General features: G+C 57.7%; 79 protein-coding genes and 1 riboswitch (1 of these 80 only partly in view). Of the genes, 38 read left to right on the top strand and 41 right to left on the bottom strand.

Features of this window, described 5'->3' with window-relative positions:
* Both GOW40_RS16885 and GOW40_RS16890 read left to right on the top strand, forming a co-directional pair.
* Positions 1–483: the 3' portion of a division plane positioning ATPase MipZ gene (locus GOW40_RS16885; protein WP_171102486.1), read on the top strand. The gene continues 327 nt to the left of window position 1, outside the view; the window shows 483 of its 810 coding nt (coding positions 328–810); the start codon falls outside the window, past its left edge; its stop codon occupies positions 481–483.
* A 102-nt stretch (positions 484–585) separates the two neighbouring features.
* On the top strand, positions 586–1,041 hold the full coding sequence (locus GOW40_RS16890; RefSeq protein WP_171231094.1) for a hypothetical protein: 456 nt from the start codon (positions 586–588) through the stop codon (positions 1,039–1,041).
* A gap of 38 nt (positions 1,042–1,079) precedes the next feature.
* On the opposite strand, the gene GOW40_RS16895 is transcribed toward GOW40_RS16890, so the two are convergent.
* Positions 1,080–2,315, bottom strand: coding sequence for an adenylate/guanylate cyclase domain-containing protein (locus GOW40_RS16895; protein WP_171136717.1), 1,236 nt, complete (start codon positions 2,313–2,315; stop codon positions 1,080–1,082).
* Positions 2,316–2,612: 297 nt separating this feature from the next.
* Here GOW40_RS16895 and GOW40_RS16900 point away from each other — a divergent pair, with 297 nt between their 5' ends.
* From GOW40_RS16900 to GOW40_RS16915, 4 genes are all read left to right on the top strand, one after another.
* Positions 2,613–3,236: a LysE family translocator gene (locus GOW40_RS16900; RefSeq protein WP_171133058.1), complete on the top strand. Its 624-nt coding sequence runs from the start codon at positions 2,613–2,615 to the stop codon at positions 3,234–3,236.
* Between the two features lie 157 nt (positions 3,237–3,393).
* The gene (locus tag GOW40_RS16905) at positions 3,394–5,004 is read left to right on the top strand and encodes an FAD-dependent oxidoreductase (RefSeq protein WP_171133059.1); all 1,611 of its coding nucleotides are present in this window, start codon (positions 3,394–3,396) and stop codon (positions 5,002–5,004) included.
* A 4-nt stretch (positions 5,005–5,008) separates the two neighbouring features.
* Positions 5,009–5,218: a DUF2783 domain-containing protein gene (locus GOW40_RS16910; protein ID WP_171133060.1), complete on the top strand. Its 210-nt coding sequence runs from the start codon at positions 5,009–5,011 to the stop codon at positions 5,216–5,218.
* A gap of 166 nt (positions 5,219–5,384) precedes the next feature.
* Positions 5,385–5,717 (top strand): DOPA 4,5-dioxygenase family protein, encoded by a 333-nt coding sequence (locus GOW40_RS16915; protein WP_171133061.1) that lies wholly within the window; start codon positions 5,385–5,387, stop codon positions 5,715–5,717.
* Between the two features lie 121 nt (positions 5,718–5,838).
* Here GOW40_RS16915 and GOW40_RS16920 read toward each other — a convergent pair whose 3' ends face one another.
* Positions 5,839–7,467 (bottom strand): acyl-CoA synthetase, encoded by a 1,629-nt coding sequence (locus GOW40_RS16920; protein WP_171133062.1) that lies wholly within the window; start codon positions 7,465–7,467, stop codon positions 5,839–5,841.
* 220 nt (positions 7,468–7,687) lie between these two features.
* On the opposite strand from GOW40_RS16920, the gene GOW40_RS16925 reads away from it, so the two are divergent.
* Positions 7,688–9,079 (top strand): aspartate aminotransferase family protein, encoded by a 1,392-nt coding sequence (locus GOW40_RS16925; protein WP_171102498.1) that lies wholly within the window; start codon positions 7,688–7,690, stop codon positions 9,077–9,079.
* 57 nt (positions 9,080–9,136) lie between these two features.
* Here the strand turns inward: GOW40_RS16925 and GOW40_RS16930 are convergent, their stop codons facing one another.
* The 4 genes from GOW40_RS16930 to GOW40_RS16945 are packed head-to-tail and all read right to left on the bottom strand — an operon-like array spanning position 9,137 to position 12,252.
* Entirely contained in the window at positions 9,137–10,150 is a 1,014-nt protein-coding gene (locus GOW40_RS16930; protein WP_171133063.1) for an iron ABC transporter permease, read from the bottom strand.
* Between the two features lies 1 nt (position 10,151).
* Entirely contained in the window at positions 10,152–11,102 is a 951-nt protein-coding gene (locus GOW40_RS16935) for an ABC transporter substrate-binding protein (RefSeq protein ID WP_171133064.1), read from the bottom strand.
* Positions 11,102–11,899 carry an ABC transporter ATP-binding protein gene (locus tag GOW40_RS16940; protein WP_171102504.1) on the bottom strand — a complete coding sequence of 266 codons (798 nt, stop codon included), beginning with the start codon at positions 11,897–11,899 and terminating at the stop codon, positions 11,102–11,104. The genes GOW40_RS16935 and GOW40_RS16940 overlap by 1 nt, the downstream gene beginning before the upstream one ends.
* Entirely contained in the window at positions 11,896–12,252 is a 357-nt protein-coding gene (locus tag GOW40_RS16945) for a DUF1636 domain-containing protein (protein ID WP_171133065.1), read from the bottom strand. The genes GOW40_RS16940 and GOW40_RS16945 overlap by 4 nt, the downstream gene beginning before the upstream one ends.
* Before the next feature lie 101 nt (positions 12,253–12,353).
* A riboswitch (cobalamin riboswitch) is annotated at positions 12,354–12,560 on the bottom strand.
* 163 nt (positions 12,561–12,723) lie between these two features.
* Between GOW40_RS16945 and GOW40_RS16950 the strand changes: the two genes are divergently transcribed.
* Positions 12,724–13,146, top strand: coding sequence for a hypothetical protein (locus GOW40_RS16950; RefSeq protein WP_171136718.1), 423 nt, complete (start codon positions 12,724–12,726; stop codon positions 13,144–13,146).
* 16 nt (positions 13,147–13,162) lie between these two features.
* Here GOW40_RS16950 and GOW40_RS16955 read toward each other — a convergent pair whose 3' ends face one another.
* The 5 genes from GOW40_RS16955 to gcvA all read right to left on the bottom strand — a co-directional run bounded on the left by GOW40_RS16955 (position 13,163) and on the right by gcvA (position 18,000).
* On the bottom strand, positions 13,163–13,372 hold the full coding sequence (locus GOW40_RS16955) for a MoaD/ThiS family protein (protein WP_254444485.1): 210 nt from the start codon (positions 13,370–13,372) through the stop codon (positions 13,163–13,165).
* A gap of 28 nt (positions 13,373–13,400) precedes the next feature.
* Positions 13,401–15,656 carry a xanthine dehydrogenase family protein molybdopterin-binding subunit gene (locus GOW40_RS16960; RefSeq protein ID WP_171133067.1) on the bottom strand — a complete coding sequence of 752 codons (2,256 nt, stop codon included), beginning with the start codon at positions 15,654–15,656 and terminating at the stop codon, positions 13,401–13,403.
* Positions 15,656–16,135 (bottom strand): (2Fe-2S)-binding protein, encoded by a 480-nt coding sequence (locus tag GOW40_RS16965; RefSeq protein ID WP_171102513.1) that lies wholly within the window; start codon positions 16,133–16,135, stop codon positions 15,656–15,658. The genes GOW40_RS16960 and GOW40_RS16965 overlap by 1 nt, the downstream gene beginning before the upstream one ends.
* Positions 16,132–16,998 carry a xanthine dehydrogenase family protein subunit M gene (locus GOW40_RS16970; RefSeq protein WP_171102515.1) on the bottom strand — a complete coding sequence of 289 codons (867 nt, stop codon included), beginning with the start codon at positions 16,996–16,998 and terminating at the stop codon, positions 16,132–16,134. The genes GOW40_RS16965 and GOW40_RS16970 overlap by 4 nt, the downstream gene beginning before the upstream one ends.
* A 150-nt stretch (positions 16,999–17,148) precedes the next feature.
* Positions 17,149–18,000, bottom strand: a complete 852-nt coding sequence (gene gcvA, locus GOW40_RS16975) for a transcriptional regulator GcvA (RefSeq protein WP_171231095.1) — start codon at positions 17,998–18,000, stop codon at positions 17,149–17,151.
* Positions 18,001–18,103: 103 nt separating this feature from the next.
* Between gcvA and GOW40_RS16980 the strand changes: the two genes are divergently transcribed.
* The gene (locus tag GOW40_RS16980; RefSeq protein ID WP_171136720.1) at positions 18,104–18,808 is read left to right on the top strand and encodes an SDR family oxidoreductase; all 705 of its coding nucleotides are present in this window, start codon (positions 18,104–18,106) and stop codon (positions 18,806–18,808) included.
* Between the two features lie 2 nt (positions 18,809–18,810).
* Here the strand turns inward: GOW40_RS16980 and GOW40_RS16985 are convergent, their stop codons facing one another.
* From GOW40_RS16985 to GOW40_RS16995, 3 genes are read right to left on the bottom strand one after another with little or no spacing between them, the layout of a single operon-like run.
* Positions 18,811–20,082, bottom strand: a complete 1,272-nt coding sequence (locus GOW40_RS16985; RefSeq protein ID WP_171133070.1) for an FAD-binding oxidoreductase — start codon at positions 20,080–20,082, stop codon at positions 18,811–18,813.
* Between the two features lie 41 nt (positions 20,083–20,123).
* Positions 20,124–21,158 (bottom strand): ACP S-malonyltransferase, encoded by a 1,035-nt coding sequence (locus GOW40_RS16990; RefSeq protein ID WP_171133071.1) that lies wholly within the window; start codon positions 21,156–21,158, stop codon positions 20,124–20,126.
* Complete coding sequence (locus tag GOW40_RS16995) at positions 21,155–23,347, bottom strand: dehydrogenase E1 component subunit alpha/beta (RefSeq protein WP_171231096.1); 2,193 nt, start codon at positions 23,345–23,347, stop codon at positions 21,155–21,157. The genes GOW40_RS16990 and GOW40_RS16995 overlap by 4 nt, the downstream gene beginning before the upstream one ends.
* Before the next feature lie 171 nt (positions 23,348–23,518).
* Here GOW40_RS16995 and GOW40_RS17000 point away from each other — a divergent pair, with 171 nt between their 5' ends.
* Positions 23,519–24,424, top strand: a complete 906-nt coding sequence (locus tag GOW40_RS17000) for a LysR family transcriptional regulator (protein WP_171133073.1) — start codon at positions 23,519–23,521, stop codon at positions 24,422–24,424.
* Positions 24,425–24,596: 172 nt separating this feature from the next.
* Here GOW40_RS17000 and GOW40_RS17005 read toward each other — a convergent pair whose 3' ends face one another.
* The gene (locus GOW40_RS17005) at positions 24,597–25,754 is read right to left on the bottom strand and encodes an acyl-CoA dehydrogenase family protein (protein ID WP_171133074.1); all 1,158 of its coding nucleotides are present in this window, start codon (positions 25,752–25,754) and stop codon (positions 24,597–24,599) included.
* A gap of 239 nt (positions 25,755–25,993) precedes the next feature.
* Between GOW40_RS17005 and GOW40_RS17010 the strand changes: the two genes are divergently transcribed.
* From GOW40_RS17010 to GOW40_RS17025, 4 genes are all read left to right on the top strand, one after another.
* On the top strand, positions 25,994–28,471 hold the full coding sequence (locus GOW40_RS17010) for a heavy metal translocating P-type ATPase (RefSeq protein WP_171133075.1): 2,478 nt from the start codon (positions 25,994–25,996) through the stop codon (positions 28,469–28,471).
* Positions 28,468–28,857, top strand: coding sequence for a Cu(I)-responsive transcriptional regulator (gene cueR, locus GOW40_RS17015; protein ID WP_171102528.1), 390 nt, complete (start codon positions 28,468–28,470; stop codon positions 28,855–28,857). Before GOW40_RS17010 ends, cueR begins: the two co-directional genes overlap by 4 nt.
* Positions 28,858–28,961: 104 nt before the next feature.
* A complete protein-coding gene (locus GOW40_RS17020; RefSeq protein ID WP_171133076.1) occupies positions 28,962–29,834 on the top strand; it encodes an NAD(P)-dependent oxidoreductase in 873 nt (290 codons plus the stop codon).
* A gap of 95 nt (positions 29,835–29,929) precedes the next feature.
* Entirely contained in the window at positions 29,930–33,001 is a 3,072-nt protein-coding gene (locus GOW40_RS17025) for an aminotransferase class III-fold pyridoxal phosphate-dependent enzyme (protein WP_171133077.1), read from the top strand.
* A 195-nt stretch (positions 33,002–33,196) separates the two neighbouring features.
* Here the strand turns inward: GOW40_RS17025 and hemP are convergent, their stop codons facing one another.
* Positions 33,197–33,364 carry a hemin uptake protein HemP gene (hemP, locus tag GOW40_RS17030; protein ID WP_171102532.1) on the bottom strand — a complete coding sequence of 56 codons (168 nt, stop codon included), beginning with the start codon at positions 33,362–33,364 and terminating at the stop codon, positions 33,197–33,199.
* Positions 33,365–33,585: 221 nt separating this feature from the next.
* Between hemP and gph the strand changes: the two genes are divergently transcribed.
* Positions 33,586–34,266: a phosphoglycolate phosphatase gene (gene gph, locus GOW40_RS17035; protein WP_171133078.1), complete on the top strand. Its 681-nt coding sequence runs from the start codon at positions 33,586–33,588 to the stop codon at positions 34,264–34,266.
* A 200-nt stretch (positions 34,267–34,466) separates the two neighbouring features.
* Here the strand turns inward: gph and GOW40_RS17040 are convergent, their stop codons facing one another.
* A complete protein-coding gene (locus tag GOW40_RS17040; protein ID WP_171133079.1) occupies positions 34,467–35,642 on the bottom strand; it encodes an acetate/propionate family kinase in 1,176 nt (391 codons plus the stop codon).
* Positions 35,643–35,926: 284 nt separating this feature from the next.
* On the bottom strand, positions 35,927–38,209 hold the full coding sequence (locus GOW40_RS17045; RefSeq protein WP_171136722.1) for an adenosylcobalamin-dependent ribonucleoside-diphosphate reductase: 2,283 nt from the start codon (positions 38,207–38,209) through the stop codon (positions 35,927–35,929).
* A 129-nt stretch (positions 38,210–38,338) separates the two neighbouring features.
* Here GOW40_RS17045 and GOW40_RS17050 point away from each other — a divergent pair, with 129 nt between their 5' ends.
* Positions 38,339–38,770: a DUF1489 domain-containing protein gene (locus GOW40_RS17050; RefSeq protein WP_171133081.1), complete on the top strand. Its 432-nt coding sequence runs from the start codon at positions 38,339–38,341 to the stop codon at positions 38,768–38,770.
* Here the strand turns inward: GOW40_RS17050 and hisG are convergent, their stop codons facing one another.
* Genes hisG through hisS form a run of 3 tightly spaced genes read right to left on the bottom strand, consistent with a single transcriptional unit; the run spans position 38,771 to position 42,075 of the window.
* Positions 38,771–39,460 (bottom strand): ATP phosphoribosyltransferase, encoded by a 690-nt coding sequence (hisG, locus tag GOW40_RS17055; RefSeq protein ID WP_171133082.1) that lies wholly within the window; start codon positions 39,458–39,460, stop codon positions 38,771–38,773.
* Positions 39,457–40,545, bottom strand: a complete 1,089-nt coding sequence (locus tag GOW40_RS17060) for an ATP phosphoribosyltransferase regulatory subunit (protein WP_171136723.1) — start codon at positions 40,543–40,545, stop codon at positions 39,457–39,459. The genes hisG and GOW40_RS17060 overlap by 4 nt, the downstream gene beginning before the upstream one ends.
* A gap of 3 nt (positions 40,546–40,548) precedes the next feature.
* Positions 40,549–42,075 carry a histidine--tRNA ligase gene (gene hisS / locus GOW40_RS17065; protein ID WP_171136724.1) on the bottom strand — a complete coding sequence of 509 codons (1,527 nt, stop codon included), beginning with the start codon at positions 42,073–42,075 and terminating at the stop codon, positions 40,549–40,551.
* A 123-nt stretch (positions 42,076–42,198) separates the two neighbouring features.
* On the opposite strand from hisS, the gene GOW40_RS17070 reads away from it, so the two are divergent.
* The gene (locus GOW40_RS17070; protein ID WP_171102554.1) at positions 42,199–42,393 is read left to right on the top strand and encodes a SlyX family protein; all 195 of its coding nucleotides are present in this window, start codon (positions 42,199–42,201) and stop codon (positions 42,391–42,393) included.
* 97 nt (positions 42,394–42,490) lie between these two features.
* On the opposite strand, the gene dnaE is transcribed toward GOW40_RS17070, so the two are convergent.
* Positions 42,491–46,018 (bottom strand): DNA polymerase III subunit alpha, encoded by a 3,528-nt coding sequence (gene dnaE / locus GOW40_RS17075; protein ID WP_171133085.1) that lies wholly within the window; start codon positions 46,016–46,018, stop codon positions 42,491–42,493.
* Positions 46,019–46,357: 339 nt separating this feature from the next.
* Between dnaE and xdhA the strand changes: the two genes are divergently transcribed.
* From xdhA to GOW40_RS17115, 8 genes are all read left to right on the top strand, one after another.
* Positions 46,358–47,758, top strand: coding sequence for a xanthine dehydrogenase small subunit (gene xdhA, locus GOW40_RS17080; protein WP_171133086.1), 1,401 nt, complete (start codon positions 46,358–46,360; stop codon positions 47,756–47,758).
* Positions 47,755–50,166, top strand: a complete 2,412-nt coding sequence (gene xdhB / locus GOW40_RS17085) for a xanthine dehydrogenase molybdopterin binding subunit (RefSeq protein ID WP_171231097.1) — start codon at positions 47,755–47,757, stop codon at positions 50,164–50,166. Before xdhA ends, xdhB begins: the two co-directional genes overlap by 4 nt.
* Positions 50,156–51,091: a xanthine dehydrogenase accessory protein XdhC gene (xdhC, locus tag GOW40_RS17090; protein WP_171133088.1), complete on the top strand. Its 936-nt coding sequence runs from the start codon at positions 50,156–50,158 to the stop codon at positions 51,089–51,091. Before xdhB ends, xdhC begins: the two co-directional genes overlap by 11 nt.
* Positions 51,088–52,605, top strand: coding sequence for an ATP-binding cassette domain-containing protein (locus tag GOW40_RS17095; RefSeq protein WP_171133089.1), 1,518 nt, complete (start codon positions 51,088–51,090; stop codon positions 52,603–52,605). The genes xdhC and GOW40_RS17095 overlap by 4 nt, the downstream gene beginning before the upstream one ends.
* A gap of 63 nt (positions 52,606–52,668) precedes the next feature.
* Positions 52,669–53,751, top strand: a complete 1,083-nt coding sequence (locus GOW40_RS17100; RefSeq protein WP_171102566.1) for an ABC transporter permease — start codon at positions 52,669–52,671, stop codon at positions 53,749–53,751.
* A gap of 1 nt (position 53,752) precedes the next feature.
* Positions 53,753–54,673, top strand: a complete 921-nt coding sequence (locus GOW40_RS17105; RefSeq protein ID WP_171133090.1) for an ABC transporter permease — start codon at positions 53,753–53,755, stop codon at positions 54,671–54,673.
* Positions 54,674–54,704: 31 nt separating this feature from the next.
* The gene (locus tag GOW40_RS17110) at positions 54,705–55,778 is read left to right on the top strand and encodes a BMP family ABC transporter substrate-binding protein (protein ID WP_171102570.1); all 1,074 of its coding nucleotides are present in this window, start codon (positions 54,705–54,707) and stop codon (positions 55,776–55,778) included.
* A 307-nt stretch (positions 55,779–56,085) separates the two neighbouring features.
* Positions 56,086–57,762, top strand: a complete 1,677-nt coding sequence (locus tag GOW40_RS17115; RefSeq protein ID WP_256367870.1) for an adenylate/guanylate cyclase domain-containing protein — start codon at positions 56,086–56,088, stop codon at positions 57,760–57,762.
* A gap of 59 nt (positions 57,763–57,821) precedes the next feature.
* Here GOW40_RS17115 and GOW40_RS17120 read toward each other — a convergent pair whose 3' ends face one another.
* The 10 genes from GOW40_RS17120 to GOW40_RS17165 all read right to left on the bottom strand — a co-directional run bounded on the left by GOW40_RS17120 (position 57,822) and on the right by GOW40_RS17165 (position 68,048).
* Positions 57,822–58,247: a VOC family protein gene (locus GOW40_RS17120; protein WP_171133092.1), complete on the bottom strand. Its 426-nt coding sequence runs from the start codon at positions 58,245–58,247 to the stop codon at positions 57,822–57,824.
* Positions 58,237–58,968 (bottom strand): proteasome-type protease, encoded by a 732-nt coding sequence (locus GOW40_RS17125; protein WP_171102576.1) that lies wholly within the window; start codon positions 58,966–58,968, stop codon positions 58,237–58,239. The genes GOW40_RS17120 and GOW40_RS17125 overlap by 11 nt, the downstream gene beginning before the upstream one ends.
* 11 nt (positions 58,969–58,979) lie before the next feature.
* Complete coding sequence (locus GOW40_RS17130; RefSeq protein WP_171133093.1) at positions 58,980–59,777, bottom strand: transglutaminase family protein; 798 nt, start codon at positions 59,775–59,777, stop codon at positions 58,980–58,982.
* Positions 59,778–59,780: 3 nt separating this feature from the next.
* The gene (locus tag GOW40_RS17135; RefSeq protein ID WP_171231098.1) at positions 59,781–60,722 is read right to left on the bottom strand and encodes an alpha-E domain-containing protein; all 942 of its coding nucleotides are present in this window, start codon (positions 60,720–60,722) and stop codon (positions 59,781–59,783) included.
* A gap of 3 nt (positions 60,723–60,725) precedes the next feature.
* Positions 60,726–62,144, bottom strand: coding sequence for a circularly permuted type 2 ATP-grasp protein (locus GOW40_RS17140; RefSeq protein WP_171133094.1), 1,419 nt, complete (start codon positions 62,142–62,144; stop codon positions 60,726–60,728).
* A gap of 116 nt (positions 62,145–62,260) precedes the next feature.
* On the bottom strand, positions 62,261–63,103 hold the full coding sequence (speB, locus tag GOW40_RS17145; RefSeq protein ID WP_171231099.1) for an agmatinase: 843 nt from the start codon (positions 63,101–63,103) through the stop codon (positions 62,261–62,263).
* Entirely contained in the window at positions 63,100–64,269 is a 1,170-nt protein-coding gene (gene nspC, locus GOW40_RS17150) for a carboxynorspermidine decarboxylase (protein ID WP_171133096.1), read from the bottom strand. Before nspC ends, speB begins: the two co-directional genes overlap by 4 nt.
* 87 nt (positions 64,270–64,356) lie before the next feature.
* Complete coding sequence (locus GOW40_RS17155) at positions 64,357–65,568, bottom strand: saccharopine dehydrogenase family protein (protein ID WP_171133097.1); 1,212 nt, start codon at positions 65,566–65,568, stop codon at positions 64,357–64,359.
* Between the two features lie 19 nt (positions 65,569–65,587).
* Positions 65,588–67,477, bottom strand: coding sequence for a biosynthetic arginine decarboxylase (speA, locus tag GOW40_RS17160; RefSeq protein WP_171133098.1), 1,890 nt, complete (start codon positions 67,475–67,477; stop codon positions 65,588–65,590).
* A 265-nt stretch (positions 67,478–67,742) separates the two neighbouring features.
* Entirely contained in the window at positions 67,743–68,048 is a 306-nt protein-coding gene (locus tag GOW40_RS17165; RefSeq protein ID WP_171231100.1) for a YciI family protein, read from the bottom strand.
* 88 nt (positions 68,049–68,136) lie between these two features.
* Between GOW40_RS17165 and GOW40_RS17170 the strand changes: the two genes are divergently transcribed.
* The 3 genes from GOW40_RS17170 to GOW40_RS17180 all read left to right on the top strand — a co-directional run bounded on the left by GOW40_RS17170 (position 68,137) and on the right by GOW40_RS17180 (position 72,522).
* Complete coding sequence (locus GOW40_RS17170) at positions 68,137–69,012, top strand: LysR family transcriptional regulator (RefSeq protein WP_171133100.1); 876 nt, start codon at positions 68,137–68,139, stop codon at positions 69,010–69,012.
* 193 nt (positions 69,013–69,205) lie between these two features.
* On the top strand, positions 69,206–70,918 hold the full coding sequence (aspT, locus tag GOW40_RS17175; RefSeq protein WP_174840402.1) for an aspartate-alanine antiporter: 1,713 nt from the start codon (positions 69,206–69,208) through the stop codon (positions 70,916–70,918).
* A gap of 14 nt (positions 70,919–70,932) precedes the next feature.
* A complete protein-coding gene (locus GOW40_RS17180) occupies positions 70,933–72,522 on the top strand; it encodes a bifunctional aspartate transaminase/aspartate 4-decarboxylase (RefSeq protein WP_171133101.1) in 1,590 nt (529 codons plus the stop codon).
* Between the two features lie 48 nt (positions 72,523–72,570).
* Here GOW40_RS17180 and GOW40_RS17185 read toward each other — a convergent pair whose 3' ends face one another.
* From GOW40_RS17185 to GOW40_RS17200, 4 genes are all read right to left on the bottom strand, one after another.
* Complete coding sequence (locus GOW40_RS17185) at positions 72,571–72,915, bottom strand: DUF427 domain-containing protein (RefSeq protein ID WP_171102599.1); 345 nt, start codon at positions 72,913–72,915, stop codon at positions 72,571–72,573.
* 61 nt (positions 72,916–72,976) lie between these two features.
* Entirely contained in the window at positions 72,977–74,767 is a 1,791-nt protein-coding gene (locus tag GOW40_RS17190; RefSeq protein WP_171133102.1) for an aminopeptidase P family protein, read from the bottom strand.
* Positions 74,768–74,933: 166 nt separating this feature from the next.
* On the bottom strand, positions 74,934–76,811 hold the full coding sequence (gene cobT, locus GOW40_RS17195) for a cobaltochelatase subunit CobT (protein ID WP_171102603.1): 1,878 nt from the start codon (positions 76,809–76,811) through the stop codon (positions 74,934–74,936).
* Between the two features lie 100 nt (positions 76,812–76,911).
* Positions 76,912–77,184 (bottom strand): hypothetical protein, encoded by a 273-nt coding sequence (locus GOW40_RS17200; RefSeq protein WP_171133103.1) that lies wholly within the window; start codon positions 77,182–77,184, stop codon positions 76,912–76,914.
* 657 nt (positions 77,185–77,841) lie between these two features.
* On the opposite strand from GOW40_RS17200, the gene GOW40_RS17205 reads away from it, so the two are divergent.
* From GOW40_RS17205 to GOW40_RS17235, 7 genes are all read left to right on the top strand, one after another.
* On the top strand, positions 77,842–78,867 hold the full coding sequence (locus GOW40_RS17205; RefSeq protein ID WP_171133104.1) for a LacI family DNA-binding transcriptional regulator: 1,026 nt from the start codon (positions 77,842–77,844) through the stop codon (positions 78,865–78,867).
* Between the two features lie 94 nt (positions 78,868–78,961).
* Entirely contained in the window at positions 78,962–80,263 is a 1,302-nt protein-coding gene (locus GOW40_RS17210; RefSeq protein WP_171136726.1) for a sugar ABC transporter substrate-binding protein, read from the top strand.
* A gap of 109 nt (positions 80,264–80,372) precedes the next feature.
* Complete coding sequence (locus GOW40_RS17215; RefSeq protein ID WP_171133106.1) at positions 80,373–81,239, top strand: carbohydrate ABC transporter permease; 867 nt, start codon at positions 80,373–80,375, stop codon at positions 81,237–81,239.
* 12 nt (positions 81,240–81,251) lie between these two features.
* Positions 81,252–82,082, top strand: a complete 831-nt coding sequence (locus tag GOW40_RS17220) for a carbohydrate ABC transporter permease (RefSeq protein WP_171133107.1) — start codon at positions 81,252–81,254, stop codon at positions 82,080–82,082.
* Between the two features lie 12 nt (positions 82,083–82,094).
* The gene (locus GOW40_RS17225; protein ID WP_171133108.1) at positions 82,095–83,099 is read left to right on the top strand and encodes an ABC transporter ATP-binding protein; all 1,005 of its coding nucleotides are present in this window, start codon (positions 82,095–82,097) and stop codon (positions 83,097–83,099) included.
* Positions 83,096–83,869, top strand: coding sequence for an L-iditol 2-dehydrogenase (locus GOW40_RS17230; protein ID WP_171133109.1), 774 nt, complete (start codon positions 83,096–83,098; stop codon positions 83,867–83,869). The genes GOW40_RS17225 and GOW40_RS17230 overlap by 4 nt, the downstream gene beginning before the upstream one ends.
* Complete coding sequence (locus GOW40_RS17235; RefSeq protein WP_171133110.1) at positions 83,869–85,383, top strand: mannitol dehydrogenase family protein; 1,515 nt, start codon at positions 83,869–83,871, stop codon at positions 85,381–85,383. The genes GOW40_RS17230 and GOW40_RS17235 overlap by 1 nt, the downstream gene beginning before the upstream one ends.
* Before the next feature lie 208 nt (positions 85,384–85,591).
* On the opposite strand, the gene GOW40_RS17240 is transcribed toward GOW40_RS17235, so the two are convergent.
* Complete coding sequence (locus GOW40_RS17240; RefSeq protein WP_171133111.1) at positions 85,592–86,278, bottom strand: GntR family transcriptional regulator; 687 nt, start codon at positions 86,276–86,278, stop codon at positions 85,592–85,594.
* Positions 86,279–86,356: 78 nt separating this feature from the next.
* Between GOW40_RS17240 and GOW40_RS17245 the strand changes: the two genes are divergently transcribed.
* Both GOW40_RS17245 and GOW40_RS17250 read left to right on the top strand, forming a co-directional pair.
* Positions 86,357–87,421 carry an AbrB family transcriptional regulator gene (locus tag GOW40_RS17245; protein WP_171133112.1) on the top strand — a complete coding sequence of 355 codons (1,065 nt, stop codon included), beginning with the start codon at positions 86,357–86,359 and terminating at the stop codon, positions 87,419–87,421.
* Positions 87,422–87,837: 416 nt separating this feature from the next.
* The gene (locus tag GOW40_RS17250) at positions 87,838–88,011 is read left to right on the top strand and encodes a hypothetical protein (RefSeq protein ID WP_171231101.1); all 174 of its coding nucleotides are present in this window, start codon (positions 87,838–87,840) and stop codon (positions 88,009–88,011) included.
* A gap of 62 nt (positions 88,012–88,073) precedes the next feature.
* Here GOW40_RS17250 and GOW40_RS17255 read toward each other — a convergent pair whose 3' ends face one another.
* The 4 genes from GOW40_RS17255 to GOW40_RS17270 form a co-directional block, all read right to left on the bottom strand.
* A complete protein-coding gene (locus GOW40_RS17255) occupies positions 88,074–89,432 on the bottom strand; it encodes a carbohydrate porin (protein WP_171133113.1) in 1,359 nt (452 codons plus the stop codon).
* Complete coding sequence (locus GOW40_RS17260) at positions 89,429–89,794, bottom strand: hypothetical protein (RefSeq protein ID WP_171133114.1); 366 nt, start codon at positions 89,792–89,794, stop codon at positions 89,429–89,431. The genes GOW40_RS17255 and GOW40_RS17260 overlap by 4 nt, the downstream gene beginning before the upstream one ends.
* Positions 89,795–89,850: 56 nt before the next feature.
* Positions 89,851–90,282, bottom strand: coding sequence for a DUF3299 domain-containing protein (locus GOW40_RS17265; RefSeq protein WP_171133115.1), 432 nt, complete (start codon positions 90,280–90,282; stop codon positions 89,851–89,853).
* Positions 90,283–90,674: 392 nt separating this feature from the next.
* Positions 90,675–92,318 carry a hydrolase gene (locus tag GOW40_RS17270; RefSeq protein WP_171133116.1) on the bottom strand — a complete coding sequence of 548 codons (1,644 nt, stop codon included), beginning with the start codon at positions 92,316–92,318 and terminating at the stop codon, positions 90,675–90,677.
* 160 nt (positions 92,319–92,478) lie between these two features.
* Here GOW40_RS17270 and GOW40_RS17275 point away from each other — a divergent pair, with 160 nt between their 5' ends.
* Complete coding sequence (locus tag GOW40_RS17275; RefSeq protein ID WP_217352322.1) at positions 92,479–93,483, top strand: AraC family transcriptional regulator; 1,005 nt, start codon at positions 92,479–92,481, stop codon at positions 93,481–93,483.
* The last annotated feature ends 310 nt before the right edge of the window (positions 93,484–93,793 follow it).

Genomic DNA, 93,793 nt, shown 5'->3' on the forward strand with positions numbered 1-93,793 from the left:
CCCGGCTCGCACACGCGTCTCAGCCAGGTAGCCCATTCACTGGCCGACACTCTGGTGACGCCGCTGAATGACAGTTTCATCGACTTTGACCTATTGGCGCGGATCGATTCCAAGGGTGAGAAAATCCTTGGCCCCTCGGTCTATTCCGAGATGGTCTGGAACGCGCGGCAATTGCGGGCCCAAGCAGGTCTGAAGCCCATCGACTGGGTCGTTGTGCGCAATCGCGTCGGCACCCAGCGCATGGTCAACAAGGAAAAGATGCAACGCGCGATCGAGATGCTGTCCCAACGCATCGGCTTCCGCGTCGCCTCGGGCTTTTCCGAACGCGTGATCTTTCGCGAGCTGTTCCCACGCGGGCTGACCCTGCTGGACCTCAAGGATATCGGGGTCAAACAGCTCAACATCTCGAACATCGCCGCCCGCCAGGAATTGCGGGACATGATGAAAGAGCTGAGCTTGCCGGGTGTTGAGATCGATTTTTGACGGCCCCCACGGAAGAATTGACCGGAAAGCTCCTTCTCTAACACCCAGACAGCAACATAGACCCTTAGGATTAGATGTTTGGCCCATATCCCGCCTCCAAGTATGCAAGGTGAGCTTGGTGCTTGGAATGATGGTGCCGGAGTGTCTCTTGAAAGCTGGGTTGGGTATGAAGGCAACTATAAGTTGGCTGTTGGGTATGCCGCGCTGTTGTGGCCAAGGTTCGAGGCAGTCGGACAATACATCCTCGTTGAATGGGTCCACAAACAAAGTATCACGGAGTTCGAAAACCAGCCCAACTCGACACCCAAAAGTGTGGAATGTGTGCTTAACCATCTCCACCTGGCCGATTTTCATAACCACGATCGAGACGACATCTCCCACGACAAACTTCTTTTTCTGGGCAACATCGTCAAAGAGATGTGGGATGCTAAATTGCGCGCGCAATTCCCAGACAGGCCGTGCACGGTCCAGTTTTTCGTTCCAGAGGACCCCGAAGAGCTATCGGAGTACCAAATCTCGTTCTGGCAAACGGCGTGGGACACCTCCGCGCACAAATAGACTTAAGTCGGCTCTTTTCCTCGTTCAAATAAGGCCAATCAACCCGCTTGATACAAAACCGTAAACAACTCCTTGGGCTCGGGCACCCCGCGCAGCATGTAGCGGCCGACCGAGACCAGTTCGTGCGACGTATCTTGCGCGGCCTTCGCCACATTGTCGGACACCAGTATGCGTTGCCCCAGTGAACGGTGCATGCCAGCGATGCGGGCGGTTTGGTTGACGGCAGGGCCAACCACAGTGAAATCCAAGCGGCTATCGGCACCGATATTGCCATAGAGGATCTCACCTGCATGCAATGCGAGCGTATAGTTGACCACTGGTAAGCCCGCCTGCACACGCTGCGCGTTCAGCTCTGTGATCCCCGTGTGCAACTGCGCAGCAGCCGCCAAAGCCGCCTTGGCATCAGCATCGATATCCCCGACATCGAACATCGCCATCACCCCATCTCCCATAAACTTGAGGATGCTGCCCTCGCAGTCGTGGACCACGTCCACAGCGACGGACAAATAGTCGTTCAGCATGTCTATGATGTCCGGGCCCGGCAACTCCTCGGACAGGGTGGTGAAGCCTTCGAGGTCGAAGTTCCAGATCACTGCGTCGATTTTCTGCAATGACCCTCGGCGAATTTCGCCCGACAGCACCCGTTGGCCTGCATCACGCCCCAGATAGACCCGCATCAGATCATGCGAGACCCGCGCGTTCGACGCAGATTTAAGTGCCAGGCCCAGATGTGGCATGACCGCTTTGATCACCGCCATATCTTCATCCGCAAAACCTCTCAGCGCGTTGCTTGTCCAAGACATAAGAACCCCGTCCACCGGTTTTTTAGCGTCTCGGGGCGCGCTATGTGTCGGAACGTCAAAGGAAATACCGGTTGCGTAATAATCGGTTGCTCCGATTTCGCGCAGTTCGTTCAAAAAAGGAAAACGGCTGGCTTCGTTCTGGTTGACCAAGCGTTCATGGATTTCGTCGACATCTTCTTCCAGCAGGGCGAAAAGAGGGCTCTGCCGCCAGGCTTCGCTCGGGATCTCGCTATATTCAAAGGTTTGATAATCGCCACCTTTGTCCTTGTACCAGCTATAGCCGGTGCCGCCGTAAACCGGATGCAGCGCGGATTGGGCTGCGTGAAACCGCATCAGAGGCACACCCATGTCGATCAATCGGTCACAATAGCCGTCGAGCAGTTGTTCCTTGCCCGCCCCTTCCAATCCTTGCGCAACCAGCCATTCGGACAGGCTGTGAATTTTGGTGTCTACTGATCCCGATATGCTCATATCACGTTCCTGTGTCGGCGGTGCTGTTCATCTGGGGACGCGCCCCGCCAATGTCCAGTGCCGGATCGGCCATGTCGCTTGGCCAAATCCGCTATTCCGTCGCGCGACAGTGGATTGGAAGTCAAGCGCTGATAGGTTCTGCTTCACCGACGCTGCATGGTGAAGGCCATGGCTTGCCCGTCCGCTCAATAGCGCAAGAATTGTGGTGCCGCGAATCCGTTGCTGCGCAAAACAAACTATCGGTGTTGGCAGGGGATCGGTGTATGCTCCGTGTTCAGGCAGCAGGACGAGGGCGAAATGAGCGTTGATACCTGGATCACCTATGTGGCGACAGTTCTCTTGTTGATGAGTACGCCCGGGCCAAGCCAACTGCTGATGCTGTCCAACTGCGCAACCAACGGTCTGAAACGCGGTGTTTTCACGGCTGCCGGGGACTTGACTGCCAATTTCCTTCAAATGCTGGCGGCAGGGCTTGGCATTGCTGCCGTGATTGCCAGTTCAGGTACCGCTCTGGCTTTGATTAAGTGCTTGGGCGTTGCCTATCTGGTTTTTCTTGGTGTCAAACAGGTCCGTAATGCAAAAGCCGCGTCGACACATCGCGCAACAAAGGCGAGCCCCAAGGCGCTGTGGATGCAGGGTTTTGTGACCTCTGCCGCGAACCCCAAAGCCGTTGTGTTTTTTGCGGCCCTTTTTCCATTGTTCATAGATGGTGCGCTGCCATTTTGGCCTCAATTTGCGATTTTGTCCGCGACCTATCTTTTGATCGACGGGCTGTTTCTGACCGTCTATGGCGCAAGTGCCAGTTGGCTGGCTCAGCGGCTACAAGGTCCGGCGCGGCTCTGGCTCGACCGGATCGGGGGCGGGTTCATGATTTTGGCAGCGCTTTTGCTGGGGCTTAAATCGCTTCGCGACGCCAACTGAAACAAAAGCCAAAACGCAAGAACTTTTCCTGCCTCTATTTGATCCAGATCGTGGTGGCGCCCTGTCGAACTGATCAGTCTGTCAATATCCCAACGCGTCTTGCGTTGGGTGCAGTGAAACCGAACCCTGACCCCGGGGGCGACAGAGGAGATCATCCATGACCAAGATCTTTGAAGTTCCGCTTTATGCCTACGAAAGCAGCGCAGATCAGGCTTCAGCCTTGCCTGTTCGGCACCAGGTCATTGTTGTCGGCGCAGGTCCCGTGGGGTTGGCCGCTGCAATAGATCTGGCCCAGCAAGGGGTCGAAGTTCTGGTGCTGGATGACAATGACAAGGTCAGTTTTGGAAGCCGCGCGATTTGCTTCGCGCAACGACCGCTTGAGATCATGGATCGACTGGGATGTGGTCAGACAATGGTGGACAAGGGTATCCAGTGGCACGAGGGCAAGGTCTTTTTCGACACTCGTCAGGTTTATGGCTTTGACCTGCAGCCAGAAAAGGGTCAACGCCGTCCAGCCTTTATCAACCTGCAGCAATATTATTTCGAGCAGTTCCTCGTGGACCGCGTGCGGGGGCTGCAACAACAAGGTGCTGCGATCGAAATCCGCGGGCGAAACAAGGTCGAGGCAGTGGGAACCCATCCCGACCATGTTCGGCTTGAAGTGGAAACGCCAGAAGGGCCTTATATCGTTGAAGCCGATTGGGTAATCGCCTGCGACGGGGCCGGGTCCTCAATGCGTTCCATGTTGGGCAAGGATTTCCATGGTCGGGTTTTCGAAGACAACTTCCTGATTGCTGATGTGGTGATGCAATCTGATCTTCCAAGCGAGCGTTGGTTCTGGTTCGATCCCCCTTTCAATCGAGGCCAATCGGCCCTGTTGCATAAACAGCCCGACGGCGTTTGGCGCATCGACCTGCAATTGGGTTGGGACATAGACAAGGACAAAGAGAAGCGGCCTGAGAATGTTATACCGCGCATAAAGGCGATGCTGGGCGACGATATCGATTTTGAGATCGATTGGGTCAGCATCTATACCTTTCAGTGTCGCCGGATGGAGCGGTTCCGTCATGACCGGGTCATCTTTGCCGGCGACAGCGCCCATCAGGTCAGCCCATTTGGTGCACGTGGCGCCAATTCGGGTGTTCAGGATACCGACAACCTGTGCTGGAAGCTCAGCATGGTGATCGACGGGCGTGCCCCCGAAACGATTCTGGACAGCTATGATCGTGAAAGAACGCAAGCGGCGGATGAAAATATCAGTGCCTCAACCCGGTCGACTGAGTTCATAACGCCGAAATCCGATATGTCGCGCTTGCTTCGAGATGCAGTGCTGGATCTTAGTGCGCAATTCGAGTTTGCCCGCCCGCTGGTCAATTCCGGTCGTTTGAGCACGCCTTGCATCTATGACGGCTCTCCGCTGAATTCAGCTGATGGACTGAACGGCCCAAGTAACACCCGTCCCGGTGCCCCTTGCCCGGATGCGCCTGTGGGCGACGGCTTTCTGCTTTCGAAACTGAACCGGGGATTCAATTTGTTGACTATCGATGCCGATGCGCCTGATGAGCTTGAGGTTGACGGGGTGTCCGTAAAAAGACTGGCCCTCTCGGTCAAAGATGACCCATCGCTCGCGTTGAAGCATCGATACTTGGGCGAAGCCACCAGCGCTGTCTATCTGATCCGACCGGACCAGCATATTGCCGCCCGCCGAGACAGCTATGAAGAAAACGCGTTCCGCCAAGCGATACTCCGCGCTTCGGGGAAGGAGTAGCGACATGACCGATCTAGTTTTGACACCTAATATCCCGCAGCCTGACGATTTTTATGCAGAGCTTGTCGCAACACATGAAAGCCTGAGCAAAGAAGAAAGCGATGCGTTGAATGCGCGGCTGATCCTGGTGCTTGCCAACCATGTCGGAGACAATACGGTTTTGAAACAAGCGCTGGAGGCCGCTTCTCAGGGTGCGCGACACCCTCTGCGATAGCGTCCACACTGGGAATGAATACCGATTGCAACCTGCAGCCAAAGCTCTGGCATGTATTCGCGCAGCCCCATACACGCAGACCATGCACATACCCTGTGTGGTAGCATATGTTTTGCGCAAAACCTTCCGAAGCTATTGTCTAGCCGAGTTACGAAAGGGGGCGCATATGCCTACGATCACCGGCTACCACGCACATGTCTATTTCGACGCTGACACACAAGAAACCGCACAGCAGGTCTGCGAAGAGGCCGCCCGTCTGTTTCCGTCGGTTCAGATGGGTCGCCTGCATACGCGCAATGTTGGCCCTCATCCGCGTTGGAGTTGTCAACTGGGATTTCCGATCGAAGCCTTTGATCAGGTCTTTCCCTGGCTTATCCTCAACCGCAAAGGGCTGACGGTTTTCACCCATCCTGAAACCGGAGACCACCTCGCAGATCATCGCGACCGTTCGGTCTGGATGGGAGAGATGTTGGAGCTTGATCTTACGATCTTCGATTAGAGCACATATCAAGCGGGCGCTTCGTTTGGATATACGACCATTTGGGGGCTCTGCCCCCCGTCGCAGCAAGCTGCGCCTCCCCCGAGGTATTTTTGAACAGAAGAAGCTTGGCAGGTGCGCTCTAAGCCAGGTCTCTGGCCCTGTCGCGGAGCAGGAATTTCTGGATCTTACCGGTGGAGGTTTTGGGAAGCGGGCCAAAGACAACCGTTTTGGGGGCTTTGAAATGGGCCAGTCGATCGCGGCAGAAGGCGATAATGTCGGCCTCGTTGGTCTGTGCCTGTGGCTTTAGCTCGACAAAGGCGCAAGGCGTTTCACCCCATTTGTCATCCGGACGCGCGACCACGGCAGCCTCCATGACGGCGGGGTGTTTATAAAGCGCATCCTCAACCTCGACAGATGAGATATTCTCACCTCCCGAAATGATGATGTCCTTGGATCGGTCTTTCAAAGCGATATAGCCATCGGGATGCATCACACCCAGATCGCCCGAAGCGAACCAGCCGCCGTCAAAGGCTTTGTCGGTCGCTGCGGGGTTTTTGAGGTAACCCTTCATGACAATATTGCCCTGCATGAAGATCTCACCCATGGTTTCGCCATCCGCAGGCACTGGCTTCAGGGTCTCGGGGTCGGCGACCATCAGGCCCGACAGCGCTACATACTTCACCCCCTGACGAACTTTCAGCGCAGCGCGCTCCGGCGCGTCTTTGTCATTCCATTCGTCTTTCCATGCGCAGACAACCGAAGGACCATAGGTTTCGGTCAGGCCATAGACATGGGTGACGTCAACGCCCATCGCCTCCATCGCCTCGATCACCTTGGCCGGGGGCGGGGCGCCGGCAGTCATCACCTTGATCTGCTGCTTGAAGTCTTTGAGGTGGTCTGGCGCATTGGCCAGCATGTTCAGCACAATGGGGGCGCCGCAGAAATGGGAGACGTTTTCGTTGCGGAAAGCGTGGTAGATGGGTTCGTCACGCACCGCGCGCAGGCACACGGATGTGCCTGCATTGGCCGCCATGGTCCAGGGAAAGCACCAGCCATTGCAATGAAACATCGGCAGCGTCCAAAGATAGACCGAATGCTGTGGCATCCCCCATGTCAGAATGTTTGACGTCGCGTTGAGAGCCGCCCCCCGGTGATGATAGACCACGCCTTTGGGATTGCCTGTCGTGCCCGAGGTATAGTTCAGCGTGATCGCGTCCCATTCATCTGTCGGCAGCGACCAGTCGAACTTGGGGTCGCCTTCGGCCAGCAGCGCCTCATAGGTCAGATCGCCGAGGGTTTCGCCGCCCGCAAAGCTGGGGTCTTCGATATCGATCACCAGAATATCGTGATCTACCTGGGTCAAAGCCGCTTTCACGGTAGACGAGAACTCCGGATCGACCAGCAGAACCTTGGCCTCGCCATGGTTGAGGATAAAGGCAATGATCGCCGCATCGAGCCTTGTGTTGATCGCGTTCAACACCGCCCCTGCCATGGGGACTGCGAAATGCGCCTCATAGAGTTCGGGGATGTTGGCCGCGATGATCGAAACCGTATCGCCCCGACCGATCCCACGTGCAGCAAGTGCCCCAGCTAAGCGGCGGCAGCGGTCATAGGTTTGCGCCCATGTGTATCTGCGGTCGCCGTAAACCACAGAGGGATAGTTGGGGTAAACTGCGGCTGTCCTCTCGATATAGCTTAGCGGGGAAAGCGGGGTGTAATTTGCCGGTCTTTTGTCCAGATGCTGTTCATAGATATTTGTGGCGGTCATCCGATATTCCTCCCAAACGCGGCAGACTTGCGTATTGAGCACAGAGCTTACGCCAAAAGAAATGCGTAGGAATACGTGAATTGGCTACACTGGCGATATTCTATGGATTAATCTGGCCCTACTTCGCGAGTCTCATTCGCGTTGATCTGCGTCATCACGTCACCGCGCGCCCGTTTGGAACAGTTGATTCCCCGCGCGCCACACCCAGAAAGGACATGTCATGGACGGCACGTTCAACGAAAACGATATTTCGCGGGTGGTCGAAGCCGACCGCGCCCATGTCTGGCATCATCTGATCCAGCACAAGCCCTTTGAAACAAACGACCCGCGCATCATTGTCGAAGGCAAGGGCATGCGCGTTTGGGACCAGAAAGGCAAAGAACATCTTGATGCGGTCTCGGGCGGTGTCTGGACCGTCAACGTCGGCTATGGCCGCGAGTCGATCTGCAAGGCCGTCTACGAACAGATGATGAAGCTGTGCTATTTCGCGCAGTCGGCCGGGTCGGTTCCGGGTTCGATCTTTGCAGAACGGCTGATCAGTAAAATGCCGGGAATGAGCCGTGTTTATTATATGAACTCGGGTTCTGAGGCGAATGAGAAAGCCTTCAAAATGGTGCGCCAGATCGCGCACAAGAAATACGGTGGCAAGAAAACCAAGATCCTGTACCGCGACCGCGACTATCATGGCTCTACCCTGGCCACGATGTCAGCAGGTGGGCAGAACGAGCGCAACGCGCAATATGGCCCCTTCGCACCCGATTTTGTCCGGGTTCCGCATTGCATGGAATACCGCAAGCATGAGCTGGACGGCGCGCCCGAAGAGAACTTCGGCGAATGGGCGGCAGATCAAATCGAAGAGGTCATCCTGCGCGAAGGCCCCGACACCGTGGGTGCCCTGTGCCTGGAGCCGGTGACAGCGGGCGGTGGCGTGATCGAAGCGCCCGAAGGCTATTGGCCGCGTGTGCAAGAGATCTGCAAGAAATATGACATCTTGCTGCATATCGACGAGGTTGTTTGCGGTGTAGGTCGTACCGGCACCTGGTTCGGCTATCAGCACTATGGCATCGAGCCCGATTTCGTGACCATGGCCAAGGGTGTCGCCTCGGGCTATGCCGCGATTGCGTGTCTGGTGACCACCGAAGAGATCTTTGACATGTTCAAAGATAATGCGGACGATCCGATGAACTATTTCCGCGACATCTCGACCTTTGGTGGATGCACCGCCGGACCAACCGCTGCGATCGAGAACCTGAAGATCATCGAAGATGAAAACCTGCTGCAAAATTGCACCGTCATGGGCGAACGCCTGATGAGCAATCTTCAGGGCCTGATGGAAAAGCACGCGGTGATCGGCGATGTGCGCGGTAAAGGCCTGTTCCAAGGTGCCGAGTTGGTGGCAGATCGTTCGACCCGTGAGCCTGTGGACGAAAAGCTGGCGCAGGCGGTTGTGGCGGATTGCATGGCGCAAGGTGTGATCATCGGCGTCACCAACCGCTCGATCCCGGGCCGCAACAACACGCTGTGTTTCTCGCCTGCACTGATCGCGACAGCAGATGATATCGACCAGATCACCGACGCCGTCGATGGCGCGCTGGGGCGTGTGTTCAGCTAACGCAGCAACTGAAACCCAAGTCAGAAAGCCGGGCCCAGCGCCCGGCTTTTTTTTCGTTCAGCGCATGGTGTTTCGGCTTTTGAACAGCAACAGGAATACAAAGACCGACCCCAATGAGGTCGTGACAATGCCGACCGGCAATTCCTGTGGAGACAACATAAGGCGGCTGAGGATATCTGATACGGTCAGCAACATGGCGCCGACCAAAGCAGCTGTCGGCAGCAATTGGCGATGCAGCGGGCCCACTATGCCCCGCGCGATATGGGGCACCATAAGACCCACAAACCCGATGACACCTGCAACGGAGACGAACATTGCCGTCGCCAAAGCGGCAACAAAGAACATCTTGAACCGAACCCCTTGCACCGGCACGCCCAATGTAGCGGCGGTCAGATCTCCGGTCAGCAGCGCATCCAGCCAGCGGCTGCGATAGAGGGAATAGGCCAGGATCAGACCCAGCCCCGCGCAAACCAAAGGAAACGTTTCCCACCGGGCCAGTCCCAGCCCGCCCAGCATCCAGAAAATCACTGAATGCGCCGCGCGGTTGTCGCCGGAAAAGATCAGATAGTTGGTGATCGCCGAAAACAGGAACGACACCGCCAGACCCGCCAGGATCAACTTTTCCGGAGCGCTGGTGCGTAGGCCATGGACCAGTGCCAACACAATGCCCGAGGCCACAAGCCCGCCGCAGAACGCAGCCAGAGGCAGTGTCCAGATACCCAGAATGTCGCCCGTGACAGTGATGACAAACACCGCACCGGCCGCAGCACCCGAAGACAGACCAAACAGAAATGGATCGGCCAGATCGTTACGCGTGGTTGTCTGAAGGACTACCCCCACGATGCCAAGCCCAGCACCTATGACCGCGGCAAACAAAGCGCGGGGTAAGCGCAGGTCAAAGACAATGCGGTGCGTCGGCGACATCTCTGAATCAGAAAGTCCCGCACCTTGCCGGATTGCCGCCCAAACCTCGGAAACAGGAATGGGCGTGGTGCCATAGGCCGTAGACACCATCAAAAGGGCGGCCAATAAGACCACCCCCAAAGCAAAGACAAGGCCCGTGCGGGTCATGTCAGTTCAGGCTCGGGTGCATGGCCTTCGCCATTTTCGAGATCGCCTCGATATTTGCCGGTCCCGGTGTCAGCTCTTCATAACGCAGGCCAATCCAGCGCGCGTTTTTCACCGCGTCGGTTTGCGACATGACCGGATGGTCCTGCAAAAACTTGAACGTATCCTCGGCGCCGTTGCCGGTTTGATAGTCCAACAGCACAAGAAATTCAGGATTCGAAGCAGCAACCGCCTCCCACGAGGTGCGACCCCAGCTGGTGTCCAGATCATGGGTCACGTTTTCACCACCCGCAGCAGTGATCATCGCGTCAGGAATGGCGAATTTACCGGCGGTGAACGGTGCGTCTGCAGGACCGTCCAAAAGGAAAACACGGGGTTTTTCCAAGTCGGCGGTCTGCGACTCGATGGTGGCCAGTTGGTCTTTCCAGTCTGAAACCAGCGCCTCGGCCTTGTCCTCGACATGCATGACCTGCCCAAGCCGCAGCACATCGTCAAACAGCAGATCCATGCTGGCCTGCGGGCGATCGTCGTGCAGATGCACACAGCTTTCGGTCAGAATCATGGTCTTGATGCCAAAAGGCGCCAAAGTGTCAGGCGTCACCTCTCCACCCGGTCGCATGCCATAGTACCAACCGGCGAAAAACAGATCTGGCTCGGCCGCAACAAGGTTTTCGACAGTGGGGTATTTGGGCGCAAGCTCGGGGATGTCTCCGCGCTGCGCGTCAAAATCGGGGCTGGTCTTGTACCAACCGGTAATGCCAGTCAGACCCACGATCTTGTCCTGCAACCCAAGCGCAAAGGCCATATCGGTCATGTTCATGTCATGCACGACCAGCCGTTCGGGTTGCTTCTCAAAGACAAGCGGCTCACCGCAATTGTCGACGGTAACACCCTGCGCCACCGCGCTGGTGGCCATGCCGGTTGCAAGAAAAGCCGACCAGATCATTCGTTTCATCAATTCGTCCTTTTGTTCGATATGGTAGTTTTACGGATGTCGAGCGCGGGGATCACGCGGCCTTCGTACTGAAAACTCAGGTAATCCACGCCAAACGTGTCTTGAACATGATCCGAGGTCAGAACCTGATCGACAGGGCCAAACCCGGTCATGCGGGTCGATTTCATCAGTGCTACATGAGTGGCGAATTCCGGGATCAGCACCAGGTCATGTACGATCATGACAACCGTGATGCCCAACTGCGCCACCAGAGACAACATGCGCCCCTTGGCGTCTGGGTCCAGATGGTTGGTGGGCTCATCCAGAAACAGCAGCGACGGCTTTTGCGCCAAGGCACGCGCGATATGCGCTCGCTGACGTTCTCCGCCTGACAGCATGGCCATGCGTTTCTCCGCCTGTCCTGCCAGCCCAGTCAAGTCCAGAATCCGGTTGATGTCTTCGGCATGTTCTGCGGCAGAACGATCCGCCCGGATGGGGATCTGACCCAACGCAATGTAATCGCGCAGCATCAAGCGCCCGTCTGGCAACTCTTGCTGGCCGACAACCGCAATGCTGCGCGCCCTATCCATCGCAGTCATGGATTTGAGGCTGCGCCCGCTCACATGCACATCGCCCAATGCCAAAGGCACCGCACCGCACAGCAAGTTCAACAATGTGGTCTTGCCGGCGCCGTTTGGTCCGGCAATGGCAAGGATGGCACCTTCCTCAAGCGCAAAAGTCACGTCCTGCAGCAAAACATCACCGTTCAACGCGTAGTATTCCAGGTTCTCGGCAACCAGAAAGGCCGGTTGTGTCATTGCAGCACCCCCTCTCCGATCCGGGGTAGGCGGGCGAGCGTTTTGTGTAGCAGCGCCTTAGGCCTGTCGGTGGCCTTCGTCCAGCCATCTGCGCTGATATGATATTGCCGTGCAAAGGTAAGCAGGGCGGCGATGTCACCATCGCTTTCGATATCACCAAAGAGATACTGCGCCTTGTCTGTGGCTTGAAACCCGACGGTGCATGGCCGCTCACAGCCAGCCATACAAGACACGTGCCGAATGGCAAATCCATTCGGCAAACTGCTGACCTCTGCAGCGATTTCTGCGCTGACAGCAGCTCCACCGTCACAGGTCGAACAGATCAGAATGAAGTGATCAGGATTGGCAGTCATTTGCCGTCTCGCTTATTGCCAAACGAGGACGGAAGGTATCAGTCGTATTGCTGCACGCTGAACGCGCCATCTTGACCTCCTTCCAGGGCACCCCGCCCCGGTGTGGTTGAATCGAAGATGGCAGGTCTCCTGACTTGCGGGTCATCGCTTGGCCGTCCTTCCCGATCCGATGGATCAGTGGCTGATTGGCTTTGCTCACCGCTTACAGTTGCGGGGGCAGTCACGGACTAGGTGGCTTCGTACACCGCACCGTGTTCCCTTTTCATCCCTTGGGCGGACCCGCAGGAACCATCACAATCTGAGTGCCTGAGATCGCAAAACGCGTCAACCGGATTCGACAGGGCACAAAAATTTGATCCACCCGATCTCACAACAACCCGCCAGAGCGTGATCGGGGTTTATTGGGCGTCAGCGCGGGTCATCCCCACCTTTGTATCAAGCCCCCAAACTGGGCCGATGAAAGGAGACGTTATGACACGTTCAATTTCCAAGTTACTTCCTGCCCTGGTTGCGCTAGTTGCCGGCTTCGGGCCGCATATGGCAACCGCGAATGACGCACACCATCCTCAAGGAGCGGTCTACAAGATCATTCAGGCAGGTAACGCTCATGTGCCTCAGCTCTCTTCGCCAGCTGTCCACAAGCATTATGCTTATGTTGCGCAAACGGCGAAAGCCAAACCGGCGGCGCCGGTTGTAAAGGTCAAGACACTCAAGAAAAAATCAGTTGGGAAGAAGTTCCTGTTCAAACATTATGGCTATTATCCGTACCAGCCTCGCAAGTTCCGCGGCCATAGCGGACATGTGATCAAGAAGAAACCCAAGCATCATGGCAAGGTGCATCACAAGGGATTTCGCAATCAGCACTTTTTTACGCCCCAGTACCGCTACCGCTGAAGCCAGAAAGGTCGGTTTAGCCCCCCCTTAGGCGCTGCATCAAGTAAACTTCAGCGCCTTCGGGCACTGGCTCGGACAGTCCCGAGGCGATGATCCGGCCATTGATCGCGATTGAGACGCCGGCATCTATAGGCGCCTGCAATTGGGGGTAGCGACGCACAAGCTCGCGCAATATTTCGCCCGTCGTCGTGGCGTCGACTTCGACAACCTGCTGGCCCCCGGTCAATGACCGGAGACCTGACCAAAGGTTGACTTCAACCATCCTGCTTCAGCGCCGCCAGAATACGCGGCGGTGACATGGGCAGCTGGCGCATCCGTACACCCGCTGCGTGCGATACCGCGTTGGCGATGGCCGCCAAGGGTGGCACGATCCCGGTTTCTCCGACACCGCGCACTCCGTAAGGGTGGCCAGGGTTCGGGACCTCGACAATCACCGTATCGATCATCGGAAGGTCACTGGCGACAGGGATGCGGTAGTCCAGGAAGATCGAGTTCTGCAGGCGACCATCGTCGCCGTAGATATACTCTTCGTTCAGCGCCCAGCCGATACCTTGCGCAGCGCCCCCCTGATACTGGCCTTCCACATAAGCCGGGTGGATCGCCTTGCCCGCATCCTGGATAACGGTATAGCGAGACACGCTGGTTTTACCGGTCTCGGGGTCAACCTCGGCGTCAACGATATGAATGCCAAAGGATACGCCTGCGCCCTCGGGTGTCGCCTCGAAATGGCCCGAGATTGGACCGCCCGTCGAACCCATGTTGGCCGTGATCTCGGCCAGTGGCAAAGGATCGAAATCGCCCGCATTGGGGCCCGACGGAACCGCGCAGCCGTTTTCCCATTTGACTGCATCTACCGGGATGCCCCACTTGGCCGCTGCCCGTTCGCACAGTTTTTCGACCGCATGTTTTGCTGCCTTGATGGTCGCCAGACCCGACGCGTAAGTCACGCGTGAGCCGTGGCTGACATCATTGTATCCGAGCGTGGCGGTATCCGCGATGGTCACCCGGATATTCTCGTAAGGGATGCCCAGAACCTCGGCTGCCATCAGCGCCATCGACGCGCGTGATCCGCCGATATCGGGCGTGCCCACCATGACCTGAGCCGAACCATCCTCGGACAAGGCCAGCGACACACTGGTTTCGCCGCCATGGTTGAACCAGAACCCGCAAGAAATCCCGCGTCCCTGCCCCGGCTTCAGCGGCGCCGAGTAATGCTGATGCGCCTTCGCGGCCTCTAATGATTCAACCAGACCGATCTGTTCATAGGTCGGGCCATAGCTGGCCTTGGTGCCCTCATGGGCTGCGTTTTTCAGGCGGACATCGATGGGATCAAGATCCAGTTTCTTGCACAGCTCGTCGATCACCGATTCAACAGCAAAAGCCCCCATAGGCGCGCCCGGGGCGCGATAAGCCGCCTGTTTCGGGCGGTTGGCCATCACGTCATAGCCGACCTGACGCACATTGGTCAGGTTATAAGGTGCAAAAGCACACATGGCGGTCATGTCACCCGGAGCGCCCGGGAACGCACCGCCTTGCAGACGAAAAATGCCTTCTGCCGCTGTGATTGTACCATCCTTTTTCATACCGATCTTGACGTCCATCGACGCCGAGGCCGTTGGCCCCGTAGCGCGGAACACTTCGGACCGGGACATCACGATCTTGACCGGACGATTGGCCTTGCGGCTCAGCGCCAGAGCGACAGGTTCGATGAATACGGTTGTCTTGCCACCAAACCCACCGCCAATTTCCGAAGCGGTCACCCGAAGTTGCGAAGTCTCGATCCCCAACAGCGCGGCACAGGTCTTTTGCGCGATCCAATGGCCCTGAGTGGTACACCACAACTCACCTTTGCCATCCGCACCCAACTGCCCCAGACAGGCGTGTGGCTCGATATAGCCCTGATGGGTCGCCTCGGTCACAAAACTGTCTTCGATGACCAGATCCGCCTCGGCAAACCCGGCCTCGACATCTCCGTGCCCGCTTTCGTGATAGCGCACAACGTTTGGGTGCACCCCTTCTGGAACCGAATAATCCGCGGCGCCTTCGCGGATCACCGGCGCGTCGGGGGCCATGGCTTTGTCCACATCAGTGACATGAGGCAGCACCTCATATTCCACCTCGATCAGCTTTACCGCATCGCGTGCAGCCAAAGCCGACGTGGCCGCAATGGCAGCAACCGCGTGCCCGTCATACAGTGCCTTTTCCCCGGCCATGACGTTTTCCAGCACGTTCCAGAATTCGCCTTCCAGCCCGGGCTTGAAGGGAACCTCGGCGAAATCGGCACGGGTGACGACAGCTTTGACGTACTTATGTGCCTCGGCCTTCGATGTATCGATGCGGACGATCCGCGCATGTGCGTGGGGCGAGCGCAGAATGGCGCCGTGCAGCATACCAGGGGCCGACATATCAGCACCGAACTTGGCACGGCCTGTCACTTTGTCCAGACCATCGGGGCGGTCAGGGCGCGTACCAACAAAGGTGAAACCAGATTTGCGATCGTCAAGTGCCATTACGATGCCTCCCGCAGGTCAGCTGCCGTGTCCATCACGGCGCGAATGATCTTGTCATAGCCGGTGCAGCGGCAGAGATTGCCTGCCAGCCAATACCGGGTTTCTTCTTCGGTCGGGTTGGGGTTCTTTTCCAGCAGTGACTTGGCTGCCACCAGAATGCCCGGCGTGCAGATACCGCATTGCAGGGCGGCATATTCGATCATCTTCTTTTGCAACGGGTGCAAAACATCACCATCCGCAATGCCTTCGACCGTTTCGATCTGCTTGCCCTCAGCCTCGACCCCCAGCATCAGGCATGAACACACCAGACGCCCATCAACGGTGACCGAGCACGCGCCGCAATCGCCCGTGCCGCAGCCTTCTTTGGCGCCGGTCAGGTTCAGCTTGTCGCGCAGGCAGTCCAACAGGGTTTCGCGGGGATCACACAGGAACTCGACCTCGTCGCCATTGACCTGAGTTGTTACGTGAAACTTGCTCATGCTTTTTCTCCCTTCGCGCGGGCATAGGCGATTTTCGCCGCGCGTTTGGCCAAAACTCCGGCGACCTCGGTGCGGAACGCGATGGTGCCGCGCTTGTCGTCAATCGGGTTGCAGGCCGCCGAGGCCGCCTCTGCCAGCGCCTCCAGAGCGGTGTCATCGAGCGTGCTGCCGATAATCGCCTTGGCGCAGTCTTCCACCAAAAGAACGGTTGGGGCCACGGCCCCCAGACAGACCCGCGCTTCGGTGATCGTGTCGCCGTCAAGGCGCAGGTTCACGCCCACACCCACAACGGCAATGTCCATTTCGGTGCGAGGAATGAACCGCAGATAGGCGTCGCCTCCGTTTTCGCCACGCGCCGGGATATGCACGGCGGACACCACCTCACCCTTGGCCAGGCTGGTTTTGCCCGGTCCGGTGGGGATGTCCTCGACAGCCACGGTGCGCGCACCATCCGGGCCGGTCACAGTCAGCGTCACACCTGCCGCAACCATCGCCGGGACCGAATCCGCAGCGGGCGAGCCGTTACACAGATTGCCGGTCAGCGTCGCGCGTCCTTGCACCTGGGTCGATCCGATCAGATCCATCGCCTCGACCACACCGGGCCAGTCCTGCCCCAAGGTGGTGTGTTCGCTCATCTCGGCGCCCGTTACAGCAACGCCAAGGGTCCAACTGCCATCCGCATTCTGCTCGATGTTGCTGACACCCTCGATTTTCTTGATGTCGATCAGCGTATCCGGCGTCACCAGGTCCGAGCGCAGCTGCACCAACACATCGGTGCCACCCGCTAAAAACCGGGTCGTGCCCGTCGCGTTGGCAGCCAGCGCCGAAGCCTCGGCAAAACTGGCGGGACTGTGATAATCCATGAAATTACCTCGTACCTGTTTATCAGGGAGAACTGGGTTCAGCGGGGACGTTAATTCAGGCCTCGCCCGCCGTCCATGGGGGGAATGGCAAAAATTCACCCCTCTGTTTCTGGGCGCGGTCCGCGTCTCTTTCGTTTGGATCACACCCGTTCAGATTTGATCAAACAGCCACTGTCGCATCAAATCCACAAGTTTGGGTTGCCGTGGCTTTTCCGGGGCCACTATGTAAAAGCCCGGATCACTGATCAGCGCCTGCCCCAACGCTTTGACCAACCGTCCCGATGCCAGGTCTGAGGCAACCAGAGCTTCATTGGCAAGGGCCACACCCTGACCTGCAACCGCTGCGTCAATGGCCAGGCTGGTCTGATTGAAATTCATCATCCGCGACTTACCCTGAACGCCCACACGCTCCAGGTACAATGGCCACAAACCATGCGCGTCGTTCAGCAGGACATGCTGCAATAGATCAGACGGCTGTAATACCTGCTTAGCCAATTCTGGTGCACAGACGGCGATCAGATCAGTTGAGAACAAAGGATCGGCGCGCAGGCCTGGTGCCTTTTGTGGGTGACCGTGGCGGACGGCGATATCAACGCCGTCGCTGTCAAACACAGCCAGTTTTTCCTTGGCGTCGACCTTCACCTGTATATCGGGATGTTTGGCCGTAAAATCAGACAACCGGGGCACCAACCATTTCGAGGCAAAGCTGGGCGTGACCGAGATGGTGACCTCATGCTGGTCCGAAATCTCTTCCACGGCGCTTTCGATCAGCCGAAACGCGCGTTTAAGCGGTGCATGAAACCTGCGCCCGTCCTCGGTCAGACGCAGACCACGTGGCATCCGGTCGAACAGGGGCACACCCAGCCGCGCCTCAAGCCCGCGTACTTGCTGCGCAACTGCGCCTTGAGTGACGCCTAGGTCTTCCGCCGCAAGGCGAAAGTTCAAATGTCTGGCCGCAGCTTCAAAAGCGCGAAGCGCGTTGAGAGGAGGCAAAGCTCGCATAAACACACACTGTAGATTTTCTACTGGCTTAGAGCAGAAGAACTGATTGGTCAAATGCGCGCTGCATTCCCAAACTCAGGGTAGGCAAGACATGGAGTTTGAAATGACCGACAAAATAGCCCTGGTTACAGCCGGTGGAAGCGGAATGGGCGCGGATGCAGCCCGGCGTCTGGCCGCCGACGGTTTCCAAATTGGCATTCTGTCCTCGTCAGGAAAAGGCGAGGCGCTGGCCCGCGAATTGGGCGGTGTGGGTGTTACAGCGTCCAACCAGTCCACTGACGATCTACAGCGTCTGGTAGACGCCGCAATGGCACATTGGGGGCGGGTGGATGTACTGGTCAACTCGGCCGGGCACGGCCCCCGGGCCCCGGTTCTGGAACTGACTGATGAAGACTGGCACACCGGTACGGATGTCTATTTCATGAACGCAGTCCGCCCGACCCGTCTGGTGACGCCAATCATGCGAGCCCAGGGTGGCGGATCGATCATCAATATCTCGACCTTTGCGGCATTTGAACCTGACCCGGTTTTCCCAACGTCTGGCGTGTTTCGCGCAGGGCTTGCTGCCTTCACCAAGTTGTTTTCCGATCAATACGCCGCCGACAACATCCGCATGAACAACGTGCTGCCAGGTTTTATCGACAGCCTGCCCGAGAAAGAAGAATTCCGCGCTCGTATCCCGATGGGCCGCTATGGGCGCAGCTATGACGAGATCGCGTCGGTCGTCGCAATGCTGGCCTCCGAAGGCGGCGGGTATATTACCGGGCAAAACATTCGGGTCGACGGCGGCATCACCCGCTCGGTCTGAGCTCAGAACCGCGCTTTTACTAAATGCGTCAGCGCCGCGCCGGTTTCGAAATAGGCGCGGCGCAGGCCGGCCCAGCGCTCGGTATGCTTTGCCACCGCAGGTACAGGCAACAGCGCGGGGTCATCGCGCAGAAGGCTCTGCGCCGCCAAACGGCCAAACACAGTCCCGGGCCCGATGCCGCGCCCGGAATAGCCGTGGATCGCAAGGGCGTTTGGCCCAAGCTGCGTGATTTTGGGCAGATGATCGGACGTCATCGCAATGCGCCCGTGCCAGCCTTGCTGAAAGGGCTGATCCGCCAGTTGCGGGAACAGGTCAGCCATTTTGCGCCTGATCCAAGCCTTGTGCGATGCGCTGCCTGCATGGCCCAAATCGCCCATAGCCCCCAGAATGAAACGCCCTTCCTGATCCATTCGAAAGGACGTCATGATCAGGCCTGTATCCCAACAGCCCTCTTGGCCCGGCAAGATGCTGGCCCGCAAATTGTCAGACAACGGCGCCGTCGCGTATTGGAAATAGTAGACCGGCACATAGGCTGGCGCGGTCTTGTGCAGGTCCTGATGATAGGCGTTGGTGGCCTGGATCATTGACTTCGCGCGCACTGCTCCCTGCGGCGTTTTCAGAACCCAGCTGTCACGGTCTCGTTCCAAGGATTGAACCGGGCTGTGCGCAAAGATATACGCCCCTGCCGCTTTGGCCGTCCGCGCCAGTCCGCGCACATAGCTGAGCGGCTGGATAGTACCCGCACGCGGATCAAATAGCGCGCCGTGGAATGCGGCGCTGCCGGTGCGATGGGCGGTCTGATCAGGTAACAGAAGTTCAACCGGTGCGCCCGTGGCGCTGAGTTGCGCGTGACGCGTCTGCAGATCACGAAAACCAGCCACTGAGTGCGCGCAATGCAGCGTGCCCTTGCGCTCGGGCTCGCAATCGATCTCATGGGTGTCGATCAAGTCAAACACCTCGGCTGGCGCGGCGGCCAGCAGGTCGATCAGGCGGTCTCCTGCATCCTCGCCCAAATGCGCGCGGATCTCGTCCGGCGGCACCCAAAGGCCCGCATTGGCCAGCCCGACATTGCGGCCCGAGCCGCCATGGCCAACCTCCTGCGCCTCAAGCAAACAGACCGATGCCCCCGCCTGCGCCGCTGTCAAAGCGGCAGAACAGCCGGTATAGCCTGCGCCAATGATCGCCAGATCAACGGTCAGGTCGCGGGTCAGAGGCGGCGTGTCCACATCTTCGCGGCAGGTGTGCTGCCAAAAGGACTGTTCGTGGTCGCTCACTTACGCCTCCTTGCGGTGTCCGGGCCCAGTAAAACGCAGGATCAGCCGGTTGCAAGAGCGCGCTGGTCCGCGCGACCCATGGCGATCAGGAACGGATTCGCCTGTTGTTGCGCCTGAAACGTCGTCTTGTCGCTCATACCGCGCCAGTTCGCCAGAACCAGAGACTGCGCCACCGCCCCGCTCAGGGTCGCACCCGGGCCAGTGACGATGAAAAGATCAGGGGCAAACTCGCGCGCGGCGGTCTGGATTGCACACGTGAAATCATAAGCTTCGGTGACCTGATGACCCAGAGTGTATTCCCAAAGCGCCCGTGTCTCGACAGCGCCCGGCCACCAGATCTTGCCGCGTCCGTCGATCAGCGGTCGATCTGGCTGATGGAACATGCTCGCCGGTAACTGCGCGCGCCCTTCCGCCGCAACCGGAGCCTGCAATGTCGTGTGGAACGCCGCATGGTTCGCCAGCCGCAGGGGAAACCGATCCTGCACTTTAGGCTGAGAGGCCTCAAACGCCGCAAGGCCCTCGGCGTTACCCGCAAGCACCAGCATTCCACCCAGGTCGATGGACAGCGCCAGAACATGACCTTCGATCTGGTTGATTCGTTCCACCTCTGCCAGCAACTCGGCCTTGCGTAGGGGGTTATCGGCCCAGCTTTCATCCGTGAAGGGATAGACCAATTGACCGCCGATCAAATGATCTTGCATCAAACTGCCCATCGTATTGACGACACGGAACCCGTCTTCGGGCGACACCGCACCTGCCGCTGCCAGAGCGATATACCAGCCCATAGAGTTTCCGGTGACAGCGACCACTTCGAGATCGTCCGCCAGTGCCTGCGCATCGGCCAGAGAGGCCGCATAGATCAGGGGCGAGGCCACATCGCCGCGTGAATATGTGCTAACCGCATATCGATCCGCGCTGTCCAGAGCGGTCACGGGCTGCTGGCCATTCTCGGCACGAATGACGTCAAAGCTTTGGAACATCCGCATCCGGTCAGCGTGATGCCGGTGCAGATAGCCCAATTCCGGCTTGTTATAGGTGCCCCTGCCGGGGCAGATCACAACGGCGGTTCGGGTCATGCGCGGCCTCCGGTCAGGTCGAGAGCAGCGGTCACGATGCTCTCTTTCGACGGGAGCGGCGCGGCGTAGGCTGGGCCGGTCGCGATGAAACTGTCCTCAGCCACCACGCGCGCAGTTGGGATCGAGGCGCATTTTTCGGCAAAGAGTGTTATCAACCCTTCGGACTGGCTGCCGGTGCGGCGGCATTCATCGACGATCAGGATGTGTTTGCACCCTTTGGTGGCCCTGATCAGAGCCTCAGCGGGCAAAGGCGCCAACCAGCGCATATCAATGATCCGCGTCTTCAGCCCTGCTGCTTCAAGCTCCGGCTGCGCCTGTTTCGACAAATAGTGCCCATTGCCATAAGTCACGATGGCCAGATCGTCTCCGTCGCCATGCACCCCGACCTCGCCCAGCGCGATGCGCTGATCCGGTGCGGGATATGTCGTCATCCAGCCCCCATCCTGCGCTGCGTGCAGATCACGCATGGGATAAAGCGCGATGGGCTCAAGGAAGATCACCACCCGCTGCTCCTCCCGCGCCTGCCGCACGCATTCCCGCAGCATCTGCGCGGCGTCCGCTCCGGTTGAGGGGCAGGCGATGATCACGCCGGGGATGTCGCGCAGAACGGCCAGAGAATTGTCGTTATGGAAATGCCCACCAAAGCCCTTTTGGTATCCAAGCCCTGCAATCCGCACCACCATCGGATTGGTGAACTGGCCGTTCGAAAAGAACGGCAAGGTCGCGGCCTCACCCCGGATCTGATCCTCGGCATTGTGCAGATAGGCCAGAAACTGGATCTCGGGGATCGGAACGAAACCGTTATGGGCCATCCCGATGGCGAGGCCCAGAATGGACTGTTCATCCAGCAAGGTGTCGATCACGCGATCCGGACCAAAGCGCTGTTGCAGCTTTTGCGTCACGCCATAGACGCCGCCCTTGCGACCCACATCCTCGCCCATGCAGACCACTTCACCATGCTCCAGCATCAGGTCGGTGAGTGCCCAGTTGATCAGACGACTCATGGGTTGCGGCTCTGCCATTGCGCGCATGTCACCGCCAAAGGCCGACGCGCGCGCGTCGGCGCTGGGGCCATTTGTTGGTTTGCACGGGCGTTTCGGGGGGATCAGGCTGGCCATGACCTGCGCGGCATCTTCCAGATGCGGGCGGCGCGCGGCCTCTGCGGCCACCCTGTCTGTGCGGGCGCAGGTATCGGTGTAGATGTGCAGCGCCTGTTCCGGTGTCAGCGCGCCCGCTTGATCCAACAGGCGCACGGAATGCAACAGAGGATCGTTGGCCTCATCCGCCTCGACCTCGGATTTCGACATATAGGTCGTCGGCACATCGGCACCGGCATGACCGTAAAGTCGCACGGTTTTCAGATGCAGAAACGCAGGCTTCCGGCGTGTGCGGACATAGTCCGCCGCCTCTTGCGCCACGGCAAACGTCTCATAAAGATCAAGACCGTTGGCCTGGAAATAGCGGATTCCGGGGCGATGCTCCATCGACGCCTGGATCCAGCCTTTTGGTGTCTTGACCGAAATCCCGATCCCGTTGTCCTCGCAGACAAATAACAGCGGCAGAGGGGTCGATTGCACGCTGGTCCACCCGGCAGTATTGATCGCTCCTTGCGCGGTTGAGTGATTGGCCGAGGCATCGCCGAAAGAACACATCGCAATCCCGTCTTCGGACAGGCAGCGATGCTCTGGGTCATGTCGCCGCGCCGCGCCCAAGCTGTAAGCTGCACCCACAGCCTTAGGCAGGTGGCTGGCGATGGTGGACGTCTGAGGCGGGATAGCCAATGCCTTGGAGCCCAGCACCTTGTGCCGTCCGCCCGAGGTTGGATCCTCTTTCGAGCAGGCAAAACTCAGCAGCATATCCCAGGCGATCTGCTGTCCAGGCACCTGTTCAGCCCGCGCGATCTGGAAGGCTGCATCGCGATAATGCAAAAAGGCGATATCCGTCGGGCGCAACGCATGGGCCACGGCGGCCATCCCCTCATGCCCCGAGGAACCAATGGTATAGAACCCCTGCCCCGCTTTCTGCATGGCCCGGCTGGTCCGGTCCAGCGCACGGCTGAGCACTTGCGACCGAAAAAGCAATACGGCCTCGGCATCGGACAGACCGGATCGCGGCGGCAGCCCTTCGGGCAGATCGCGGGCACTGACCCGTTTCAGGAAATTCTCATGAACGATCTGCGCGCGATCCATTGGCCTTCCTCTTTTCGTCAGGCCGAGCAGGCCGGAGACGACATTCTGTTTGCCGCTCAACTTAGAATCAGCCTGCGCGGTCAGTGCAAGCCTCGACGGCCAGACACTCATCGCGCTGGCGCAAAGGAAAAACCAGTGTTATTGCGTCGGAAAGGTATGAGGATATGTCATATGATTGCCCCCCGCCGCTTTCTGCCCTCTGTTTCGTCTCTGCTCGCGCTGGAGGCAGTTGACCGTCTGGGCAGTGCGTCAGCCGCAGCACAGGAGTTGTCGCTGACGCAAAGCGCGATCAGCCGTCAGTTGAAAACGATGGAGGATCAACTGGGCGTGACCCTGATCGAACGCAGCCAGATGCGCCTGCACCTGACGCCGGCCGCACAAACCTATGTCGCGACGGCAAGATCGGCCCTGCAGGACCTTGCTCAGGCCGCACTAAACCTCAAGGCCAACCCGGTGGGCGGATCGCTGAACCTGTCTATCCTGCCAGCATTTGGCATGCATTGGCTGGCCCCCCGTTTGCTGGATTTTGCACGCAAGCACCCCGAGGTGACAGTCAACCTGGGCACACGCCTGCGCCCCTTCGACTTTGCAACCCAAAGCTTTGACGCGGCAATTCATTTCGGACGGCGGGATTGGAGCGGTGTTGAGTACCTGCCGATTATGCAGGAAACCATTCTGCCCGTCTGCGCACCAAGCCTGGCCCCGTCCGGGTTCTCCAGCCTGGCGACCCTCGCCAATGCACCCCTGCTGCATATGGAGACACGCCCGGACGCCTGGGAACATTGGTTCAGCGCGCAAAACCACGTCGCCAGCGGGCTGACTGGTATGCTGTTTGATCAATTTGCAACGATGATCCAGGCCACTATTCACGGACTGGGCGTCGCGCTTCTGCCGTCCTATCTGATCCAGGAGGATATCCAAGCCGGACACCTTGTACCGGCCTGGAACGGTCCGGATGTCAGCTTGGGGGACTACTATCTGGTCTGGCCGACGGGCCGCCCAACCCCCGAACCTCTGCGTTCATTTCGCGCCTGGTTGACCGATCAGCTCGAAGGCTCAACGCGTCCAGTCAGCTGAGTTCATTGAGACAAAGCGCAAGAGCAAACTGCGCGGCCTTCGGCCTTGCGTCCTGCGGACGGCAGGGGGGGCCGGGCCCGCGCGAGCGTTGCTCGCGCGGGCCCGGCCCAACGGGAGGAGATGTTCCGACTGGAACATCGACGACGGGCGGGAGCTTTACGAGATCAGAGGTTCAGACATCCAGAGAACGCGCAATCAGTTCTTTCATGACCTCATTGGTGCCGCCATAAATCATCTGCACCCGCGCATCCGCGTAAAGCCGAGCGATCGGGTATTCCATCATGAAACCATAGCCACCGAACAATTGCAGGCATTCGTGCATGATCTCATTCTGCACTTCCGAGCCCCAGTATTTTACCATCGAAGCAGTGGCGGCATCCAGCTCTCCGGCCTCGAGCTTGGCGATGCAATCATTCACAAAGCTACGCAACACCTCGGCTTTTGTCTTACATTCGGCCAGCTTGAAGCGGGTGTTCTGGAAATCCATAACCCGCTGGCCAAATGCCTTACGCTCTTGCACATACTTCACCGTTTCAGTGATAGCAAAATCAATCGCACCCAGCGCCATGATACCAATCGACAACCGCTCCCACGGGAGTTGCTTCATCAATTGATAAAAGCCCTGCCCCTCTTCCGGCCCCAACAGGTTGGTCATCGGAACTTTGACATCTTCAAAGAAGAGCTCTGCTGTGTCGTTGCCCTTCATACCCAGCTTTTTCAGGTTCCGCCCCCTTCGAAACCCTTCGGTGCCTTCGGTTTCAACTGCAATAAGGGATACGCCCTTGGCCCCGAGTGACTTATCGGTCTTTGCGGCCACAATCACCAGATCTGCCGACTGCCCATTGGTGATGAAGATCTTTGATCCATTCATGCGATAGGAATTGCCGTCTTTCTCGGCGGTGGTCCGCACGGACTGAACGTCCGAACCGGTGCCTGGCTCGGTCATTGCCAGAGCACCGACCATTTCGCCCGAAGCCAGCTTGGGCAGCCATTTCTGCTTCTGATCTTCGCTGCCATAAGCCGTCAGATAGTGGATCACGATCGACTGGATGCCATAGCCCCATCCCGCGTCCCCGCGCGCGGCCTGTTCATAGAGCGTAACAGCGTCAAAGCCCATGCCGCCACCAACGCCTCCATAGGCCTCGTCAATCGATCCGGCCATGAGGCCTGTTTCGCCCGCCTGCATCCAAAAATCACGATCGACGACGCCGTTTTCGACCCAGGTCTCGACATTGGGCACCAAGGCGTCGTCCATGAACCGGCTCGCCAATTCGGCGAACATCTTGTGTTCATCGGTAACCCAAGCGGCGGAACTGGTGAAAAGGGACATGGCGGCCTCCGTGATGCGTAACATGACAAAAGCTAGCGGACATATAGGCGCCCGCCAATCCGCGTGACGCAGCGTTTGCGAATATCGAAACGCCACGTTTCCCTGAAGGCGATATAGACTCAACCCGCCTATTTTGCACGAAACAGTATTTTAGGGCGAAGAATTCGCCTTGCGGCCCTTGACCTTCCCGTGACTGGAACCCTCATATACAGGCCAAATTGCACAGCGGAACAGTTTTCTTGACGGCGCAACATCATATAGAGTTCAAGGTTTCCGGCCTCAGCTGCGCGTCATGCGTTCGCCGGGCAGAAGCTGCTTTGCGTACCGTACCGGGGGTCACCGACGCTGCGGTCAATTTTGCGACCCACTTGGCGAAGGTCGAATACTTAGGTGACATACCCGCAGTAGAAACCGCGCTGAAAGACGCTGGCTACCCGGCCACACGCCTTCAAGCGGATCTGTCAATCGAGGGCATGAGTTGCGCATCATGCGTCGGGCGGATTGAGCGCGCCTTGCTGGCAGTGCCGGGGGTGACAGAGGCCAATGTCAATCTGGCAACACGCCAAGCGCGGATAACCTATCTGGAAGGCGCAACCGACCCTGCATCGCTGGCTGCGCGGGTCACAAAAACAGGGTATGCGGCGCGTACAGTGTCCCCGACGACCGAGGAGGCAGACCAGAGCTATTCTGCCGAATACCAATCACTGAAAAGGGTTACCATTCTTGCTGCGTTGCTGGCCTTGCCAGTCTTTGTGCTCGAAATGGGCGGGCATATGGTGCCTGCCTTCCATCATTGGATCCACGCCACCATCGGTGAGCAGACCAGCCGATTGATCCAATTCGCGCTCACCTCGGTGCTGCTGATTGGCCCGGGCCGCATTTTTTATGCCAAGGGCCTTCCGTCACTGCTGAAGGGCACGCCGGATATGAACGCCTTGGTCGCTTTGGGCACTGGTGCTGCCTATCTCTACTCTGTTGTCGCCTGTTTCGCGCCGCATTGGCTGCCCGAAGGCACCGCAAACGTCTATTTCGAAGCGGCCGCAGTGATTGTGGTGCTGATCCTTTTGGGGCGCAGTCTTGAGGCTCGGGCCAAGGGCCGTACCGGTGCCGCGATCCGTAAGCTGATCGGATTGCGACCCAATACTGTGCAAGTCAAACGCGGAGACTCGTTTGTCGAACTCCCTTTGACCGAAGTGGGTGTGGGGGACGTTCTGATGATCCGCCCGGGCGAGCGCCTTCCGGTGGATGGCGACGTGCTGGATGGGCGCTCTTATGTCGACGAGAGCATGATCACAGGCGAGCCCGTTCCCATCGGCAAAAAGGCTGGCGACGCGGTTGTCGGTGGTACGCTGAACGGCACCGGTGCCTTGCAGATACGCGCGACCAAAGTTGGCGCGGATACGGTTCTGGCGCAGATCATCAGGATGGTGCAACAGGCTCAGGGCGCTAAACTGCCGATACAGGGCGTGGTTGACAGGATTACCTTATGGTTTGTGCCCGCCGTCATTGCTGTCGCCTGCGCAACGGTACTGATCTGGCTGGCTGTGGGACCTACCCCGGCCCTGCCCTTGGCACTGGTGGCCGGTGTGTCGGTTCTGATCATCGCCTGCCCCTGTGCAATGGGGCTGGCGACACCCACTTCGATCATGGTGGGCACCGGGCGCGCGGCAGAACTGGGTGTGTTGTTCCGCAAAGGCGATGCGCTGCAACATTTGCAGCAGGCGAAACTCATCGCCTTCGATAAGACTGGCACGCTAACCCAAGGACGTCCGGAATTGGTCGAGATGACACTGGCCAATGGGGTCCAGAAAATTGATGTGCTGCGTCTTGCGGCGGCAGCGGAAGCGCAGTCCGAGCATCCTATTTCGCAGGCCATCACGCGCGCCGGTCCTGCTAGGCTGCCCAAAGTGTCTGAGTTCCAGTCCCTGACGGGACGCGGTTTGAGCGCCAAGGTCGAAGACCACACAGTTCTGATCGGCTCGGATCGTCTGATGCATGACAATGCTATCGACCTTTCCGATCTGGCCGATACCGCCGCAAGCTATGCCGATAGCGGTGCGACCCCGGTCTATGTGGCCATCGACGGGCTCGCCGCTGCGGCGCTATCGGTTGCTGACCCGATCAAGCCGGGCACATCCGAGGCTCTGGTGCGGTTGCGCCAGATGGGCCTCACGGTGGCCATGATCACCGGAGACAATACCCGGACTGCTCGGTCTTTGGCCGATACTCTGGGCATCGAAATCGTAACCGCCGAGGTGTTACCTTCTGGCAAGGTCGAGGCGGTCGAAGCGCTGAAACGCCAGCATGGCACGCTGGCCTATGTTGGTGACGGGATAAACGACGCCCCGGCCTTGGCCACAGCAGATATTGGCCTTGCCATCGGTACGGGTACGGATGTCGCGGTCGAGACCGCAGACGTGGTGTTGATGTCAGGCGATCTGCGCGGTGTGGCCAACGCGGTCGAGATCAGCCGCCGCACCCTTCGCAATATCCGTCAGAACCTGGGCTGGGCCTTTGGCTACAACGTGTTGCTGATCCCTGTCGCCGCCGGGGCGCTCTATCCCTTTGGCGGTCATCTGCTGTCACCGGCGCTGGCGGCGGGGGCCATGGCCTTGTCCAGCGTCTTTGTCGTCTCGAACGCGCTGCGTCTGCGCCGAGTGCAGGCAAGCGTGCCAGATACATCCCCTGCAACACAGGGCCAGAAGGCTCACGCATGAATATCGGAGACGTTGCCAACAAGACCGGCCTGCCAGCCAAGACGATCCGTTATTACGAAGAGATCGATCTGATCAAACCACTGCGCGACACCAATGGCTATCGCCAGTTTCGGGATCAGGACGTGCACAAGCTGGCCTTTCTGGGCCGCGCACGCACGCTAGGGTTCACCATCGAAGACTGCCGCGCCCTGCTTGCTCTTTACGAAGATGAAAGCCGCGCCAGTGCGGATGTAAAACGCATTGCCCGTGATCACCTGTCTCAGATCGAGGCCAAGATTGCGGATCTGCGCGCGATGCGCGACACGCTCAGCCATTTGATCGAGGCCTGCGCAGGCGACACCCGCCCCGATTGCCCGATCCTGAAGGATCTGGGTGGGAAAAGCTGACGCCGGGGTTGCCCTTTGTGGCCAGCTTTGCTTTGTCTTCGCTCAAAGCACGGGTCACTCGCCTATGAGCGCTGCTGACCACGAAGGTGGAGAGGATTTCACAAATGGCAAAAGTCGCGTTCCTTGGCCTGGGTGTCATGGGCTATCCAATGGCTGGGCACCTGCAGGCCGCAGGTTATGACGTTACCGTCTATAACCGCACCGCAAGCAAGGCCGAGGCCTGGGTGGACCAGCATGGCGGCGCGATGGCCGCTACACCGAAAGAAGCCGCGACAGGAGCGGATTTCGTCATGGCCTGCGTCGGCAATGACGATGATCTGCGGTCTGTCTGCACCGGTGAGTCCGGCGCGTTTCATGGCATGACAGCGGGAGCCACTTTCGTTGATCACACCACCGTTTCGGCCAAGGTCACGCGCGAGCTGTACGAAGCAGCGCAGGCAAAAGGTCTGGGCTTTGTTGACGCGCCGATCTCTGGCGGTCAGGCAGGGGCGGAAAATGCCGTACTGTCGATCATGTGCGGTGGCGATCAGCCTGTATTTGATGCGGCCGAACCGGTGATGCAGGTCTATTCTAAGATTTGCCGCCGCATCGGCGAGAGCGGTGCCGGACAGATGACCAAAATGTGCAACCAGATCGCGATTGCCGGTCTGGTTCAGGGCCTGAGCGAAGCGCTCCATTTTGCCGAGAAGGCCGGGCTGGACGGGCGTGCCGTGGTTGAGGTGATTAGCCAGGGCGCGGCGGGCAGTTGGCAGATGGCCAACCGCTATGAAACCATGCTGGACGATCACTTTGATCATGGGTTTGCTGTGGACTGGATGCGCAAGGATCTGGGCATCTGCCTCGACACCGCCGATGAGACAGGGGCATCCCTGCCTGTGACCGCTCTGGTGGATCAGTTCTATAAGGACGTCCAAAAACTGGGCGGGGGGCGGTGGGACACCTCGTCCCTGATCAAGCGCCTGCGCGCGCTTGGCTAGGCAGACAATGGGGGGCTGTCTGCCCCCGTTGCGACAAGCGCGATTTTTTTCCACCAGATGAGGCGGAGCCCGACTGTTGAATGGCAGAGGTGTAGATGAGTGATATTTCAGCATTCTGGTCAGATGCGCTGCGTCAGCACTGGGGGTTAGACGGACGGCTGACACGTCTGGATGGTGAATATGATCTGAACTATCTGGTGCAGGCCACCAATGGCCAGGACTATGTGCTCAAGGTCATGCGAGCGGGATGCGCACCCGCTCTTGTGGATCTGCAAATCCAGGCCTTGTCCCATCTTGCCAACGCAGCGCCAGGCTTGCCGGTACCGAAGGTAATCCCGGATCTGCAAGGCCGGGCGTTGCCAGAGATCGCAGACCCGGATGGCAAGACGCGGCATGTTTGGATGCTGGAACGGCTGCCCGGTGCGGTCTATGCGAAATCAGCTCCAAAGTCCGAGGCTCTGATCCTGAAACTTGGGCGTGTTTTGGGCGCAATGGATCGGGCGCTGGAAGGGTTTCATCATCAGTGGCTGCACCGCGATGCGTTCAAGTGGGACCTGACACAGGCGGGCTGGATAGATAGCAAGTTGGATCGGATCGCAGACCCTGCACGCCGTATTTTGCTACGTGAAATTTGCGAGGGCTTTCACGCGGTGTCACAGCGTTTGGCAGATTTGCCCAAACAGGCCATTCACAACGATGCCAATGACTACAACATTCTGGTCGAAGGCGAATTGGGCGAGCAGCACCGGATCTCTGGTCTGATTGATCTTGGCGATATGTGCGCCGCGCCACGGGTGTGTGAACTGGCCATTGCCGGAGCTTATGTGGTGCTGGATCACCCAAAGCCGGAACGCGCGCTGACAGCGCTGGTCAAAGGCTACAATGCGGCCAATCGGTTGCGCACGGAAGAAGTGGATCTGATCTGGCCGCTTTTGCGTATGCGCCTGGCGGTTTCCGTGGTGAATTCAACGCTTATGGCGGCAGAGACCCCTGATGACCCCTACGTGACCATCTCGCAGGCTCCGGCCTGGCGGTTTTTGGAGAACCCTTCAGTCAATGGTGGGCTGATGGCCGCGCGACTGCGGGCAGCCTGTGGCTTGCCTGTCGCCGATGAGGCCGAACGCGTGATGGCCTTTCTGCGTGATCAACGCGGTCAGTTCGCACCCATGTTCGGGCAGGATTTGAATGACCTGCCTCTGGGATCGCTGTCCGTTGAGAACTCGACCTGGCCACAAAACCCGTTTGATATGCCTTTATCCGAGGCCGCGCGCGTGGGGTCTGAGTTTGGTGAGGGCCTGTGGCTGGGCTATTACAACGAACCGCGTTTGATCTATGCCGAGCCCGGGTTCCGCAAGGGGCCGTGGAAAGCGTCGGATCGGCGCACCGTGCATCTGGCAGTAGACGTCTTCGCAGCTGCGGGAACCGAACTGTACGCACCATTGGCTGGGCGGGTCGAAGTGGTCGAGAACCGGGACAACCACCTGGATTATGGCGGTGTGGTCATCCTGCGACATGAAACGCCCAAGGGGGATCCCTTTTATACACTCTACGGCCATCTGGACCCTGAATGCTGTGACCGTTTGAAACCCGGTGATCCGGTAGAACACGGGGCCGTGTTTGCCCGTCTGGGCGATCCTGGACAGAATGGCGGATGGGCGCCGCATGTGCATTTCCAACTGGCGCTGACCACTGACGGAATGGAGGCCGACTGGCCCGGCGTCGGTGACCCTGATGAGATGGAGCTGTGGCACGCTGTTTGCCCGAACCCAGCGGCGCTGTTGAACCTGCCAGACGAGAAGGTTTATTATCGACCCACCGACGCGCAAGCGGTGCTGCGGAATCGTCAGGACCATTTCGCTGGAAACCTGTCGTTGACCTATGACGTACCAGTGATGCTGGTGCGCGGGTGGAAGCACCATCTGTTTGACGAGTGGGGCAGGCCTTATCTTGACGCCTATAACAATGTCCCCCATGTCGGCCACGCGCAACCGCGCATTCAGGCCGTGGCGGCGGATCAGTTGAAGCGGGTGAACTCGAACACGCGCTACCTCCACCCCGCGCAAACGGCATTTGCTGATAAACTCCTGTCGAAATTGCCCAATCACCTTCAGGTCTGCTTCTTTGTCAACTCGGGCACCGAGGCCAATGAGCTGGCGCTTCGTTTGGCGCGGGCGCATACGGGCTCAAAAGGGATCGTAACGCCCGATCATGGCTATCATGGGAACACGAACGCCGCGGTGGCGATCTCGGCCTATAAGTTCAACAAGCCCGGTGGTGTCGGCAAGGCCGATTGGGTTGAGCTTGTTGAGGTCGCGGATGATTATCGCGGGAGATACAAACGCGATGATGACCAGCGGGCGCAAAAATATGCCGATTTAGTGGACCCCGCCATCCAGGCCTTGCAAGAGCGGGGTCAGGGATTGGCAGGGTTTATCGCTGAAACCTTCCCGTCTGTCGGGGGCCAGATTATTCCACCCAACGGGTACCTGCCCGCCGTTTACGACAAGATCCGCGCGGCTGGAGGGCTCTGCATTGCAGATGAGGTTCAGACCGGGCTTGGACGGTTGGGAACGCATTATTTTGGCTTTGAGCAACAAGGCGCGTTGCCGGATATCGTTGTTCTGGGCAAACCCATCGGGAACGGGCACCCGATCGGGGTAGTTGTGACCACCAAAGCCATCGCTGAAAGCTTTGACAATGGGATCGAGTTCTTTTCGACCTTTGGCGGCTCAACCCTGTCTTGCCGGATCGGCAAAGAGGTTTTGGATATTGTTGATGACGAAGGCTTGCAGGAAAACGCCCAGCTGATGGGCGCGCGTCTGATCGACGGGCTGCGCGAGATCGAGGCCGAGTTCGCCTGCGTCGGCGATGTGCGCGGTATGGGGCTGTTTCTGGGGGTCGAATTGATCAATCCGGATGGTTCAGAAGGCACCGAGATCTGTCGATACGTCAAAAACCGAATGCGTGATCATCGTATTCTTATTGGTAGCGAAGGGCCCAAAGACAACGTGCTCAAGATCCGACCACCGCTGACGATTGAAGCTGATGATGTGGACATGATCCTCTGGGCTTTGCGCGATGTATTATGCGAAGTAGGCGACTTCGCCCCTGTCCCTGTCCCATCCTGCGGCCACGCGCATCATCAAGCCGGGTGCGGCTGCAGCTAAAAGAAACCCCGGTGGAAACCGGGGTTTCTGCGCCGATCAATGAGCCACAAGCGGGGCGTTGCGAGAACCAAATCACGGCACGGGGGTCTTACGAGCCTCCAAGACAGGTTTACCAAAATGCTTTGCCAATTCTGCCTTCGCAGCCGCGGTTTTCAGGAGCACTGTTCTCGATGGCATCCACTCAGGGCTTAACGCTCATTTCGTTAGGATCAATTTCCCGGCACGGGTAATGCGTAGCGTATATAGCTGGTCACCCAATTCGATGTGAGCGAGATTACCACCTTTGGTCAGGTCTTCAGCCTTGTGGGCCGGAAGCAATGAGACCGGGTAACCTTGGGTCGGGGTCGGGTTTTGAGCGTTCATCAGGGCGTCTCCAGAAGGTGTCGGGCAACAAGCCGTATCTGTTTTGGACTGTGTCATCTGGCTGACCCAGAATTGGGTTGGCTACGCGGCATAGGGTTAATCTGATAATTTTTGTCGGATATGTCAAGGTCTGTCTTTTCTCGATCGCATCCCGGCTTGGCATTGTATCCCAGACCAAGGGGCGCTAGGCCCGAAATACCGTGGTAAAGGATGGAAAGCGCATGCAAGCAGCTGTTGTATTTGACCTCGATGGCACATTGATCGACAGCCTCGCCGATTTGGCGCAATCGGTGAACCGAATGCTGGCAGATGTCGGCCAGGACCCATTGCCAGATGAAACCATCAAGGGGTTTGTTGGCAACGGGCTGCCAACACTTGTCGAACGGGCGATGACCCATTGCGCCATACCGATGGATCGACATGTTGAGCTTACCCAAAGCACCTTGGCGCATTACAACGCTACCCCCTGCGAACACACCAGATGCTACCCGGGCGTGACTGGCGCTTTGACCCAATTGCGTGACATGGGACATGTTTTGGCCGTCTGCACCAACAAGCCCGAGGCCCCGGCACGTCATGTGTTAGAAGCGTTGAATCTGTCGCATTTCTTTGACGTGGTCACCGGGGGTGACACGCTGCCAACGCGCAAACCGGACCCGCAACACCTGCTTGCCACCTATGATGCGATGGACATATCGGGGCCCTTGATCTTTGTCGGAGACAGCGAGGTGGACGCCGAAACCGGGCGACGCGCCGGGGTGCCGTTCCTGCTCTTCACCGAGGGCTATCGCAAATCGCCCATAGAAAAGCTGCCCCATTCCGCAAGCTACAATCACAGCTCGAATCTGCCCGAACTTGTAAAAGATCTTATGCAGCAGGACCCAGAGACTGTATCGAGATAATCACAAAACCCCCAATAGAGGGGCCGGTCGAGGGGGTTTGATACCGACCCCTCATTGGGGAATTTTGTGAAAGTGACAAGACCGCGGGGGGACGGTCTTGAAGCGGTAAACCAGTCATACCCCAGCCACACAGATCGGGATATTGGGGGTTTCCCGTAGTGGTTAATTTTTTCTTAACGAAACCCTACCACCGAGCGGCCTTACACCTGCATCAGTTGCAGCGCGGCCCGTGCGATCACCAATTCTTCGTTGGTAGGAACAACCATCAGCGTCACACGCGACAGATCGGTCGAAATCACGGTGCGGTTGTCCGCATTGGCGTCATGGTCCAGCTCAATTCCCAGCCAGCCCATATCGGTGCAGATACGTTCACGGATATAGGTTGAATTCTCGCCAATCCCTCCGGTGAACACAAGCGCATCCAACCCGCCCAGAACAGCAGCCATCGCCCCCAACTCGCGCCGAATTCGGAAGGTGAAATAGTTGATCGCATTGCGTGCACCTGGCGCGTCCGAAGCTTCGAGCGTCCGCATATCGCTGGTCATGCCCGATAGGCCCAGCAGACCGGATTTCCGGTACAGCAGATCCGAGATCTCGTCTGCACTCATGCTGCACTGATCCATCAGATACAGAACAACACCCGGGTCCAACTGCCCGCACCGTGTACCCATGGGCAAGCCGTCCATGGCCGAAAACCCCATGCTGGAGCCCACCGACCGCCCATCAATCATCGCGCACATCGACGCCCCGTTGCCCAGATGGGCAACAACCACGCGCCCGCCATGTATAAGCGGTGCCGTCTCTTTCAAATGGCCCGAGACGTACTCATAACTGAGCCCATGAAAGCCATAGCGCCGCACGCCGATATCGTAAAACTCAGACGGCAGCGCAAAGGTGTCGTTGACCCAGGGGTGGTTGCGGTGAAATGCGGTATCGAAACACGCAACCTGCTTGGCTTCTGGGAAACGCTTCATCGCATCTTGCGCCCCGTCCAGATTGACGGGCTGATGCAACGGTGCAAACGGTTCGAGCTGTCTCAGCTTCTCAAGGCTGTCCGGCGTCAGAACCACGGGCCCTCCGTTGTTCGGACCTCCATGCACCACGCGATGCCCGACCGCCGCAATACGCGCATGTGGGAATTCGATCTGGAGCAGATTCAAAATGCTGTCCAAAGCGGCTCCATGATCGCGCAACGCGTCCGAAACACCATCCTCCAGAGATTTTCCATCCCGTTCACGCAAACGAATATGGGCCGAAGAGCTGCCGATATTTTCAACGATCCCCGAACAGATCAACACCGGATCGCTTTGCGACGCAGCAAACAGGCCAAATTTCAAGGACGAAGAGCCCGCATTCAAGGTGATGATGTGATCCATAAGAGAGGCTATTTCCCCAAACCGAATTCAGGGGCGCGTTCACGCCCGACACTGAATACGCGTTGTCGCAATTCGTCTAACTGTTCAGACTGATGAAGCATCTTGTCCGAAAACACCAGCGCTGTGCCCGGCACCCGTCAGATACCGTTCGAATGTTTCATCAATATGTCGCTGCGGGCCCTCAGCGCCACGTACGCCCGACGACCATTTCAAAAATGGCCGCATGACCTATGGGCATCCGACAAAAGCAACAGTTTGCGGCTCAGGAAACCCTCAGGCTCTGGTTACCCACATTTGGAATGTCCGCAGCTGCGGCAGGTCATGCAGCCTTCGATCATCACCATGTCATATTGCCCGCAGGACGGGCAGGCTTTGCCGCGCGGGGCGTCCATGTTGACAACCTGCGCTTGAGGGTCGGATTTCAGGCCCATCCCCTCGCCTTCCAGGAACCCGATGGCAACCATATGCTGTTCGATCACGCCACCGATGGCGGCCAGGATTGACGGAATATACTTGCCCTGCACCCAGGCCCCACCACGCGGGTCAAAGACGGCCTTCAGCTCTTCCACCACAAAAGACACATCCCCGCCACGCCGGAACACAGCCGAAATCATGCGGGTCAGGGCCAGAGTCCAGGCATAGTGTTCCATGTTCTTCGAGTTGATAAACACTTCAAAAGGTCGCCGGCGTTGGCCGATCACGATATCATTGATGGTCAGATAGATCGCATGTTCGCTGTCAGGCCATTTCAGCTTATAGGTCGATCCTTCCAGAGATTGCGGGCGATCCAGCGGCTCGGACATATAGATCACGTCGCCGCCGTCCACCTCATGCGGTGCACTGGCGCTTTCACCGGGCGCTTTGTCGTCGCTTTCAGATACGGTCAGGACCGAGCCCGTCACATCATTCGGGCGGTAGGTCGTGCAACCTTTGCAGCCTTCATCCCAGGCCTGCATGTAGACGTCTTTGAACGCATCAAAGCTGATATCTTCCGGGCAGTTGATCGTCTTGGAAATCGAGCTGTCGATCCATTTCTGTGCCGCCGCCTGCATCTTGACGTGATCTGACGGGCTGAGAGTCTGCGCATTGACGAAATAGTCGGGCAATTCAGTATCGCCGAACTTATCGCGCCACATCTGCACCGCATAGTCCACAACCTCTTCTTCAGTGCGTGAGCCATCCTTTTGCAGCACCTTACGGGTGTAGGCGTAAGCAAAGACCGGCTCGATCCCCGAGGACACATTGCCAGCATAAAGCGATATCGTCCCCGTTGGCGCGATCGATGTCAGCAGCGCATTCCGGATGCCATGTTCCCGGATCGCTGCACGCACATCCTCGTCCATATGCTGCATCGTGCCGCTGGCCAGAAACTTCTCGGCATCGAACAAAGGAAACGCCCCTTTTTCCTTTGCCAGATCGACCGACGCCAGATACGCGGCGCGGGCGATTGCGTGCAACCAGCGCTCGGTTTGACGCGCCGCCTCGTCTGACCCATAGCGCAGGCCCAGCATCAGCAGTGCATCCGCCAGCCCGGTCACGCCCAATCCGATGCGCCGTTTGGCTTGCGCCTCAGCGGCTTGCTCGGGCAGCGGAAATTTCGATGCATCTACCACATTGTCCATCATCCGCACGGCCGTAGCGACCAGCTCTTGCAGCGCGGCCTCGTCCAGATGCGCGGCCTCTTCGAACGGGTCTGCCACCAGACGCGCCAGGTTGATCGACCCCAGCAAACACGCGCCATAAGGGGGGAGCGGCTGCTCTCCGCAGGGGTTGGTGGCGGCTATGGTCTCGACATAGCTCAGGTTGTTGGCCTGATTGATCCGGTCGATAAAGATCACGCCTGGCTCGGCATAGTCATAGGTGGCCTGCATGATCTTGTTCCACAGATCCCGCGCCTGAACCGTGTGATAGACCTTGCCGTCAAACACCAGCTCCCACGGGCCATCGGCCTTGACGGCCTCCATGAACGGGTCGGTGACCAGCACGGACATGTTGAACATGCGCAACCGCGCCGGGTCGGATTTGGCAGTGATGAACTGTTCGATATCGGGGTGGTCACAGCGCATCGTGGCCATCATCGCCCCCCGGCGAGAACCGGCGGACATAATGGTCCGGCACATGGCATCCCAGACATCCATAAAACTCAACGGCCCCGAGGCATCGGCGGCCACACCTTTGACATCCGCTCCGCGCGGGCGGATCGTCGAGAAGTCATAACCGATCCCCCCGCCCTGCTGCATGGTCAGCGCGGCCTCTTTGAGCATATCAAAGATACCGCCCATGCTGTCAGGCACTGTGCCCATGACAAAACAGTTGAACAGAGTCACTTGCCGCGCCGTGCCAGCACCCGCGGTGATACGGCCCGCTGGCAGGTATTTGAAATCCTCCAGCGCCTCATAGAATTTCCCGGCCCAATGCTCAGGGTCTTTTTCGACCCGCGCCAGATCGCGCGCGATGCGGCGCCAACTGTCCTCGACCGTCTGGTCAATGGGTGTGCCATCCGCTTCCTTAAAGCGGTATTTCATGTCCCAGATCTGCTCGGCGATGGGGGCGGCAAAGCGGCTCATTGGTGATTCCCTGACTAGAAAGAGGTATCCAGACTATCTCAATTCACACCATCACCACAACACCTTGATGGCTGCGTTTTGCAAGCTACAATATAGAGACCGCTCTTGGGACGACTCTGTGGGAAAGCTGTGGATAAGTACGTAAATCTCGTCAAACTCTCGGTTGGCTCGGAAAGCGTCGACACGCTGATCGCGTGGCAGGACAGCCGCAAGCCACTCTATGAGGATGGCTGCCCACGCCATGTCACTCGCATGTGGCCCAAGCGCGAGACCGAAATTCTGAACGGCGGATCAATCTATTGGGTGATCAAGGGCGTGATCCAGTGCCGCCAACGGATCCTGCGACTGGACGAGGTACGCGGCGAGGATGGCATCCGGCGCTGTGCCATCGTGCTGGACCCTCAGGTGCATCGCACCCAAAACGCCCTTAAGCGCCCGTTTCAGGGCTGGCGTTACCTCAAACCCGAGGACACGCCCGCCGACCTACCCAAAAACCGCGAACAAGATGATGCCCTGCCCGATGATCTGAACCGCGCGCTTGCCGAAATCGGTGTGCTTTAGTCAGCTCAGACGATCCAATAACGCGGCCAGGACAGCCTTGTCTTCGGGGCTGCATTTGGCCACCCGGCTGCGCCAAAGCGTCGCCTGCGATTGCAGGATCAGCCCATCCGAAAGGATCTTGAGGTGATTGGCCCGCAACGTTTCACCCGTCGATGTGATATCGGCAATCGCCTCGGCGGTTTCGTTCATGACCGTCCCTTCGGTCGCGCCCTGACTGTCGACCAGCGTGTAATCGGCCACGCCCGCATTGGCCAGAAACTCCCGCACCAGACGGTGGTATTTGGTGGCAATCCGCAGACGGTGCCCGTGTGTTTTGCGAAACGCCGCCGCAGCCGCATCCAGATCATCCAGCGTATCCACATCGACCCAGCAAGCCGGGGTCGCGATGATCAGATCAGCTTTGCCAAAGCCCAACTGCGCGATCTCTTCCACCTGTTGCTCCCAACGGGGCAGTTTTTCCTGCACAAGATCGATGCCGGTGACACCCAGATTGATCCGCCCTGCCGCCAGCTCACGCGGGATCTCCCCTGCGGACAGCAGGATCAACGAAACCCCGTCGATCCCTTCGACCTTACCGGCATATTCCCGATCCGACCCGCTGCGCGACAGGGTGATGCCGCGTTTTTCGAACCAGGAAAACGTCTTGTCCATCAGACGGCCCTTCGAGGGCACACCAAGTTTCAAACTCATTGCCCGGCCTCCTCAACGCTTAGCATAAGGTCCGGGCGAATTACGCCCCCAACCGCCGGGATCTCGGCCCCGCCACCAAGTTGCCGGGTCAGCGCGTCGTACCGACCGCCCGTTGCCACAGGCGGCAAATCGGGGCGGCCTTCGGCGTAGAAGCCAAAGACAAAACCGTCATAATATTCCATTGAGGTGCGACCATAAGAGGCCTCGAAATCCAGCCGCTCCACATCCACCCCACGCGCCTGAAGCGCCGCAATACGGGCCTCGAGCCGATCCAAGGCGGGGGTGATCTGGGGCAGATCCACCGCCACGTCGCGCAGCTGTTCCAGCGCAAAAGGCATGGTTTCGCGCACATTCAGCAAGGTTTCGAGCCCGGCCAGCTCGGAATCCGAAATCGGAGCTGTCTCCCGATCTTCGCGCAGCGCTTCGATCCGCGCCTCGATCTCGGCGGCCCGGCGCTTGCCGATCATCGGTGCGCCAACGGCCAACGGGTCCGCCGCATTCAGCAGAGCGTCGCGGGTTTCAGGCCCGGCGGCACGACCCGCAAAACGGTCCAGCAAATGGCGGAACCGGCGCGGACGCCAAAGATGGCGCATCAACGCGGCTTTGCGGCGCTCGGTCGTCTGAAGCCCTGCAACCGCTGCTATCAGAATGCCGATGTCACCGGTCGCCGCCCGCAGCGGCAGACCTCGCAACTGTAATGCGATCAGGGAGAACACCTCGGCATCGGCACCGGCGGGATCGACGCGGTCAAAGACCTCATACCCCACCTGAATGTATTCATTGGCCCGGTCCGGGTCGTGTTCCTGTCGGCGAAAAACCTCACCGGAATAGGTATAGCGCGCGGGTTCTGCCCCTTCCGACATGTGCATCTGCACCACCGGCAAGGTGAAATCCGGGCGCAGCATCTGCTCACCGCGCAATGCATCCGATGTTACATAGGCGCGCGCGCGGATATCTTCGCCATAGAGGTCCAGCAGAGTGTCCGCCGGTTGCAGCAGCGGCGGATCAACGATTTGCGCGCCTGCGGCCTCGAACCTCACGCGCATCATCGCGGCGCGGGCCTGTATCTGAGAACGGTTGGCCATGGCTCAGTCCTGATTGTCCAGAATTTCGCGCACCTTGGCGACCAGATCACCGCGCGGCACTTCGAACTGGCTGGGGCGTTCCTTCCATTCCTCAAGCGTGGCGCTTTCGGCGATCTTGGCACCGAGGATCAGGTCTTTGATCTGCACGATCCCTTTGGCCTTTTCATCCCCGCCTTCGATCACCGCGACCGGCGAATTGCGCTTGTCCGCGTATTTCAGCTGATTGCCGAAATTTTTCGGGTTGCCCAGATAAACCTCGGCCCGGATCCCCGCATTGCGCAGCTCGGCCACCATGGCCTGATAATCGGCCATCCGGTCCCGGTCCATCACCGTCATGACCACGGGGCCCTTGGCCTGCGCGCTGATCCGACCCTTTTCGCGCAGCGCCGCCAGCAGGCGGTCAACACCGATCGAGATACCGGTCGCGGGCACTTCCTGCCCCGTGAACCGTTTGACCAGATCGTCGTAACGACCACCGCCCGCGACCGAGCCGAACTGCCGCTTGCGGCCTTTTTCATCGAAGATCTCAAAGGTCAGTTCGGCCTCATAGACCGGTCCGGTGTAATAACCCAAGCCGCGCACGACCGAGGGGTCTATCTCGATCCGATCCGATCCATAGCCCCCTGCAGCCAGCAAGTCGCCGATCTGTTCCAACTCTCGAATGCCTTGGTTGCCAACAATAGAGGTTCCTACCGCTGCCCGCAGATTTTGTAGAGTTTTTGCCGTATCGCCGCTTCTGGAGGTAAGAAAAGCAATAACGGGCTCAGCTTGCATTTCAGTCAAGCCCACACCGTCAATAAAAGCGCCGGAAGCATCCTCGCGCCCCGTAGTCAGAAGTTCGCGAACACCTGCTTCACCGACTTTGTCAAACTTATCAATCGTTCGAAGTACGGCATCCTTCATTTCCGAACCACTAGCCGCTCCTGGCAGAAGCGTATTCGCAACAAAATCTACTTCACCAAATACACTCTCCAAAACACCATTCAGAACCTTGCGGTTGTTGACCCGCACCAGATAATCGCCGCGTGGAATACCCACGTCTTCAAGCGTTTCGGACAGCATCGCACAGATCTCGGCATCTGCGGCCATCGAGGCCGTACCCACCGTATCCGCATCGCATTGATAAAACTGACGATACCGCCCCGGCCCTGGCTTTTCGTTGCGCCAGACCGGACCCATCGCATAACGGCGATAAGGTGTGGGCAGATCGTTGCGGTGTTGCGCATAGACACGGGCCAAAGGCGCGGTCAGGTCATAGCGCAGGGCCATCCAGTCACCGTTTCCGCCCTCGTCAAACTCCTGCCAGGCAAAGACGCCCTCATTCGGGCGGTCGACGTCGGGCAGGAACTTGCCCAGCGCCTCGACGGTTTCGACCGCGCTGCTCTCCAAGGCGTCAAAGCCGTAACGATGATAGACACCCGCAATCGTCCGCAGCATCTCGGTGCGCTGCGTGACTTCCTCGCCGAAATAGTCACGGAACCCTTTTGGCGTTACGGCCTTGGGGCGGGGCTGTTTCTTGGGCTTGGCCATCGGGGGCGTCCTTCGCGGTCATGTTCCGCGCGCGGTCTATCCCATGGCCCGCATCGGGGCAAGGCGCGCTTTCGCTGGCCTTGGTGCCGTTGGGGCGGTATGACCCCCGCAAAGGAGACCACCATGCAGCATCTGGAAGAACAGATCGCCCACCTGACCCGCACCGTGGACGAGTTGAATGCGGTCGTGACCGGCCAGCAATCTGAAATCGACCGCCTGACGCGCCGGGTCGAGATGTTGCTGCAACGCGAGGCCGAACGGTCGCAAGAAGGTTCGGGCGGTGTTGTCTTCGGCGACGAACGCCCGCCGCATTACTAACCGTACACGCCAGGTCTTTCTCAGAAAGGCGTGCAAGCCACATATACTTTTACGGCCCCCGCCTCCGACCGGAGTGTCAGCGACTTGGTTGACAGTATTATATCTCCTCAACCATCATCACGCCTTCCAGAGATTTGATGGCCCCCTTGATCTGTGGGGTGATTGGGAAATCCTGACCCAGATCCATTTCAACATCGCCGGGCAGGCCCGGGTCGAGCAACAGCAATTGGATCGGCCCGCGCGCGGCCCCTTTGGTAGCGGTTGCCGCGTCTTCCAGAACCTTGGCCACGGTGGGCAATGCTTGCGCTTCGTCAACAAAAATGCGCAGGCCCGTTGCCCCGGCCTCGGCGACGACCGAATCCACCGGGCCAACGGATCGGCCCAGCAGCTTTAGTTGGTCAGCCTCCATCGTGGCCTCAGCGGTCAGCACCACTTGAGCGCCGGTTTCCAGAAACTCACGGCATTTCTCTAGCGTGTCCGAGAACAAGGTCACCTCATACGCCCCGGTCGGGTCAGAGAGCTGCGCAAAGGCAAAGCGGTTACCCCGCGCCGACTTCCGTTCCTGCCGCCCAGCCACAACCCCGGCCATTTTGGCGATCAACGGGCCTGAACGCGCCTTTTCTGTCACCTCGTCCAGCGTGAGAACCTGCTTGCGCTTCAGCGCGGGCATATAGTCGTCCAGCGGATGGCCCGACAGGTAAAAGCCGATAGCCTTGAACTCTTCGCTCAGCCGTTCAGCAGGCAGCCAATCGGGCGAGGGCGACAAGCGCGGCTCGGGCAGATCATCCCCTGCCTCACCAAACAACGACACCTGGTTCGAGTTTTTCTGCTCATGAATCGCAGCCGAATATTGCACCAGCGGATCAAGGCTTTCGAACACGCGGCGGCGGTTCTTGTCGAGCTCATCAAAGGCCCCCGCCCGCGCCAGCATTTCCAGCGGACGTTTGCCGACCTTCTTCAAATCGACCCGGCGGGCGAAATCAAACAGGTTGACGAAGGGTTTATCGTTCTGGTCGCCCTGAGCGTGCCTAGAGCGTCGCCCTTCGACCACAAGATTCATCGCCTCGACACCCACATTCTTGAGCGCGCCCAGCGCATAAACCAAATGGCCGTCCGCCACGTCGAAGGTCGCCAAAGACCGGTTCACGCAGGGCGGCACATAGGGCAGTTCCAACCCTTTGCGGACCTCTTCAAAGTAAACCGCCAGCTTATCGGTCAGATGGATATCGCAGTTCATGACACCTGCCATGAACTCCACCGGATGGTTCGCCTTCAGCCAGCCGGTCTGATAGCTGACCACCGCATAGGCCGCCGCGTGGGATTTGTTGAAACCATAGTTGGCGAATTTATCCAACAGGTTCCAGACCTCGGTCGCCTTGGCCTCATCCACATTATTCTCGGCCGCGCCCTTGAGGAACTTGGGCCGCTCGGCATCCATCGCCTCCTGGATTTTCTTGCCCATCGCGCGCCGCAACAGATCGGCCCCACCCAGGCTATAGCCTGCCATTTCCTGCGCGATCTGCATCACCTGTTCCTGATAGACGATGATGCCCTGGGTTTCGTCCAGAATATGATCGATGGAGGGATGTAGCGTGTCCCGTTCGCTCAGCTTGTTCTTGACCTCGCAGAACTTTGGAATGTTCTCCATCGGGCCCGGGCGGTATAGCGCCACAAGCGCAATAATATCCTCGATACAGTCCGGCTTCATCCGCTTGAGCGCATCCATCATGCCGCTGGATTCCACCTGGAACACGGCCACCGTCTTGGCTGCGGAATAGAGCTTATAGGTTGCCTCATCATCCAGCGGAATCGCGTTGATCTGGTTCTCGGCCCCTTCGGCAGGCTCATAAAGCTCTGTGCCATCGGCGGCGATATGAAGCGGGCGGCCTGACTTGAAAATCAAATCCATCGCGTTCTGGATCACGGTCAGTGTTTTCAAACCCAGAAAGTCGAACTTCACCAGCCCCGCTTGTTCAACCCATTTCATATTGAACTGGGTCGCGGGCATATCCGAGCGCGGATCCTGATAGATCGGCACCAGCGCGTCCAAGGGTCGATCCCCGATCACCACACCCGCCGCATGAGTCGAGGCATTGCGCAACAGACCTTCGACCTGTTGACCGTAGTTGAGCAGCCGTTCGACAACCTCTTCACTGCGCGCCTCTTCCCTCAGGCGCGGCTCGTCTTTCAACGCTTTTTCGATGCCGACGGGTTTAACCCCTTCAACCGGGATCATCTTGGACAGGCGGTCCACTTGCCCGTAAGGCATCTGCAACACCCGCCCGATATCGCGCACCGCAGCCTTGGACAGCAACGCGCCAAAGGTGATGATCTGGCCCACCTTGTCGCGCCCGTATTTCTTCTGCACATAGCGGATCACCTCTTCGCGGCGGTCCATACAGAAGTCGATATCGAAGTCGGGCATCGACACCCGTTCGGGATTCAAAAACCGTTCGAACAGCAGCGAATAGCGCAACGGGTCAAGGTCGGTGATCGTCAGCGCATAAGCCACCAGCGACCCTGCACCCGAGCCGCGCCCCGGACCAACCGGAATGTCGTGATCCTTGGCCCATTGGATAAAGTCTGCAACAATCAGGAAATAGCCGGGAAAGCCCATGCCTTCGATGATGCCCAGCTCAAAATCCAGCCGCTCCTGGTATTCCTCAGGCGTCACCGCATGGGGGATCACGGCCAGACGCTTCTGCAAGCCTTCATTGGCAATGCGGCGCAGTTCGGCCACCTCGTCGTCGGCAAATTTCGGCAGGATCGGATCGCGGCGATAGGCCATGAAAGCACAGCGCCTGGCAATCTCAACTGTGTTTTCAATCGCCTCGGGCAGATCGGCAAACAGGGTGGCCATTTCCTGTTGCGACTTGAAATAATGCTGCGCCGTCAGGCGGCGGCGATCTTCCTGCTGATCGACATAAGCACCTTCGGAAATACAGATCAGCGCATCATGCGCCTCATACATGTCCGAGGTCGGGAAATACACATTATTGGTGGCAACCAGCGGCAGATCCTTGGCATAAGCCATTTCAACGTGACCCCGCTCGGTCCGCTTTTCGGCCTCGGGCTGTCCATCCTCGCCCGGATGGCGCTGCAATTCGATGTAAAGACGATCCGGGAACATCCCCGCCAACCGGTCCACCAGAGCCTCGGCCGCAGGGCGCTGACCTTGCTGCAGTAGCATGCCAACCGGCCCATCCGGCCCTCCGGTCAGGCAGATCAAGCCTGCTGACCGCTCGGCCAATTCCTCCAGCGTGACCTGCGGCAACTGCCCACCCTTGTCCACATAGAGGCACGAGCTGAGCTTCATCAGGTTTTCATACCCTGTCTCAGACTGTGCCAGTAGCACCAATGGTGCAGGTGTTTTCGGCTTTTCACCCGGCTGTGCCTGAACATAGGTCAGATCGACCTGACACCCCATAATGGGCTGAATACCTGCACCACTGGCCGACACCGAAAACTCCAGTGCCGAAAACATAGAGTTGGTATCCGTCACCGCAACGGCGGGCATCTCCATCTGCGCGCACAAGGCAGGCAGCTTTTTCAGCCGCACAGCGCCTTCCAGCAGCGAATATTCGGTGTGAACACGTAGGTGAATGAATCGAGGGGAACTGCTCATAGCGCAACGCTAACCCAGCCCGTGCCCGGGCAAAAGAAGGAACCGACAAGAAAAACTGCCTATCAATTCATCGCTGATTATTCGGGATTTCCTGAAGGTGCTTCGGGATCTTCTGGCGACCCACTCATAAATCTATTTCTTTCCAGAGCCTTACACCTTGCGTCGGCGCAACCATCGTTGAGCGGCGCATACAATTGTGCACAAAACAGGCAGTTTTTCTTGCCAGATCCGCCGCGCTGTTTCTAACATCTGACGGCAAGCTACCGCCCGCCACTCTTTCTACGTCGCATCGAAGGAGGGCCACAGGGGCGCAACCGGGTAAGGCGACGGGTTTCTCGAATGAACATCACGTTTCTTCTGAACGGAGAGACAGTGGAGCTGACGAATGTCAATCCGACGACAACGCTGTTGGATTGGCTGCGCGAAGAGCGCGGGCTGACCGGCACCAAAGAAGGCTGCAACGAGGGCGATTGCGGGGCCTGCACCGTTATGGTGACGGAAGCGGACAGCGCCAAGGCACTGAATGCCTGCATCCTGTTCCTGCCGCAACTGCACGGCAAGGCGATCCGCACTGTCGAAGGTGCCAGCGGACCAGATAAAGAGCCCCACCCGGTGCAACAGGCCATGGTCGATTTGCATGGCTCACAATGCGGGTTCTGTACGCCCGGCTTTATCATGTCGATGGTTGCCAGCCACACGAATGGCGCGACCGACCATGACACCCAACTTGCGGGCAACCTTTGCCGCTGCACCGGTTATGCCCCGATCATCCGCGCTGCCAAAGCAGCCGAAACCCGGGATGTTCCCGACTGGATCACATCCGACCAATCCTTCTTCTGTTCTCAAATACCTCGGGGGGAGGCTGAAAGCCGGGGGGCAGAGCCCCCCTCCCACCTGCCCGAAAACAGCAATGAATTGGCAGAGCTCTACGTGCAACACCCCGACGCAACACTGATCGCTGGGGCAACCGATGTGGGCCTTTGGGTGACCAAACAGTTGCGCGATCTGGGCCCGGTCATCTTTCTCAACCGCTGCGATGATCTGAAACAGATCACCCTCACCGAAGAAGAGATCCACATTGGCGCCATGGTCGATATGAACCGGCTGGGTGACGCCCTGACCGACCTGCACCCGTCTTATGCGGAAATGATCTGCCGCTACGCCAGTGTGCAAATTCGCCATGCGGCCACAGTTGGCGGCAACATCGCCAATGGCTCCCCTATCGGAGACAACCCGCCAGCCCTCATCGCGCTTGGCGCCACCCTGCATCTGCGCAAAGGCAATGCGCGGCGGTCGATCCCGCTTGAAGACTTCTTCATCGACTATGGCAAACAGGATCGCGCACCCGGTGAATTCGTCGAGCACGTCACCGTCCCGCGCCAGCCGGACAGGCTGAAAACCTATAAGCTCAGCAAACGGTTCGATCAGGATATTTCGGCTGTCTGCGGCTGTTTCAATATCACCGTAACGAATGGCACGGTTACCCGGGCACGTATCGCTTTTGGCGGTATGGCGGGCATTCCGAAACGCGCCACCCACGTCGAAGCCGCCATGATCGGCAAATCCTGGACACTCGACACGATCCACGCCGCGCTGCCTGCGTTTGAACAGGACTTCGCCCCTCTCACGGATATGCGCGCCTCCGCCACTTACCGCCTGCAAACCGCCAAAGCGATGCTGGAACGCTATTACCGCGAAGATCAGGGCGAGATCACAAATGTGTTGGAGGTGTCCGCATGAGCGTGACCAAACCTCTGCCGCATGACGCAGCACCGCTGCATGTCTCGGGCGCGGCGCGTTATGTGGACGATATTCCCACGCCCAAAGACACTCTCCATCTGGCCTTTGGTCTCAGCTCGATTGCCAAGGGCAAGATCACTGGGATGGACCTGACCGAAGTGCAAAACGCCACAGGCGTCGTGGCGGTGATGACCGCCAAAGATCTGCCCTTTGCCAATGATGTGTCTCCCTCGATCCACGATGAACCTCTGCTGTCTGACGGAACCGTTCATTATATCGGCCAGCCGGTGTTTCTGGTTGTCGCCACCAGTCATCTCGCCGCTCGTAAGGCAGCACGACTGGGCAAGATCGATTATGCCGCAGAAACGCCGATCCTGACGGTCGAAGAGGCACTGGCCGCCGACAGCCGCTTTGAAGATGGCCCACGCATCTATGCCAAGGGTGACGCCGACGCAGCCATTGCTGGCGCGGCTTATGTGATTGAAGACACGTTTGAAATTGGCGGGCAGGAGCATTTCTACCTCGAAGGTCAGGCCGCTTTGGCCCTGCCCAATGAGGGCGGGGACATGCTGGTGCACAGTTCAACCCAGCACCCGACCGAGATTCAGCACAAGGTAGCCGACGCTCTGGGCGTACCGATGCACGCGGTCCGGGTCGAAACCCGCCGCATGGGCGGTGGTTTTGGTGGCAAGGAAAGTCAGGGCAACGCGCTGGCCGTCGCCTGCGCCATAGCGGCACGGGCAACAGGCAAAGCCTGCAAAATGCGCTATGACCGCGACGATGACATGGTCATCACCGGCAAGCGACACGCGTTTCGGATCGCATACAAAGCCGGGTTTGATGAGCACGGCCATATTCAAGGCGTCTCGTTCCATCATTACGCCATCTGCGGCTGGGCACAGGACCTGTCGCTGCCGGTGGCCGACCGCGCGATGCTGCATTCCGACAACGCATATCTGTTGCCCAATGCCCGGATTGAAAGCCATCGGCTAAAGACTAATACCCAATCTGCCACCGCCTATCGCGGCTTTGGCGGCCCGCAGGGGATGGTCGGCATAGAACGGGTGATGGACCACGCCGCGCATGTGCTGGGCCTTGACCCGGTGGAGCTGTGCCGCCGGAATTACTATGAGCCGGCGCATGCGGTAGCCGAGGTCGCTCCGTCCGAGAAGCCTTTGGGTCACCCCGACCCGCATGAGGACCTGACCAGTCGCGGCGCGGTCGAGACCGGTGACGCACCGGTTCGCCCTCTGCCCGTAGGAGGCAACACCACGCCCTACGGGATGGAGGTCAGTGACTTCGAACTGCACGGGATGACCGAGGCTCTGCTGAAATCCAGCGACTACGCCGCACGCAGGGCCGCCATAGCGGAATGGAATGCCCGGAACAGCGTGATCAAGAAGGGTATCGCCTTCTCTCCGGTCAAGTTCGGGATTTCCTTTACACTGACCCACCTCAATCAGGCGGGGGCGCTGGTTCATGTATATCAGGACGGGTCAGTCCATCTGAACCACGGCGGCACCGAAATGGGTCAGGGCCTGTTTCAGAAAGTGGCGCAAGTGGCCGCGTCACGCTTTGGTATCCCGCTGGAGATGGTGAAGATCACCGCCACCGATACGGCCAAAGTACCCAACACCTCGGCCACTGCGGCGTCCTCGGGCAGCGACCTGAACGGCATGGCGGTCAAGGCCGCCTGCGACACGATCCGCGACCGGATGGCCGAGTATCTGGCCGAGCGGCATCAGGCGGACCCCAGCGCGGTGACCTTCGCCCACGGGCATGTTTCGGTGGGCGCGGAACGTTATACCTTCGCCGAAGCTGCGGCGCTCGCCTATCAAGGCCGTAACAGCCTGTCGGCCACGGGGTTCTACAAGACCCCAAAGATCGAATGGGACCGGATTGCAGGTCGGGGGCGTCCGTTTTTCTACTTCGCCTATGGCGCTTCTGTCACCGAGGTTGCGGTGGATACACTGACCGGTGAAAACCGCATCCTGCGCACCGATATTCTGCACGATGCCGGGGCGTCGCTGAACCCCGCCTTGGATATCGGCCAGGTTGAAGGCGGCTATGTGCAGGGCGCGGGTTGGTTGACGACCGAGGAACTTGTCTGGGACGGCAAAGGCAATCTGCGTACGCATGCGCCCTCAACCTACAAGATCCCCGCCTGCTCTGACCGACCGGACATCTTCAACGTGGCGTTGTGGGTTGGCGAAAACCGCGAAGAGACAATCTATCGCTCCAAAGCCGTGGGGGAGCCCCCGTTCATGCTGGGCATCTCGGCCTGGTTGGCTCTGTCGAACGCGGTTGCGGCCTGTGGCGATGCCTATCCCGCATTGAACGCCCCTGCGACGGCAGAGGAAATCTGGCATAGCATCCAGCGCGTGAAGGGAGGGGCTGATGGGGTTTGATCTTGACGCTTTGCGCAATGCCGTCAACGCCCACGGGCGCGTGGTACGCGTGGTCATCGCTGCGATCAAGGGCTCGTCCCCCCGCGAAGTGGGTGCGGCGATGCTGGTCTGGTCGGGCGGGCAGTCTGGCACGATTGGCGGTGGTACGCTGGAACATCAAGCCGCAGAGGCCGCACGAGGACAGACAACCCAATCCCGCCTGACACATCACGCGCTTGGCCCCGAGCTGGGCCAATGCTGCGGCGGGGCAGTTTCACTGCTGACCGAGGTCTATGACCAAAAGAGTGTTGAAGCTCTGGATGACTCGGTGATTGCACGGTCACCGTCGGACGATGACATGCCCCTTTCGGTCAAACGACTGCTGGCCAAGGCCCGGGGTCAGGGCATCCTGCCTGAATCCCAACTGGTTGACGGTTGGATGGTTGAACCGGTGCACAAACCAAACCGCAAGCTTTGGATTTGGGGGGCGGGCCATGTGGGGCGTGCCTTGGTGGATGTCCTGAATCCACTGCCCGACCTGGCGATCACCTGGGTCGATACCGCGCCCGAGCGATTTCCCCAGACTATCCCGCACGCAGTGACCCACATTCCCGCCGCCAATCCGGCCGGGCTGGTACGTCATGCGCCGAAAGATGCAGAGCATCTTGTGCTGACTTATTCACACAATCTGGACCTGGAACTGTGCAACAGGCTGCTTTTGCACGATTTCCGCTTTGCGGGGCTGATTGGCTCGGCTACGAAATGGGCGCGATTCCGGTCGCGGCTGGCGGCTTTGGGACACTCTCCTGAACGGATCAGCCGGATCACCTGCCCCATCGGCGACCCCGGTTTGGGCAAGCACCCGCAGATGATCGCCGTGGGCGTCGCCGCGCAGCTTTTGCGCCCAGCCCGACAAAACGAGTTGAAGAAGGACCTGAGCGCGTGACCACTCCACTTCTAAGCCTGCAAGGCCTGACCAAAGCCTACCCCGGCGTAGTGGCCAATGATCAGGTGTCCTTCGACATCGGCGAAGGCGAGGTGCATGCGCTGCTGGGCGAAAACGGCGCAGGCAAATCCACGCTGGTCAAGATGATCTATGGGTTGGTGAAGCCTGACAGCGGCACGATGAAACTGCGCGGTCAGGTCTTTGCTCCACCAGAACCGCGCGCAGCGCGGGCTGACGGGATTGCGATGGTGTTTCAGCATTTCTCGCTGTTCGACGCGCTGAACGTGGCCGAGAACATCGCGCTGGGTATGGAAAATCCACCACCGATGGGTGATCTGTCCGCACGCATCCGCGAGGTGTCGGAAACCTATGGCCTGCCTCTGGACCCGTTTCGCACCGTGGGCGACCTGTCGGCGGGGGAGCGGCAACGGGTCGAGATCATCCGCTGTCTGCTGCAAGACCCCAAGCTGCTGATCATGGATGAACCCACCAGCGTCTTGACGCCGCAAGAGGTCGAAATTCTGTTTGAGACGCTGAACAAACTGCGCTCCGAAGGCACTTCGATCCTCTATATCTCGCACAAGCTGGAGGAAATCCGCACGCTGTGCGATCACGCCACGATCCTGCGGTTGGGCAAGAATGTGGGTGAATGCGTGCCATCCGAGACCTCGGCCCGGGATATGGCCGAGATGATGGTCGGCGCAACTCTGCAAACGCCCGAACGGTCGGGCCGTGAGTTTGGTAAGGTTGCTTTGGATGTCAGCGGCCTGTCAGTGCACTCTCCCTCGGAATTCGGAACCGCGTTGAAGAACATCCACATGACGGTGCGCAAAGGCGAGGTTCTGGGTATCGGGGGTGTGGCCGGGAACGGACAGGATGAATTGCTGGGTGTGCTGTCGGGGGAAATCCTGACCTCGGCAGACGCGATCAAGTTCAACGGTCAACCTATTGGCAAGCTGGGGCCCACCGCGCGTCGCAAACTGGGTGTTCTGACCGCGCCGGAAGAGCGTTTGGGCCATGCCGCAGCGCCGGATATGAGCCTGACTGAAAACGCCTTGCTCACCGGCTCGGTACGCGAAGGCCTGGTGCGCAGCGGGTTTCTGAAATGGTCCGAGGCCACTCGCTTTGCAGAAAAGATCATCAAGGCCTTTGACGTGCGCACTCCGGGGCCGGAAAACGCGGCACGGTCGCTTTCAGGTGGCAACCTGCAGAAATTCGTCATTGGTCGCGAGGTATTGCAAAACCCCGATGTGCTGGTCGTCAACCAGCCTACCTGGGGTGTGGATGCGGCGGCGGCTGCGGCGATCCGGCAGGCCATACTGGACCTGGCGGCTGAGGGGACCGCGGTGATCTGCATTTCTCAGGATCTCGATGAATTGATGGAAATCTCGGACAGTTTTGCAGCGCTCAACGAAGGACGACTGAGCGCGCCGCGCCTGACAGCGGTGCTGACTGTGGATGAGATCGGCCTGATGATGGGCGGAGCCCATGGCATGGAGGTGGCGCATGTGTGACGCGTTGTACCGCCTCCGGCGGCCGTATTTGGAACGAGAAGAAGCTGTGGCGGGGGTGAGCTGGTGATTGTGTTGGAGAAACGGCCACAGCCGTCCAAGATGTGGTCTTATGCGACCCCGCTGGTGGCGGTCATTGCCACGATGGTGTTCGGCGGCGTTTTGTTCGCCCTACTGGGCAAGAACCCGGTTGAAGCGATTGGTACAATCTTCTGGGAGCCTCTGTTTGGCGAGTTCGCCTTCTATTACCGCCCCCAATTGCTTGTAAAAGGCGCGCCTTTGGTACTGATCGCAATTGGCCTGTCACTTGGGTTTCGGGCTGGCATCTGGAATATCGGGGCCGAGGGCCAGTATATCATGGGCGCGATTTTCGGCGCGGCGGCGGGTCTGGCCTTTTATCCGCTTGAGGCGTGGTTCATCTTTCCGATCATGGTCATGGCCGGTGCGCTCGGCGGCTGGATTTGGGCGACAATTCCAGCGGTTTTGAAGGTTCGGTTTGGCACCAACGAAATCCTTGTCTCGCTGATGCTGGTCTATGTGGCCGAGCAGATGCTGGCCTCGGTTTCGCTGGGCTTGCTGAAGAACCCCGAAGGGTTCGGCTTTCCCGGCTCGCGCAACCTGCAACAGTATGAAAGCGCTTACAATGCTGAGTTGATCGCGGGATCAGGGATGCATTGGGGTGTCGTAACGGCACTGATTGCAGTGATCTTTGCCTATGTGCTGCTAAACCGTCACATGCTGGGCTTTCACATACGTTTAACCGGCGAGGCCCCGAGGGCGGCAAGGTTTGCGGGTGTAAATCCGGCGCGGCTGGTCCTGTTCTGTCTGGGCCTGTCGGGTGCTTTGGCCGGGCTGGCGGGGATGTTCGAGGTTTCGGGGCCATCCGGCGTGGTCAGCATCGATTTTAACGTCGGCTATGGCTTCACGGCCATTATCGTGGCTTTCCTTGGCCGCTTGCATCCGGTGGGCATCCTGTTGGCGGGTGGCCTGATGGCGTTGACCTATATCGGCGGCGAAATCGCGCAATCTCAGCTGGGCCTGCCCGCCGCCGCCATTCAGGTGTTTCAGGGGATGTTGTTGTTCTTCCTGCTGGCCTTCGACCTTTTGACCAATTACCGCATCCGTGCGGCCCGTAGCGAGGTGGCGTGATATGGATCTTGGTGAAATCAATCCCGTCCTATTGATCGCCTCGCTGATGGTGGCGGCAACACCGCTGCTGCTGGCTGCCATCGGAGAGTTGGTCGTCGAAAAAGCCGGCGTTCTGAACCTGGGTGTCGAGGGAATGATGATCGTGGGCGCGATCAGCGGCTTTGCGATTTCGGTCGAGACCGGCTCGCCCTGGCTGGGCTTCATTGCCGCAGCAATTGGTGGTGCGGTGCTGTCGCTGTTGTTTGTGCTGCTGACGCAAGTGGCGCTGGCCAATCAGGTGGCGAGCGGTCTGGCGCTGACACTGTTCGGGCTGGGGTTCAGTGCGCTGATGGGGCAAGGCTATGTGGGCATCAAACCGCCCGATATGGCCGATATCCATATTCCGGTGATCAGTGATATCCCGGTGATCGGCCCCATCCTGTTTCAACACGACCCGATCTTGTATCTGGGCATCGCGCTGACGGCCGCCGTCTGGGCCACGCTGAAATACACCCGCGTCGGATTGATCCTGCGCGCTGTGGGCGAAAACCACGATGCGGCGCATGCGTTGGGCTACAAAGTCATCAAGATCCGCATCCTGGCGATCCTGTTCGGCGGCGCCTGTGCAGGTCTGGGCGGGGCCTATATCAGCCTGATCCGTGTGCCTCAGTGGACCGAGGGCATGACCGCCGGTGTGGGCTGGATCGCGCTGGCGCTGGTCGTGTTTGCCAGCTGGAAACCCTGGCGGGCCCTGCTGGGTGCCTATTTGTTTGGCGGGATCACGGTATTGCAACTGAATCTGCAGGCCGCAGGCGTTGCCATTCCGGTCGAGTATCTGGCAATGTCGCCCTATATCATCACAATCCTTGTGCTTGTGATCCTTTCGGCTGACAAGAGCAGCGCACCTGCCTCACTGGGCCGAACCTTCCATGCCTCACACTAGGGGCCAAATGAACCAACTTGGGGAGTAACACATGAAATTCACCACTCTATTGGCAAGCGCCGCCATGGCGCTTGGTCTGGCGACAAGCGCCATGGCCGAAGACAAAACAAAGGTCGGCTTTGTCTATGTCGGCCCCGTGGGCGACGGCGGCTGGACCTATGAACATGACAAGGGCCGTCTGGCCGTTGAAGAGCATTTCGGCGACAAGGTCGAAACCGTGTTTGTTGAATCGGTGCCCGAGGGGCCCGACGCTGAACGCGTGATGACCCAAATGGCGCTCGACGGCGCGGATCTGATCTTTACCACGTCGTTCGGTTATATGGACCCGACAATCAATGTCGCCAAGAAGTTCCCGAATGTGAAATTCGAACACGCAACCGGATACAAGACCGCCGACAACGTTTCGGTCTATTCCGCCCGTTTCTATGAGGGTCGCGCCGTTCAAGGGCATATCGCGGGCAAGATGACCGAGTCCAACATCATCGGCTATATCGGCTCTTACCCGATCCCCGAAGTGATCCGTGGCATCAACTCGGCCTATCTGCACGCCAAGGCCGTCAACCCGGATGTCGAATTCAAGATCGTCTGGGCCTATACTTGGTTTGATCCGGCAAAAGAGGCGGATGCGGCCACCGTTCTGATCGAACAGGGCGCGGACGTTATCCTGCAGCATACCGATTCGACCGCGCCGCAAGCTGCTGCGCAAGAGGCGGGCAATGTTGTGACCTTTGGCCAAGCCTCGGACATGAGCGAGTACGCACCCTTCCCGCGCGTCTCCTCGATCATTGACAACTGGGCACCCTACTACATCGCCCGCACGCAGGCCGTCATGGACGGATCGTGGGAGACGGTGAACACCTGGGACGGTATCCGCGAAGGCATGGTTGAAATCGGCGAGATCTCGGACCGCGTACCTGCGGATGTCAAAGAAGAGGCGCTGGCCATGAAAGCGGCCATGGCCGCGGGCGAATACCATCCCTTTACCGGACCGATCAACAAACAGGACGGAAGCGTTTGGCTGGCCGAGGGCGAAGTGGCGGATGACGGCACCCTGGCCGGTATGAACTTCTATGTAGAAGGCCTTGAGGGCGAAATTCCTCAGTAAGCCGATCATCAAACGAGATCAGGCCCGCTGTGATCGGCGGGCCTTTTTTGTTTGGACATCTATCATCTGTTTGACACTGCCTTGCGCAAGCTGGCCCACCTTCAACATGTATTGATGAGTGCGAGCCTGCCCAAAACGTTTCAAAGAAACATCGCGCCCAATGGCCTTTGCGCGCTGAAGAGATTGCTCGAGTTTCCTCGTCAGATGTTTCCTCGCAATTGTTTCGCCAATAGATTTCCGACAAGCGTTTCGTTAGCTTCAACTGTGTATAGGAGCAGAAATGGCGCGACGGCTAGCAGCGATACTAATGGCAGACGTGGTCGAATATTCGCGTCTGATGCGAGAGGATGAGACCGGCACTCTGGCAGCGTTGCAGCAGTTTTGGGCTGAAATTTTTGATCCGATCGTCGCTGAGCGAAGGGGACGGATCGTAAAGAAAATGGGCGACGGTGCGCTCTTGGAGTTTTCCAGTGTGGTTGATGCCGTCGAGGCGGCGCTCAAGATACAACGGCGAAACATCGAGGTGAATGGTAAGATCCGACTTCGGATCGGCGTCAATCTTGGTGACATCATAATCGATGATGATGACATTTTTGGTGACGGCGTGAACGTAGCTGCCCGTCTCGAAGCTTTGGCCGAGCCCGACGGAATTTGCATATCGTTGCTGGTGCACGAAAGTGTGGGAAACAGGGTCGAAGCGATTTTCGTCGATGCCGGTGAGCACAACATAAAGGGGCTGGAGCGCCCAATCCGGGTTTTTCGCTGGCCTGAAAAAGGAGCGGTACAGGCAAAGCAGGATAAGCCATCTATCGCGATCTTACCGTTCGAGAACCTGTCGAGTGACCCGGATGACGAATACTTTTCCCAGGGTGTTGCGGATGACATCGCTACCGACTTGTCCAAAATTTCTGGTCTCTTTGTCGTGGCCCGTAACGCGACCCGAGAATACAAAAACCGATCCCAATCCGTTGGGGAAGCAGCGGTTGAACTGGGCGTTCGCTACATTCTTCAAGGAACTGTTCGTAGGGGAAGCGGTCGCGTGCGTGTGAACGCCAGTCTGATCGATACAGACAATTCAATCCAACTTTGGGCTGACCGTTTTGACGGCGATTTGGCGGAAGTCTTTGAGTTTCAAGATCGTATCGCCGAAAGCATTGTTGCCACTTTGGCCGTCACTCTTACTCAGGCAGAGCAAGATCGTGCGTTCCGGAAAGAGGTCAAAAGCTTGAAGGCTTACGACTATGTGTTGCAAGGCAATGCTTTTCATGCGCGCAGCACCAAGATCGACAACGCCAAAGCGATGGAACACTATTCCCGCGCCATCGAACTGGATCCCGAATACGCACCAGCACATGCAGGACTCGCATGGGCCTTGGTGCACGACGCCAACCAACGGTGGGGGTATGATCCCGAGGCCTCGCTTGATCTGGCTTTGAAGCATGCAAAACGTGCGGTGCAGTTAGACGTCAGCCTTGGCAAGGCTCATATGGTTCTTGGGGATGTTTATTGCTGGACAAAACGGCACTCGCTTGCGGTCGCAGAAGGGCGAAAAGCTGTCGAATTGGAACCCAGCAACGCCGACGCTCATTTTGCGTTGGGTTACTATCTCATAGCGGCCGGCGCGAGCGAAGAAGCCGTTAGAGAAGCGCAACTCGCTTTGCGATATAACCCGGTATTTGCCATGGGTTTCTATTACGAAGTGTTGGGAACGGCACTATACCTCACCAAGAGCTACGACGCTGCTATCGCGGCGCTTGAAGAGGGACTGGGAAAATATCCGGATCATGACGGGTTGCACCAGCTATTATCAGCCACCTACGCGAAGCTAGATGTTTTGGACGCAGCTCGTATGCATTCGCAAGAGTATCTTAGACTGAGACCAGAAGACTCACTTACGAAAATCTCTGAACGGCTTCCTTACAAAAACAAGAGTGACCTGGAACATCTCATAGACGGTTTGCGTCTGGCTGGCTTTCCAGAATGATCTTATCTGACCCTTGTGGCACCGAAAACAGGGTCGAAAACCGACAAGCAGAGCCCGCATCACATCATTGTCGAGACCTGTTGGTGAACCTCAATGATGTTGCCTTCGGGGTCTTGAAAGAACACCTGATGCCATTCCTTGGAAAACGTCGTGCCGTAGTCGGAATAGGGGATGCCCTTTTCGTCAAGCATCTTGAGGAACCCTTTTAGATCATCGGTGCGAAAGGCGATGTGGCCGCGTTCAACGGGGTTGATGACGTGTCCGTTCTTGAAGGCTACACCAAAATCGCGCTCGGCTAGGTGCATCTGCATATGGCCATCGGTGGCAAACTGGATGTTGCCGTCATAGCCCTTATCTTCATTGGCCTCGGATCGTGGGAAATTCTGCTGTGGGATGTTATCAAGACCTAACACATTGGTATAGAAGTCGTGCAAGCGGTCCACATCATCGGCCACAAAGTTTATGTGGTGAAATTCAAGTTTCATATTCGGGCAACTTGGATAGGGCCGATTTCAAAGCGTCTCCCCACCCGTCCGAGATTGTTCGGAAATAGGGGTCGTCGGCCTCAAACCGGGATTTCTCACCAGCTTCAAAACTGTCTTCGGTGTAAAGCAGCAAGTCCAACGGGGCACCAACCGACAGATTGGCTTTGATCGTCGAATCAAAACTGACCAGCAACAGTTTCACCGTTTCGGGAAAGCTCATATTAGGGTCGTAGGCGCGCACCAGTATGGGGCGGCCATATTTGGTCTCGCCGATCTGAAAGAACGGTGTATCGTCGCCTGCTTCGATGAAGTTTCCTTCGGGATAGATCAAGAAAAGACGCGATTCCCCGCCTTTGATCTGACCACCCAGAATAAGTGTCGCATGGAAGGCGCTGTCAGCCTCTTGGCCCGACCGCCCGTGTTGTTCGATGACGTCGTTCAGTGTTTCGGCGACAATTTGCGCGACTTGGAACATCGTTGGCGCTTCAAGGATCGAAGGGGACCGATCTGCCGGGGCTTTGGTACGCTCCTCCAGCAGGCTGATGGTTGCTTGCGTCGTCGCCAGATTGCCTGCGGTCAAAATGGTGATCGCCCGTTCGCCCTCGACCGTCCAATTGAACATTTTGTTGAAGGTAGAGACGTTGTCGACCCCCGCATTCGTGCGCGTATCGGACATGAACACCAATCCGCGCTTCAAACGCATCCCCACTGCGTAGGTCATCTAAGTCTCCGTCACTGCTGTGCAACTTGCAACTGAACACTCAGTTGCTCGGCCGCATGCCCAAGCCTGCTGCCTACTACCGGGGCCGCCTGCATATAGTCCAGCCCTGTCGCAACGCGCACATAGCGATTGTCGGGCGATATGCCGTTCGAGACGTCGAACCCGACCCAGCCCAGCCCGTCCAGATGAACCTCGGCCCAGGCGTGGGTGGCATCCTGAAGCTCGGTCTCGTTCATCATCAGATAGCCCGAAACATAGCGTGCAGGCAGCCCCATGTGACGGGCACAGGCGATGAAGATGTGGGTATGGTCCTGGCAGACGCCGCACCCAGCTTCGATGGCGTCCTCGGCGCTCCAGTCCGGGCTCGAACTGCCGATCTTGTAGGTCACCGCCTGCCGGATTGCCTCGGAAAGCGCGTGCATCTGCTCCAAGGGTTCGAGCTTGGGCAGCGAGCGGACCAGTTCCATACAGCCCCGACCCGGCTTGGTCTGTGTGGTGCCGCGTTGAAACAGCCATAGGGGCGTTGATCCTTCGTGACGTCCCAGAACACCATGAGTATCCTCGACCTCGACCACGCCTTCCGAGATCAACACAACAGTCTGCGTGTTGGGTTCAAAGCTGATCAATTCAACCGTGTTGCGGTGATAGTCTTCAAAGCTCAGCTCTTTTCGACCGCCTTCGATCTCGGTGGTCCAGTTGATGATCTGCTGATTGCGAAAGGATTTCGGCGTCTTTCTCAGCTGCTGCAGCCCAAACGGCACCGGCGCGTCAAAATCATATCGGGTTTCATGTTTGATCCGTAGTTTCATGGCTTACTCATAGAACCGATAGTCAATTTCGATCTGCCGACTTAACTGGTTGAGATCCCTCAGAAAGTCCTCGATATATTCATGCAAGCCAGCCTCAAAAATGTTCGCGATGCTTCTGTCGAGATACGTGTCGAATAATGTATTCGATGCTTCGCAAGAAGACCCGGCGAAACCATAGTCCTTTTTCAGATAGGCCAGGTTTTCCTGAATCTTGCGGCAACAGAAATGCAGGCTTCGCGGCATACGCTGATCGAGGATCAGAAACTGCGCGATATCGGAGGGCGTTGTCTTTTGTCCATGGGTAATGCGGTAACCGCCACCCGCGCCCACCGAGCGCAGAATGCTCTCCCATTGGATATTGTCCAACGATGAGCCAACCGAAAACGCGGTGGGCAGCAGGACATAGTACTTTACGTCCAAGATCCGGCCCGTATTGTCCGCGCGTTCGACAAAGGTGCCGATGCGGGTGAAATCGAACATGTCATTGCGCAGCATGGTGCCCAGGTTCGCACCGCGCACCAAAGCCGCCTGATGGCGGATCATTTCCAGCACGCCAGGCAAATCGCGTTCACTGACACGGCGTTTCATGGTGGCATCGACCCGCATCCAGGTGGCGTTTACCGCGCTCCAGACATCATGGGTCAGCGCTGTCCGTACAAGTCGCGCATTGTCGCGCGCCTGTTTGATCACCGACCGGATTGACGAGGTGTTTTCCATGTCCCGCAACACCCAATCGATGGCGTTGTCTTTGGTGACCTCATTATATTTGCTCAGATATCCGTCCAGCACGCCCGTCGTCTTCAACACCGAAGCCCATTCCTCGACCGAGTTATGGGTTCGGGTCAAAGCCATTCGCTGACCAGTTTCCAACAGCCTTGCGGAGTTTTCTGCGCGTTCCAGATATCGCGCCATCCAGAACAATCCGCCTGCGGTTTTTCCCAACATGGCCTAGTCCTCCAGAACCCAGGTGTCTTTGGTTCCGCCACCTTGGCTGGAATTCACAACCAGAGAGCCTTTCTTCAGCGCCACACGCGTCAGGCCACCCGGCGTGATTTTTACACCTTCTGGTGACACCAGCACAAAGGGCCGCAAGTCCACGTGGCGCGGGGCAAGCCCGGAACGGGCGAAAATCGGAACGGTAGACAGGGACAAGGTCGGCTGTGCGATGTAATTCCCCGGGCGCGCTTTCAGCTTGGCCCGGAAGGCCGCAATTTCCTTTTTGCTGGCGGTGGGTCCGATCAACATCCCGTACCCGCCCGATCCGTGCACCTCTTTCACCACGAGGTCAGAAAGGTTGTCCAAGACGTAAGCCAAAGAGTCCGGATCGCTACAGCGCCAGGTCGGGACGTTCTGCAACAATGGCTTTTCGCCGGTATAGAACTCCACGATTTCAGGCATGTAGGAATAGATAGCCTTGTCATCGGCGATCCCCGTCCCCGGCGCGTTTGCTATCGTGATGCCTCCGGCGCGATAGACGTCCATGATACCGGGCACACCCAGCGCACTGCTGGGATCAAAATTCAACGGATCAAGGAAGTCGTCATCCACCCGGCGATAGAGCACGTCAATCGGTTTGTAGCCCCGCGTGGTTCGCATACAAACGCGACCATCCACCACGCGCAGGTCATGACCTTCAACAAGTTCAACGGCCATCTGATCGGCAAGAAACGCGTGTTCGTAATAGGCCGAATTGTATATGCCCGGCGTCAATACAGCCACGGTTGGTTCACCTTCGGCGCACGCCGGTGCGCAAGCCGCAAGCGACCGCCGCAGGTTGCGCGGGTAATCCGAGACGTTCCGCACATTGGTCGCGCTGAACAGTTCGGGGAACATCTTGAGCATGGTTTCCCGGTTTTCCAGCATATAGCTGACACCGGAGGGCGTGCGCGCATTGTCTTCCAGCACGAAGAACTCGTCAGGCCCGGTCCGCACCAAATCGATCCCAACGATATGCGTGTAGACCTGACCCGGAGGGGCAACACCCAGCATCTGAGGTAGAAACGCCTCGTTGGACGCAATCATTTCGGCCGGAACACGCCCTGCCCGCACAATCTCTTGCCGATGATAGATGTCATAGAGGAAGGCGTTGATCGCCCGCACCCGCTGTTCGATACCGCGTTCCAGGCGTTGCCATTCCCGGCCCGAGATCACGCGTGGAACGATGTCGAAGGGAATTAATCGTTCTTCGGCTTCGGCCTTGCCATAAACGTTAAAGGTAATACCCGTAAGTCGGAAAACCTCTTCCGCTTCGCGCTGTTTCGCCCGCAGCCGCGAGGCATCTTCCGCATTGAACCACCGACCGATTTCTTCGTAGGGCCCCCGAAGCGTCCCCTTGCCGGTGAACATCTCATCAAAATATTCACTCATAGAGTCAGTTTGACGAACGCACCGAGGTTTGCAAGAGGGACAATCTTAGGAAAGTCGCTACCTTGGGCGACGTGACTATTTTTCGGGCACCGCCCAAAACCAAGGGGACCGGCCATTCAGCACGCTGCCATAAGCCGGTACACGATCTGAGCAGCGGTGAAATCCCAAGCGGCGTCGCCATTCGGGGCCAGTTCGACCACATCGAACCCAACACAATGCCGCCCCTGCAACGCGTTCTCAACCAAATGCAGCGCCTGATAGAACGACAATCCGCCGGGGACAGGCGTGCCGGTTGCGGGCATCTGGCTGGGGTCCAGACCGTCAACATCAAAACTGACATAGACCTTTTGCGGGAAATCCTTGGGCAGCATGACCGAGTGGATATTGCCGGTCACCAGCTCTTCGGCGTCCACGTGAAAGACGTTGTTCGCGATACGGCTTTCCGCCTCTTGCGGGCAGAGCGCACGGACACCGAATTGTGCAAGGCGTATGCCTTGCTGGCTGAGCAGGTGCATGACCGAGGCATGGGAATGTACCTCACCCTGATACGCAATCCGCAGGTCTGCATGAGCGTCTATCTGCACGATGCCGATAGGTTCATCCAAAGCCCGCGCGACGCCTGAAACGGCGCCATAGCTCAGCGAATGCTCACCACCCAAAGCCACCGGGATTTGGCCGGCTCTAACAACGGCTTCGGTTTTGGCCGCGATACGCTCCATGACCTCGGGCAAAGGTCCGTCGCAGGCGACGGCGTCACGAGTGAATATGCCCGCAGCACAAGGTTCAATCCCCTTGCACAAACGCTCCAGTTCGTTCGACGCTTCAATGATGGCCGATGGCCCCGCCTGGGTGCCAGACCCATATGACACGGTGCGCTCCAACGGCACTGGAATGACGTGAAAGCGAGCGCTTTGCTGTCGTTCGCTTTCAGACAATTCGCTGTCTAGAAAAATGCTCATGATAGCCGGTCCTTGAAGTCGTCATAGCCGAACTGCCTAACGATTTTCAGTTCATCCGTTTCGCTGTTCCACAGCGCAATCGTCGGCAATGGTACGCCGTTGAACGTATTGGTCTTGACCATCGAATAATGCGCCTGATCAAGGAAAGCAAAGCGTTGGCCGATTTCCAGCGGCCTGTTCCACGTGTAGTCCCCGATCACGTCGCCCGCCAGACAGGACGGCCCTCCCAGACGGTACGTATGGCCTGCTTTGGCCTCATCCATCAGCGCAGGGCGGTAAGGTGCTTCGATCACATCGGGCATATGACAGGTGGCCGAGATATCAGTAATGGCGAGTTTCATGCCATTCTGGGGCAGGTCGAGGATTTCACCCACCAGAATACCTGCGTCCAGCGCCACGGCTTCGCCGGGTTCGAGATAGACATCGACACCATAGGTTTCTCGGATGGATAGGATAAAGGCGACCAACCCATCCCGATCATAATCATCGCGGGTGATGTGATGGCCGCCACCAAAGTTCAGCCATTCCAGCTGGCCCAGATAAGGTTTGAGCTTGGGTTCCACCGCTTCCCATGTGCGCTGCAAAGGTGTGAAGCCCTGTTCGCAGAGCGTGTGCATATGCAGCCCATCCACATCTTGCAGAATCTCCGGGGTCAATTGGCTGACCGGGGTGCCCAAGCGCGAGCACGGGGCACAGGGGTCGTATTTTGGGATTTCACCCTCGGAGTGTTCAGGGTTGATGCGCAGCCCAACCTGAACACTTGCGGCCTGTGCTTTGGCCCGAAAACGGTCCTTTTGCGCTGGAGAGTTGAAGATCACGTGGTCAGAGAGCGACAGGATTTCGTCAATATCGCCGTCTTTGTACCCCGCGCAAAACGTAGCGACCTCGCCGCCATATTCCTCGCGGCCCAGACGCGCCTCATAGATACCGCTGGCACAGGTGCCGCCCAGGTGTTGACGCACCAGCGGGGCCAGCGCGAACATGGAAAACGCCTTGAGCGCGCTGAGGACATGCGCGCCGGAACGGTTGCCGATATCGGCCAGTGTCATCAAATTATGCTCAACCGCCTTTTCGTCGACCACGAAACAAGGGGATGGGACGCGAGCAAGGTCGAATTCGCGGAAGGCGCCGGCGTCACCGGCTTGGGTGGTCATCATGTCGGACATGTCAGGCGTCTCCGCTGCTTGGAGAAGCCGGGGGGGCGCTGCCCCCCGGACCCCCCGAGGTATTTTTGAACAGAAGAAGTTCCGGAGTTAGAAATCGACGGGACCGTCGAGCTCATGAACCTGCCAGGGCAAACCGTGGGCGTTGAGCATGTCCATGAAATCATCAGGGTCGAGCTGTTCCATGTTCCACACGCCGGGATCACGCCAATTGCCTTTCAGCACCTGCGCCGCGCCGATCATGGCGGGAACACCGGTAGTATAGCTGACGGCCTGGCTGCCGACTTCGGCAAAACATTCTTCGTGATCGCAGATATTGTAGATATAGAAGGTCTTTTCGCCCGAGCCGTCCTTGGCCTGACCCGTGGCGATATCGCCTATGCAGGCTTTGCCTTTGGTTTCGGCCCCCAGATCGCCGGGATCGGGCAGCAGGGTTTTCAGAAACTGGATCGGGATGATTTCCTTGCCGTCATGCATGACCGGGTCGATCCGGGTCATGCCGACATTTTGCAGCACCTTGGCATGGGTGATGTAGGCGTCGCCGAATGTCATCCAGAACCGGGCGCGCTCGATCTCGGGGAAGTGGGTCGAAAGCGATTCCAACTCCTCGTGATACATCAGGTACATGTTCTTGGGACCGATGGCGGGGAAGTCGAATTCGACCTTGTGGGTCATTGCCGGGCTGTGGTGCCATTTGCCCCCTTCCCAGTGGCGCACCTCGGCCAGCACTTCGCGCAGGTTGATCTCGGGGTTGAAATTGGTGGCAAATTCCTGATCGTTCGAGCCGCCATTGGCGTCCAGCACATCGATCTGGCGGATTGTCTCAAGCTTGTGTTTCTTGAGCCATTTGGCGAAGACGGATGTAACCCCGGGATCAAAGCCGGAGCCCAAAATGGCCGTCAGACCAAGCTCTTCGAATTTTTCCTGATAAGCCCATTGCCAGTGGTATTCGAACTTGGCCTCGTCTTCGGGCTCGTAGTTCGCGGTGTCCAGATAGTGACACCCGGCCTCAAGGCAGGCGTCCATCAGCACCAGATCCTGATAGGGCAGCGCCAGGTTCACAAGGATCTCGGCCCCGGTTTTGCGGATCAGCGCCACCGTATCTTCGACCTTATAGGCATCCAGTTCAGCGGTTGCGATATCGACGCCGACACGTTCCTTGACCGATTTGGCAATCGCGTCGCATTTCGATTTGGTGCGGCTGGTCAAGGTGATTTCGGTAAAGATGTCCGAATTCATCGCCATCTTGTGCACGGCAGCGTGGCTGACGCCGCCGGCCCCTACGACAAGTGTCTTTCCCATAATCTTCTCCTTACCGAGATCATTCAAAATAGGTATAGCCATTCATCGAGTCGCGATACGCCCCGATCAGAGTTTTCCGTTCATTGGCCTGGATCGCACCCGCCGAGATGGCTTCATCCACGATTTTGCGGAAGGCGGCGACGCAATCGGCTGGGTCATATTCGACATAGGACAGGACCTGAGCGATGGTGTCGCCCTCTTGTTCGTGCAGCAGGTCGAACTTGCCATCCGGGCGCAGGTCGATTGTCACCACATTCGTGTCGCCAAACAGGTTGTGCAGATCACCAAGGGTTTCCTGATAGGCCCCCACAAAGAACACGCCCAGGTAATAGGGCTGATCTTCGGGCAGTGAGTGCACCGGAAGAGACGGCGCGATATCCCCGGCCAGTATGAACTGATCCATTTTTCCATCACTGTCACAGGTGATATCGGACAGCACCGCGCGCCTGTCTGGCGTTTGGTTCAGCATCTGCAACGGCACAATCGGGTGCAGTTGATCGATGGCCCAGACATCCGGGAGAGACTGAAAGACCGAAAAGTTGCAGTGGTAGACATCAGCGATTTTTTGCAGTTCGCGGTCCAGCTCGGCGTTTTGCGGGTTACCCTGCGCGATATCCTTGATCCGGGCCATCAGGTTCAGATAGATGCGTTCGGCTCGGGCCATTTGACGGATATCGACATAGCCGCGCCGGAACAGGGCGCGCAACTCGTCCCGATAAAACCGGGCGTCGTTCCAGCATTCTTGCGCCCGATCTTCAACCAGATAGCCCGATACGGCAGCAAGGTCCGAAACCAGATGGTGATCATCGGGTTCGACCGAAGGTGCATCTGGCGCATCGTAAAGCGTGCTTTCCAGAACGTCGAAGATCAGCATCGACGAGGTCGCCGAGACCGCCCGCCCGCTTTCGGTGACCAGAACAGGGTGATCGATCCCGGCCTCGTCCATCGCGTAAGCCACGGTTTCCACGATATTGGCGCAGTATTCAGCCACCGAATAGTTGATCGAATTCTCGGTTGCGCGTTGCTCACCAGTGTAGTCCACACCCAAACCACCCCCAAGGTCCAGATGGGTCAGTGGTACACCGTCGCTGGTCAGCTCGGTGAAATAGCGGCAGGCCTCGGTGACCGCGCGGCGCACATCGTTGACGTCGGGAACCTGGCTGCCCAGATGCGAATGCTGGAGCTTGAGGCAGTGCAACAGGTTTGCACCGCGCAGACGGTCGACGACGCGCAGCAGTTGATCGGTGTTCATGCCGAACGCAGACCGATCCCCCGAACTGCTTTGCCACTTGCCGCTGATCTGGTTGGTCAGCTTGACCCGAACGCCCAAGAGCGGATCGATGTTCAGCTCTTGCGCCACTTCGACCACAATCTCGGCCTCTTTGGGGCTTTCCAGGACGATGACCGTATTGAACCCCAACCGACGCGACAGGACTGCCAAACGCACGAATTCGGCATCTTTCACCCCGTTGCACACGATCAGCGCGTCCTTGGCCAAACGGTGTGCCAAGGCGATCACCAATTCGGGTTTTGACCCGGCTTCCAACCCATAATCATACTGCCGCCCGAAGGCGACAATCCGGTCAACCACCTGTGCTTGCTGGTTTACCTTGATCGGGAAGACGCCGCGATACGGGGCCTTGTAATTCGACTTTGCGATTGCTGCGGCGAAGCTTTCGTTCAGATGACGGATTTCAGCCTCAAGAAAGCTTTTGACCCGCAGAACCATCGGGCTGGCAATGCCGCGCTGTCGCAAGTCGTCCAGAATACCGGGCAGACTGATCGGCGCCGCCTGAGGGTGCGCCGGGTCCTTCAGCGCCACATCCCCATTGGGCAGTACAGACAGCAGATCTTTGCCCCAACGGTCGATACCGTAAACAGAGTCGGAAACGGGCTGTTCAGCAGACATGGGAACATACCTTTTTCAGTATTTAGGTGAGGATAGAGGTTTCGACGCGACAGAGGAATAGCGCGGTTCTAGGCGGGCTCTATCTGTCCAGCATTCAGAAGATGATGCCACATCATCAACGTACTCCAATACCCAAAGGCGGCCCAGAATCGTACGACCCGCACGCGCATCGTATCTGATTTTCGCAGGCAAAAATCAACATGTGAAACTCGGCACAAAGCGCGGTCACTGCATTAGGGTGCTTGTGCGCCGAGCCCATGGTTCCCTATGTTACGTTGAACCGGCTTACGCAGCCCGCGAACACTTGGGTCCACGGGATGATTGCGTAGGACTGACGCAGACCCGTCGGCCAAAACGGGTCCTCATGCACAAGCTTTTCGATCTCGGCTTGAGAATCGGCTTCCAAGATCCACAGGCCGTCGCGGCCTTTGTTTTCGGGGTCGGCCAATGGTCCCGCTGCCTCGACCTTGCCCTTGTTCTGTTCCAGAAAGGCCAGGTGCCGGGACATATGAGTTTTGCGGATGTTCGGGTCAGAGTCAGGGTTATCCTCGAAAAGTATGAAGTATTTCATAGCTCATTTCCTTGGTTTGGTGCGCACAATGCATCGCACGGCAAACTTGAAGATTGAGGTGCAAATTTTGCCGACCTAATCTGCATTTATGCAGCCTCATGATTGGAACGATCTCAAATACGCCCTGGCCCTCTTTCGTACGGGAAAACTGAGAGAGGCGAGCCGATTGCTGGGCGTAAGCGAAACAACCGTATCCAGAAGGATCAAGGCGCTTGAACTCAGTCTGGGTACCTCTCTTTTTCTACGCAGCCCACAAGGTCGCTATGAACCCACAGATAGCGCACTGGCGATCCTGCCTCGGGCAGAGGCCATTGAGCGCGAAAACTTGGCCTTGAGCGAAAGCATCGGACAAAAGCCGCATCAGATCGTTGGGCAAGTACGCGTCAGTTCGGTGCCTTTGATCGTCAATCGTTTTCTGGTGCCCAAGCTTCGGCCGTTCTTGCAAACCCATCCCCTCTTGACGGTCGAACTGGTTCCGACGTCAGAGAACCTTGATCTCTCAAAGCGCGAAGCCGATCTTGCGGTCCGCCTTAGGCGTCCTTCAAGCGGGGGGTTGCGCACAAAGGCTCAGAAATTGGGTGCGCTGACATTTGGGGTCTATGCGGCAAGTTCGTACCCCGCTGAGCATGCCGATACACAATGCTGGATCACCTATGATGATGTTCATGCCGAACTCCCACAGGCGCGCTGGCTCGAAGACTTTGTCCGGGGTCTAGAAAGGAAGCGATCGAACCTGAGGGTTGCGGATGCGGAAACGGCGCTAGAAGCTGTGGCCAATGGTCTGGGCACATCACTTCTTCCGGACGCGGTCGCTGCGCATGACCCAAGATTGAAACGCCTTTCCGGTGACAAACTGACAAACCTTCCGACGCGTGAAGTTTGGCTGTTGTCTCATATCGATCAGTCTTCGCGCAGATCGGTTGTTGCCGTCAAAGAATGGTTGGCAAACCTTCCCTGGGTTTGAACAATTTACCAGGCAAGTCGCATAGACTTGGTTTTTGCCCATCCGAAGTACAATCAAAATCGCTGGCGCGCGCGTCACGTTGTGCTTGCGCGCTGCGCATATAAGCCGAGACGACCCAAAGATGGGCTTGTTTTGTCACCTGAAAGTGGCTGTAATAACCCAATAGTTGAATTTGTATTTGATAGGGTTGCCCATGATTGATGCTGTTGAACATCTTTTCACAGTTGCACCGTTTGCCGCCCTTTTTGTGACGATCGCCTTAGGGTTCTTGGTTGGAAAGCTAACAATTGGCCGCTTTGTCCTGGGTGGGATCGCAGGCACTTTGTTGGTCGGTGTTGTCATAGGGCAGTTTGGCGTCGAACTGGATGCCAGCGTCAAAACCGTTTTCTTTGCCCTGTTTATCTATGCGGTTGGATATCAGGGCGGGCCTCAATTCGCCCATGCGTTGAACTTGCGGTCGTTGAACCAGCTTGCTTCGGCATTTGTCATGTGTGTTGCGGGTCTGGCCTGTGTGATCATTGCCGCTTTGGTCTTCAATCTTGACCGGGGAACCGCTGCGGGGCTGGCAGCAGGAGGTCTAACGCAGTCAGCGATCATCGGAACGGCGGGGGGCGCCATTTCGAAACTGGATGTCTCGGCCGATCTGATGCGCGAGATGGAGACCAATGTCGCGGTTGGATATGCGGTGACGTATATCTTCGGCTCGCTTGGCCCAATTCTGATCGCAACATGGTTCATACCCATGATTATGAAATGGGATATTCGCGCCGAGGCTATCAAGCTGGCGGAGCAGATGTCCGGAGGGCGCACGGTTTTGGGACCCGGACAGTTCAATGCGGTCCGGGACGTAGTGACACGGTTCTTCGAGGTCAGCTCTTCAGCCTCGGTCGTTGGTAAGTCGAGGTCTGACGCCGATGGAATGATCGGTGATGCTGCGATTGAGGCAATCATTCGAGATGGAAAAGCTTTAGATCTGACAGATGCGCTTGAGATCGCCGCAGGAGATGTCATTGCGGTTTCGGGCCCTACGGCTTTGGTTCAGAAAAGTGCTCCGTCGATTGGCGAAGAGGTGATTGCACCTGCGGGTTTCGAACTGGTTCAGGAAGGCCGAGAGATCGTTTTGTCCAATCGCGCTTTGGTCGGCAAAGAGCTGCGCCAGTTGCACGACGAAATCGGGGCAGACATCCGTCATGGCGTGTTTCTGACCAGCGCGAAACGACTGGGTCACGATCTTCATATCGCGCCGAAACTGGAACTACGGCGCGGCGACGAGTTGCATTTCACGGGTGCGCCCAAGGATCTCGACCGGATCGAAAAACTGGTCGGGTACAAGATTTCGGCTGCTGCCGTGACCGATTTTGTGTTTTTCGGCCTGGGGCTGGTGATCGGCTTTTTGCTGGGTTTGATCGAATTCAAGATAGGTGGCGTGCCCGTCAGCATCGGAACCGGCGGCGGCTGCCTGCTGTCCGGCCTGTTCTTTGGCTGGCTACACAGCACGCATAAACGCTTTGCGGCTTTGCCCGTTGGGGCTTCGAATTTCCTGAGGGATTTCGGGCTGGCTGTCTTTGTCGGCGTCGTTGGAATTTCAGCTGGACCGCAAGCCCTGACCACGCTCAAAGAGTCGGGGCTGACGCTGTTCTTTCTGGGCGTCTTCGTTACAATCGTGCCGCAGATCGTGGTCTTTTTCTTTTCCTATTACGTCTTGCGCATCCAGAACCCGATTGAAGCTTTGGGCTGCCTTGTCGGTGGACGCAGCGCAAACCCGGGTTTTGCGGCGCTTCTGTCCAAAGCCGGAAACGCTACACCTGTTGTGTCCTTCACGGTGACCTATGCGGTTGCAAACGTCTTTCTGACACTTTGGGGGCCGATCATTATCGGCGTCGTCACAACGAACCCGACACCATAACTCGGAGACAATCCATGAGTGATATCGATACTGCCAAGTTAGCCGCGCTCAGCCCGTTCGAGCTGAAGGACAAGCTGATCGAGATTGCCAGCTCCGACGCGGAACGGATGATGTTGAATGCGGGTCGTGGCAACCCGAATTTTCTGGCCACGCTACCCCGTCATGCCTTTCTCAAGATGGGAGAGTTCGCGTTACAGGAGGCTGAAAGGTCTTACTCCTATCTGAACAGTGGCTTTGGGGGATTGCCGGAAACTGACGGCATCGTCGGTCGGTTCGAAGCCTTTGCAAACACGCATAACGATGACAAGGGCATTGGCTTCATTCGGGCGGCCATAGCTTATGTCAAAGACCAGTTGGGATTGGACCGGGCCGCGTTTCTGTCTGAGGCCGTGGGGGCGTTCTTGGGTTCAAACTATCCAGTGCCACCGCGCATGCTGCGCCATGCCGAAGAGATAACCAAAGCCTATATTGCCCAGGAAATGTTTGGAAAGATGCCGCGGCGCGGTGACTTTTCGCTGTTTGCGACCGAGGGCGGTACCGCGGCGATGACCTATATTTTCCAGACGCTCAGCGTGAATGCATTGGTCAAGCCGGGGGACAAGGTTGCGTTGGCAACCCCCATCTTCTCGCCTTATCTGGAAATCCCACCGCTTCCTGGGCTGGACCTTGAAGTGGTCGATATCCGTATGGATGAGGAAGACGACTGGCAGCTTCCTCAAAGCGAGATCGACAAGCTCAAAGACCCGTTGATCAAGGTTTTCTGTGTGGTTAATCCCAGCAACCCGCCCTCGGCCAAACTGTCTGACGCATCACTTGCGAAAATCGCGAAGCTGGTCGATACCGAACGCAAAGACCTGATCATCGTCACCGATGACGTCTACGGCACTTTCGCGGATGATTTTGTCTCGCTCTTTGCAAGCTGCCCGCGCAATACGCTGTGCGTCTATTCCTTCTCGAAGTATTTTGGTGCAACGGGATGGCGATTGGGTGTCATCGGGCTGCACGAAGACAATGCGCTGGACGACGCGCTGGCGGCGCTGCCAGAAGAAACCAAACAAATACTCGATCGCCGTTATTCATCTCTGACCACCGAGCCACGCGCGATCAGGTTCATCGACCGTCTGGTGGCAGACAGCCGCGCCGTTGCGTTGAACCACACCTCTGGACTGTCACTGCCGCAGCAGTTGCAGATGACCTTGTTTGCGCTGAACGGGCTGATGGATATCAACGGCGATTACAAGGCGGCGGCAAAACGACTGGTCCGGCATCGGTTTGATACGCTTTATGCCCATATGGGTATTTCGCTGGTCCGCACGGAAAACGATATCGCCTATTATTCCCTAATCGACCTGAAAAAGCTTGCTTCAAACCTTTATGGCGATGGGTTTTCCAAGTGGTTCGAAGACAACGACAAGGCGACTGATTTTCTGTTCCGTCTGGCCAAGGAAACGGGGGTGGTGCTGTTACCGGGCAAAGGATTTGAGGTCTTGGACCCCTCGGCGCGTGTGTCGCTGGCGAACCTGACGGAACATGACTATGCGAGCATAGGCAGATTCACGCGCCAGGTCCTGGACGAATATTTCGCAGAGTTCCAAAAAGGCTGAGGGTAGCGCCGACCAGAGGCCGGCCCAGAAAGCAGTTGGCGAATTCGCTTACAACTGTTCGACTTTGACCGAGTCGGACGGATAGAAAGCGAGGTACCCTTTGATTTCCGATACCGCATCTGAAGGGTCTTCATAGCTCCACGCAGCGTTTTCGGTCACCGAGGATTTGTTGACAATCGAATAATGTGTCGCCGTCCCCTTGGTCGAGCACTGGCTTGTCTTGTCGGTCTGGTCCAAAAAGGCCATCGCGATATCAACGCGTGGGAAATAGATTACCGGGTCGTGATCACCTTCAAGCAATTCCAGCGCGTGCAGCGTTTCCCCCAAGATAGCGCCGCCCGAGCGAACACTCCACTTACCGGTGGCTTTGCGTATTGTGATCTTATCGGTCATATTCCGTTGTCCTTTGTATTTCAGCGCTGTTCCTGTGCCTGCCAGATGTAACAACTTGGTGTCAAATCGGGGCAGTTGCGGCATCCAACCACAGTTGCGCAGCCTCACCCACCCGATGGCGCGTCTTTTGCGCGACTTCAAGGTGATAGGCGTTCAACCATTCACGTTCGGCCCCGGTCAGCATATCGACGTTGATCAAGCGCCGGTCAATAGGGACATAGGTCAGGGTCCGCCAGCGCAGCATGGCCCTTTCGGCATCGCCTTGGGGCAAATTGGGTGCGTTTTCGACGACCACAAGGTTTTCAATCCGAATACCAAAGGCACCCTCGCGGTAGTATCCCGGCTCGTTCGACAGGATCATTCCCGGCTCGAGCGGGACATGGCTGACCCGCGATAGCCGTTGGGGCCCTTCATGGACGCTAAGATACGCCCCAACTCCATGACCCAAACCATGGTTAAAGTCCTGCCCTGCCTGCCAAAGCGGCACCCTGGCTACACACTCGATATCGCGCCCGGCCAGACCAACCGGCCAGCGCAGCATCGACATCGCGATCATACCTTTCAAGACGCGCGTGAAACAGGCTTTCTCTTCATCACCCACCTCTCCGATCGCGATGGTCCGGGTGATGTCGGTTGTTCCGTCCAAATACTGCCCGCCACTGTCGAGCACTAGAAGATCGCCGTTTTCCAGCACAGAATCCGTCTCTTCGCTGACGCGGTAATGAATGATAGCGCCGTTGGGCCCCGTTCCCGAGATCGTGTCGAAAGAGATGTCCTGCAAAGCGTTGTCGCGGCGCCGGCTTTCTTCGAGACGGGTCACCACTTGTGTCTCAGTCACGCTGCCCGGGGTCTGCGCATCCAGCCAACAGAGCAGTTCGATCACGGCAGCTGCATCGCGCAAATGGGCCTGCGCGCTGCCCTCAATCTCGGCCGCGTTCTTGCAGGCCTTGGGCAAGGCACAGGGGTCGCTGCCTTTCACCAAATTGTCGCCCAATCGGTCGGCGACGATTTGAGGTACGGTTCCAGGATCCACTTGGATCTTGCCTTGAAGGCCCTCAAGCGCAGACAGAAACGCGGCCGGCTCGTGCTGCGTGACCTGCGGGCCCAAATGCTCGTCCAGCCCCGCAAGCTTGACCGCGGACATGAACAGATCCACCCGCCCGTCACAGTGAAGAATGGCAAAGCCGTGGGCCACGGGATTATAGTCTATGTCCGAGCCCCTGATGTTCAGCAGCCACATAATGGAATCCGGCAAAGTGATCACCGCCGCCGCGTGCCCGTCTTTGTCCAAAACCTGCGCCAAACGCTTGATTTTGCTTGCGGCCTCTTCGCCTGCAAATTCGATCGGATGGGGTTTCACCGGGTTCATGGGCGGTTCCGGCTGATCCTCCCAGATGCGATCCACGAGGTTTTCGCTGCGCACCAGCTCGATCCCGGTCCCTTTCAACTGCGCCTGCGTCTCGGTGATTTGACCCAACGAATGCAGCCAAGGGTCAAAGCCCACCTTACCTCCGTTTGGCAATTGCTCTTTCAACCAGGCGCTCAGGCTGACATCCGGCCAAGGAACAGGCGTGTAGTCTGCCGCCACCTGAGCCTTCACCTGTGTGCGATATCGCCCATCGACAAATACCCCTGCGATATTTCGCAGTGCGACACAGAACCCAGCCGATCCCGTGAAGCCGGTCAACCAGGCCAGACGCTCATCACGCGGAGCCACATATTCGCCCTGATGCGCGTCCGAACGCGGGATCAGAAACCCATCCAACCCATCGCGTTCCAATTCTCCGCGCAAAGCCGCAAGCCGGGGCGGCCCCTGCTCTGGTCGCGCGGTCACTTCGAATGATTGGAACATGGCAGGCCTCGTTTTCAGCGGTTCACGAGAACCTGATGGGCAAACCCCCAAATGTCCAGAAGCAGTTCCCCTGAGCACTTTCAACGGAGCATGAAATAGTCGCGCCGACGCGCAATGCTCGCGATCAACAGCTTCTCAAAACCAACTAAACGAAGGCAGGACACGTCTAGCTGGCCCGTTTCATCCCCATGACCCTTGCCCGTGCGCGGGGGTCGCTGTCGAACAGGGCGGCAAGTTGTTCGGTCATGGCACCGGCAAGCTGCTCGACATCGGTGATCGTCACCGCGCGGTCGTAATAGCGGGTCACATCGTGACCAATCCCGATCGCCAGCAACTCGACCATTTTGCGTTTTTCGACCATCGCAATCACGTCACGCAGGTGTTTTTCCAGATAATTGGCTGGATTCACGCTGAGAGTTGAATCATCAACCGGCGCCCCGTCGGAGATGACCATCAGGATCTTGCGCTGTTCGCGCCGGGCCAACATGCGACGATGGGCCCATTCCAGCGCCTCGCCGTCGATGTTTTCTTTCAGCAGACCCTCTTTCATCATCAGGCCCAGATTGGGCCGCGCGCGTCGCCATGGGGCATCAGCGCCTTTATAGATGATATGGCGCAGGTCGTTCAGACGGCCCGGTTGCTGCGGGCGGCCATCGTTCAACCAGGCCTCACGCGCTTGACCGCCTTTCCAGGCGCGCGTGGTAAAGCCCAGGATTTCGACCTTCACGTTGCAACGTTCCAGCGTCCGCGCCAAAACATCCGCACAGATCGCGGCAATAGAGATCGGACGACCGCGCATCGACCCTGAATTGTCCAGCAGCAGAGTTACAACCGTGTCGCGGAACTCGGTGTCTTTTTCGACCTTGAAGCTGAGCGGCGTTGTCGGGTTGGCGACAACACGCGCCAGTCGACCGGCATCCAGAATGCCTTCTTCGCGGTCAAATTCCCACGACCGGTTCTGCTGCGCCTGCAAGCGGCGTTGCAGCTTGTTGGCCAATCGGCTCACGGCACCTTTCAACGGTTCCAGTTGTTGGTCCAGATAGGCGCGCAGCCGTTCAAGCTCGGCCGGTTCGGCCAAATCTTCGGCGGCGATTTCCTCGTCGTGAGTGTCCAGATAGACCTTGTAGTCGGGGTCTGCCTCGGATGCGGGCGGCGGCGCAGGCGGTTCCAGCGGAGCCTCGCCCTCGGGCATCTCCGCCTCATCGCCCATCTCCTCTTCGGCCATCTCATCCATCGAGACCTGGGCCTGGGATTGGTCCTGCTGCTCTTCCTGAGACTGTTCGGGGTTGGCGTCGGCGTCCTGTTCGTCTTGATCGTCCTGACCCGTGCTGTCGGGATCGGGCTGTTCTTCGGCGTCTTCTTCGGCCTGATCTTCCTGTTCTTCGTCCAGCTCATCCGGGTCGTCACCCAGCTGGTCTCCATAGCCCAGATCCTTGATCATCTGACGGGCGAATTTGGCAAACTCCGCCTGATCCGAGATCACATCGTCAAGATTTTCAAGCAGGCCACCGGCCTGTTCTTCGATAAAACCGCGCCATAGGTTCATGATATTGTCTGCGGCAGGCGGCAGATCGCGTCCGGTGGCCAGATGCCGGATCAGATAGCCCGCTGCGACCGACAGGGGCGCATCGGCAGGTTGCTTGCATTGATCGTAGCCACGCCGGATTGCCTCATGCCCGATCTTGACGTCGATATTGCTTGCGGTACCAGGCATATCGCGCGCGCCCATTGCCTCGCATCGCGCGACTTCCATCGCCTCATAGAGATCCCGCGCCATATCCCCCGGAGGCGCATAGCGCGCATGGGTGGAATCGTCGTGATACTTTCGCTGCAGCGCCAAGGCATCCGCAGTTCCCCGCGCCAGAAGAACCTCTTCTCGGGTCATCCGGCGCGACACCTGCGGCAGTCGCATGGACTCACCCGTCATGCCCGACGGATCCACCGTATAGGTCACGTTCAACTCGGGATCATCCGCCATAACCTTGGTCGCTTCGGCCAAGGCTTTCTTGAATGGATCTGCGGGGTTGTCGTTGGGCTTGTTCATCGGCTGCGGGGTCCGGCGCTGTTCTTTCCGGACAACCTAGAGCCATTCAGACCCCTTGGCCATAGGGCCAGCCGCGTTTTCCCATCAAACCAGCTGAGGTCTAGAGCACAACCTTCCGGCATTCGGCAATGCGATGGCCGAGTTGCCGATTGGCGACCTGAGTGATCCGCGCATCAAAACTGTAATCCACGTCTGCCAATAAATAGGCGATCTCAACCCAACCGCGCACGCGCCACCGTTTTGGCTCTTGTGTATCTACGCCTTCCATAAGCGCCGAGGGCAAGACCGTCTCCAGCAGCAGGTCAAACTGCTCTTGCATTGCGATCGTACTGTCCAGATCCTTGCTTTCCAGGGCGCGCTGTCGGGTCGCCAAAGCTTCTAGCCTGCCAGAACAGATAGCAAATAGCTCTGCCCTTGCCGAAGACGTCGCCGGAAGCGCCGAGGCTGATGTTGACAGCACCAACGCGCAAAAAAGCCCGATAAGTGAGGTATGTAATCTCGACATGCCTTAAACATACACTTGATGTAATATGTATAAAACAAATATATACAGCTAACGCTGCTCCATGTGTTGATCATGTAACAGAGTGGTAGGCGACCGACGAAGGCTTTGACCCTCGCCTAAAACCGGCAGCTGACCAGTTCGACTAAGCAGCGTGAAAAGGGCGTCCCTGACCTGCGAACTCGTACAGCTGGTGCTTTCGCATATTTTATTTTGAAAAGCAGAGACTTACGCCCAGAGACCGTTAACACGCGCCCGTATTTTTTTGGTCAAATCCCAGAACGGCAAACAAACGATGCAAAGCTGAACTGAACCGTAGGTCCTTGATATGCGTAGCTTACACAGCATGGGCTACCGTAAACCCATCAAGAGGATCTGCGTCTCGCATTAGCCCCCTCTTAAGCCCGATCACATCAACAAATCGTTGTCACGCGTGTACCAGCCCAGCTATTGCTTTTTTTGGCGCGCGCAAAGAATATGTAAAGTTATGATAAGACTAAGGCGGCCAGGACCCGCAGGCTGAATGGCATGACAAAAATAAAAAACATGGAAGAGTTCGCGACCCTGAGCGGCATCTCGCGACCCACAGTTTCTAAATACTTCCAAGATCCTGACAGTGTTCGTGCAACGACCCGGGCACGCATCGAAGACGCTCTGGAACGGTTCGACTATCGCCCGAATATGTATGCGGTGAATCAGAACAGGAAACTGACCAAGAATATCGGTATTGTTGTACCTTATCTGGCCGATCCCTTCTTTGCAGAGATAGCCCGCTATCTAGAGCAAAGCTGTATTGCCGCAGGGTATCGCCCATCTCTTTTCAGTGCGCATGGTGAGCAAAAATTGGAGAACGAAATTCTGGACGGGCTTCAATCCATGAAACCTGCCGGAGTTCTGTTGGCCCCGTTGGGTCGGATCTCTGACAGATCCGCGATCGAGAAATTTTGCGCCAATGTGCCGACTGTTCTGTTCGACAGCAACCTCGACGGCCTGGGCGCTGCGTTTATCGGATCTGACAATCACAGCTTTGTATCGCAGACCGTGGAATATATGACCCGCACCGGTGAGCCACCCTCGTTCTTTGAAATGCGCACCCCTGCCAACCCCAACGCCAACAAGCGCAGAAAAGCCTATGTTGAAGTGATGGAAGGTCTGGGGTTCGAACCTCATATCATCAAAGTTGATGGCAAAGGCTGGGCGTTTGAAGAAATTGGGCATAAGGGCGCGCTGAAAGTTTTGGAAGAGCGTGGGTTAAAAACGGATTCCGTTCTGTGCAGCAATGACCGGCTTGCCATCGGATTTTTGGCAGCATGTTTCGAACAGGGGATTCGGGTCGGTCGCAAAGAGGATTGCACATTGCGCTTGGCGTCGAACGATGATCATCCCTTCGCAAAGTTCACCTGCCCGTCTCTTACCACAGCGGCCCACGACTATGACAACGTGGCCACGCGGGCCGTGGAAACCTTGTTTGAACTCATTGAAAACGGTGGGAAATTCGAGAATCGAACCGAGACGCTTTTCCCGACACGACTTGTATTAAGGGACTCCGCGTAAGCTATTTTCTTAACGCGCGTAAAGTTTTTATTGACGGCGCGACAATTTACGATCTACCCTCCCTGCACGACATCCAAGCTCAGGGAGGACAGGGATGTATCTAAAGAACGCACTTCGTGCGGCGACTGCGCTGACTTTCGTCGCCACCGCCGCGGCTCAGGCACAGACGATCACAATCGCCACCGTGAACAACGGCGACATGATCCGGATGCAGGGCTATACCGACAACTTTACCGAAGCGACCGGCATTGATGTCGAATGGGTAACGCTGGAAGAGAACGTACTGCGTCAACGCGTGACCACAGACATCACCACCAAAGGTGGTCAGTTCGACATCATGACCATCGGTATGTACGAGACACCCATCTGGGGTGCGAATGGCTGGCTGGTTCCGCTGGACGGCATGTCCGAGGAATATGATGTAGGTGACATTCTGCCTGCAATGTCCGGCGGCCTTAGCCATGACGGCACGCTTTATGCGGCTCCGTTCTACGGCGAAAGCTCAATGATCATGTACCGCACTGACCTGATGGAAAAAGCGGGCATGGAGATGCCCGACGCGCCAAGCTGGCAGTTCATCAAAGAAGCTGCGGCGGCCATGACCGACCGTGATGCCGACATCAACGGTATTTGTCTGCGCGGCAAGGCTGGCTGGGGCGAAGGTGGTGCCTTCATTACGGCCATGTCCAATTCGTTTGGTGCACGCTGGTTCGACGAAGACTGGAAACCCCAGTTCGATCAGCCGGAATGGAAAGACACGCTAAACTTCTACGTGGAAATGATGACCGAGTCCGGCCCAGCCGGGTACGCCACCAACGGGTTCAACGAGAACCTGTCGCTGTTCCAGCAAGGCAAATGCGGCATGTGGATCGACGCAACGGTTGCGGCCTCTTTTGTGACCAACCCAACTGACTCGACCGTAGCGGATCAGGTCGGTTTCGCTCTGGCGCCTGACACCGGTCTGGGCAAACGCTCAAACTGGCTCTGGGCCTGGGCATTGGCTGTTCCCGCAGGAACCCAGCAAGAAGACGCTGCAAAGCAGTTCATCGAATGGGCCACGTCCAAGGATTACATTGAGCTGGTGGCCGAGAACGAAGGCTGGGCCAATGTGCCTCCGGGCGCGCGCACCTCGCTGTATGAGAACCCCGAATATCAGAAGGTTCCGTTCGCGCAGATGACGCTGGATTCGATCTTGTCGGCTGATCCGAACAATCCGACGGTCAAGCCGGTGCCATATGTTGGTATCCAGTTCGCCGCGATCCCCGAGTTCGCAGGTATCGCCACCCAGGTGAGCCAGGAATTCTCGGCGGTTTATGCCGGACAGCAAACAGTGGATGAAGCCCTGGCCAAGGCGCAGGCCTTCACCGAGGAAGAAATGGAAGCCGCAGGCTACTGACGGCACACTCCCAGCGGGCGGGCAGTGTCTTGCCCCCCGCACCACCCTTCCCCAACTCGCGTTTTTCTCGCAGGCTGGAGCTACCGCCTGAATAGAGAGGGTTTGCGTTATGGCTACTCAACACTCCCGATCCGTCGCCCGGCTGATGATGGCACCCGCTGTGGTCCTGCTGCTTGGCTGGATGCTCGTACCGCTGACGATGACGCTGTACTTCTCCTTCAAGAAATACCTGCCGCTGCGCGGAGGGGATCTGGGTTGGGTCGGGTTCGACAACTACATCCGTTTCGTTTCATCCAGTTCCTTCTGGCCTGCGGTCCAGGCGACCCTGACAATTGTCGGCGGAGTTCTGATCATCACGGTCATCCTCGGTGTCTTGCTGGCGATGCTGTTGGATCAACCGATGTGGGGCCAAGGCGTCGTCCGCATTCTGGTGATCGCACCCTTCTTTGTGATGCCAACGGTATCCGCTCTGGTCTGGAAGAACATGTTCATGGATCCCGTCAATGGCCTGCTGGCGCATCTGTGGCGCTTTTTTGGGGCCGAGCCGGTCTCGTGGCTGTCCGAGGCGTCGATGACCTCGATCATCATGATCGTCTCATGGCAGTGGCTGCCCTTTGCTACGCTGATCCTGTTGACCGCGATCCAATCGCTGGACAGCGAACAGTTGGAAGCCGCCGAGATGGATGGTGCACCGCCATTGAAACGCTTTTTCCACATCATCCTGCCGCATCTCAGCCGCGCGATCACAATCGTGATCCTGATCCAGACGATCTTTCTTCTATCGATCTTCGCCGAGATCTTTGTGACCACCGGCGGCGCGTTCGGCACCCGCACCCTCACCTATCTGATCTTCCAGCGCGTGCTGGAAAGCCAGAATGTCGGTCTTGGGTCGGCCGGAGGGGTCTATGCCATCATCCTTGCCAACATCGTTGCCATCTTCCTGATGCGCATCGTCGGCAAAAACCTGGACGCGTGAGGAGGTAAGACTATGGCCCGCGCTGTCACATCCCGCCGCAAAACACTGAACACCGCCCTTGCCTGGGCCGTTGGACTGCTGATCTTTTTCCCGATCCTCTGGACCATCTTGACCAGCTTCAAGACCGAGGCACAGGCGATTGCCAGCCCGCCTCTGTTCCTGAATTTCGACTGGACGCTTGAAAACTATGCCATCGTACAGGAGCGCTCGGATTATATGCGGTTCCTGTGGAATTCGGTCATCATCGCGGGTGGCTCGACCATCCTGGGTGTGATCATCGCGGTGCCTGCGGCCTGGGCCATGGCCTTTGTACCATCCAAGCGCACCAAGGATATCTTGCTGTGGATGCTGTCCACCAAGATGCTGCCTGCGGTGGGGGTTCTGTACCCGATCTACCTGCTGTTCATCCAACTGGGTCTGCTGGACACGCGCGGCGGGCTGGTTGTGGTGCTGATGCTGATCAACCTGCCAATCATCGTATGGATGCTTTACACCTATTTCCGCGAAATTCCCGGCGAAATCCTCGAAGCCGCCCGGATGGACGGTGCAACGTTGAAAGAGGAAATCCTCTATGTCCTGACGCCGATGGCCGTGCCCGGCATCGCCTCGACCGTATTGCTGAACTTCATCCTGGCCTGGAACGAAGCATTCTGGACCTTGAACCTCACCGCCGTTGACGCGGCACCGCTGACCGCCTTTATCGCCAGCTATTCCAGCCCGGAAGGCCTGTTCTTTGCCAAGCTCAGCGCGGCCTCGACCATGGCGATTGCACCGATCCTGATCCTGGGCTGGTTCAGCCAGAAACAACTTGTCCGCGGCCTGACCTTCGGCGCAGTGAAATAAGGAACACGACGTATGGGACGTATCCAACTCAAGTCTGTGACCAAAAGCTTCGGCGACGTGCAGGTCATTCCGCCGCTGGATCTGACCATCGAAGATGGCGAGTTCACCGTATTCGTCGGCCCCTCGGGCTGCGGTAAATCCACCCTTCTGCGCCTGATCGCGGGGTTGGAGGATATCACCTCGGGCTCCATCGACATCGATGGCGCGGATGCCACCGACGTACCGCCCGCCAAACGCGGGTTGGCGATGGTGTTCCAGTCCTATGCGCTCTACCCGCATATGACTGTGCGCAAGAACATCGCTTTTCCGCTGCGCATGGCCAAGCTGGATCAGGCCGAGATCGACAAACGTGTCGAAGGGGCGGCAAGCGTGTTGAACCTGACCGACTATCTGGACCGCCGCCCCGGGCAATTGTCTGGCGGTCAACGTCAACGTGTTGCCATTGGTCGCGCGATCGTGCGAGAGCCTGCCGCGTTCCTGTTTGATGAACCACTGTCCAACCTCGACGCTGCCTTGCGCGTAGGGATGCGACTTGAGATCAGCGAGCTGCACGAACGTCTGGCAACCACGATGATCTATGTAACACATGACCAGGTCGAGGCCATGACAATGGCCGACAAGATCGTCGTCCTGCAAGCTGGTGTGATCGAACAGGTCGGCAGCCCGCTGGATCTATATCGCACGCCGCGCAACCTGTTTGTGGCAGGCTTTATCGGCTCACCCAAGATGAACTTCATCGAAGGGGAAGAGGCCGCAAAACATGGCGCCCACACAATCGGCATTCGGCCCGAACACATCGCTGTGTCAGAAAGCCAAGGGGACTGGTCGGGGGTTGTCAGTGTTTCCGAACATCTGGGGTCAGACACGTTCTTCCACGTCCACGAGACCGGGCTGGCCGAGACGATAACTGTGCGTGCCGATGGCGAGGTCGGTTTTCGCCACGGGGATCGGATCCACCTGACCCCGCGCGCAGATGTGATCCACAAATTTGACGCCAAGGGCCTGCGGATCGAATGACACGTCTGGCCGGAAAAACCGCCCTGATCACCGGGGCCGCACGGGGCATCGGGCTGGCCTTTGCCAAAGCATATGTGGCCGAAGGCGCGCGTGTTGCCATCGCTGACATTGACGTCCAACGCGCAAAGGAAGCTGCCGAAGAGATTGGCGCGGCCGCATTGGCTGTCGAAATGGACGTGACACGCCAATCAAGCATCGACAACGCCGTCGACAGGACCATAGAACACTTCGGCCCCATAGACATCCTGATCAACAACGCGGCCATCTTCACCGCCGCACCGATCACCGAGATTGAGCGCGACGATTATGACCGCGTGTTCGCCATCAACGTAGCGGGTGCGCTGTTCACAACGCAGGCCGTGGCGCGCCACATGATCGAACATGGCACCAAGGGCCGGATCATAAACATGGCGTCCCAAGCCGGACGCCGGGGCGAACCGCTTGTGGCCGTCTATTGCGCGAGCAAGGCGGCGATCATCTCTCTGACCCAATCTGCGGGCCTCAACCTGATCTCACACGGGATCAACGTCAACGCGATTGCTCCCGGAGTCGTGGACGGCGAACACTGGGACGGGGTCGATGCGTTCTTTGCGAAACACGAAGGCAAACCTCCCGGCCAAAAGAAACGAGAGGTTGCAGCCGCCGTTCCCTACGGCCGCATGGGACGCGCCGAGGACCTGACGGGCATGGCGGTGTTTCTGGCGTCGGACGAGGCCAAGTACATCGTGGCTCAAACCTACAATGTTGACGGTGGAAACTGGATGAGCTGATGGATCCCGAGGCGACTGCAATCCCCCTGACAAAACTGCACCGCGACCGGTTTGCCGCTTTGCCGGTTGGTGTGAGCGCTCCGACCTATCGCAGATCAGATCTGACACCCGGCATCGTTCATATCGGCGTGGGGAATTTTCACCGCGCTCATCAAGCTTGGTACATTCACCAAATGATGCAAAACGGGCTGGCCCATGACTGGGCCATCATAGGTGCCGGGGTAAGAGATTACGACGCCGCGATGCGCAAGACGCTTATTGCACAGGACTGCTTGACAACATTGATAGAGCTTGACCCAAAGGGGATTTCTGCCGAGGTGATCGGCCCAATGATCGACTATCTACCGATCGAGCGAAATAATGCAGCCTTGATCCAAAAGATGGCCGACCCAGCCATCCGCATTGTGTCTCTGACCGTGACGGAAGGTGGCTATTTCCTGGATGCAAATACCGGTGCCTTTGACACCGACCACCCCGATCTAAAGCATGATGCCACCTACCCCGACCAACCCCGCACGGTCTTTGGCGCTCTGGTGGCAGCGCTTGATCAACGTCGCCTGAATGGTGCTCAACCGTTCACGGCGCTCAGCTGCGATAACCTTCAGGGCAATGGTTCGATCCTGCGAAGCTGCGTTGTCGGATTGGCGCAAATGTCCAACCCTGATCTGGCCCGCTGGATTGACCAGAACGGCGCGTTTCCAAATTCGATGGTCGATTGCATCGTCCCGGCGACAACGGACCAGGTGGTATCTCAATGCCATGCGCTTGGCCTTGATGATCAGGCACCCGTTTCCCACGAAAACTTTCGTCAATGGGTGGTAGAAGACGATTTCTGCGCGGGGCGCCCCCCTTTTGAACGGGTTGGTGTAACGCTGACCCGCGATGTGCACAGCTATGAGACAATGAAGCTGCGTATTCTGAACGGTGGACATCAATTGCTTGCGAATGTGGGTGAAGTTCTGAATGTTCCCACAATTGCCGACTGCATGCAGGATCCCGATATCGTTGCGTTTTTCAGGAAGGTTCAGACAGAAGAAATTCTGCCCCATGTCCAAGCGGTCCCGGGAACAACAGCGCAGGAATACCTAAGCTTGGTCGAACGGCGATTTGCAAACACCGCAATCCATGACACCACCCGCCGCGTGGCCTTTGACGGCTCATCACGGCATCCGGGGTTCTTGCATCCGTCTTTGAACGACGCAATTGCGGCTGGATCTTCCTTGTCAGGCTTGGCACTGGCCGAAGCATTCTGGTGTCGGATGTGTGCAGGGGTTCGTGAAAACGGCTCGGAAATCGAAGCCAATGACCCTCAATGGAAAGACCTACATCAGACCGCTCGGGCCGCGAAAGCCAACCCTGAACTCTGGATCAGGAAAACGCAAAACTTTGGCGACATGACCCAGCAGCAAGGCTTTGCCAAAGCGTTTGCGCACTGGTTGACCCTCATCTGGGGGCGTGGGTGCCGCGCAGCGATCGCTGAATTTACCGCTATTGGTTCTGCTTCGATCCAATAGAGTTCGAGACCGAAGATCATGCTGCGCACTCTCGGCAGGCGAACACGATTCCAACGGCGCGAGCCACGAATCCAATACGGCTTAGGCGTTGTTTCCGCGATCAAAACGCGTGCTTTGGTATCAGCGGTGGTTATCGCTGCGGATCTGTGAGCGTTGCCAACACCAATTAGTCTGAGGTCGTACTCTTCGGTCCGAGCGGCCACCGCGCTTACGCTTGGTGGTTCTCATCCGACGAACGGTCACGTTGTTGCAACGCGCGAATACGCATTCTTTGAGCCGCTTCAATATGAGCTCGCATTTCCGTTTCAGCTGCTGCACCGTTTCGTTTCTTCAACGCTGCCATGATACGTTGGTGTTCTGCGACAGCGGCCTCTGATCTTTCGCTGTCCAACAACTGTGATGGCCCAATGATCAGCAGCGCTTTTTGCAAAGACAACATGGATTTAGCCAGAAACCGGTTCTTCGCCGCGTCCAGTAGTGTAGCGTGGAAAATACGATTAATCCGAATTGCCTCGGGGCCAGTACCCACGTCGGCCAGGTGTTCGTTTAGGGTTTCGAGCTCGTCCAGTTCAACATCTGACGCCGCCCGCGCAGCCAACCGCGCTGAGGTTCCTTCCAAAACCGCGCGCATCTCATCGAGCTCCATGACCTCGGCATAATCCAGAAAACGCACCGTCGCGCCCTGCCTGGGAACATGCGAAACCAACCCGTCAGCCTCCAGTTGACGGATTGCCTCGCGTATCGGTGTACGACTGACACCCAGTCTCTCTGAAAGCTCTATCTCGCGAAGACGTTCACCCGGCGAAAGGCTGCCACTTCGGATTTCGTCCAGCAGGCGTTGATAGACCGAATTCCCCTGCGGGCCGTTCTGAATTGGGTCGTCTTGAAACGTCATCTTAAGGCCTCTTGCGCACGTGTGTCCTGTTGCATACAATTGAATACAATCTAGGTCAATAACTCTGGAACGCTCGTTTTGCCCTTCCGAACCAACGAACATTCTCTGGCAGTTAAACGCGCCGTCACTTTGGGTCTGGCGCTTTTGGGGACGGGGGTTTTCTGGGTGCTGGGCTTGCCGCTGCCATTCCTATTTGGTCCGATGAGCGCGTGTCTGATTGCGGCTCTGGCCCACGCCCCAATGGAGGGTTTTGGGCAAGTTTCCATTGCCGCTCGCACCATCCTCGGGGTGGCGGTTGGCGCGTCGATCACCCCGTCACTATTCGTCGAATTACCAAAAATGGCAGCATCCGTTGCCCTTGTTCCATTCTTCATTTTGCTTATTGCGTTGGTCGGGGTGCCATTCTTTCGCAAGGTTTGGGGCTTTGATACGACCACCGCGTTTTACGCAGCCATGCCCGGCGGGTTGCAGGACATGATCATCTTTGGCTCTGAGGCCGGGGCCAATCCGCGCACTTTGTCCCTGATCCACGGAACGCGTGTGCTGATAATTGTTACGCTTGCCCCGCTGTTTCTGACGGTTTTTTACGACGCGAAGCTCACAAATCCAATCGGGGAACCCGCGCTTGATCTGCCGATTCACGAGTTGGGTCTAATGGTTTTGGCGGCTTTTGTTGGCTGGAAAGGCGGAGAACGGATCGGATTGTTCGGTGCGTCCATCCTTGGCCCCATGATCGTGACCGCTGCACTCTCACTCGGCGACTTGATACACACCCGACCACCCCGAGAAGCGATTTTGATAGCGCAGTTTTTCGTTGGCTGCGGGATCGGTGTACAGTTTTTGGGTATTACCTGGGTCGAATTGCGCAGAATCGTGGCAGCAGGCGTTGCCTATGTCATTGTTCTCGCAGCACTGGCCGCCGGTTTCACTGCTGCTATTACGACATTGGGATTTGGTCAGCCGGTCGAGGCCTTTCTGGCCTTCGCCCCTGGTGGCCAGGCCGAAATGACCGTTCTGGCAATCGTTTCAGGTGCCGATCTTGGCTTTGTGATCATGCACCATCTTACCAGAATTGTACTGATAATCATCGGCGCACCGATAGCGGCCAGCCTGATCTTACGACGTTCCAAACCTCACAATTAGTCGCGCGCTCGGGCTACCACCGCAGAAACGCGCGCCTAATTGAAAAGGTCTGAGGATTTCAGGTCAAACTCGTCGCAGATCACAAGACCTACATGCGAATGAGGTACCAAATGAGAATGAACCAAGACCATATCACTGTCTGCAGAGCACGATTTTCCCGTTAGCTCGCGACAACCGCCATTTCTTCCAATGCAATCAAAGGAAAGTGGCGGACCGAGGAGCAACTATATATTTTTTGTAATTATTTGTTTAATTTTAATAAAAAAATTAGCCATAATACACATACCACTAAATATACCACACTGAACATAGAATCTGGCGTTTCAAAGCCTCAGGTTCGAGCATGATACAACGACCGGTAAGACGTAATATAACGGACACTCACACAGATTGCAGCGAATGACCGAGTTGAGCCCATGACCGCCATTGCAATTTCTCGCTGCGCGCGCTCGCAGCACGAAAATCGCCGCGTCCGCATCATTCTCAGCGCCGCTGCGCGGCGTGAAAACCAGCCATTCACGCTGAGCGCGGCGAGACCTAATACATCAATGAGCAAGTCGCGGACCAAGCGGCCCTCCGAAATCAACTGACGGCCGAGAAAACGTACTTTCGACGCAGTTCGAGTATTTTGCCTGACAGCAAGACTACAAAGCTACAAGTTAATCCGCACCCGCAGCCCGAGGATCCAAGGATCATCGTCGCTAAAGCCGGGATTGTTGATGTGCTGTAGGTCACCTGTGATGGCAATGTTGTCGGACACGTCGAAGCGGTAGAATGCCTCGACTGTCGTTTGACTGTCCAACGCGCTGTCGCTCGGATCGGCAACCGTGATACCAAAGCCAATGAGGTCATCATAAAAACCGGGTCGCCATAGCAAACCTGCATTGACAGCGCGGTTAGCGATGGGTGCAGCGCCGTCCGACCAGCCCAATCGCCCGAAAACCATCAGGTCATTCTCAAACGTATGGTTGGCCGACAGCATCGCGCCCTTGGCAGAGGGAACGCCTGCATCGGTGCGCTCATCGACGTGATAGAGGCCTAGATGCACGTTGGTCAGGTATCGCTTCGAGGGCTTGGGCGTCCATCCGATTTCGCCGTAGGTGAAGAACTCTGAGCCGCCCGGGAACCAATCTATCTCCGTCAGCGATCCATTGGCATCGCTGACGAGACCAAGCGCATAAACCTGATCCGTCAGAAAGCCGCCGCCTGCGATACCGAACCCTGGGTCAGGAATTGGAAGGACCGGGCTGAATAGGATCGAATAGTTGGAAAACGTTGTACGCGGGTTCACATAGCCGAGGATGTCGCTGTAGTCGCCGGGATCAATGCGACCGGCAACAAAGCCAGCGCGTCCGCCAGCCAGAGCCTGCGCCCAATAGGCAACGGAGAGCGTGGTGTCTGTATCTGAGAAGGTAAGACCGGTCGCGCCGACGTAACCAATTTCGCCTGCAAGGCCAGATGGCGCAAAGGGCTGCCCAAGGCGGTGACGGTTCTCCAGGATGAAGACCAAACTACCAGTGTTGTCGCCGCCACGGTTCAGGAGATCCCAGTTCCCCAAAATGCGGAATTGGCCTGACGCGGCTTCGTCGTTGCCGCTCAGGCTGTCCGAGGATTTCTGATAAAGAGCTTGATAATCAAAGCTGAGGTTCAACCCTGTGCGTTCTCTGAGGCGTTCACGCGCAGCCTCGAATGGATCAAACCAACGGTCTAATTTAGTTGAGCGGCTGTCTTCCAATCGCCTGAGCCGATCTTCTTCGAGTTGTGCCGGTGCAGAGCCGGGTCCGCCGATCGAAGCCCTCGCGGTGGCTTCGAGCCGTTCTCGCGGGGAATGGGCGGTCTCTTGCGCAACTACCTCAGGCGCAATTGACAGGGCAAACACCACGGTAAGCGCAACCGCTCCAAGCCCATCGTGCCACGTCGCCAATGCGCAGCTACGGCCGGTGCGCAGCAAACCTGAAATTTGGGCACAAATCGCACGGCGGCCATCAATATTCGTACCAATCAGCGTCATTCGACCGGCGTCATGAAGTCTGGTATGCGCTTCAAGGCATCGACCATATCGGCGCTCGTCATCAGTTCGGTGAATGTGTAACTTTTCAGAACCCCTTGGCTAAGGCGCGATAGATACCTTGTTTGGACGATTTCTGGGTCGTCAGGCAATCGGATGGTGATGTAATTCTTGCCATCTGCGAGCACCCAAAAGTAGCTGATTATTTCACCGCCCATGGCGGAAGGCGCAGCGCCCATCGTCTCCTCCTGATCGGTGGGATTGTCGATCAAGTCCTGCCAAACATCCGGCGTAGTTTCACCAATGCCGAGATAGTATCGGCTGTGTTGCCCTTCGGCCCAAACTGAGCCGCTGAAAAAGATCAAAAGCGAGGTGATTGCGGCACTGTCACCAATCTTCTTTATCAATCGATGGGTTGCTCTCACTGGCGCACACCACCGGTTTTGCGCCGATCAAGGTTTACGCCCATCCGCGCCTTGTCCCAGTATTGCGCAACTGGTCCGGATTGGGAGGCCGCGCGCAGCTGAGCAAAAGTCCGAACCTCGACAACCTCCATCGCGAAAGTTGCATTGAGGGTCTGGAGACCATCCACGACCATCGTTCGTCGTTCACTGGGTGAAATCGAAATCACTCCGGACACAACAACTGGCTCATGCATCATCGAAGGTGTCCATTCATCGCTGAGCCTTAGACGCACCAGTTGGTTCGGGGGCGGTGGTGGCACATGGCTACACATGCCGCGCTCCGGCACGAGATATGCAATGCGGGTTCCGTCCTCCGCCGGTGGCACCGGTATGGCAAAGCCCGCAAGCGACACCTCAGTGCCATCGAGATCGGGGTTTCCCGCGGACATTGCCTTTCCCCTGCGCTGTGCGACGATCCAGCGTTGTGAGATTAGCCAATCGATGTCGACCCCTTCTTCTTTTAGCGAGCGGCTAACTTCACTCAGTCGCGTTTCGAGCGCTTTACGCCTTTCTGCGTTAAGTTTTTCGGACGCGAGTTGTTGAGTGGTTCGAACATATGTCCTAGCCTCTTCTAGTTGCGTTAATGATAATTCCCTAAAGGGGTCTTCGTAGGTCTGGGCAGAGACATCCACGAGGTCTCGCCACTCAATCGGGTCCGCATCGGCCATAGCCTCGTCATTGAGTGTAAGGGACACTGTCAACGCCAGTGCAAAGGTCAGACCGGTCTTAAATGCGCGGATCGTGGGGTTTAACGACCCACCCGTAGAAAAAATGTGCTCCATCAGTCGCGTCTTTCGTCCACGTAGTCAGGCAGGTCAGCGTGCCACTGATATTTTTTGTCGCCGTAGTCGAGAACAATTTCCCCATCAGTGATCGGTTCATACCGGATCGGTTGGCCTGATCGCACTCCAAAAACACTTTCGCCATCTCGCACGACGAACTGGCCAGATACCAGAACGTGTGGAATGCCGGAGGGTGGCGTGGCACGGTTGCCGAGCAGCATATCGGAGTTGTCGTGAATGTCCTCAGGATGGAAGATCGTAATGTCAGCGATCATGCCCTCCTGTAGCCTCCCACGTTCTTGCATTGCTTTGAGGCCGAGACGCGACAGGTACTTCGCCGGGGTGTACGACGCGTTGTAGACTATATCCATAAGCGGGATGCCAAGCTCACGCGCGAGCCGGAACGTGTAGCTGTAAGTCCGTGCATTCCGTGGATGACCGTTGTAGAGCCGTTGATCGGCATCTTCCGGTAATACTTCGCCATTCTCATCGAAATACGTGACCACATCGTTGGCGAGTGCGACATCTTTCATGTAGGGCCACTGTTCCAGCCATTCTTCTTCCCGCACGAGAACAAAAATGCCCATGCCTGGATCGGATGCCTGCATGGCCAGGAACTCATCCTCTGACGCGAACGGCTCACCAGTCTGAGGATTGAAGATCGTTGACGTGGGGTCCATGTTGTTGGCCGCGCGCAACTCCTCTGACATCAGCTGAGGCGTTGCGATATTTGGGTTTCCAAAGACCGACGGATAGTACTCGCAAAAAATCGTATAGTTCTTTTCCTGAAGCCGGCGGCACATTTCATATGTTTCTTCCCAACCCGAGTTCTGCATATGAGACATGACCGCCGCACCGTCCAATGCCACCATGTTCGCCAAGACTTCTCGCACGCCGATACTGTAGTCGGTAGGCAGACTTTCGGTTGGTCCGAAACGCGTATGTGCGCCGAAAATCCGGTCGTATTTCTTGGCCAGCTTTTGAAGATCAAATAGCTCATAGGTTGGGGTCCCAAATCCCATATACCCCACCGTGGTGTTGACCGAGATCGCGCCGTCACGCATGCCTTGTTCATACATGCGTAAGATTTCTTTGTGTTGCTCCGCTGTCGGGACTTGGACAGCCCAGTTTGAGGGTCTTCCTTGTTCCGCGGCCAAGGTCTCGGCATCTGCCCTCGATTGCAAAACGTAAGTTGGATCGGATGTTGCCTCAATGCTCATGCCATCCAACACAACCCGACGCACTTCTTCGTGGCTGACGCCAATGCCGTAATTGAGCAGCGAGTTGTCTTTGTAGCGGTCATAGAAAAATGGAATGTTCGATGCGCCTAGTTCGATGTCCAAGTGCGTCGTCGTTCCATCCCGAGCCATCATCGCTTGCTCGAACGGGGCAAAGGAGTGCGAGTGAGTATTGATGAAACCGGGGGCCACAACATGCCCCGAAACGTCGATCTCCTGAGCGCCGGAAATACTGTCCTCCGTGATCGACATAATCCTGTCGCCCTGTACGCAGACATTCCGGACGGCGTCAAAGTTGGTCTCCGGGTCCATGACCCTGCCATTCAGGATCGCCACATCGCAGTCTTGAGCGGCGGCAGCTCCGGCGAGAAGCGAGAAAGGGAGGATCAGGGCGAGTTTGCGCATGTGTTTTCTCCAATCGAGGAATTGTTCTCAAGCCGTGCGCAAGTCACCTCACGTCGGGTTTTCTGACGTCAGTTTACAGCCGATCACAGGTTTGTTTATTGTCTTTTCGGGTCAGTTGAATTTTTTTGGGGCCTTAAAAGCAATTCGGAGGGTTCTTTGAGTGGCTTCTCCTTCGCCAATACCAGTCGTATCTGCCGCAATGGTGCGTCCCTTCATTGCGGCAGTCGAAAGAGCTGGCAAGGACACTGTGCCTTTGCTGGCCCGCATCGGATTGGCTGATGCGAACCTCGACGATCCGGATCGCTTCATCCCTGGACAAGCGTGGTATGATTTGGCCAACACTGCGGCCCGGCGGTGCAGTGATCCACACCTTGGGTTCACCATAGGGTCTGAAGAAGCGTTAGACAGCCTTCCCAACTTGCAAATCCTGAGGCTCCCCCATGCGACCCTTGGAGAACTGCTAAACGCTCTTGTGATCGACGCGCGGCGGATCACCACGCTCGCAACCTACCAGATTGTGAATGATGGCGTGACGGCACGTTTGGTGACGCAGCGCAACTTCACGCCGGCCCGACCGCCAGCTCAGGTGGACGGCTACTTTGCCGGTTTCATGCTTCGTATCCTGCGCCAATGCACTGGCCCATTATGGGACCCTGAAGAACCTGCGGTCTCTTTGGCAGATCCGGAGGCAATCCCTCTGAACGACCGTCCTGGCCATGTCGCGCTGGATACCGTTTTGTCGGGACCGCAATTCGCGTTCCCGGCCGTTTGGCTCCTCCAAAGAACAGATGGAGGAGTGGGCCAAAGACTTCACGCAATTCCCAAGGAAAACAGCGCGTTTATCAGCGGGCTCCGCACACTGTTGGAACGTCACCTCGACCAACCTGGGCTAACGCTCGAACGGTTGGCTGAGCTCACCGGGTTGAGCGCTAGTCGAATGAAGAGGACGCTGGCCGAGCATGGCACGACCTACGCGCAGCAGAGGGATGAATTGAGATCGATCCGAGCCAAGAAGCTTCTACTCACAACTCGCGACGATATCCGAACGATCGGTTCGGCGGTAGGTTATCCCGATCCACCCGGATTTGTGCGGGCATTCACGCGCTGGACCGGGCAGACACCCGGACACTGGCGGAGACAGCATTCGCTTAAGTCAAGCGAATGAATGCCCAAAAGCCTGGCCACTTGTGTTTGTTTGGATACGCTTACACACGAATAGCTCTGTGGGTTCTACTTGGACTAGAGAGCTTAGTGGCGCGAGCGGCAACATTGGGCTCAAGGCCGTCATCTGAGTCTTTCAGTCAGATGACGGCTTAGGAACGGATAGCGGTCATTGTCGGTGGTCATTCCGAGAAATTTCGCCTGAAGGTCTGCATCGGACAGCTGCGGACGTTCGCTGAAATCGGCTCAGCGGCAGAGTTGCGGACTATTCGGACATTGGCGACGTCACTTCATGCTCCTGGCAAATACTTGTC

Source organism: Ruegeria sp. HKCCA6707, from assembly GCF_013033515.1.
GTDB lineage: Bacteria > Pseudomonadota > Alphaproteobacteria > Rhodobacterales > Rhodobacteraceae > Ruegeria.

Excerpts from the sequence above, each read along its gene's own strand:
- GOW40_RS17250 (WP_171231101.1), top strand. The coding sequence starts at position 87,838 with ATGACCGCCATTGCAATTTCTCGCTGCGCGCGCTCGCAGCACGAAAAT.
- hemP (WP_171102532.1), bottom strand. The coding sequence starts at position 33,364 with ATGAACGCTCAAAACCCGACCCCGACCCAAGGTTACCCGGTCTCATTG.
- GOW40_RS17220 (WP_171133107.1), top strand. The coding sequence starts at position 81,252 with ATGGCCCGCGCTGTCACATCCCGCCGCAAAACACTGAACACCGCCCTT.
- GOW40_RS16925 (WP_171102498.1), top strand. The coding sequence starts at position 7,688 with ATGGACGGCACGTTCAACGAAAACGATATTTCGCGGGTGGTCGAAGCC.
- speB (WP_171231099.1), bottom strand. The coding sequence starts at position 63,103 with ATGAGCATTTTTCTAGACAGCGAATTGTCTGAAAGCGAACGACAGCAA.
- GOW40_RS16940 (WP_171102504.1), bottom strand. The coding sequence starts at position 11,899 with ATGACACAACCGGCCTTTCTGGTTGCCGAGAACCTGGAATACTACGCG.
- GOW40_RS16895 (WP_171136717.1), bottom strand. The coding sequence starts at position 2,315 with ATGAGCATATCGGGATCAGTAGACACCAAAATTCACAGCCTGTCCGAA.
- cueR (WP_171102528.1), top strand. The coding sequence starts at position 28,468 with ATGAATATCGGAGACGTTGCCAACAAGACCGGCCTGCCAGCCAAGACG.
- GOW40_RS17190 (WP_171133102.1), bottom strand. The coding sequence starts at position 74,767 with ATGTTCCAATCATTCGAAGTGACCGCGCGACCAGAGCAGGGGCCGCCC.
- GOW40_RS16980 (WP_171136720.1), top strand. The coding sequence starts at position 18,104 with ATGACCGACAAAATAGCCCTGGTTACAGCCGGTGGAAGCGGAATGGGC.
- hisS (WP_171136724.1), bottom strand. The coding sequence starts at position 42,075 with ATGGCCAAGCCCAAGAAACAGCCCCGCCCCAAGGCCGTAACGCCAAAA.
- GOW40_RS17240 (WP_171133111.1), bottom strand. The coding sequence starts at position 86,278 with ATGACGTTTCAAGACGACCCAATTCAGAACGGCCCGCAGGGGAATTCG.
- GOW40_RS16890 (WP_171231094.1), top strand. The coding sequence starts at position 586 with ATGCAAGGTGAGCTTGGTGCTTGGAATGATGGTGCCGGAGTGTCTCTT.
- GOW40_RS17235 (WP_171133110.1), top strand. The coding sequence starts at position 83,869 with ATGGATCCCGAGGCGACTGCAATCCCCCTGACAAAACTGCACCGCGAC.
- GOW40_RS17170 (WP_171133100.1), top strand. The coding sequence starts at position 68,137 with ATGCAGCCTCATGATTGGAACGATCTCAAATACGCCCTGGCCCTCTTT.
- speA (WP_171133098.1), bottom strand. The coding sequence starts at position 67,477 with ATGTCTGCTGAACAGCCCGTTTCCGACTCTGTTTACGGTATCGACCGT.
- GOW40_RS16910 (WP_171133060.1), top strand. The coding sequence starts at position 5,009 with ATGACCGATCTAGTTTTGACACCTAATATCCCGCAGCCTGACGATTTT.
- gph (WP_171133078.1), top strand. The coding sequence starts at position 33,586 with ATGCAAGCAGCTGTTGTATTTGACCTCGATGGCACATTGATCGACAGC.
- GOW40_RS16965 (WP_171102513.1), bottom strand. The coding sequence starts at position 16,135 with ATGAGCAAGTTTCACGTAACAACTCAGGTCAATGGCGACGAGGTCGAG.
- nspC (WP_171133096.1), bottom strand. The coding sequence starts at position 64,269 with ATGTCCGACATGATGACCACCCAAGCCGGTGACGCCGGCGCCTTCCGC.
- aspT (WP_174840402.1), top strand. The coding sequence starts at position 69,206 with ATGATTGATGCTGTTGAACATCTTTTCACAGTTGCACCGTTTGCCGCC.
- GOW40_RS17215 (WP_171133106.1), top strand. The coding sequence starts at position 80,373 with ATGGCTACTCAACACTCCCGATCCGTCGCCCGGCTGATGATGGCACCC.
- xdhB (WP_171231097.1), top strand. The coding sequence starts at position 47,755 with ATGAGCGTGACCAAACCTCTGCCGCATGACGCAGCACCGCTGCATGTC.
- GOW40_RS16945 (WP_171133065.1), bottom strand. The coding sequence starts at position 12,252 with ATGACTGCCAATCCTGATCACTTCATTCTGATCTGTTCGACCTGTGAC.
- GOW40_RS17045 (WP_171136722.1), bottom strand. The coding sequence starts at position 38,209 with ATGAGCCGCTTTGCCGCCCCCATCGCCGAGCAGATCTGGGACATGAAA.
- GOW40_RS17155 (WP_171133097.1), bottom strand. The coding sequence starts at position 65,568 with ATGGGAAAGACACTTGTCGTAGGGGCCGGCGGCGTCAGCCACGCTGCC.
- GOW40_RS17120 (WP_171133092.1), bottom strand. The coding sequence starts at position 58,247 with ATGAAACTTGAATTTCACCACATAAACTTTGTGGCCGATGATGTGGAC.
- xdhC (WP_171133088.1), top strand. The coding sequence starts at position 50,156 with ATGGGGTTTGATCTTGACGCTTTGCGCAATGCCGTCAACGCCCACGGG.
- cobT (WP_171102603.1), bottom strand. The coding sequence starts at position 76,811 with ATGAACAAGCCCAACGACAACCCCGCAGATCCATTCAAGAAAGCCTTG.
- dnaE (WP_171133085.1), bottom strand. The coding sequence starts at position 46,018 with ATGAGCAGTTCCCCTCGATTCATTCACCTACGTGTTCACACCGAATAT.
- GOW40_RS17230 (WP_171133109.1), top strand. The coding sequence starts at position 83,096 with ATGACACGTCTGGCCGGAAAAACCGCCCTGATCACCGGGGCCGCACGG.
- gcvA (WP_171231095.1), bottom strand. The coding sequence starts at position 18,000 with ATGCGAGCTTTGCCTCCTCTCAACGCGCTTCGCGCTTTTGAAGCTGCG.
- GOW40_RS17185 (WP_171102599.1), bottom strand. The coding sequence starts at position 72,915 with ATGACCGATAAGATCACAATACGCAAAGCCACCGGTAAGTGGAGTGTT.
- GOW40_RS17105 (WP_171133090.1), top strand. The coding sequence starts at position 53,753 with ATGGATCTTGGTGAAATCAATCCCGTCCTATTGATCGCCTCGCTGATG.
- GOW40_RS17165 (WP_171231100.1), bottom strand. The coding sequence starts at position 68,048 with ATGAAATACTTCATACTTTTCGAGGATAACCCTGACTCTGACCCGAAC.
- GOW40_RS16915 (WP_171133061.1), top strand. The coding sequence starts at position 5,385 with ATGCCTACGATCACCGGCTACCACGCACATGTCTATTTCGACGCTGAC.
- GOW40_RS17140 (WP_171133094.1), bottom strand. The coding sequence starts at position 62,144 with ATGAGTGAATATTTTGATGAGATGTTCACCGGCAAGGGGACGCTTCGG.
- GOW40_RS17125 (WP_171102576.1), bottom strand. The coding sequence starts at position 58,968 with ATGACCTACGCAGTGGGGATGCGTTTGAAGCGCGGATTGGTGTTCATG.
- GOW40_RS17060 (WP_171136723.1), bottom strand. The coding sequence starts at position 40,545 with ATGGCCAACCGTTCTCAGATACAGGCCCGCGCCGCGATGATGCGCGTG.
- GOW40_RS16950 (WP_171136718.1), top strand. The coding sequence starts at position 12,724 with ATGACACGTTCAATTTCCAAGTTACTTCCTGCCCTGGTTGCGCTAGTT.
- xdhA (WP_171133086.1), top strand. The coding sequence starts at position 46,358 with ATGAACATCACGTTTCTTCTGAACGGAGAGACAGTGGAGCTGACGAAT.
- GOW40_RS17270 (WP_171133116.1), bottom strand. The coding sequence starts at position 92,318 with ATGCGCAAACTCGCCCTGATCCTCCCTTTCTCGCTTCTCGCCGGAGCT.
- GOW40_RS17110 (WP_171102570.1), top strand. The coding sequence starts at position 54,705 with ATGAAATTCACCACTCTATTGGCAAGCGCCGCCATGGCGCTTGGTCTG.
- GOW40_RS16935 (WP_171133064.1), bottom strand. The coding sequence starts at position 11,102 with ATGAAACGAATGATCTGGTCGGCTTTTCTTGCAACCGGCATGGCCACC.
- GOW40_RS16995 (WP_171231096.1), bottom strand. The coding sequence starts at position 23,347 with ATGGATCGCGCGCAGATCGTTCATGAGAATTTCCTGAAACGGGTCAGT.
- GOW40_RS17005 (WP_171133074.1), bottom strand. The coding sequence starts at position 25,754 with ATGTCCCTTTTCACCAGTTCCGCCGCTTGGGTTACCGATGAACACAAG.
- GOW40_RS17180 (WP_171133101.1), top strand. The coding sequence starts at position 70,933 with ATGAGTGATATCGATACTGCCAAGTTAGCCGCGCTCAGCCCGTTCGAG.
- GOW40_RS16920 (WP_171133062.1), bottom strand. The coding sequence starts at position 7,467 with ATGACCGCCACAAATATCTATGAACAGCATCTGGACAAAAGACCGGCA.
- GOW40_RS16970 (WP_171102515.1), bottom strand. The coding sequence starts at position 16,998 with ATGGATTATCACAGTCCCGCCAGTTTTGCCGAGGCTTCGGCGCTGGCT.
- GOW40_RS17225 (WP_171133108.1), top strand. The coding sequence starts at position 82,095 with ATGGGACGTATCCAACTCAAGTCTGTGACCAAAAGCTTCGGCGACGTG.
- GOW40_RS17210 (WP_171136726.1), top strand. The coding sequence starts at position 78,962 with ATGTATCTAAAGAACGCACTTCGTGCGGCGACTGCGCTGACTTTCGTC.
- GOW40_RS17130 (WP_171133093.1), bottom strand. The coding sequence starts at position 59,777 with ATGAAACTACGGATCAAACATGAAACCCGATATGATTTTGACGCGCCG.
- GOW40_RS16900 (WP_171133058.1), top strand. The coding sequence starts at position 2,613 with ATGAGCGTTGATACCTGGATCACCTATGTGGCGACAGTTCTCTTGTTG.
- GOW40_RS17115 (WP_256367870.1), top strand. The coding sequence starts at position 56,086 with ATGGCAGACGTGGTCGAATATTCGCGTCTGATGCGAGAGGATGAGACC.
- GOW40_RS17020 (WP_171133076.1), top strand. The coding sequence starts at position 28,962 with ATGGCAAAAGTCGCGTTCCTTGGCCTGGGTGTCATGGGCTATCCAATG.
- GOW40_RS17025 (WP_171133077.1), top strand. The coding sequence starts at position 29,930 with ATGAGTGATATTTCAGCATTCTGGTCAGATGCGCTGCGTCAGCACTGG.
- GOW40_RS17265 (WP_171133115.1), bottom strand. The coding sequence starts at position 90,282 with ATGTCCGCGGGAAACCCCGATCTCGATGGCACTGAGGTGTCGCTTGCG.
- hisG (WP_171133082.1), bottom strand. The coding sequence starts at position 39,460 with ATGAGTTTGAAACTTGGTGTGCCCTCGAAGGGCCGTCTGATGGACAAG.
- GOW40_RS16990 (WP_171133071.1), bottom strand. The coding sequence starts at position 21,158 with ATGACCCGAACCGCCGTTGTGATCTGCCCCGGCAGGGGCACCTATAAC.
- GOW40_RS17255 (WP_171133113.1), bottom strand. The coding sequence starts at position 89,432 with ATGACGCTGATTGGTACGAATATTGATGGCCGCCGTGCGATTTGTGCC.
- GOW40_RS17040 (WP_171133079.1), bottom strand. The coding sequence starts at position 35,642 with ATGGATCACATCATCACCTTGAATGCGGGCTCTTCGTCCTTGAAATTT.
- GOW40_RS16905 (WP_171133059.1), top strand. The coding sequence starts at position 3,394 with ATGACCAAGATCTTTGAAGTTCCGCTTTATGCCTACGAAAGCAGCGCA.
- GOW40_RS17205 (WP_171133104.1), top strand. The coding sequence starts at position 77,842 with ATGACAAAAATAAAAAACATGGAAGAGTTCGCGACCCTGAGCGGCATC.
- GOW40_RS17000 (WP_171133073.1), top strand. The coding sequence starts at position 23,519 with ATGATTGCCCCCCGCCGCTTTCTGCCCTCTGTTTCGTCTCTGCTCGCG.
- GOW40_RS16960 (WP_171133067.1), bottom strand. The coding sequence starts at position 15,656 with ATGGCACTTGACGATCGCAAATCTGGTTTCACCTTTGTTGGTACGCGC.
- GOW40_RS17070 (WP_171102554.1), top strand. The coding sequence starts at position 42,199 with ATGCAGCATCTGGAAGAACAGATCGCCCACCTGACCCGCACCGTGGAC.
- GOW40_RS16930 (WP_171133063.1), bottom strand. The coding sequence starts at position 10,150 with ATGACCCGCACGGGCCTTGTCTTTGCTTTGGGGGTGGTCTTATTGGCC.
- GOW40_RS17135 (WP_171231098.1), bottom strand. The coding sequence starts at position 60,722 with ATGTTGGGAAAAACCGCAGGCGGATTGTTCTGGATGGCGCGATATCTG.